The following is a 113,034-nucleotide window of genomic DNA, read 5'->3' as shown; positions in this document are numbered from 1 at the left end:
GCCGACAGCGTGAGCATTCGTTCCGCTGTGGCCGCCGCTTCCTCGGGTTCGTTCGCGTCAGCGTAGGCAATGGCAAGCCATGAGAGATAGAGCGCCAATTCGCGGGTGTGCGTTGCGTCGTATTCGCTAAGCACTTCCCGCAGCAAGGGAACAGCGCGGAGGGGTCGGCGCAGTTCTGTGTAGACGCGGGATTCCATGACACGCAATTCTCCGGCATCCACCCAATAAAGGTAGGACGGTGACTCGATTCCCTCGCTGTCCTCGCTAAGCGCTTGGCTTGCCTCCCCGAGGGCCCGCATTGCGTGCTGTGCGTTCTCGGTGCCGCCCGCTTTCGTGGCCGCCCATGCCACCCGGTCGAGATACAGCGCGCGAGCCTTTGGCGGGGCGTCCGGTCCGGCCCCGTCCATTGCAGCGCGGGAAAGGTCTAGCCCCTCAACTTCCCGGCCGGTATTGCTGAGTTGGTATGCGAGGGACCCGGCAAGGTTTCCGGCTAGTGTCCGGTCCTCGGCTTGCGTTGCCGCGCTGAGACCGAGCCGGTAAATGCGTTCGGCTTCCTCGTGCTGGCCCGCATCACTGGCAATCCATCCGGCGATCTGTGCCAGCTCCCCGATTTGGACGAGGAGCTGACGGCCCGTCAGATCAGAATATGAATGCTCGCGGAACAATCGAACAGCCTTACGAAGTTCGCGCAGTGCGGGCCGCATGAGATCCCCACCGGCCAGGAAGTCATCAGCGAGCCGTAGGCCGTGCACCCGCTGTTGCAAGTCGTCCACCTGGCCCATGCCGATACGGCCCCCTGTACGGCCGCGTAGCGGCTCTAACGGGTCCTCGGCAGGCAGGAAGTCGGCCAGCGTCGGCAAGGGGGGTTCAGCGGCCGTCTGTGGCGCTGTGAGGGCTTCCACGGAAACCCCAAGAGCAGCAGCGAGGAACGGCAACCACTCGCGCGGGGTGCGCTTCCCTGTCTCCCACCGGCTGACTTCCTGGCGGCCGACCGGATCACCAACGACACCTGCGGCCCGGCACACCTCTCGCGCTAGCCGTGCCTGACTCCAGCCGAGCCGTTCCCGCTGTCGTCGGATGTGGGCCCCGATTCCGCTCATGTCTTCAATTCTGGCCGACAGTTGGCCTACACGTGGCCGCTAGTCCGAGATCCACTCCGGCCGGAAGGTGGACGTCGTAATGCCGACGCGAGGGGACAGCGACCATGGCGAGCCAAAGCGCAGCGGACACGGACGCCCGACAGTGGGAGTACACGACGTTTGCCCCGTCGGGGGAGACGTGCCCGGCGTGCATGAAGCCGATCAAGTCCCTTGAGCGCTGCCGACGGGGTGAGCTTGAACGGCAGTCCGGAAGTCCGGTCGTCGTTTACCGGCACGTGGACTGCGACGACCCGAGGGAACTCAAGCGGAAGACGCAGCGGTGACCGCCCCGGCAAAGCGCGTGGTCGCCCGCGTGAGCGCCTTACCGGCTCCGGAGTCGATATCCCTCGTTGACGACCCTGATAGCCCCTACAGCGGCTCAACAGACGGTTGGTGGACTGGTTACAGCGGTGCGCTGGACCCCCGCTCCGGGGTGATCTATTTCCCGCCGGATTCCGCGCCGCCCCCGTGTCCGTTCCCGTGTGCGCGTTGCCAGGCCAAGGGGAGACAGAGTTGAAAGACGTTGACCGATGGCTGCGGGAACCTCGGCCCGGACCGGTGGACCCGGATTCTTGCGTTGTGTGCGCAGCGCTGCGAGGCAATGTCAGCGCGAGTGCCCGCATGAATGACCCGCTGTTGGCGCTGGCCACGCTGTCAGCGATGAGGGTTCACCGGGAATTCGGGCACCAAAACCGGGTGAGGAATCCCGAGCCTGCCGAACAGTCGGCGTGAAGACATTGGCGGGGGCTCGCTGGCGGCTGGCTGCGTTCGTGCTGGCGGGGTTCGTCGGGTACTTCCTCGCGGCCGTCCGCTGATCTCCCGCGCCTCTCGTGACTGCGGCGGCGCAGCGCGGTAGGTGCGGGTCCTCGGGCCCCGTTCGTGTGCTTCCCCCGTGGCGCATGGGCGGGGCCCGTACGCTGGAACTAGAGGTGTTTCCGCAGGTCAGACAGCCTTTCGATTGCTTCGCGCAACTTATCGGTACGCTTGCAGAACGCGAACCGTACGAAGGGTGCGCCCTGGTCGCGGTGGTCGTAGAAGACGGCGTTCGGGATGGCCACCACGCCGGCGCGGTCGGGCAGGGCGCGGCAGAACGCGAAGCCGTCGGTCTCGCCCAGGGGGCGGATGTCCGTGGTGACGAAGTACGTGCCCGCCGGGCGGTAGACCGCGAAGCCCGCCGCCGCCAGTCCCGCCGAGAGCAGGTCCCGTCTGGCCCGCATGTCCGCGCGGAAGCCGTCGAAGTACGTGTCCGGCAGGCTCAGCGCCTCCGCCACGGCGTACTGGAACGGGCCGGAGGCGACGTACGTCAGGTACTGCTTCGCCGACCGGACCGCCGTGGTCAGGGCGGGCGCCGCCGTCAGCCAGCCGACCTTCCAGCCGGTGAAGGAGAAGGTCTTTCCGGCGGAGGAGATGGTGACCGTCCGCTCGCGCATGCCCGGCAGGGTCGCCAGCGGTACGTGCTCGGCGTCGTCGAAGACCAGGTGCTCGTACACCTCGTCCGTGACGACCAGCAGGTCCCGCTCCACCGCCAGCTCGGCGATCGCGGTCAGCTCCGCACGGGTGAGGACGGTGCCGGTCGGGTTGTGCGGGGTGTTGATCAGCAGCAGCCGGGTGCGGTCGGTGACGGCGGCGCGCAGCTCTTCCAGGTCCAGACGGAAGCGGGCGTGTTCCGGGTCCGGCCGCAGTGTCACCGGCACGCGCGTGCCGCCCGCCATGGCGATGCAGGCCGCGTAGGAGTCGTAGTACGGCTCCAGGGCGACGACCTCGTCCCCGGGCTCCAGCAGCGCCAGCAGTGAGGCGGCGACGGCCTCCGTGGCGCCGGCGGTGACCAGCACCTCCGTGTCGGGGTCGAACGTCAGCCCGTAGCGGCGCCGCTGGTGCTCGACGATCGCCGTCCGCAGCTCGGGCACGCCGGGCCCCGGCGGGTACTGGTTGCCGCGCCCGTCCCGCAGCGCCCGCACCGCCGCCTCCCGCACCTCCTCGGGGCCGTCCGTGTCCGGGAAGCCCTGCCCGAGGTTGATCGCCCCGGTCGCCACCGCCAGGGCGGACATCTCGGCGAAGATCGTCGTCCCGAACTCGGTGAGACGGCGGTTGAGGAAGGGACGTGCGGTGGAGGTCATGCCGGTCATCCTGCGCCGAAGCTCTGGACTTCCTCAAGTGCGCTTTGGCCCGCGCGGCGGATGGGAATCCCCCGTGCACGCGACGCTCACACGTCGCGCGAGGCGCCCACGGGGGGCCGCTTCGGGGGATTCGAAAGGAGGGTGACGCCATGCTCCTGGGCCTCATCCTGGCGGCGGCGGTCATCGTGCTCGTCGTGTCTCTGATCGTCCACGCCCGCACGGGCGGCGGCTCGTCCCGCCGAAGCGGCGCGGGCGCCCGCCGTACCCGCAGCCGCACGGGCGGCCGGGGCGGTCACAACAGCGGCTGGTGGGCCGGCGGGGGCGACTCCGGCACGTCCTGCGGTTCGTCGGGCAGCTCCTGCGGCAGCGGCTCGTCCTCCTGCGGCTCGTCGTCGGGCAGCTCCTGCGGAGGCGGCTCGTCCTGCGGCGGAGGCGGCGGATGCGGCGGAGGCAGCTGACACGGGGCAGCTGAGCTCCCCGGGGGGAGCCGTATCCGGACCGCGAGGGTCCGCTCCTTGACCGGGGCGTCCCTCGCGGTCGCACCATGTCCGGCCGCATCGGCATCGCGGTCGCACGATGTCCGGCCGCATCGGGCATCGCGCCGCCTCGGGGGTCGCGCGCGGGCGCGCGTCGTGGTGCGCCAGGGCCGCATGGCGTGCGCCGTGGTTGAACAGTTGAGCTGTGGAGCCCTCTAGGGGATGGAAACCCCACGAAGTTGGGTAAAAACGCTGTGTTGGCGCCACTTTTCATGATTCCCTCTAATCCACCAACGCAGCCCCTCGGACCCCTACGGACGTCCCGCGCGGACGTCCTCCCCAGGAAACGGGCCGACCGGGCGACCTCCCGGTGTCTGCCGGGGTGTGCCGGACCTTCCCTCTCTTTGCGTTCTAGCGGAGCCGAGTCATGCTCACGACCCTGCACACGTCCTACACCGACACGCGCGCGGCCGACCTCGCCTGGGCCCTGGGGCGTGAACCACTGCCCGCCCTGGCCATCCTCGACCTCGAACTGTCGGGCGCTCAGGTCCAGTTGCGACTCCTCGGCGCCTCACACCAGGTGCTGCTGGAGGAGGAGGGGGGCAGTTGCTCGGAGACGGTGGCCTGCCTCCCCGGCAGCAGCACCCCGCTGCCCCTCGCCGTGGCCAAGCGGGTGGGTGACTGGGAGTACGAGTTCGCCGCACACGTAGAAGAGTTGACGCCAAGTCAGTTCGCAGTGCGCGCCCAGGAACTGCTGGCCCTCGTCTCCGGCCACCCGCACGGCCTGGCCGGCGTCTTCCCCGGCAGCCCGCACGCCTTCACCGCGTTGGTCGCCCAGCGGCACGAGGGGGCCGTCCACTGGCGCACCTGGCACGCGTACCCGCAGGACGGGCAGCTGGTGGCGACGCGCACCAGGGTGGACGTACGCGCGCCGGCCCTCGCGAACGGCCCGTCCGCCGACGGCGACTTCAGGCCGAGGGTGGTTCAAACGCGGGGCGCGTGACCGGCGCCGGGTTCCACACGTGTGGGTGACGAAGCGTGCCGCACTCGTGACGTAACGTCGCAGTCGTGATCGAGTCGCACGCACCGGCCCCGCCCGGCGCCCCGCCCCCATGGCGCGGCCCCGCGCGGCTGCCCGTCCGGCAGGGCACCGGGCGGTTCCTGGTCCTCGCGTGCGTCTTCGTCTGCGCCGCCTGCGGGCTGGTGTACGAACTGGAACTGGTCGCGCTCGCCTCGTACTTGATGGGCGACTCGGTCACCCAGGCCTCCGTCGTGCTGTCCGTGATGGTGTTCGCGATGGGCATCGGCTCCCTCGCCGCCAAACGGCTGCGCCCGCTCGCCGCCGCCGGGTTCGCCGCGATCGAGGTGGTGCTCGCCCTGGTGGGCGGCTGCAGCGCCATGGCGTCGTACGCGGCGTTCGCCTGGACGGGTGACTGGGGCGGGCTGTGGGCTGACGGCCCCCGGGTGCTGATCGTCGCGTTCTCCTTGGTCATCGGCCTGCTCATCGGGGCCGAGGTGCCGCTGCTGATGGAGCTGATCCAGCGCATCCGCCGACAGGACGCGGGCGGCGCGGTCGCCGACCTCTTCGCCGCCGACTACGTCGGCGCGCTCGTCGGCGGCCTGGCCTTCCCCTTCCTGCTGCTGCCCCGCCTCGGCCAGCTGACCAGCTCCCTGCTGACCGGCGCGGTCAACGTGGCCGCCGGGGGCGCCCTCGTCCTCGGCCTGTTCCGCCGCGACCTCACCCGCCGCGCCCGCTGGACCCTCGTCGTCGCCGGCATCGCCGTCCTCGGCGTCCTCGCCTCGGCCGCCGTCCTCGTCGACGACTTCGAACGGGCCGCGCGGCACGCGATGTACGGCGACCACGTCCGGGTGGCGCTGCGCACCGGCGTCCAGGAGGTCGTCCTCACCGGCGACGCCGACGGCGGCCCCGTCGGCCTCTACCTCGACGGCCGGCTCCGCGGCGGCGGCCCCGCCGCGCGCCGCTACCACCAGGCGCTGGTCCGCCCCGCGATGCACGGTCCGCACGGGCGGGTGCTGATCCTCGGCGGCGGCGACGGGCTGGCCGCCCGCGAGGTCCTCGCCCGCCCCGGCGTCGACCGTCTCGACGTCGTCGAACTCGACGCCCGGCTGCTCCGCCTCGCCCGCACCGACCCGGCGCTCTCCCGCCTCAACGAGCACGCCTTGGACGACCCGCGCGTCCACATCACCGTCGCCGACGCCTTCGACCGCCTCCGGAAGATCCCCCCGGACGCCTACGACGTGGTGATCACCGACCTGCCCGACCCCGGCGAGACCGCCGGCGCCAAGCTGTACTCCCAGGAGTTCTACGGCCTGGCCCGCCGCGCCCTGCGCCCCGCGGGCCGGCTCGCCGTCCACGCCGGGCCGGTCACCACCCGCCCCCACGCCTTCTGGACCGTCGAGACCACACTGCGCGCGGTGGGGCTGCACACGGCCGCCTACCGCACGAGCGGCGACGGTGACGGCGACTGGGGCTTCGTCCTGGCAGCGGGAGACCGCCCGCCCGGCCTCCGCCTGGACCCCGGCGAGCGGGAGCTGCGCGAGCGGACGGAGGGCTTGCGGGCTTCTACCTTGCTGCACCCGCGTTACTAGTGCTGTGACGGCGGCGCGTGGCACGGGCATCGCGGCAGGCGTCGGTTCCGAGTTGTGGCGGAGGGGAGGTGTGGTGGCGTGGGCCTGGGTAGGCTCCGCATCTATGGAGCATGAGGTGTTCGTTCCGGTTCCGGCCGAGCGGCTGAGGGCGGCCCTCGCCGACCCCGAGCAGGTGGCCCGGGCCGTTCCCGGGCTCCAGCAGGACGCCGGCACCGGGCCTGTCGCGGGCCGGCTGAAGCTGCGCGTCGCCGGCCACACCATCACCTACCGGGGCGCCCTGCGTGTCACCGTTCAGGGCGACGGCGGCTACGTCGTGGAGGGCGACGCGACCGAGGCCCGCGGCACGGGCACGGTCAAGATCGCGCTCACCGTGCGACTGCGGGAGTCGGAGGGCGGGACCGCCGTCGTCTTCGAGGGCACGGCCTCCGCGGCGGGCCGGATCGCCGAACTCCCCTCGGACGCGGTCGACTCGGCGGTCGCACGGCTGCTGAACCGGTTCGCGGAGAACCTGGGGGAGGGGGCGGAGCAGACCCCGGCGGAGGCCTCCGGCGGAAGCCCGGCGTCCGACGCGCCGGAGCCCTCGCAAGCGGCTCCCGCCGACGCGGCCCCCGCCTCGGAAACGCCCGCCGAAGAAGCCCCCTCGGGCCTCCCCGCCGGCGCCGAACCCGAAGCCGGCGCCGAACCTGAAGCCGCCGCCGAACCTGATACCACCGCCGAACCTGATACCACCGCCGGAACCGATGCAACCGCCGGCATCGAACCCGACGAAGACCGGGACGGCCCCCCCGCCGAAGCCGCGCACGCCCGCCGGACGATGATCGGGCGCAGCGCCGAGGAGGTTGACCACGCCCCGCCGCGCGGCCGCTACGCCCCCGTCCCCGCCCCGGAGACAGTCGCCCGCAACGACATCCTGCGCTGGGCCGCCCCCGCCGCCGCGTTCGCCGTGGCGTCGGCGATCGTCGTCGGCAGGGCGCTGCGCCGCCGTCGTTGAGCCCGCGCGCTCTTGATCGCCTCGATAGGGTCGTCCCGTGAGCGACGAAGACATCACGCTGACCGCGGGCGACGCGGAGGCGACCGTGCGGCCCGGCAACGGCGGACGGGTCACGGGGCTGCGCGTCGGCGGTGTGGAGCTGCTGCGCCAGGGGGAGAGGTTCGGCTGCTTCCCGATGGTCCCGTGGTGCGGGCGCATCAGGGACGGCCGCTTCCGCGACGGCGGGGCCGTCCACCAGATGCCGCTGAACTCCCCGCCGCACGCCATCCACGGCACCGTCCGGGACGGCGCCTGGCGGGTGGCCCGCCGTTCCGCCGAGGAGGCGGTCCTGACGTACGACCTGGTGGAGCCCTGGCCCTACCCCGGCCGGGTCACCCAGATCGTGGCGCTGACCGAGGACGCGCTGACGCTGTCCATGGCTGTGGAGACGTACGGCTCGTCCTTCCCGGCGCAGATCGGGTGGCACCCCTGGTTCAACCGCGACCTCGGCGGCGAGAGCGTGCGGATCGCCTTCGACCCCGCCTGGCAGGAGGAGCGCGGCGACGACCACCTGCCCACCGGCGAGCGCGTCGAGCCGAAGCCCGGCCCCTGGGACGACTGCTTCGGCATGCCCGACGGCGTGGACGTGACCCTCACCTGGCCGGGGCGGCTGGAGCTGAAGGTGACCAGCCCCGAGCAGTGGGTCGTCGTCTACGACGAGCAGGAGGCGGCCGTGTGCGTGGAACCGCAGACCGGCCCGCCCGACGGCCTGAACTCCCGTCCGCGCCTGGTCACCCCCCTGGAACCGCTGGAAACCACGACGACCTGGCGCTGGACCCGACTCTGAGCCCCGATGCCCCCTCCCAGCCGCGAGGCCTGGGTCCCGGGCCCTGGGTTCCCCCTACGGGGTCGCCTCTAAGCTGTTCGGCATGACGGACACACGCGGCGCGCTGCTGCAGCAGATCAAGGACAAGGCCGTGGTGCACGGCAAGGTGACCCTGTCGTCGGGTCTCGAGGCCGATTACTACATCGACCTGCGCCGCATCACCCTCGACGGGCAGGCCGCCCCGCTGGTCGGACAGGTGCTGCTCGACCTGACCGCCGACCTGGAGTTCGACGCCGTCGGCGGTCTGACCATGGGCGCGGACCCGGTCGCCGCCGCGATGCTGCACGCCGCCGCCGCGCGCGGCCGCTCGCTGGACGCCTTCGTCGTGCGCAAGGCGGCCAAGGCGCACGGCCTGCAGCGGCGCGTCGAGGGCCCGGAGATCCGGGGCCGCCGGGTGCTGGTCGTCGAGGACACCTCCACCACCGGCGGCTCGCCGCTCACCGCCGTCGAGGCAGTGCGAGAGGCGGGCGCCGAGGTCGTGGCCGTGGCGACCATCGTGGACCGGGCGACCGGCGCCGCCGAGAAGATCCAGGAGGGCGCCGGCGTGCCTTACCTGTACGCGTACGCCAAGGACGAGCTGGGCCTGGACTGACCGGCGGGTGGACACCCGCTGGATCATCGGGCCATGTCTGGAAAGATGGGGACGACGATGACGTCGCACCCCAGGTCTAGGTCAGGGCCGTAACAACGCAGATCGCCAACCCGCACACCCAAGGAGCGGACGAATGCCCATCGCAACCCCCGAGGTCTACAACGAGATGCTCGACCGGGCGAAGGCAGGCAAGTTCGCCTACCCGGCCATCAACGTCACCTCGACCCAGACCCTGCACGCGGCTCTGCGCGGCTTCGCGGAGGCGGAGAGCGACGGCATCATCCAGATCTCGACCGGCGGCGCCGAGTTCCTGGGCGGCCAGTACAGCAAGGACATGGTGACGGGCGCCGTCGCGCTCGCGGAGTTCGCGCACATCGTCGCCGAGAAGTACCCGGTGTCGGTGGCCCTGCACACCGACCACTGCCCGAAGGACAAGCTCGACGGGTACGTACGTCCGCTGCTCGCCATCTCCCAGAAGCGTGTCGAGGCGGGTCTCGGCCCGCTGTTCCAGTCGCACATGTGGGACGGCTCCGCCGAGACCCTCGCCGACAACCTGACCATCGCGCAGGAGCTGCTGGAGAAGGCTCGCGCCGCGAAGATCATCCTCGAGGTGGAGATCACCCCGACCGGTGGCGAGGAGGACGGCGTCTCCCACGAGATCAACGACTCCCTCTACACCACGGTCGACGACGCGATCCGTACGGCCGAGGCGCTCGGCCTCGGTGAGAAGGGCCGCTACCTGCTGGCCGCGTCCTTCGGCAACGTCCATGGCGTGTACAAGCCGGGCAACGTCGTGCTCCGCCCGGACCTGCTGAAGGAGCTGAACGAGGGCGTCGCCGCCAAGTTCGGCCTGCCGGCCGGCTCGAAGCCGTTCGACTTCGTCTTCCACGGCGGCTCCGGCTCCTCGGCGGAGGAGATCGCGACCGCGCTGGAGAACGGCGTGGTCAAGATGAACATCGACACGGACACGCAGTACGCCTTCACGCGTCCCGTCGCCGACCACATGTTCCGCAACTACGACGGCGTGCTGAAGGTCGACGGCGAGGTGGGCTCGAAGAAGACCTACGACCCGCGCACCTGGGGCAAGCTTGCCGAGGCGGGCATGGCGGCGCGTGTCGTCGAGGCGACGCAGCACCTGCGCTCGGCGGGCACGAAGATCAAGTAGTTCCTGACCGGACCGGCCCGAACCCCTCCCCGGGGAAGTGGATCGGCAAGCGGTTTCCGGCATGTCGAGGGCCCGGCGCCCGTGTTCCCGCACGGCGCCGGGCCCTCGTGTGTCCGGAAAGCCGCTCCCCTCGGAAATCCGGGGAGCGGGATGTCAGGGGCATGCTCTACGCTGCGGATCACCGCGCCCCGGTCCGGGGCGGCGGTTTCCGCGTTCCCGTCGGGAGCGCGAAGGACCAATGGGGGGTCTCTTCATCGTGCGTAAGCGCACTCTCTCGGCCGCGACGGCGCTCGCGGTCCTCTTCAGCTCCGCCGCACTGATCGTGGGCGGCGCGGGCTCGGCGGCGGCGGACAGCAGCAAGGTCCTGCCGCTGAGGTCCACGGGTGACGTCGTCGTCGACGGCGTCCACAAGAGGGTCTTCATCAGCGACCCATACATCGGCAAGGTCGTCGCCACCGACTATGAGGGCAGGGTGCTCGGCTCCGCCACCGGCCTGCCCGGTGTCACCGGACTCGCGCTCTCCGCCGACTCGGGCCGCCTGTACGCCGCCGTCCCGGGCGCCGACGCGGTCGTGGCCCTGGACACCGCGGCGGTCACCGAGCAGGCCCGGTACGCGACCGGCGAGGGCACCGACCCGCGCTACGTCGCCCTCGCCGGCGGCAAGGTCTGGTTCGGCTACGGCGGCGACCACGACGGCGCGATCGGCTCGGTCGACGTGACCGGCGCCGAGCCGGTGGTCGCCCTGGACCAGGACGCCGACACCGAGTACTCGGGCGCCCCGCGCCTGGTCTCCTCGCCCGCGAACCCGAACGTCATCGCGGCCGCCAGCTCCTCCTACCACCGGTTCGCCGTCGCGACGTACGACGTGACGACGGGCGCCGCGGCCCGCACCGCGCTCAACACCACCGCCTGGTCCGGCATCACCAACGATCTTGCCTACACGCCGGACGGCAACCGCCTCATCACGGCGAACGCCGGCAACGTGCACCACGTCTTCCAGACCTCGGACCTCGCCGAGGTGGGCACCTACCCGAGCGACTACAGCGGCGCGGCCGTGGCCGTCGCCCCCGACGGCACCGTCGCGGTGGGCTCCGGCTCGGTGTACCGGGACGACGTCTTCGTCTACCGGCCCGGCGAGACGAAGTCCGTGCGCACCTACGACTTCCCGAACACCAGCAGCAGCAGCGGCGGGGACTCACTCGTCGACGGCGGTCTGGCCTGGGAGCCCGGCGGCGGCCGGCTCTTCGCGGTGACGAACAACTACGACACCAACCCGCGCCTGCACGTCCTGGACGAGCCGACCAAGTCCGCGCCGACGGTCACCGTCAAGGCGCCGGCGACGGCCCAGCGAGCCAAGCCGCTCACCGTCTCCGGCACGGTCGCCGCGACGCTGCCGCTGCCCGCCGGGACCCCGCTCACCGTGACCCGGTTCGACGTCGAGGCCCCGCAGGGCAAGGCGCTCGGCACGAAGAAGCTCGGCGCGGGCGGGGCGTTCTCGTTCACGGACACCCCGACGGCCTCCGGGAACGTCACCTACAAGGTCGCCTACGCCGGCGACGCCCAGCACTCGGCCGCCTCCGGGACCGCGCTGGTCAAGGTCGCCCACGCCAAGACCGCGCTGACCCTGGACCGCAACGGCCTCACGGTCAACTACGCCACCACGGTGACGTACACGGCCACCCTCGGCCCGACCTACAAGAACCGTGTCGTGGAGATCTGGGCCGACCCGTGGGGCCCGGAGCCCAAGCGGCTGCTCAAGCGCGGCACCGTAAACGCCAAGGGCAAGCTGTCTGCGTCGATGTGGATGAGCCGCGACACCACGGTCACCGCGGTCTTCGCCGGCGACGCCCGCTACGGCTGGGCCCAGGCCGTGTCCGGCGTGCGCACCCGTGCCGGCGTGTCGACGACCCTCTCGCGCCACTACAAGTGGACGAAGTTCGGCAACACCTGGTACCAGACCTACCACCAGACGACCGACCCGCTCATCACCACCTGGCACAACGCCTACCCGGGCCGGCACACCCGTCTCGACTTCCAGGTCTACGTCCAGGGCGCCTGGTACTCGGGCGGCGACCCCGAGTACTTCCCGCTGGGCAGGGACGGCAAGTCGCTCGTCACTCTCGACGGCGACGGCGCGGCCGGCTACCGCTTCCGCGTCCGCTCCGCGTACATCGACGGATACAACGGCGACAACGTGAACTCCACGGTGTACGGGCCGTGGAAGTACTTCAACTTCACTCGCTGAGCTGTCGGCGCGTGAGGTGAGAGCGGTGCGCGGGCCGATGGTCCGCGCACCGCGGTCGAGCCCGGTGTCCCGCTGAGGGGCGCCGGGCTCGACCGGTTTCCGGCGGGCCGCCGCCTCGGTGACAGACTGGAGGCCATGTCCATTCACGAGAACCTCCTCGGGGGCCCGCCCCCGACCCACCTCCCCGACGACCCCGAGCCCCGCGAGCTCCTCGCCGACGGCACGCCCCCCGCCGACGTCGCCGCCCGGTACCCCACGTCCTCCCTGGCCTGGGCCCAGCTCGCGGACGACGCCTTCGAGCGGGGCAGCGTCGTCGAGTCGTACGCGTACGCCCGTACGGGGTACCACCGCGGCCTGGACAGCCTGCGCCGCAACGGCTGGAAGGGGCACGGCCCGGTGCCCTGGGAGCACGAGCCGAACCGCGGCTTCCTGCGCGCCCTGCACGCCCTCGCCCGTGCCGCGGGAGCGATCGGGGAGCAGGAGGAGTACGAGCGCTGCTCGCAGTTCCTGAAGGACTCCTCGGCCACGGCGGCCCAGACGCTGGGCTAGCGGGCGCCGTACGGCAGCGGGCCCGTCCGGTGTGACCCGGGCGGGCCCCGCGCTCTCCGGCGTGACCGGGCGGGCCCCGCGCTCTCGGGTGTGACCAGGCGGACCTTGCACTTTCGGGTGACGATTGCGGAGGATGCCCGTGGGGACCGGGGCCCCCTGTCGAAAACGGCAGGGGCGGACCGCTACCCGGAGTACACAACAGGAGACAGCGATGTCCCAGGAGGCTCACGAGGCTCTCGAGCCCGAGACCCCGAACCTCGACTTCGCAGGCACGACGCCGTACGAGGACTACGTCAAGGCGGACGTGCTCACCCACCTCCAGCACACCCTCTCCGACGATCCCGGAGAGATGGTCTTCCTGGTCACCACCCAGGTGATGGAGCTGTGGTTCACGGTGATCGTCCACGAGTGGGAGACGGCGTCGAACGCCCTGCGCTCCGACGACGTGCCGACCGCGATCGCCGCCCTGAAGCGTTCCGTGCGGGAGCTGGAGGCGCTGAACGCGTCCTGGAAGCCGCTCGGGCAGCTCACCCCGGCCCAGTTCAACGCGTACCGCTCCGCCCTCGGCGAGGGCTCCGGCTTCCAGTCGGCGATGTACCGGCGGATGGAGTTCCTGCTCGGCGACAAGTCCGCGTCCATGCTGGTCCCGCATCGCGGCGCGCCCCGCGTCCACGACGAGCTGGAGAAGGCCCTGCACGAGCCGAGCCTCTACGACGAGGTGCTGCGGCTGCTCGCGCGGCGCGGGCACGCGATCCCCGACGCCGTGCTCACGCGTGACGTGTCGCTGCGGTACGAGCCGTCGCCGGAGGTCGAGGCGGCCTGGACCGCCCTGTACTCGGGCGACGAGAGCGACGAACTGGCCCGCCTGGGCGAGGCGTTGACCGACGTCGCCGAACTGGTGTGGCGCTGGCGCAACGACCACCTCGTCGCCACCCGGCGCGCGATGGGCGCGAAGACCGGCACGGGCGGCTCGGCCGGCGTGGCCTGGCTGGAGAAGCGCGCCCGCAAGAACGTCTTCCCGGAGCTGTGGACGGCGAGGTCCTATGTCTGAGCTCGCCTCCAAGGCAACGAAGCTGGACGCCGACGACCGACTCGCATTCAAGCGTTCGGAGTTCCTGCTCGACGGGGACGTCTACCTGGACGGCAACTCGCTCGGCGCACTGCCCGCGTCCGTCCCCGGCCGGCTGGAGGACGTCGTCCGCCGGGAGTGGGGCGAACTGCGCATCCGCTCCTGGGAGGAGAGCGGCTGGTGGACGGCGCCCGAGCGGATCGGTGACCGCATCGCCCCGCTGGTGGGCGCGGCGGCCGGCCAGATCGTCGTGGGCGACTCGACAAGTGTCAACGTGTTCAAGGCACTTGTGGCGGCAGTGCGTATGGCGACGGCGGGGGGTGGAGCAGGGCGGGACGAGATCCTCGTCGACGCGACCACGTTCCCCACGGACGGCTACATAGCCGAGTCGGCGGCCCGGATGACCGGCTGCCGGCTGCGGCCCGTCGCCCCGGCCGACGTCCCTGCGGCCCTGTCGGACCGCACGGCGGCGGTGCTGCTGAACCACGTCGACTACCGCACCGGACGGCTGCACGACCTGCCGACGCTCACCGCCGCCGTGCACGAGGCGGGCGCGATCGCCGTCTGGGACCTGTGCCACAGCGCGGGCGCCCTGCCGGTGGGCCTCGACGAGCACGGCGTGGACCTCGCGGTCGGCTGCACCTACAAGTACCTGAACGGCGGCCCGGGTTCACCGGCTTACCTGTACGTCCGGCGCGACCTCCAGGACCGCTTCGACTCCCCGCTCCCCGGCTGGAACTCGCACGCCGAGCCCTTCGGCATGCGCCCCGCCTACGAGCCGGCCGCGGGGGCGCTGCGGGGGCGCGTCGGCACGCCCGACATCCTGTCCATGCTGGCCCTCGAAGCGGCCCTGGACGTGTGGGAGGGCGTCTCGATCGACACGGTCAGGACCAAGTCCCTCGCTCTGACGGACTTCTTCCTGGAGTGCGTGACGGAGTACGTCCCCGAGGGCCGCGTGGAGTCACTGACCCCGGTGCGTCACGAGGAACGCGGCAGCCAGGTGGCCCTGCGCTGCGAGGACGCCGCGACCGTCATGAAACACCTCATCGCCCGAGGCGTGGTGGGCGACTTCCGCGCCCCCGACATCCTCCGCTTCGGCTTCACCCCGCTGTACGTCACCTACACGGACACGGAGAAGGCAGCCCGCACACTGGCGGACACCCTGACCCCCTGACCCACGGGCGGCCGCACCTCGAGGTGCGGCCGCCTGCTCCGCCTGCTCAGCTGCGGGCAGTCGTGCCGCTGGGGCGATGGGGGTCCCCCCGCTCGAGCGAAGCCGAGAGTGGGGCAGGGCGGGCGCAGCGGCACCCCGCAAGCGCGGCGAGCGAAACCTCCCCCCGGTCACCCCCACACAGGGCACCCCACAAACCGCGGCAAGCGAACCCACCCCCACACCCACCCCGACCCGCGCCACCCCAAAACCACGCCCCACCCCCCGTGCCCCGGCCGAGCAGAACTCTCAAACCCCTGATCCGGCGTCACATCCCCGTGTCCCCCCACGTCACGGGCCTGATACCGTCCCCGCCAACGGCCGATCCCAAACCTGGTCCGCCACCCCCACTCGTAGAATCCCGTTTCGCCGCTGAGAGGTTGGAGCATGCCGGACGACGCCGTCGCAGCCCGGGCCGCCGCCGAGGAGGAGTCGGCCTTCTCGCACCCTGCGGTCGCCCCCGACGCCACCGCCTCGTACGGCGACCACCCCGACCAGGTGATCGACTTCTACGCCCCGCGCGAGGGCAGCGCCCCGACCGACACCGTCCCCCTGATCGCCGTCCTGCACGGCGGCGCCTGGCGTGCGCCGTACGACCGACGGCACATCACCCCGTTCGCGTCCTACCTCGCCGAACGAGGCTTCGCCGTGGCGAACGTGGAGTACCGCCGAGGCCGGGAACAGGGCCCTGCGAAGGAACCGGCACAGCAACCGACCCCCGCCCCGATCGCCGGCCGCTGGCCGCACACCTTCGACGACGTGGCCGCCGCCCTCGACGCCCTCCCCGCCCTGGCCCGCGAGGCCCTCCCGCAGGCGGACCCCCGCCGCACGGTGCTCACGGGACACTCGGCGGGCGGTCACCTCGCCCTGTGGGCGGCGGCCCGGCACGTCCTGCCCGCCGACGCCCCGTGGCGCACCGGCGGCCCCGCCCCGCTCCGGGGCGTCGTCGCACTCGCCCCCATCGCGGACTTCGAGGTCGCCGAGAAGCTGGACGTCTGCGGGAACGCGGCCCGGCAACTCCTCGGGGGCGACGAGCACTTCACCGCGAGGCAGCCGTACGCCGACCCCGCGCTCCTCCTCCCGACCGGCATCGCGACGACCCTCGTCCAGGGCCGAACCGACCTCGTCGTCCCGCAGGCGGTCGCCGAGTCGTACGCGGACGCGGCGGCGAAGGCGGGCGAGATGGTGGGTCTGACGCTGCTGGAGGACGTCGGCCACTTCCCGCTGATCGACCCGCTGGCGGACGCGTGCGCGGTGGTGGCGGAGGAGATCGCCCAACTGGCGTGGTGAGGGACCGGCCGGCGACACGCGCCGTGCCCGTCCAGCAGGGCCCCGGCCCCCGACCCCACCCGTAGTACCTGTAGTACCTGGGAGCTACGCCGAAGAAGAGTCCTGCGGCGGGACGCCGACGACGACCGCTGATCCGTAACTTCCCGTCCTGTGACGCCCGATGCCCGGGCGGCCGGGACGGAGGGGCGGGGCGATGCAGGAGGACACGAGGGGCAGGCGCAGCCGGAACGACGCGACACCGGAAGCGGAGCCCAGGTCGAGGGAGCCTGGGTCAAGGCTGCCGCGACGATGCCTGCGCGCCCTCCTCGCCGTCCTGATCACGGCCGCCATAGCGGTCCCCCTTTCCGCCGCGGCCCGCCCCCGCGTCCCCGCCCCGCCGCCCGCCGACCTCGCTCCGCTGACGGCGCAGACCCTGCCGCGGACGTACGCCGCCAACCGGGCCAACGCCGAGCTGGCGTCGCGGATGGCGGCGGAGCACGGGGACCGTCACCGCGCCGGGGCGGATCACGCGCTGGCAGGTCCTTCCCGCGATCTGCTCGCCTTCGACGGCCGGGGCACGGGCCGCGCGATCGAGATCCTCGGCGACCTCGCGGGCGCCGAGCGCGTGGCGATCCTGATACCGGGCTCGGACACCTCGCTCGACACCTACGAACGCTTCCACAGGGCGGCGGCGGCCCTGCACCGAAGCCTTGCCCAGGCGTCCCCCGCCGGCCGGCGCACCGCGGTGATCGCCTGGCTCGGCTACACCACTCCCCGCACGGTCAGCACCACGGCGGCCACCGCGGACCGGGCCGAGGAAGCGGCCCCGGAGCTGCGGGAGTTCGTCCACGACCTGAGAGCCGTGACCGGCCCCTCCGCTCACATCAGTCTCCTGTGCCACTCGTACGGCTCGGTCGTGTGCGGCCGCGCCGCCGACGGCCTGGACGTGGACGACCTGGTCCTGCTGGGCAGCCCGGGGACGGGCGCGGACTCGGCCGGAGAGCTGGGCACCCGCGCGCGGGTCTGGGCGGCCCGGGGCGCGGACGACTGGGTGGCGGAGGTGCCGCACGCCGAGGTCGACCTGTTCGGCACGAAGCTCGGCTTCGGCACCGACCCCATGTCCCCTTCCTTCGGCGCCGACCTCTTCACCGCGGGCCCCGGAGGCCACAGCGACTACTTCCGGCCGCGCTCGGAATCCCTGACCAACATCACCCGGATCGTCCTGGGCCGGACCGAGGAGGTGACCCATGCGTGAACTCCTCCACCTCACCCCCGCCCCCACGAGGGACCGAGCCACGGACGCCCTCCGGGCCGTCGCGATCCTCGGTGTGATCCTGGGCCACTGGCTGGTGACCGCCCTGGTCGCCTCGCCCGGCGGTGCCCTCCGCGCCGCGAGCCCGCTGGCGTCCATGCCCTGGCTGGCCCCCGTCTCCTGGGCGTTCCAGACCCTGGCGCTGTTCTTCATGGTCGGCGGCCATGTGGCGACGAGAAGCCGCATCTCGTCACGCGCGCGGGGCGAGACCTACGGCGGCTGGCTGCGCAAACGGCTCGCCCGCCTGTTCACCCCGGTCGCGGCCCTCCTGGCGCTGTGGACGGCGATCGCCGTCTCCCTCCTCCTCGGCGGGGCGACGCCCGTCACCGTGCACACCGTGCTGAAGCTGGCGCTGTCCCCGCTGTGGTTCCTGCTGGTGTTCGCGGTGCTGACCGCGGCGACCCCGCTGCTGTCCCGGCTGAACCCCCTGTGGCCGTTGGCCGTCGTCCTCCATGTCGACCTCGTGCGCTTCGGCCTCGGCGGGCCCGCCTGGCTCGGTTGGGTCAACCTGGCGGCCGGCTGGCTCGTGCCGTACACCCTGGGGGCGGCCTGGACACGCGGCGAGCTGGAACGCCCGCGCGCAGGCTGGGCCTTGCTCGTCGGCGGCGCGGTGACGACCACGGTGCTCGTCGGCTGGGCGGGCTACCCGGCGTCGATGGTGGGCGTCCCCGGTGCGGCCGTGTCGAACCTCAACCCGCCCACGCTGGCCGCCGTCACCTTCGGCCTCGCCCAGTGCGGTCTGGCCCTTCTGCTGCGCGAGCGTCTGCGCCGGGCGATGGAGAGGCCCCTGGCCTGGACGGCCGTGGCACTGGTGAACCTCTCCGCGATGACGCTCTTCCTCTGGCACCAGACGGCCCTGATGGCGACCACCGCCACCGCCCTCCTCGCGGGTCCCCTGCCCGGCCTGCACACCTCCCCGGACGACCCGCACTGGACAGCGGTCCGTCTCCTGTGGCTGCCGGTCTTCGCCCTCGTCCTCGGCGTCTGCTGCGCGGCGTTCCACGGCTTCGAGAGACGAACCGGGAAGCGATCGAGGCGGGTCCGCGGCGGCCGGTCCCGTGTGGTCCGCGTTCGGTACGGCTCGAGGACGACGCGAGCCAAGTCGGTCCACGATGCCTAGAGTTGAGCCCATGACCGGCCAGGAGACCAGCAGCGCAGCCGACCGCGCCGCTCCCGCGACGCCACGCCGGTCCCTCCTCGGCCGCCTCCGCGCAGCGACCGGCGCGATCGGCTCCGGGGGCTCGCCGCGACGGCGCGCGCCGCGGTGGCTGCGGGTGCCGGGGTATGTGGCGGTGTGCTACACCGCTCTGGCCGTCGCGTTGGTCGGCCAGGAACAGCTCGGCCGCTACAACCTGGAGACGGAGCTCGCGGTGGTGGCCGCGTTCGCGCAGGGGGCCGCGGTCGTCGCCGCCCTGTGGCGGCCGGCCTCGGCCTGGGCGCTGTCCCTGGCGGGCACGGTCGTGGCGGCGGTGGCCGCCCGCCCGGTCCTCGTGGGGCATCCGCTCCCGGGGCCCCCGTGGCCCTGGACGCCCACCGAAGTCCTCGCCCACACCATCGTCTTCCTCCTCCTCGCGCTGAAGGTGCGCCGGCGCGTCTCCTTCACGATGCTGCTCGCCACCGCTGTGACGACCTGGGTGCTGCAGGGCCTGATCGGCGGGGCGACCTACACGTCGACGGGCCTCTCCGCCCTCGGGATCTTCACTGCGGTGGTCCTCGTCGGCATCGCCTTCCGCGGGCTCGGTGAGGCCCGCAGTCAGCTCGTCGAGCAGGAGACGATCACCGCCGAGGAGCGCGGTCGCCGCACGCTGCTGGAGGAGCGCAACCGCATCGCACGTGAACTGCACGACGTGGTCGCCCACCACATGTCGGTGATCTCCATCCAGGCGCAGGTGGCCCCCCACCTGGTGGAGAACCCGTCCGAGGAACTGAAGGAGAACCTCGCCGGGATCCGCCACAACGCCCTGGAGGCGCTCGCCGAACTGCGCCGCGTCCTCGGCGTGCTGCGCTCCGAGAACCCCGAGGACCCCTACGGGCTCGGCGCGGCGGGCACCGGTTCCGCCCCGGCCACCCCGCAGCCCACGCTGGATCGTCTCGACGCGCTCCTGGACAACACCCGGGCCGCCGGGCTGCACGTCGTCGCGGAGACAGAGGGCGAGACGCCGCCGTACCCGCCGGGCGTGCAGCTGTCGGCGTACCGGATGGTGCAGGAGGCGCTCAGCAACGTCCTGCGGCACGCGCCCGGGTCGAGCGTGTGCGTACGGATCAGCCATGAGCCGCGTGGTCTGCACCTGGAGGTCGTCAACTCCCGCCCGAGCGGGCCCGTCCGGCCGTCCCCGGGCGCCGGTCACGGCCTGCTCGGGATGCGGGAGCGGGCCGCGATGCTCGGGGGACACGTCAGCGCGCACCCGACGCTGCACGGCGGGTTCATGGTCTCCGCCTTCCTCCCGAAGGACGGCGCCGCGCCCCCGCCGGCCGAGGCCGTGGAGCCGTCCGCGGACCTCGAACTGATCTTCCCCGAACCGCGCCCCACGACGCCGGAGTTGCCGGCGCCGCCGGCGAGAACCGCGTTCGGGCAGCCGACCACGACAGGAGACGACCTCACATGACGAGCGGGACCATCCGCGTACTGATCGCCGACGACCAGCAGATGGTCCGGCAGGGCTTCACCGTGCTGCTCAACGCGCAGCCCGGCATCGAGGTGGTCGGCCAGGCGGTCGACGGCAAGGACGCCGTCGAGAAGGTCGCGGAACTCGCCCCGGACGTCGTGCTGATGGACATCCGCATGCCGGAACACAACGGCATCGAGGCCACCGAACGCATCACCGTCAAGACCCCCGAGATCAAGGTGCTGGTGCTCACCACCTTCGATCTCGACGAGTACGTGTACGACGCGCTGCGCGCCGGCGCGTCCGGGTTCATGCTGAAGGACGCCTCCGCCGAGCAGCTCGCGGAGGCCGTCCGGATCGTCGCGGCCGGTGACGCGCTGCTGGCGCCCGGCGTGACCCGCAAACTGATCGCCGAGTTCTCCCGCCTGAACGGCTCGCCCCGCACCCCGCTGAAGGAGCGCGTCGGTGATCTCACCGAACGGGAGACGGAAGTCCTCAGCCTCATCGCGCAGGGCCTGTCCAACGCGGAGATCGCCGCGCACCTGTGTGTCGCCGAGCAGACCGTGAAGACCCACGTGGGCCGCATCCTGGTGAAACTGGGCCTGCGCGACCGCACGCAGGCGGCCGTGTTCGCCTACGAGTCGGGCCTGGTCCGCCCCTCCGGATACTGACCCCCGCGACCCGTAGTACTTGAGAGGGACCTCATAGAACCCCCCTCACTGGTGACGACCGGGACCCCCGCTCCCGCCTACCGTTTTCATCGTGACCCAGACGACGCAGACGCACTCGACGCCCCCGGACCGCCGGCCCGGCGCCCACCAGCCGCGCAGTCCGGAGTTCAGGGCGGCCGCGGACGCCCTGCGCGGACTGCGCCAGGACCTTTTCCAGAACGCCTTCGCCTACCGTCCGCTGCCTCCCAGGGAACCCGACGGCTTCCTCATCCGCCGGCTGACCGGCCGCAAGCGGGAGTACGCCACCTGGCGGTGGCACGCGGTCGTCGTGGCCCTCGGCTCGCTCGCGGCACTGGTCGTCTCCGTGGACGAGAGCTCCAACGGGACGGGCCTGTTGTGCGCCGTGTTCGTCCTGGTGCCCGTGCTGCTGACGCTGGTCCGCCCGGCCGGAGCGTTCTGGCTGTCGCTGCTGTCGAGCTCGCTCGTCGCCGCGATAGGCACGGCGTACGGCACGTGGCCGTGGCCGCCGGGCAGTTTCATCTCCCACCTGACGGTGATGGTGGTGGTGGCCGTGCGCACCCGGCCGCGCACGGCGGCGTGGATGTGGCTGGTGACGGCGGCCTACGGCTTCCTGGCCGAGACGGTGTTCACCGACAGCTACCCCACGGACGTCGGGCCCATGCTGGTCCTCTCCGCGTTCGCCCTGCTCGCCGTCTCCGTCTGGCACATACGCCGGCAGGCCGAGCGGGAGGTGACCGCGCAGCAGACGGTGACCGAGCACGAGCGGTCCCGGCGCACGCTCCTGGAGGAGCGCACCACCATCGCCCGCGAGCTGCATGACGTGGTCGCCCACCACATGTCGGTGGTCGCCATCCAGGCGGAGGCCGCGCCCTACCGGGTGGAGAACCCGCCGCCCGAGCTGGAGAAGGCCTTCGCGACCATCCGGGAGAACGCGGTGGCGGCCCTGACGGAGCTGCGCCGGGTGCTGGGCGTCGTCCGCGCCGAGGACTACGAGGCGCCCGACGCCCCGCAGCCCACGCTGGCCGACCTGGACGGGCTGCTCTCCAATGTGCGGGAGGCGGGCCTGGGCGTCCACAAGACGGTCACCGGGGCGATACGTGAACTCCCGCCGGGTGTCGAGCTGTCGGCGTACCGCATCGTCCAGGAGGCGCTGAGCAACACCCTGCGCCATGCGCCGGGCGCGGAGGCCAAGGTGGAGGTCTCCTATGTCCTGGGCGGTCTGGGCCTGCGCATAGTCAACGGTCCGCCGCCGCAGCCGTCCCTGGTGAAGCCCTCGCCCGGCGCGGGGCACGGCATCACGGGAATGCGGGAGCGGGTGTCCATGCTGGGCGGTGAGATGACGGCCGAGGCGACAGAGGCCGGCGGTTACGAGGTGGCGGTGTTCCTGCCGGTGCAGGCGACGGGTGAGAGTGGCGCATGACCATACGGGTACTGATCGCGGACGACCAGATGATGGTCCGGGAGGGCTTCTCCGTCCTGCTCAACGCGATGCCGGACATCGAGGTCGTGGGCGAGGCGGTCAACGGCCGGCAGGCGGTGGATCGGGTGCGTGAACTGGCCCCGGACGTCGTCCTGATGGACATCCGCATGCCCGAGTTGAACGGCCTGGAGGCGACACGGGAGATCGTGGCCGCCGACGGCGCGGCGAAGGTGCTGGTCCTGACCACGTTCGACCTCGACGAGTACGTGTACCAGGCCCTGCGGGCGGGAGCCTCCGGCTTCCTCCTCAAGGACGCCTCGGCCCGCCAACTCGCCGACGGGGTCAGGGTGGTGGCGGCGGGTGAGGCGCTGCTCGCGCCGTCCGTCACCCGGCGTCTGATCACCGAGTTCTCGAAGCTGTCCGGGGAGCCCCGTCTGCCGCGCACCGCCCAGGCGTCCTACGGCGACCTGACCGAACGGGAGACGGAGGTGCTGGTCCTCATAGCCCAGGGGCTGTCCAACGCGGAGATAGCGGAGCGGCTGGTGGTGGCGGAGTCCACGATCAAGACGCACGTGAGCCGGATCCTGGTGAAGCTGGGCCTGCGGGACCGCACACAGGCAGCGGTGTTCGCCTACGAGGCCCGGTTGGTGACACCAGGCTGAGCGCTTCATGCCGCCGTCAGTTCGCACCACACGTACTTGCCGCGGTCGCCGTTCGTGGACTGCGGTTGCCAGCCCCACACCTGTGCGTACGCGCGGACCAGGGCGAGTCCGCGGCCGTTCTCGGCGTCGGTGAGACGGTCCAGCGGTTTCGGCGTCTTCGGCGGTTCCGTGGGTTCGGGGTCCGCGTCCCAGGCACCGATACGGAGCACGCCGGCCGACCAGTGGACCCGTAGAGCGGCGGGGCCCTTCGTGTGGCGGACGGCGTTGGAGACCAGCTCCGTGGCGAGCAGCTCCGCCGTGTCGACCAGGCGGATCAGGCCGTGCATGGTCAGGATCAGGCGGAGGGTGCGGCGGCAGATGGTGACGGCGCGGGGATCGTTGGGGATGTGGAGGGAGTACTCCCAGGACTCGGTCTCACATTCGGACATGCGGCAACTCCGGTTCACTGGTGGCGGGGTAAACGGTGGCATCGCCGCGACCGTCGTGGCAGGACGGAGCGGTGCACTTCCGTAGCGTGTGCGGTGCGTCACTGACGGTAGGGCAATAATTGTCGCCAATGCAACTGGTTGCCGTAGTCTTGCGCTCGAACGAGGCATGCCGACAAGGGCTTTGAGGAGGGTGGATGCCGCTGAGGAGTCATGCGACCGCACGGCAAGTTCGCCTGGGGACTGAGCTACGACGCTTGCGCGAGGCGGCCGGTCTGAAGGCACGTGAGGTGGCTGGGCTACTGAATTCGACCTCGGCACAGATAAGCCAGATGGAGCTCGGCTTCGCCGGTGTCAGTGAGGAGCGGGTGCGGCGCCTGGCGGCTCATTACGCCTGTGCGGACGGCGCGTTGATCGATGCCCTCGTGGCGATGGCGACCGACCGTACCCGTGGGTGGTGGGAGGAATATCGGGGAGTTCTGCCCCCGGCGTTCCAGGACACCGCCGAGACGGAGCATCATGCGGCGTTTTTGCGCGAGGTCGTGATCACGTACGTTCCGGGGCTGCTGCAGACGGCCGACTACGCCCGGGCGGTCTTTACCTACGTGCACCCTGCGCTGCCCGAGAGCGAGTTGTCGCCACGGGTGGAGCACCGGATGAGGCGGCGCGCTGTCATCGAGGGTGACAACGCGACCCCGTACGAGACGCTGATCCACGAGTTCGCGCTCCGTACCCGTGTGGCCGACCGCCGTGTCTGCCGGGCCCAACTTCAGCAGATCCTCGATCAGATCGAGCAGGGGCATGCCACGGTGCGAGTCATCCCGATCGACCAGGACGGCTTCGGCGGTGCCGGGATTTCGATGATGTACGTAGGGGGTCAGGTGCCTCGGCTGGACACAGGCCTGCGTGACGCTCCCACCGGCGTCGCATTCATCGATGCGGAAGCCGCGTTGCAGCAACTTCGAACACTCTTCCTTAGGATGCAAGCAGCGTCACTGGAGCCCGCCGCGTCACGGGACTTCATCCACCGCCTGACAAAGGAGCTGTGATGCGCTGGCGTAAGTCCACGTACTCCGGGGGCGGCGACGGTGACACCTGCGTCGAGATCGCGGACGTACCCCCCCGTATAGCCATCCGCGACTCCAAAGCGCCGGCCCGTGCCGCCCTTGACGTCCCCGCCTCCGCCTTCACCGCGTTGATCGACCATCTCAAGGAAGACCCCTGGTCAGAGCCCGGCGCCCCGGGTTAGCGTCCCCGCATGGCTGACTTCGATCCGTGGGACCCGGCGTTCCTGGCCGACCCGTACCCCGCTTACGCCGAGCTGCGGGCCAAGGGGCGTGTGCGGTACTTCGAGGCCACGAACCAGTGGCTCGTGCCGCACCACGCCGATGTGTCCGCGCTGCTCCGGGACCGGCGGCTGGGGCGGACGTATCAGCACCGGTTCACGCACGAGGACTTCGGGCGGACGGCGCCCCCGGCGGAGCACGAGCCGTTCCACACGCTCAACGACCACGGGATGCTCGATCTGGAGCCGCCGGACCACACGAGGATCCGGCGTCTGGTGTCGAAGGCGTTCACGCCGCGGACCGTGGAGCGGCTGAAGCCGTATGTGCGCGGGCTGGCCGGCGAGCTGGTGGACGCGCTCGTCGAGAAGGGCGGCGGTGACCTGCTCACCGATGTCGCCGAGCCGCTGCCGGTCGCCGTCATCGCCGAGATGCTGGGCATCCCCGAGGCGGATCGGGCCCCGCTGCGCCCCTGGTCGGCGGACATCTGCGGGATGTACGAGCTGAACCCGTCGCAGGAGACGGCGGCGAGGGCGGTCCGGGCGTCGGTCGAGTTCTCCGCCTACCTGCGGGAGCTGATCGCCGCCCGCCGGGAGGAGCCCGCCGACGACCTGATCTCCGGGCTGATCGCGGCGCACGACGAGGGTGACCGGCTCACCGAGCAGGAGATGATCTCCACCGCCGTCCTGCTGCTGAACGCCGGTCACGAGGCGACGGTGAACGCCACGGTCAACGGCTGGTGGGCGCTGTTCAGCAACGAGGGCCAGCTGGCCGCCCTGCGCGCGGACCACTCCCTGGTGCCGTCAGCGGTGGAGGAGTTGATGCGGTACGACACCCCGCTGCAGCTCTTCGAGCGGTGGGTGCTGGACGAGATCGAGATCGACGGCACGGTCCTGCCGAGAGGCACGGAGATCGCGATGCTGTTCGGCTCCGCCAACCACGACCCGGAGGTGTTCGCCGCCCCCGAGAAGCTGGACCTGACCCGCAAGGACAACCCGCACATCTCTTTCAGCGCCGGCATCCACTACTGCATCGGGGCACCCCTGGCCCGGCTCGAACTGGCGGCCTCGATGACGGCCCTGCTGGAGAAGGCCCCGACCCTGCGGCCGACGGCCCCTCCGTCCCGCAAACCGAACTTCGTGATCCGGGGGCTGGAGGGACTGAGCGTGGAGGTGGGCTGATCACCTCGCTGACCACGCCGTCCGGGCAGGCCTCGCGCCGCGCGACCGGGCAGGGCGGTCCGATGCGCCGCCCGCTCGGTCATGTCCGCCCGCGCTTCTCTCACGTCGTCAGATCCCGGCGTCGGAGTGCCGCCAGACCTGCTGCCGTCAGGGCCGTCGCGATGAGGGCCAGGGCCAATGTCGGGGGCCAGTGCATCGGTGCGCCGGGCAGTTTGGGGAGGTGGGGGAAGGGGGAGAGGTCGAGGATCGGACGCGGGGCGTCCAGAGCGGGACCGATCCAGCCGAGCAGCAGGGTCGCGGCCGCCACGCCCCACGCGACCGGCGCCAGGCGGGGGGTGAGGCCGTACAAGAAGACCGCGAGAGCGCCGATCACCCAGATCCCGGGCACCTGTACCAGACAGGCGCCGAGGAGCGGCCCCGTCTGCCGGCCGTGGCCCACGGCGAAACCCAGGCCGGCGAGGAGCATGATCAGTGCGGAGCCTGCGAAGGCGATCGCGAGATGGCCCGCAGCCCACCGCAGTCGCCCCACGGCGCTCGCCAGCACGGGGTCCGCCCGCCCCGACGTCTCCTCGCCGTGCAGCCGCAGCACCGAGGCGACCACGAACAGCGTGGCGATCAGGCCCAGCACGCCGATCGTGGAGCTGAGGAACGCGTCGGTCACGCCGGACCGGCCGCCCATCCGCTCAAGGATCTCGCGGGCCCGCGCATTGTCGCCGACCAGTTCGGCCGCACCGTCCGCGAGTGAGCCGTAGACGACTCCGGCGAGGAAGAATCCGGCGCTCCAGCCGAGAACGGCCCCCCGTTGCAGCCGCCAGGCCAGAGCCCCGGCCGTGCCGAGCCGTCCCGCGGGCGATCCCGGCCGGGTGGGCAGGAAGCTCAGACCGGCGTCCCGGCGGCTCGCGAGGCCGTAGGCGATCGCGCCCTGCGTGGCGACCGCCGCCGCGAACAGAGCCGTCACCCACCACCGCTCGTTCCCGAACGCCCGCAGGTTCTCCAGCCACCCGAGCGGGGAGAGCCAGGTCAGCACCGACGAACCGTCGGCCGTGGCGGAGTCGCCCGCCGCGCGCAGCACGAACGCCGCGCCCAGCACCGCCGAGGTCAAGCCGCGGGCGAGCCGCGCGCTCTCGGTGAGCTGTGCGGCGATCGCCGCCATGGTGGCGAACAGCATGCCGACCGCGGCGAGACCGAGTCCGAAGGCCACCGCCCCGGCCGCCCCGTGCCCCGCCAGCCCCGCCGTGACCAGCACCGCCAGCACCGCGTTGGCGACGCCCGCCGCCAGCAGCGCCGACGTGAGGGGGGCCCGACGGCCCACCGCCCCCGAGGCGAGGAGCTCCAGGCGTCCGCTCTCCTCCTCGTCCCGGGTGTGCCGGACGACGATCAGCAGGCTCGTCACCGCGGCGAGCACACCCGCGTAGAGGCCCACGCGCCAAGCGGTGAGGGCGCCGAGGGAGTCGTCGAAGACGGGACCGACGAGCGCGCGCAGGGAGGAGTTGGCCGACACCTGCCTCAGCAGGTCGGTGCGTTCCGAGGCGGTGCCGTAGAGGCTTCCGAGGGTCCTCGGCATGGTGAGGACCATCAGGACGTTCACCCCGACCCAGACCGGGATCAGCACCCGGTCGCGACGGAGCGCGAACCGCAACAGTGTTCCTGTCCCGGTGAATCGAGCCCTCGTGGTCGATGCCGTCGCATGTGCTGTCGCCGTCGTCATCGGGAAGCCGACTCTTCAGGATCGTCCTGGTAGTGCCGCAGGAACAGTTCCTCCAGCGTCGGAGGAGTCGACGTCAGCGACCGGACGCCGGAAGCGCTCAACGACCGCAACACGGCGTCGAGCCGGTCCGTGTCGACCTGGAGGCGGACCCGGCGGCTGCGGACGTCCAGATCGTGGACGCCGGGCAGGTGCGCCAACCCGTCGGGCGGAGAGGCGAGTTCGGCCGTGATGCTGGTCCGTGTCAGATGGCGCAGGTCGGCGAGCGAGCCGCTTTCCACGGTCCGGCCCTTGCGGATGATGCTCACCCGGTCGCAGAGTTCCTCGACCTCGCTCAGGATGTGCGACGACAGCAGGACCGTGCGCCCCCGGTCCCGTTCCTCCCGGACGCACCCCTGGAAGACCTCCTCCATCAGGGGGTCGAGGCCCGAGGTCGGCTCGTCGAGAATCAGCAGGTCGGCATCGGAGGCGAAGGCGGCGATCAGTGCCACCTTCTGCCGGTTGCCTTTGGAGTAGGTGCGGCCCTTCTTGGCCGGGTCGAGCTCGAAGCGCTCGGTGAGTTCGGCGCGCCGCCCCGCCTTCAGGCCCCCGCGCAACCGCCCCAGCAGGTCGATGACCTCGCCGCCGGACAGGTTCCGCCAGAGCGTCACGTCTCCCGGGACGTAGGCGATGCGGCGGTGCGCCTCGACGGCGTCCGCCCACGGGTCGAGGCCGAAGACCCGGGCCGTGCCGGAGTCGGCGCGCAGCAGGCCGAGCAGGATCCGGATGGCGGTGGACTTGCCCGCGCCGTTCGGCCCGAGGAAGCCGTGCACCTCGCCCGCCTCCACCTCCAGGTCGAGGCGGTCCAGTGCGCGGGTGCGGCCGAAGGACTTGTTCAGTCCGGCCACGGTGATCACCTTGGTCATGCTTCAGAACGTACGCTTCGTTCAGAATTTTGTGAAGATAAGGAAACGTATGAATGCCTACTAGGATGGACTCCATGGACGGGCGCATGTCGGAAGCGGGGACGAGCGAAACGGTGGAGGGCGGGACGGCCGACAGCGCGGGCGGGCGTGACGCCGAAGCCGTGTCCAGGTTCGTCGAATCCTTCGCGGCGCAGCTCGTCGAGGCCGGGATGCAGCGCATGCCCGCCCGGGTGTTCGCCGCGCTGCTCTCCAGCGACGAGGGCGCCATGACCTCCGTCGAGCTGGGGGAGCAGTTGCGGATCAGCCCGGCCGCGGTCTCCGGCGCGGTGCGCTACCTCGCCCAACAGCACATGGTCTCCCGCGAACGCGAGCCGGGCTCACGTCGCGAGCGCTACCGGGTGCACAGCGACCAGTGGTACGAGGCTCTCACCAACCGCGAGGCCGTCCTCAAACGCTGGGAGGCGTCCTTGCGCGAAGGCGTCACCAGCCTCGGCGCCGGCACCCCGGCAGGCCGCCGCATGGCCGAGACCCTCGCCTTCTTCGAGTTCCTCGACGGGGAACTTGCAGCACTGATGCAACGCTGGCGGACCCACCGCGACCGGACCTTCGGTCCCTGAGCCGCCTGGTCCCTGCCCGACCCTCCGGGCGACTCCCCCTTGCCTTCAAGAGCTCCTCGCCCCCGCCCTCACCGCCCCGAGGGCAGCACCAGCCCCAGCGCGCCCTCCCGTACCACCCACGTGCGTCTGCGGACCGGGCCCGCCACCGTCGCGTCCGTGCCGTAGCGGAAGTCCGCGCCGGTGACGGTGACCGTGCGGCCGCGGGCCTCCAGGGGGGACGCCTCAGCGCCGACCGACAGGGGCCGTACCCACACCATCGCCGTGCCGGCGGTGTCCGCGGTCACCGAGACGGCCTCCACCGGCTGGTCCAGGTCGACCAGGGTCACCCCGTCCACCTCGACCCGCAGCCGTGCCGGTCCCGGCGGGGGAGGGGGCGACCCGGGGCGAGAGGGCAGAGCGGGGACCAGGGTGCGGACGAAGGACTGGCAGCTCCGCAACCAGGGCCAGGGCCGGGCACCGGCGCCGCCACCCCCACCGGCTCCGCCGCCGACGCGGACCCCGCCCGCACCGTCCTCGCCGATCTCAAGCTCATACGGACCCCCGGAGGCACCACCCCCGCCGGGCACCCCGCCCCGCCCGTCCCTCCCCGGCACGGGCGGTATCCGCAGCGCGCCCAGCACCACCCCGTCGCTGTCGTCCACCAGCAGGTCCAGCCGCCGTTCCGCCCCGTCCAGGGCCGCCCGTGCCGCCGCCACCGCGCCCGTGGGCACCCCCAGGGCGTGCGCCACGCTCAGCATGCCGCCCACCGGCACCACCGACAGCACGCACTCCGCCAGCTCCCGCCGCCGGTGCAGCAACGACACCGCGCGGACCAGCGCCCGGTCGTCCCCGACGACCACCGGCCGCCGCGAACCCCGCCGGGCCAGCGCCCGCGCGAACTCCTCCGGCCCTTCCGGCAGACACACCTTCGTACTCGCCGCACCCGCGCTGAGCACGTCTTTCGCTATCCGTACGGACTCTCCGTCCGTCCTCCGGGCGACCGGATCGATGATCACCAGCAGCTGGTCCGGCGTCGCGATAGTCGCCACCTCGGTCCTGCCTCGCTTCCTCGGGTAGCATCTTTGTGCAAGAGCCCCTTGCGCTATTGCGCCAGGGGCTTCGTCTATTCCGGGGCATCCGGGTCCGACGGTGTGCGGCCGACGACGGTCGCGCGGCGGCCAGTGACGGTCGCGGGACCACGACCGACGAGGGTCGTGGTGCACGCGGTCGCACGCGCCTCCGCGTACGCCCCTGACCCTGGACATGCCCCACCCGGAAGGGGTGTACGCGCGTGCCCGCACTTGTGCTGCTCGGTGCTCAGTGGGGTGACGAAGGCAAGGGGAAGGCGACCGACTTGCTCGGTGGCTCTGTGGACTACGTAGTGCGCTATCAGGGCGGCAACAACGCCGGCCACACGGTCGTCGTGGGCGACCAGAAGTACGCACTCCACCTTCTCCCTTCCGGAATCCTGTCCCCCGGCTGTACGCCGGTCATCGGAAACGGCGTCGTCGTCGACCCGTCGGTCCTGCTCTCCGAGCTGAGCGGTCTGAACGAGCGCGGCGTCGACACGTCGAAGCTGCTGATCAGCGGCAACGCGCACATCATCACCCCGTACAACGTCACTGTCGACAAGGTGACGGAACGCTTCCTCGGAAAGCGCAAGATCGGCACAACCGGCCGCGGCATCGGCCCCACCTACGCCGACAAGATCAACCGCGTGGGCATCCGTGTGCAGGACCTGTACGACGAGTCGATCCTCACCCAGAAGGTGGAGGCGGCGCTCGACGTCAAGAACCAGCTGCTGACGAAGCTGTACAACCGCCGCGCGATCGCCGTCGACCAGGTCGTCGAGGAGCTGCTGGGCTACGCGGAGAAGCTCCGGCCGTTCGTCGCCGACACCGTCCTGGTCCTGAACCAGGCACTGGAGGACGACAAGGTCGTCCTGTTCGAGGGCGGTCAGGGCACGCTCCTCGACATCGACCACGGCACGTACCCCTTCGTCACCTCCAGCAACCCGACGGCCGGCGGCGCCTGCACCGGCGCCGGCGTCGGCCCGACGAAGATCAGCCGGGTCATCGGCATCCTCAAGGCGTACACGACCCGCGTCGGCGCCGGCCCGTTCCCGACGGAGCTGTTCGACGAGGACGGCGAGGCGCTGCGCCGCATCGGCGGCGAGCGGGGCGTCACCACCGGCCGTGACCGCCGCTGCGGCTGGTTCGACGCGGTCATCGCCCGGTACGCGACCCGCGTGAACGGCCTGACCGACTTCTTCCTCACCAAGCTCGACGTCCTCACCGGCTGGGAGCAGATCCCGGTCTGCGTGGCGTACGAGATCGACGGCAAGCGCGTCGAGGAGCTCCCCTACTCGCAGACGGACTTCCACCACGCGAAGCCGGTCTACGAGACCCTCCCGGGCTGGTCCGAGGACATCACCAAGGCGAAGTCGTTCTCCGACCTGCCGAAGAACGCGCAGAACTACGTCAAGGCGCTGGAGGAGATGTCCGGCGCCCCGATCTCCGCGATCGGCGTGGGCCCCGGCCGGGACGAGACGATCGAGATCAACTCCTTCCTCTGATCGTCCGCCTTTGAGCACGCGTGTGCCCCTGACCGGCGACCCCGGCCAGGGGCACACGCATGTCAGGGGCAGGCGCTACGGGGTGAGAACGACCTTCCCGGCGACCGTGCCCGACTCGGCCAGTCGCAGGGCGTCGGCCACGCGGGCGAGGGGGAGGCGGGCAGCGATCCGCGGGGTGATCTCCCCGCGCTGGAGCGCCGCGAAGACCTCGGTGAGGTCGGCGCGCAGCCGGGCCCGGAACCGGGTCTCGGAGAGGGCCCGCCCGGCCCAGACGTTGAAGAAGTACGCGCGGCGGCGGTTGGGGAGCGCGTTCCACAGCCACACCCGGCCCAGCAGCTTGAGCACCGGCGTCTGCTTCGAGCCCGCCGCGTCCCGGGTGGAGGCGCTGCCGTAGGAGACGAGCGTGCCCCCGGGGGCCAGCAGCCGCCAGGAGTCGACGATGCCGGGTCCGCCGACGTGGTCGAACACGGCGTCCACCCCGCCGGGGGCGAGGGCGCGGATCCGCGCGGCCATGTCCTCGGCGCGGTAGTCGACGGGGGTCACGCCCTGCTCGCGCAGCGCGTCGTGGTGGCGCGCGGACGCGGTGCCGATCACCCTCGCGCCGGCGGCCAGGGCCAGTTGGACCAGGACCGAGCCGACGCCGCCGTTGGCGCCGTGCACGACGACGGTCTGCCCGGCGCGGACCCGCGCCTTGCGGTGCAGCATCTGCCAGGCGGTGACGCCGTTGACGACCAGGGTCTCCGCCTCCGCCGCGCCGACGCCTGCGGGCACGGGCACCGTGTCCGCCGCGTCGACGACCACATGGCTGGCCCAGCCGCCGACCTTGACCAGCGCGGCCACCCGGGCGCCGGCGAGGTGGGGGTCGACGCCCTCGCCGGTCGCGGTGACGACGCCGACGAGGTCGTAGCCGGGGACGAAGGGGAACGGCGGCTGGTCGTAGTACCGGCCGCGGCGCATCTGCTGCTCGGCGAAGGAGACGCCGGTCGCCTCCATCCGGATCACGACCTGCCCGCGCCCCGGGGCGGGGACGGCCCCGTGCCGGACCTGGAGCCCCTCGGGCTCCACCTTGCCCGGCAGGACGACCTCGACGAGTCCTTCGGCGTTCATGACGGCCTCCACCGCGCTGGTCGCTCGACCGCTAGCCGGCCTCGCGTTCGTTAGAAGTTCTAACCCATTGCGAAAGGGAGTGTCAATAACGTCAGTGATAGCCTCTAACGCATGGTGGACACGGAGAACGCGAAGAGTCCGCGTGAGCGCTACCGGGCCCAGGTGCGCGCGGAAGTCAAGGAACGGGCGTGGGAGCAGATCGCCGCGGCGGGGGCGCTCTCCCTCAACGCGATCGCCAAGAAGATGGGGATGAGCGGGCCCGCGCTGTATCGCTACTTCGGCAGCCGCGACGAGTTGATCACCGAGTTGATCAGGGACGCGTACCGCAGCCTCGCCGACACCTTCCACGCGGCGGCCGCCGTCGCGGCGGCGGAGCCCGCCGAGGTCACCAGTACGGCCGAGGTCACCGGGATCGCCGACACCGCCGAACTCGCAGATGCAGCGGCGACCCGTGAGACCGCCGGACCCGCTCGGCCGCGCAGGCCCGGGGAGCCCGGTGAGCCCGCTCTGGCGACGCTCGCGCACGCCCTGCGCGGCTGGGCCCTCGCCGACCCTCAGCGGTACTTCCTCGTCTACGGCACGCCCGTCCCCGGCTATCACGCGCCCGACGACATCACCGTGATCGCGTCCGAGATCATGGCCGTCCTGCTCGACGCGTGCGCCGCACTGCCGCAGTCCGGGCCGGCGACGCCCTTCGACGAGCATCTCGCCGACCACCGCGACTGGGCGGCCGGCCACCCCGCCCCGCCCGCCGCCCTCCATCGCGCGACGGCCTTCTGGACCCGCCTGCACGGCGTGCTGTCCCTGGAGTTGGCGGGCCACTTCACCGGCATGGGTCTCGACCCCGCGCTGCTCTTCGCCGCGGAACTGGAGGACCTGCTCAGCTGAAGACGATCATCGACCCCTGGGCGAGGCTCCGCGTCGCCGCCGCGTGCAGCCCGAGCCACACGTGCCGTTCACGGGCGAAGGGGCTCGGGTCGTACGGCGCCGGCACGGCGGGCTCCTCCAGCTCGGTCGGAGCCGAGGGCGGCTGCGGCGCGGCCGGCGGGTTGGCGGGGTCGATGCCGATCGACGGGGCCACCTTCTCCAGCTCCCGCAACAGGGACTGGGCGGAGCCCAACGGGCCGCCCCCGGCGAGGAGTTCGTCGTTGGACAGCGGCTGCGGGAAGTCGACGGGGACGTACGCGCCCGCGTGGTCGTAGTGCCAGACCAGGTGGGACTGCTGGGCCGTGGCCTCGAACATCTCCAGGAGCTGTTCGTAGTCGCCGCCGAGCGCGTCGACGGGGGTCACGGGCAGGCCGCACACCTGGAGCAGATAGGCGCGGCGCAGGAAGTGCAGGGCGTCGTAGTCGAAGCCTGCCACCGGGGCGACGTCCCCGGACAGTCCCGGCATGTACTGGTAGACCGGCACGGGCGGGAGGCCCGCCTCGCCCAGCACCTTGTTGTACTGCGCGAGCTCCTCCGCGAACGGGTTGTCAGGGGTGTGGCACAACACGTCGACGAGGGGTACCAGCCACAGGTCACAGGCCAAAGAGGGCTCCTCACCTAACGGGTTCGTCGTCGGTCTCGTCTACTTCCCGGTCTGCGAAGGGTAGTCGGTCCGGTCTGCGTCAGCTCCCTCCGTGCAGGTCCCATACCCACACGCCGTCCACCCACTGCGCGGGCCGGCCCACCAGCTTGTCCACCGTGGCCCGCAGCACCGCGTCGCGCGGCTGCGGGACGAGCACCAGCGCGCCCGCCTTCCAGTGGGCGAGGTCCTGCCGGGCCTCGGCGCGGGCGCGGTCGTCGATCACCTGGGCGACGCCGGTGTCCCGCACGTCCTTGAGCAGGCTCGCCGTGAAGTTCAGCGGGACGCCGTAGACGCCGCTGCGGTCGCCGTCGCCGTAGGGGCCGTTGAAGTAGCCGCCCGGCATGCGGAAGCCGAGGCCGGCCTCGGTCTGCCAGTGCAGGGCCTCGGCGGCCTGCGGGTCGGGCAGCGGCACCGGGACCAGGGTCTCGCCGGGGCTGACGTACGGCTTCCAGGAGCCGTCGGTGAAGAAGGCGGGTGTCGCGGCGCGCGGTGCGGACTTCAGCGGGGCCGGGACCAGGGGCAGCAGGGCGAGGCAGACGGCCAGCAGGCCGACGTACTGCGTGCCCAGGGAGCGGGCCGTGGCCAGCCGGCCGACGGCGAGCGCGAGGAGCATGCCGAGGGCGGGTGCGCAGATCAGCGCGACCCGGCTGACGATGACCGATTCGAGGAGCGGGAGGCCGGCGAGCGGGGCCCAGGGGCCGGGGATCTCCGCGCCGCTGAGCGGGACGTGGATGCGCGGGCCCAGGGAGAGGACCGCGGCGACGGCCGCAGTGCAGGCCAGCGCGCGGGCCGCCGGCTGCCGCCACAGCCGTACCGTGACGGCGAGGGCGAACAGGAGCAGGGGCCAGCCGTAGAACGCGTTCTGTTCGGTGGGGTTGAGGGAGAGCGCGGCGGCGCGGTCGGCGTCCCCGGCGATCAGGGAGCGTTCGGCGAAGGTGAGCAGGGCCCGCACGGAGTTGGCGGCGGCGGGCCCGTGCTCGAGGTGCGTGTAGCTCTGCGGTCCGGAGAACTGCCACGCCAGCGGGTAGACGACGAGCGGCAGGCAGACGGCGGCGGCCACCGCGAGGCCGCCGAGCAGCGGGCGTGCGGCCAGGCGGGCCACGTCGGGGCGTACGGCGGCGTAGGCGAGGGCGAAGACCAGCATGCCGAGGGCGGCCAGCAGCAGCGCCTCCTCGCCGAGGAAGAGCTGGTAGGCCGTCATCAGGCCGAGGATCACCGCGTCCCGGGTGCGCCGGCCGCCCGTCTCGCACAGCCGCAGTGCCCGGTCGATGATCAGCGGGATCATGAACAGGACGACGAAGTTGGGGTGCGCGTTGGCGTGGCTGACCATCGGCGGGGCGAAGGCGGCCAGGGTGGCTCCGGCGAACGCGGCCCCGCGCTGGCGGACGAGCCGGCGCACGATGAGCCAGTACCAGGCGCCGGCGGTGGCGGCCAGGCCCAGGGTCATCACCAGGTTGAGGGTGACGGCCGGGCCGAGCAGCAGGGTGAGCGGGGTGAGCGGCACCGACAGGCCGGGCATGGCGGTGTTGGCCATCAGGTTCACGCCCTCGGGGGCGCCCTGCAGATCACTGAAGAACGGGTTGCGCAGACGGGCCACGTTGTCGGCGGTCACCGCGAAGAACCATTCCCACTGGTTCTGGTCCTGGAGCGAGTCGGTGAGGTAGCGGCGGGCGGGGTCGAAGAAGCGCCCGGAGTACAGCGCGACGGCCATGGCCAGGAAGAGCGCCGCGGCGAACATGTCGGCGAGCCCCGGCAGGCGGACACGGATGCGGACGAGGTCGCGCAGCACCCGCGGGTAATCGAGCGGGCGGACCTTGGAGCCGTGCTGGTGCGACCAGTGCACGGGTACCTCGGCGACCGGCCAGCCGGAGAGATGGAAGTGCCTCAGGACTTCCACGTCGATGGCCCAGCCGTCCATCCGGGAGGCGGCGAACGCGGCGCGCGCCTTGTCGCCGTCGAACAGCTTGAACCCGCACTGGGTGTCGCGTATCCCGCGCAGGGTGGTCGCGCGGATGAGCAGGTTCCCGGCGGCGCCGAGGAACTCGCGGAAACGGTGCTGGCGGTCGCCCAGCGTCGCGCCCGGCACGGCGCGGGAGCCGACGGCGGCCGCGTGTCCCTGGGCGAGCGCCCGGTCCAGGCGCTCCAGCTCCTCGACGGGCGCGGCGAGGTCGGCGTCGGTGACCAGGACGCGGCGGCCCCGGCTCGCGGCGACGCCGAGGCGCAGGGCCGCGCCCTTGCCGCGGTTGCGGGGGCTGGTGACGAGCCGCAGCTGCGGGTCGCGGCGCAGGGTGACGATCTCGCGGGTGGCGTCGGTGGAGCCGTCGTCGGCGATGACGATCTCCCAGGCGCCCCGGCGGTGTGCGGTCGCCCGGAGGTAGCGCGTCACGGCGTCGAGGGTGGGGCCCAGCCGGCGTTCCTCGTTGTAGGCGGGGATGACGACGGAGAGGTCGACGACCGCTCGCGAGGAGTACGTCTCCCTCGTGCCGCCCGGGGCCGTTCCCCTCATCGGGCGGCCAGCCGCTCGATCAGGGCGACCGAGTGGGCGTTGTAGGCGTCGAGGAGTGAGCGGGCGGCGGTGGTGTCGCGGTGATACAGGGCGTCGACCAGTTCCCTGTGTCCGGCCCACAGGTGGCCGCGGAGTTCGCTGAGCCGCCGCAGATGCTGCACCAGGCACACCCAGGACTGCAGCCGCAGCCGGTGCAGGAAGTCGGCGAGATAGGGGTTGCCGAACAGTGAGCTGAGCTCGCGCCAGAAGCGCAGGTCGTAGCCGATGAGGACGGTGAGGTCGCCGGCGGCGGCGGCGCGCTGGGCCTCCTCGCCGCGGCGGCGCACGCCCGCGACGGCGGCGGCTATGCGCGGGTCCTCGGGGTTCTTGAAGCCCTGGCGGCCCTCGTCCAGGGCGAGGAACATGCCCTCGATGATCAGGCTGCGCGCCTCGATCATGCCGCGGAAGTCCTCGACGGAATACTCGTGGACGCGGAAACCGCGGTGCTGGTCGGCCTCCAGCAGGCCCTGCGCCGACAGGTCCACGAGTGCTTCGCGGACCGGGGTGGCGGAGACGCCGTACTGCTCGGCTATCTCCTTCACCGTGAACTCCTGGCCCGGCTGGAGCCGGCCCGCCAGCACCTCGTCGCGAAGCGCGTCGGCGATCTGCTGCCGCAGGGTGCTGCGGGTCACGGCGCCGGTGCCGCTGCTGCCGGGCATGGTCGGGGCGTCTCCCTCGTCGCGGTGCGGTGGCGTGCTCGTACGCCTCGCTCGTACTCCAATACGAGCACGCCACCTTACGCGTTCGACGCGTTCGGGATCCGGTGCGCGGACGGTTCTCGCCGTCCGCCGCCCGGCCGGCGAGCGGTGTCCCTACACGGTGTGCTCGTCGGCCGCCGACAGCGCCGTGTCCAGCGCCGCCAGGCCCTCCTTCAGCTCGGCTTCGCTCGCGTTGCAGGGCGGCACGAAGTGGGTGCGGTTCATGTTCACGAACGGCCACACGCCGGCCTTCTTCGCGGCGGAGGCGAAGGCGAGCATCGGCGCGTTGGCCTCGCCGGAGGCGTTGTAGGGGACCAGCGGCTCGCGGGTCTCGCGGTCGCGCACCAGCTCGATCGCCCAGAACATGCCGGCGCCGCGCACCTCGCCCACGCTGGGGTGGCGTTCGGCGAGCTGCCGCAGGCCGGGCTCCACGACGCTCTCGCCCAGGCGCCTGGCGTTGTCGACGACGCCCTCCTCGGCCATCACCTCGATCGTGGCGACGGCGGCGGCGCAGGCCAGCGGGTGCCCGGAGTAGGTCAGGCCGCCCGGGTAGGGCCGCTTGCCGAAGGTCTCCGCGATGGCGCCGGAGATGGCCACACCGCCGAGCGGCACATAGCCGGAGTTCACGCCCTTGGCGAAGGTCATCAGGTCGGGCGTGACGTCGAACAGGTCGGCGGCGAACCACTCGCCGGTGCGTCCGAACCCGGCCATGACCTCGTCGAGGACGAAGACGATGCCGTGCCGGTCGCAGAGTTCGCGCACCCCGGCCAGGTAGCCGGGCGGCGGGACCATGATGCCGGCGGTGCCCGGGATGGTCTCCAGGACGATCGCGGCGACGGTGCCGGGCCCCTCGAAGGCGATCGTCGTCTCCAGGTGCTCCAGCGCCCGGGCGCACTCCTGCTCCTCGGTCTCGGCGTAGAAGCGGGAGCGGTACAGGTACGGCGCCCAGAAGTGCACGACGCCGGCGGAGGCGCTGTCGGAGGCCCAGCGGCGGGGGTCGCCGGTGATGTTGACGGCCTGCTGGGTGCCGCCGTGGTACGAGCGGTACGCCGAGAGCACCTTGGCGCGGCCGGTGTGCAGCCGGGCCATGCGGACGGCGTGCTCGACGGCGTCGGCGCCGCCGTTGGTGAAGAAGATCTTGTCGAGGTCGCCGGGGGTGCGCTCGGCGATCAGCCGGGCCGCCTCGGAGCGGGCCTCGATGGCGAAGGCGGGCGCGAAGGTGGTGAGCTTCGCGGCCTGCTCCTGTATCGCGGCGACGACCTTCGGGTGCTGGTAGCCGATGTTGGTGTAGACGAGCCCGCTGCTGAGGTCGAGGTAGCGGTTGCCGTCGTAGTCCCAGAAGTACGACCCCTGGGCGCCGGCCACGGCGAGCGGGTCGATGAGCTCCTGGGCGGACCAGGAGTGGAAGACGTGCGCGCGGTCCGCGGCCTTCACGGCGGCGCCGGCCTGGGGGTGGGGCTGAGGGGTCATGCGGGTGAGCGTAAATGTCCGGGATGCGGAATCGGTATCGGCGTCCTGTCTGCGGAGTGAGGGTTTCCGCGACAGGTTGTCGGGCGTCGGGGCGGCCGGAACCATGCTTGACAGCATGCTGCCTATTGGCCAGCATGCTGTCATGACTTCGTCAGGCCGCCCCGAGGAGGACTCATGAGCGCCCCCGCCCGCAAGCCCGTGCACCTCGCCGTCTACGACACCCTCGCCGACTGGGAGACGGGACACGCGACGGCGTACCTCGCCCGCGCCGGCCACCCGGTGCGCACGGTCGGCCCGTCCACGGCACCCGTCAGAAGCGTCGGCGGCCTGCGGATCCAGCCCGACCTGGCCCTGGCCGACCTCCGCCCCGAGGACAGCGCGCTGCTGATCCTGCCGGGCGCCGACCTGTGGGACACCTCGCAGGACCTCGCGCCCTTCGCCCGCGCCGCCCGCGCCTTCCTGGACGCCGGCACGCCCGTCGCCGCGATCTGCGGCGCCACCGCCGGACTCGCCCGCGAGGGCCTGCTCGACGACCGGGCCCACACCAGCGCCGTCTCCTTCTACCTCGCCGCGACCGGTTACGGCGGCGGCGAGCACTACACCGACGCGGACGCTGTCACCGACCGGGGACTGATCACCGCCGGGCCCACCGAACCCGTCGCCTTCGCCCGCGAGATCCTCGGTCTGCTCGGCGTGTACGAGGGGGAGGTGCTGGACGCCTGGTACCGGCTCTTCCACGACTCCGACGCGCAGGCGTACGACGTGCTGGAGAAGGCGGCCGCGCGGTGAGCGGCGGACGACAGGACCTGCTCAGCCGGAGCGCGCTCGGCGTCTTCCGGCTGAACGGCCGGTTCCTCGCGGTGGCCGAGGAGCTGGCCCGGCCGTCCGGGCTCACCGCCGCCTGGTGGCAGGTTCTCGGAGCGGTGCTCGGCGAACCGCTGCCGGTGTCGGGGATCGCCCGCGCGATGGGCATCACGCGGCAGAGCGTGCAGCGCGTCGCCGACCTGCTGGTCGACCGGGGCCTCGCCGAGTACCGGCCCAACCCCGCCCACCGGCGTGCCAAGCTGCTCGCGCCGACGGCTCGGGGGCGGGCCGCGGTGGCCCGCATCGACCCCCAGCACGCGGCCTTCGCCGACCGGTTGGCGGAGGCGTTCGGGGAGGCCGAGCTCGCCGAGGCCGTACGCGTCCTGGAACGGCTGTCCGCGGTGCTGGACGCGCTGGAACCGAAGGCGCCGGACGCGCTGGGGCCGGGGACGCCGGACGCGCCGGAACCGGGAGCGCCGGACGCGCTGGAGCCCGGGGACACGCCGGAGCCGCCGCCCGTTATGGAACCGTAGGCCCCGTCCCCCGCGACTCCCCGAATGGCCGGATTATCCTCGGCTCGATCACATCTGTGGGGGAGAGGCGGGGCGGCCATGGAGAAGCTGGGCGCGGGGGATCCACAGCGCATCGGCGGCTACCGGCTGCTCGCGCGGCTGGGCGCCGGCGGCATGGGCCAGGTCTACCTGGCGCGCTCCGACCGCGGCCGGACCGTCGCCGTGAAGCTGGTCCGGCCGGAGCTGGCGGCGCGCGAGGAGTTCCGGGCGCGGTTCCGCCAGGAGGTGCGCAACGCCCAGCGGGTCGGCGGGTTCTGGACGGCGCCCGTCCTCGACGCCGACACCGAGGCCGCCGTGCCCTGGGTCGCCACCGGGTACGTCGCCGGGCCGAGCCTCCAGCAGGTCGTCGGCCACGACCACGGCCCGCTGCCCGAGCGGTCGGTGCGCATCCTCGCCGCCGGGCTCGCCCACGCGCTGGCCAACATCCACGCGGCCGGGATCGTCCACCGCGACCTCAAGCCGTCCAACGTGATGGTCACCATCGAGGGGCCCCGCGTCATCGACTTCGGCGTGGCGCGGGCGCTGGAGACGGTCGCCGGGGACGACGGCCTCACCCGCACCGGCGCGGTGGTCGGCTCGCCCGGGTTCATGTCGCCGGAGCAGGTGCGCGGCGAGCGGATCACCCCGGCGTGCGACGTGTTCTGCCTCGGCTCCGTCCTCGTCTACGCGGCCACCGGCAAGCTGCCCTTCGGCACCGCGGACAACGGGGCGCACGCGCTGATGTTCCGCATCGCCGAGGAGGAACCCGACCTCACCGGCCTGTCCGAGGGCATCGCCGACCTCGTCCGCGGCTGCCTGCGCAAGGACCCGGACGCCCGTCCTTCGCTGGAGTGGATCCTCCGGCGCACCCGCGCCGACGAGACCGTCGCCGAGGGCCGGTCCCGTGACCCGTGGCTGCCGGGCGCCCTGGTGGCGCAGCTGGGCCGGCACGCGGTCCGCCTCCTGGAGACGGAGAACCCCGAGACGCCCCCGGCCCACACCGGCCCCCGCAGCGAGCCGCTTCCCCCGGGGCCCCTCCCCACCGTGCCCGCCGAAGGCTCCGAGGGTCGGTCCGGTTCCGGGACGGGAGGCGAGCGGGGCTGGCCCCCGGAGCCGGGGGCCGGGGCAGCCGGTGTCGTCGGCGCCGCTCCCGGAAGTCAGGCCGGTGTGCCGGCCCACCCCGCCTACGGTCACCCGCCGCAGCACCCCCACCCCGCGCCCGGCTACGGCTGTCCCCCGCCGCAGCCGGCCCCGTACAACCCGTACGCCGACGGTCCCGGTCCCACCGCCGTCGCCCCCCAGGACCGCTACGACGCCGACGGCGGCGACGACCCCTCGGAGCCGCCCCGCCGCAGCCGCCGCGCCGGCGCACTGCTCGTCACCGTCGCCGCGGTGGTCGCGCTCGCCGCCGGGGGCTCGGTGTACGCGCTGATGGACGGCGACGACGGGGCGACGTCCGACGCGCGCCCCGGCGCGTCCCCCTCCCCGGCCGCAGCGGGCGAGACAGCCCCCAAGACGTCCGGGGAGCCGACGGTGACGCCGTCCGCGTCCGGCTCGTCCAGCCCGGGGGAGGGCGCGGTCCCCGAGGCCTATCTCGGGACCTGGTCCGCCACCATCGACAACGCGAGCGGCGTCAACTCCCGCCGCCTCACGCTCACTCAGGGGCAGGTGGGCGACGACGTCCTCAAGCTGGTCGCCGACGGCGACGGCTACCACTGCGAGTTCACCGCGGACCTCGCCCGGAAGCCCGTGGACGACGGCCCGTTGGCCATAGGCCCGTCCACGGTCACCACGGGAGAGCCGCTCTCCTCCTGCACCCCCGGCGCCGCCACCGAGGTCACCCTCCTCCCCGACGGCCGGCTGCAACGCCTCAACCGCAGCACCGGCGAGAAGCTGACGTACACCCGCGCCGGCTGAGAACCGCCGGCCGCCTCAGCGCGGCTCGGGCGGTCGCTGCCGGGGCATGTTCGGCCGGGCGGCCGCCCCCGGCGGAAGCGCGGAACGACCGTGCCCGCCCCCCGCTTCCCCGCGCGCCCCTCCAAAGGACGAGGTTTGGATCCCCATCGGCGCCACCCCCGTCCGGAACTCCACCATCCACTCCGCCGTCTCCACCCGCACCAGCTCCGTGACGTCCTCACAGAACCGCCGCAGCACCGCAAGGCACCGCTCGGCGGCCTCGGCGGCCGTCCCCTCGGCGGGCCCCAGCACCTCGCGCACGCTCTCCGACGCCCAGTCGAACTGAAGTGCCTGGAGCCGTCGCTGCACGGCCTGCGCGGTCGCCACGTCCCGCATCCACCCCGCCGTCACCCCGAAGAACCGGTCCGCCCCGGCGCACGCCGCCGCCAGCAGCAGCGCCAGGTATCCCCAGCGGGCGGCCCCGCCCAGCGCCCCGGTGACCTCCAGCAGCGGCAGCGCCGCCCCGGCCGCCGCGCCCGCCGCGGCCCCACTCCGCAGCACCCGCGCGCTCCGCCGCTTCCAGACCCGGTCGGCGAGGTACCAGGACGCCGTCTCCAGCGCGCCCCGCTCCACCCATCGGTACAGCTCGTCGAGGCGCTCGGCGGGTTCGCCCCAGTTCCCGAGCGGGAAGGCCCGCCCGGTCAGATCGCCCGGCCGCAGCCCGGCCGCCCCGTCGCCCCGTCCGTCCTGGGGCGGGCCCTCGGGCTGCCTCTCTGGCTGCTGACCCACCCGGCACTCCCTACTGATCCCTGCTGTTCCCGTGATCCAGGCCCCTTTCCTACCGTCCGGCCGGTGCCGAAGAGGAAGGTTTCGTCGCTTTTCCGCCCGGAAGTAGGCCTTGATCAGGTAGAGGCCACACCCGTGAGTCACTCGAAAGAGTGCTGGGGCGACACCCGCACAGACCACGTAGGCTCGTGCCGAGCGGGATTTCCCGCCCGAGGACAGCGGGAGACCCCCGTGACAGCCGTACGACACAGGAGCTGATCGTGATTCCCGGTGGTGGCCAGCCCAACATGCAGCAGCTGCTCCAGCAGGCCCAGAAGATGCAGCAGGACCTGGCCCAGGCCCAGGAGGAGCTGGCGGCCACGGAGGTCGACGGCCAGGCGGGCGGCGGCCTGGTGCACGCCACCGTCACCGGCGCCGGCGAACTGCGCGCGCTGAAGATCGACCCGAAGGCGGTGGACCCGGAGGACACCGAGACGCTCGCCGACCTGATCGTCGCCGCCGTCCACGCGGCCAACGAGAACGCGCAGACCCTCCAGCAGCAGAAGCTGGGCCCGCTGGCCCAGGGCCTGGGGGGCGGCAGCGGCATCCCCGGCCTGCCCTTCTGACCCTCATGGCCGCACCTCCTTCCTAGGAAGGGCGGCGGCCAACTACCGTACGTACCGCAGGGAATCCAGGAAGGACGGCAGTCCGTTGTACGAAGGCGTGGTCCAGGACCTCATCGACGAGCTGGGGCGGTTGCCCGGCGTCGGTCCCAAGAGCGCGCAGCGGATCGCCTTCCACATCCTCCAGGCGGAGCCCACGGACGTACGGCGTCTCGCGCAGGCCCTGATGGAGGTCAAGGCCAAGGTCCGCTTCTGCGCCGTCTGCGGGAACGTCGCGCAGGAGGAGCAGTGCGGCATCTGCCGTGACCCGCGCCGCGACCCGGCCGTCATCTGCGTGGTGGAGGAGCCGAAGGACGTGGTCGCCATCGAGCGGACCCGGGAGTTCCGGGGTCGCTACCACGTCCTCGGCGGCGCGATCAGCCCCATCGAGGGCGTCGGCCCGGACGACCTGCGCATCCGGGAGCTGCTGGCCCGCCTCGCGGACGGCACGGTGACCGAGCTGATCCTCGCCACCGACCCGAATCTCGAAGGCGAGGCGACGGCCACCTACCTCGCCCGCATGATCAAGCCCATAGGCCTGAAGGTCACCCGCCTCGCCAGCGGCCTCCCGGTGGGCGGTGACCTGGAATACGCGGACGAGGTGACCCTCGGCCGCGCCTTCGAGGGGAGACGACTCCTAGATGTCTGACGCCACGCTGCACGCGACCGGCCAGAACCCGGACGACTTCGCGGTCCAGATCGCGGACCAGGTCGAGAGCTTCCTGGTCGCGGTCACCGAGGTCGCCAAGGGCGACGAGCCGGCCTCGGCCGTGCCCTTCCTCCTGCTGGAGGTCTCCCAGCTGCTGCTGGCCGGCGGCCGCCTCGGCGCCCACGAGGACATCGTCCCCGACGAGCGCTACGAGCCCGATCCCGGCCCGGAGCCGGACGTCGACGAGCTGCGCGAGAACCTGGCCCGTCTCCTGGACCCGGTGGACGTCTACTCCGAGGTCTTCGACCCCTACGAGCCCCGCAAGGCCCCGGTGCCGGCCCGGATCTCCGACGACCTCACCGACGTCATCACCGACCTGCGCCACGGCATGGCGCACTACCGCGCCGGCCGCACCACGGAGGCGCTGTGGTGGTGGCAGTTCTCCTACTTCTCCAACTGGGGCTCCACGGCCTCGGCGACCCTGCGCGCCCTGCACTCGATCCTCGCCCACGTCCGTCTCGACCAGCCGCTGGAGGAGCTGAACGGCCTGGACACCGACCAGGACATGGGCGACGACGTCCTGGAGGTCGAGGCGGGCCGGGTCATGGCGGAGGAGATCGGCGACCGCCTCGGCCTGCCCTGACCGCCTCGGCCCGCCGAACAGCCCGTGGGCGACGCCCACAACCTGCCCTGAGTAGCCTTCCGGCGGCCCCCCAAACTGCTTGATACTTAATTCACAGCTATCACTTCGTCTTGAGTGGGCAGGGGTGGTCCTGACGGGCGACCGGCCCCGGCCTCGCGGTGTCTCACCATGCGATACCAGGGGGGCCGCATACGGACGCTCGTTAAACTGAGCCGACCCGCAGTACGAGGGTGTATGTGCGGACAGAGACAAAGTGAGCGAGGAGCGCACGTGGGCCTTGTCGTGCAGAAGTACGGAGGCTCCTCCGTAGCCGATGCCGAGGGCATCAAGCGCGTCGCCAAGCGGATCGTGGAAGCCAAGAAGAACGGCCACCAGGTGGTGGCCGTGGTTTCCGCGATGGGCGACACGACGGACGAGCTGATCGATCTCGCCGAGCAGGTATCCCCGATCCCTGCCGGACGCGAGCTCGACATGCTGCTGACCGCCGGAGAGCGGATCTCGATGGCCCTGCTGGCCATGGCGATCAAGAACCTGGGCCACAGCGCCCAGTCGTTCACCGGCAGCCAGGCAGGTGTCATCACCGACTCGGTCCACAACAAAGCCCGGATCATCGACGTGACCCCGGGCCGGATCCGTGACTCGCTCGACGCGGGCAACATCGCCATCGTCGCCGGGTTCCAGGGTGTCAGCCAGGACAGCAAGGACATCACCACCCTCGGCCGCGGTGGCTCCGACACCACCGCTGTGGCCCTCGCGGCCGCTCTCGACGCCGAGGTGTGCGAGATCTACACCGACGTCGACGGCGTGTTCACCGCCGACCCGCGCGTGGTCAAGAAGGCGCGGAAGATCGACTGGATCGCCTTCGAGGACATGCTCGAACTGGCGGCGTCCGGCTCCAAGGTGCTGCTCCACCGCTGTGTGGAGTACGCCCGCCGGTACAACATCCCGATCCACGTCCGCTCGTCCTTCAGCGGACTCCCGGGCACGTGGGTCAGCAGCGAGCCGGTCGACCGGAAGACACAGCAGCAAGGGGAAAAGCAGGTGGAGCAGGCCATCATCTCCGGTGTCGCGCACGACACCTCCGAGGCCAAGGTCACGGTCGTCGGCGTCCCGGACAGGCCGGGCGAGGCCGCGGCCATCTTCCGCGCGATCTCCGACGCCGAGATCAACATCGACATGATCGTGCAGAACGTGTCGGCCGCCTCCACGGGCCTGACCGACATCTCCTTCACCCTCCCCAAGGCCGAGGGCCGCAAGGCCATCGACGCCCTGGAGAAGAGCAAGGCCGGCATCGGCTTCGACTCGCTGCGCTACGACGACCAGATCGGCAAGATCTCCCTGGTCGGCGCCGGCATGAAGACCAACCCGGGCGTCACGGCCGACTTCTTCAAGGCGCTGTCCGACGCGGGCGTCAACATCGAGCTCATCTCGACCTCCGAGATCCGCATCTCGGTCGTCACCCGCGCCGACGACGTGCCGGAGGCCGTGCGCGCCGTGCACAGCGCCTTCGGTCTGGACTCCGACAGCGACGAGGCCGTCGTCTACGGAGGCACCGGACGCTGATGACGGTCCTTCGCGCGACCGCGCGCCCGACGCTGGCGGTCGTGGGAGCGACCGGCGCCGTGGGCACGGTCATGCTGCAGATCCTGTCCCAGCGCGCCGACGTCTGGGGCGAGATCCGTCTGATCGCCTCGCCGCGCTCGGCCGGCCGCAAGCTGGCCGTGCGCGGTGAGCTGGTCGAGGTGGCGGCGCTCACCGAGGAGGCCTTCGACGGCGTCGACGTCGCGATGTTCGACGTGCCGGACGAGGTCGCCGAGCGGTGGGCGCCTGTCGCCGCCGCCAGGGGCGCGGTCGTGGTCGACAACTCCGGGGCCTTCCGGATGGACCCGGAGGTGCCCCTGGTCGTCCCCGAGGTCAACCCGCACGCGGTGCGGGCCCGGCCGCGCGGGATCGTGTCCAACCCCAACTGCACGACCCTGTCGATGATCGTCGCGCTGGGCGCGCTGCACGCCGAGTTCGGGCTGCGCGAGCTGGTGGTGTCGTCGTACCAGGCGGTCAGCGGGGCGGGCCGGGCCGGCGTGGAGGCGCTGCGGCAGCAACTGTCCCTGGTGGCCGGCACGGAACTGGGCACCAGCCCCGGTGACGTACGGCGGGCCGTGGGCGATCTGAGGGGGCCGTTCCCGGAGCCGGTCGCGCTGAACGTGGTGCCGTGGGCGGGATCGCTGCGTGAGGACGGCTGGTCCTCGGAGGAGATGAAGGTGCGGGAGGAGTCCCGCAAGATCCTCGGCCTGCCGAAGCTGCCCGTCGCGGTGACCTGTGTGCGGGTGCCGGTGGTCACGGTGCACTCCCTCACCGTGCACGCCCGCTTCCAGGACGAGGTCACCGTCGACCGCGCGCGCGAGATCCTCGCCACCGCGCCCGGCGTGGTGCTGTGCGACAACCCGGCCGCCGGGGAGTTCCCCACGCCCGCCGACGTGGTGGGCACCGACCCGACCTGGGTGGGCCGGGTGCGCAGGGCGCTGGACGACCCCACGGCCCTGGAGCTCTTCGTGTGCGGGGACAACCTGCGCAAGGGAGCCGCCCTCAACACGGTGCAGATCGCGGAACTGGTGGCCGCGGAACTGTCCTGAGACACCGGCATGGACGGAAAAGTGCTGGCCAGAGCTTGACGGGTCGATAGCATTTGTCGGCGCGGATGTGATCCGGTCGACGGTCAGGATCACTTGTACCGGGCACCTTTGCCGCTGAGGATGGAAAAAGACGATTTCCCTCCCCGTCCCCCGCAACCGAGCGGGGGGCGGGGAGCGTCTTTGCGATCACCCTTCCGGGTGCGTGGCTGTGACCCCTCAGGGGTGTGGGTGTGTGGTCCCGGCGTGGGGACGCCGTGATCAGGGCGTGGGGACGCCCGTTCATATGGGATATACGGGAAGAGCGGGACGCATGAGGGCATGTGAGACGCCGTCAGGGGTGCTGCCGGGTGGGCGACGCGGGTGCGGGACGCCGACGGGGGAAACACACCCTGATGCCGTGGCCGGGGCGTACAACCATCGAGGGCACGAGCGTGTCCAACTGACGTGGCAGAGGTACTCGACTTCCCTGTGGCGGCGCGCGCCGCGGTCCTGCGACCGCCCCGCGCCGTCCTGCGCCCCCGCCCGCCCGGCGGGCGCGGCGGCATGCCGGTGATCGCGCCCATGCCCGCAGCGCGGCCCGCCCCCGTCCCCGGCCCGCCCGGACCCCAGGGGGGCGTCGAGTACTCCGAGGCCGTCGCGGGCGCCGCGGCCGCGGGCACCACCGTCGACCACCTCACCGAGACCTACCGGGCCCACTACCGCTCCCTGCTCGGTCTCGCCGCCCTCCTCCTCGACGACACCGCCTCCTGCGAGGACGTCGTCCAGGAGGCCTTCATCCGCGTCCACTCCGCGCGCAAACGCGTCCGCGACCCGGAGAAGACCCTGGCCTATCTGCGCCAGACGGTCGTCAACCTCTCCCGCTCCGCCCTGCGCCGCCGCATCCTCGGACTGAAGCTGCTGTCCAAGCCGATGCCGGACATGGCCAGCGCCGAGGAGGGCGCGTACGACCAGCTGGAGCGCGACTCTCTCATCAAGGCGATGAAGGGCCTCCAGCGCCGCCAGCGCGAGGTGCTGGTGCTGCGCTACTTCGCCGACATGACCGAGGCGCAGGTCGCCGAGACCCTCGGGATATCGCTGGGCTCCGTCAAGGCCTACGGCTCCCGCGGCATCGCCGCCCTGCGCGTCGCCATGGAGGAGCCGGCGTGAGCGGCCAGGGGGAGCCGGACCCACACCGGCGGCACGAGCCGGACGCGTCGACCGGGCGGCAGGACGAGCCGGCCCGGCCGCCGCACGGGCGGCCGCACACGCAACAGCCGAAGCAATCGCACGCTGGGAACGCAACCGTGAACCACCACCTCGACGACCAGGGCCCCGACGGGCTCGACTCGGACGAGCTGGCACTGCGCCGCTTGCTCCACCAGGCGGTCCAGGAGATGGAACCGCGCGACGGGGCGCTGGACCACCTGCGGCGGGCCGTGCCCGTCCGCAGGGCCCGCAAGCGGCAGGCCGCCGTCGGTATCGCCGCCGCCGCACTCTTCGTCGTCACCGCCGTCCCGGCCGCCCTGCACGTGTCGAACTCCGACGACTCCGAGGCCAACCCCGCCATCGCCGGCCAGGCCTCCCGCACCCAGGACGACGACGGCGCGAGCAAGCTCCCCGACGGCGGTGCCTCGGGCACGGCCCACGCCGCCGACGGCAGCCCCGGCCAGAAGGACGAGGACACCGGAAAGGGCGACGAACAGGACGAGGAGACCGGCAGCGCGACCGGCGCCACCACCGGCGCCGGCCCCTCCTCCTCGGGCGAGGCCACCGCTCCCGCCTGCACGGCCTCCCAGCTCGGATCCGCCACCGCCGGCGTCGACGCCCCCGACGCGACCGGCGTGGTCTACGGCGGCTTCCACGTCGTCAACGTCTCCGACCACGGCTGCACCGTCGGCGGCGCGGTGTCCCTGACGCCCACCGCCCAGGGCGCCGCCGACCCCGCGAAGATCAGCGTCGTCGAGTACGCCGCCGGCGGCCAGGCCCCCCAGCTGCCCGGCCCCTCCCGCTACGCCTCCGGGCTGACCCTCGCCCCGGGCGCGGCGTACGACGTGAGGTTCGCCTGGGTCCCCGCCGAGACCTGCCCCAGCCCGGGCGGCGGCACCGGCGGCGACACGGGCGGCGGCACGGCCTCGCCCGACCCCAGCCCGAGCGAGCAGAACAGCGGCACCGCCTCGGCCGGTGCCGGCGAGGGCACGGCCCCGCAGCTGCTCGTCGAGGACGGCGCGGCCGACGGCAGCGTCGTGGTGACGTACACCGCCGAGGGCGGCGGCCCGGCCGTCTCGGCGACGGTGGCGAACGCGTGCGCGGGCACGGTCTACCGGACGGGCGTGCTGGCGTCCTCCTGAGCGGCCGGGGCCGCGCCGGCCGACGCCCGGTCCCGCGGGACGATCCCGAGCGCCGCGTCGCGCGCGAACTCCACCTCGCGGCGCACCAGCCGGAACCACATGAACACCACGAACCCGGCGAACACGAACCACTCGCCGGTGTACCCGAGGTTCTGGAACGCCTTCAGGTCCAGCCCCGTGCCCGCCGGCGCGGTCGCCGGCACCGCCTTCGTCCCCGGGGCGGCGGTGTCGAGGGTCACCCAGGCGTCGTACAGGTCGTAGGGGACCAGGTTGACCAGGGAGGCCGCGCTGATCGCGGCCGTCTGCCCGGCCGGCAGGCCCCCGCGCGCGCTCACGCCGTTGTCGCCGGGCGTCTCGGAGGCCTGGAGCGCGCCGGTGACGGTGACCTGGCCGGCGGGCGGCGCCGGGGCTTTCGCCGCGTCGGCGGCGCCTGGCAGCCAGCCGCGCACCACGGGCAGCGCCCTGCCGCCGTCGGTCCGCAGCAGCGTCAGCACGTAGAAGCCCTGCCGGCCGTCCAGCTCGCGGTCGGGCACCAGCAGCTGTTCGCCGTAGCGGCCGGTCGCGGTGATCCGCTTGCCGGAGGTCGCCTTGTCCACGGGCAGCATCTCCGCGAGCGGCCGCGGCGCCTCCTTGCGGGCGGACGCCACCTGCGCCTCGGCGGTGCGCTGGTCGTCGACGCGCGACTCGAACCGGCTCAGCTGCCAGGACCCCATGAAGACGCAGAAGGGGACGGCCAGCAGCACGAAGACGTTGATCCCCCACCAGCGGGGCGTCAGCAGAAACCGGTACACGCCCTCAACGGTACGGGGCAAGCGCGGTGCGGCGGCCCGCGGGGTGTGGACGAACGGCGGGTCGTGGGCAAAGTTGTCCACAGGCTGGGGGCCGCGGGGATTACTTGTCGCTCCGAGCAGGCAGTATGGGGCCATGACTGAGAGCAAGGGGTCCGCCGCGCCGCAGCGGCACGAGGAGACGCCGGACTGGGAGAGGCGCTTCAGGGCGCCCCGTGTGTCGCTGCCCGACTGGGCCGAGGACGCGCCGGACCGCTCCCTGTTCGTGTCGAACGCGACGGGGACGTACGAGCTGTACGCGTGGGACCGGTCGACGGGCGAGCGCCGCCAGGCGACGAACCGGGCGAACGGCACCACGGACGGCGTGCTCTCCCCGGACGGCGCCTGGATCTGGTGGTTCGACGACAAGGACGGCGACGAGTTCGGCGTCTGGCGCCGCCAGCCCTTCGAGGGCGGCGAGGACGAGCTGGCCACCCCCGGCCTGGACCCCTCCTACCCCGCGGGCCTGGCCCTGGGCCGCGACGGCCGCACGGCGGTCGTGGGCCGCTCCACCGACGAGGACGGCACCACGATCCACGTGGCCCGCGTCGGCGAGCCCCCGTTCGAGCTGTACCGCCACCGCGAGTCGGCGGGCGTGGGCGACCTCTCCCACGACGGCTCGCTCATCGCGATCGAGCACACCGAGCACGGCGACGCCATGCACTCCGCGCTGCGCGTCCTGCGCCCGGACGGCACGACGGTCGCCGAGCTCGACGACACCCGGGGCGGCACCGAGGAACTGGGCCTGGAGGTGCTGGGCTTCGCCCCGGTCGACGGCGACACCCGGCTGCTGATCGGCCACCAGCGCAGGGGCCGCTGGGAGCCGATGGTGTGGGACGTGGCGACCGGCGAGGAGAGCGACCTGGCCCTGGACCTGCCGGGCGACGTCAGCGCCGAGTGGTACCCGGACGGCTCGGGCCTCCTCGTCGCGCACAGTTTCGAGGCGCGCAGCGAACTGTTCCGCTACGACCTGGCCCGCCGCGAGCTGGAGCGGGTGCCGACCCCGCCGGGCACCGTGTCCGGGGCGACGGCCCGCCCCGACGGCAGCGTGGAGTACCTCTGGTCCTGCGCCGCCCAGCCGCCCGCGGTGCGCTCCACGAGCGGCGGGGTGGTCCTCGACCCGCCCGGGCCGAAGTCGCCGGGTTCGGTGCCGGTGGAGGACGTGTGGGTGGAGGGCCCCGGTGGCCGTATCCACGCCCTGGTCCAGAAGCCGGCGGGCGCCACCGGCCCGCTGCCGACCGTCTTCGACATCCACGGCGGCCCCACCTGGCACGACAGCGACTCTTTCGCGGCGGCCCCGGCGGCCTGGGTGGACCACGGCTACGCCGTGATCCGCGTCAACTACCGCGGCTCGACCGGGTACGGCCGGGCCTGGACCGACGCGCTGAAGCACCGGGTCGGCCTGATCGAGCTGGAGGACATCGCCGCCGTCCGCGAGTGGGCGGTCTCCTCGGGCCTCGCCGATCCGGAGCGCCTGATCCTCACCGGCGGCTCCTGGGGCGGCTACCTCACCCTGCTCGGCCTCGGCGTGCAGCCCGACGCATGGGCGCTCGGCATCGCGGCGGTCCCGGTCGCCGACTACGTCACGGCCTACCACGACGAGATGGAGGCCCTGAAGGCGATGGACCGCACGCTGCTCGGCGGCACCCCGGAGGAGGTCCCGGAACGCTTCGCGGCCTCGTCGCCCCTGACGTACGTCGACGACGTCAAGGCGCCGGTCTACATCTCCGCCGGGGTCAACGACCCCCGCTGTCCGATCCGCCAGATCGACAACTACGTCAAACGCCTGGAGTCCCGCGGCGCCCCCCACGAGGTCTACCGCTACGACGCGGGCCACGGCTCCCTGGTGGTCGACGAACGCATCAAACAGGTCCGCCTGGAACTCGAATTCGCCCAGAAGTACCTGCGGTAGGCGGCGCGAGGGTGGGTGCGGGTGAGCGGGGCCGGTCGCGCAGTTCCCCGCGCCGCTGAGGAGGTGCCGTCACCGGCGCTGTCAGCGGCACCCCGCCAGCGCGGGGGAGCGACACCCACCCCTGGCCCGCCCCACCCCCGGCCGCACGACCTACCGCCGCCCCCGCCGCCCCAACAGCTCCGCCAGCCCCCGCCGAGTAGCCGCCAGCACCACCCGATCCGCCCCCCGCAGCACGTACGACTCGGGCAGATCCCACACCAGCCCCCCGTCCTCCCCCCGGTCCAGCGCCAACACCCGCCAGTACCCCGCCCGAAACGCCTCCCCCACCGACTTCCCCGCCAACTGCGCATGCCCCGCGACCTCCAGCGCGGCGAACAGCAACACCCGCCGCTCCACCGGAATCGCCCCCAGGATCTGCCGCCCCATCATCGCCCCCGCGAACGACGGGGCGGACAGGTGCGACACACTGCGGCTCCGCGTCAACGCCTGCGGATGCGCCGCCCGCAGCGTGCGGTACACCGCCGTCGCGAAGTCGTCGTCGTACAGCCGCAGCACCACCCGCAGATCCGGCCGCAACGACCGCGCGTACAGAGCCGCTTCAAGATTCGTCGTGTCCGAGCTGGTCACCGCGAGCAGCGCGTGCGCTCGGCCGATCCTCGCCGCCTCCAGCACCCCCTCCTGCGTGACGTCCCCCAGCACCACCGGCACCCGCAGCCGCCGCGCCACCGCGACCCCGCGCGCCTCCGGCGCCGCCTCGACGCACACCACCGGGATGTCCAGCTCCCGCAGCCGCGTCAGCACCCGCGTGCCGATCTTCCCCAGCCCGAGCAGCACGACGTGCCCGCCCATCCCCCGGGGCGGCCGCCGCAACGCCCCCGCCCCCCGGAACGTCCCCAGCGCCTCCAGCACCGCGGCCAGCAGTACCGGCAGCAACAGCAACCCCATCAGCCCCGACAGGAGTTGGAGCACCTGCCGTTCGGTGGACGCCCCGATCGCCGGGTCGTTGATCGAGAACAGGTCCAGCAGCGTCAGATAGACCGCCCCCAGCGGATGGATCCCGGTCACCACCCACAACGCCACCGCGAGCGCGACCACGCACGCCGCCAGCCCGGCGAGCGACCAGCGCAACCGCCGTGAGAACAGGGAGGCGAACGGCGCCACCACCGCGACGCCCCGTCCGCCGGGCGACCCGCCCCCGGCCGCGTACGACACCTGCTCCAGCACCACGCTGCCCCGCCCCCGCGCGGCGGCCACCGTCGCCGCGTCCGGCAGCAGCAGCGGCCCCTGTTCCCCACTGGTTTCCGAACCGTCCGCAAAGGAAGGGTCGTTGCTCGTCGCGGACAGCAACGCGAGCGTGGCGGGCCCGGAACCGGCCGGACCGCCGGCGGGACCTGCGGACTGCCCGGGCCGGGGCGGGGGCCGTTCGACGGCCCGCAGCATGAGCCGGTCCGTCTGGACGACCTTCGTGGTGCCGGCGACGGCGGTCGCGGCGAGCGCGGGCGCGGCGGTGTCGGCGTCGGACAGCACGGTGGTCGAGGCCTCCGCCGCGCCGCCGCCCCCGTCTCCGTCGCCACCCACCGCCAACGCGGCCGCCTGATCGAGAAGTTCCTCTATGTGCTGGCCCAACCGCCGGTTGAACAGCCGCAGGACGAGCCGCAGCCGGGGGTTGAGCCGGCGGGCGGTGAGAGCGGCGCGGATGTTCGTCTCGTCGTCGTCGTACACGAGCGCCAGCGCGGCGGCCCGTTCCACCCCGGCCTCGGCGAGCACGGCCTCGGTCGGTTCCTCGGCCTCCAACACCTGCCGCAGGCCGCCGGTTTCACCCCCACCGCCACCGCCACCCGCGCCCGGCCCGGCCGCAGCTCCGCCGCCGTTGCCCGAAGCCCGGTTGACGGCCGCGCTCACCACCCGGTCGAGCAGCGCCGCGGACACCGCACGGGCCCGCCCGACCACCGGCGGCCGTACCGTACGCTCGGAGGGCGGTACGACGAGGGTGACCTGTTCCTCGTATACCCCCCGCAACTCGGCGGCCAGCCGGTGCGCGAGACCGTCGTCCCCGCACACCACCATGTGCCCGCCGGCGCCGCCCCGCGACGCACCCTGATCCGGAACGCTCCCCACGAGGGAGAAGACTGCCTCACCGGGACGGGTGGTTCCAGACGGCCGCTGAACAAGCGGACCCGCACGGCCGTATGGGACGGGCGGGGGACCAGCACGGCAGGGCGACAACGCGAGGGAACCCGGAGGTGCCCCACCCGTGGCCATCACCAGAGCGACGGCTCCCCACCAGGGGGAAGCGGCGGCGCGTCCCGCCGACGACGCGGACGCCGGGGCCGGCGAGACCGGCCGTGAACCCCGCCCCCGGCTCACCTCCCCCCTGGCCCTCACCCTCCTGCTGATCCTGACGGTGCTGCTCCAGAGCCCGCTGCGCCGCGCGCTGGCCGCGCCGGTGATGCAGAGCTGGACGACGGTCTTCGTGGCGGTGGTGATCCAGGCGCTGCCGTTCCTCGTCCTGGGTGTCCTGCTGTCGGCGGCCATCGCGGTCTACGTCCCCCCGTCGTTCTTCGCCCGCGCCCTGCCCCGCAGCCCCGCCCTCGCGGTCCCGGTGGCCGGTGTCGCGGGCGCGGTCCTGCCCGGCTGCGAGTGCGCGTCCGTACCGGTCGCCGGCGCCTTGGTCCGCCGGGGCGTCACCCCCGCCGCGGCCCTCGCCTTCCTGCTCTCCGCCCCCGCGATCAACCCGATCGTGCTGACGGCGACCGCTGTGGCCTTCCCGCGCGACCCCGAGATGGTGCTGGCCCGGTTCGTGGCGAGCCTCGCCGTGGCCTGCGCGATGGGCTGGCTCTGGCACCGTCTGGGCCGCACGGACTGGCTCCGCCCGCCCGCGCACCCCCCGCACGAGGGCCGCACCAAGGGCGCGGCGTTCTGGGACGCGGTCCGGCACGACGTGACGCACGCCGGCGGCTTCCTCGTCGTGGGCGCGATGGCGGCGGCCACGCTGAAGGCGCTCGCCCCGGAGAGCTGGCTGCGCACCGCCGCGGACAACCCCCTCGTCGCGATCCTCGCGCTGGCCGTGCTGGCCGTGGTCCTGTCCATCTGCTCGGAGGCGGACGCGTTCGTCGCGGCGTCCCTGACGCAGTTCTCGCTGACGGCCCGCCTCGCCTTCCTGGTCGTCGGCCCGATGATCGACCTGAAGCTGTTCGCGATGCAGGCGGGCACGTTCGGCCGGGGCTTCGCCCTGCGCTTCGCCCCGGCGACGTTCGTCCTCGCGGTGGCGGGGGCGGCACTGACCGGGGCGGTGCTCCTGTGAACCGCCTGGCCCAGTCGGCCGTCCTCTTCCTCCTCGGCGCGACCCTCCTGCACGCCGGCGCCACCGACCTCTACCTCCGCTATGTCAAGGCGGGTCTGCAACCCCTCCTCCTCGCCTCGGGCGCGGTCCTGGTGGCGACGGCCCTGGCCACGGCCTGGTACGAACGAGGCCGGCAGCGCGGCGCGGAACACTCCGGTGCCGCCCACCGCGAACCCCGGATCGCCTGGCTGCTGCTCCTGCCCCTCCTCGCCCTGATCCTGGTCGCCCCGCCCGCCCTCGGCTCCTACAGCGCCACCCGCACCGGCACGGCCCTCCAGGAACCCCCCGCCTACGCGGCCCTCCCGCCCACCGGTCCCCTGCGCCTGAGCGTGGTCGACTACGCGACCCGCGCCGCCTACGATCACGGCCGCACCCTCACCGGCCGGCGCATCGAGATCACCGGCTTCCTCGCCCTGGACGCCGACGGCACGCCGTACCTCGTCCGCATGGCCCTCAACTGCTGCGCCGCCGACGCCCAGCCCGTCAAGATCGGCCTCACCGGCCGCATCCCGCCGGTCCTCCAGCCGGACACCTGGCTGCGCGTCACCGGCGTGTACACCCCCCGCCTGAGCCGGGACCCGGTCAACGACGGCCCGATCCCCTGGTTCGAGGCGACGACGGTGACCCCCACGACACAGCCCCGGGACCCGTACGACGAGTCGTGGAACAACTGACGCGACGAGTCGCGCGATTGCGCGCGCGAGGAGTCGCGGAACCACGGATGTGACGTGTCGTCACACGGCTGTGACATGGATCGGACTGTTCCGCAGCGGACGATTTCTACCGTTGTCATCGCAGGTCAGCGAGACCGTCACCGCAGATGCCAGGTACCCAGGAGCCGCCATGCGCCCAGAACTCCGCACCGCCTTCGCCGCCGTCGCCCTCGTCGGCACGGCCGCCGCCTCCGTCGCCTCCGCGACCGCCACGGCCGCCGCGGCTCCGGCCGTGCCCACGACGAACCAGGCGAACTGTGTCGCCGTCACGACGGTCCCCTCCGCCTTCGGCGGCATGAAGGTCCGGCTGGTCAACAGCGCCGACGACGGCGCGTCCGCAAAGCTCCTGACCTCTCGGGGCGCCGTCGTCGCGACCGTCGACCAGAGCAGGCCCGCCAACCTGTCCAGCGGCCTGAAGATCACCGGGGTGCTGGGCGCGAAGCCGGTCTTCCACCAGCGCAGCCAGGGCGGCTCCACCCCGTGGCAGGCCATCGCCTTCCCCGCGCTGACCGCCGACTGCACCCAGCGCGGCAAGCTCGTCCGCACCGTGCGCCTCGACGCGCGGACGACCGCGCAGGTCTTCCGGGTCAACGCCGGCGGCCACTACCAGGCCCGCGTCTTCCAGGGCGGCAAGCTGATCCGCTTCCTCGACGCGAACGCCCGCTCCGGGGCCGCCCTGTTCGGCGGTCGCACGCTGGTGCTCACCCCCGACGGCGCGACCCTCACCTGGACGGGTGCGGCCACCGCGGCCCACCCCCGTCTCGGCCGCTACAAGCTCGCCGACGGCTCGACCGTGAAGCTGGTCAAGCGGAACGGCGTCTACGGGGTGCGCCTGACCACCGGCCACGGCACGTTCCCCGTGACCTACGCCAAGGCCCGCCCCGTCGTCCTCCAGGACGACAACACGGTGGTCGTCCTGGCCGCCGACGGCACCGTCAGCAACTACATCCACGGCAAGTCCCGCCAGAAGGCCCCGGTGTACCTGGGCGCCTGACGCACGGGGGAGGGGTGCCGCGGCGGTACCCCTCTCTCTGCCCCCTCCGCCCCGGGCCCGCCCGAGCGGGCCTGAAGCCCCTGGCTCAGGGCCGCCCGAGCGGGCCCGGGGCGCGCCGGGTCAACGCGTCGGCCACCACCGCCGTGTACAGCACCCCGCCCGTGATCATGAATTGCACGGGGGACGCCACGCCCAGCAGGGACATGCCCGAGGCGATCGACTGGATGATGAGCACCCCCAGCAACGCCGACCAGGCCGACCCGCGTCCGCCGAACAGGCTGGTGCCCCCGATGACGGCGGCGGCGATCGCGTTGATCAGCAGCATCCCGGAGCCCGGCACCTGGCTCGCCGAGGTGAGCCGGGACGCGACGAACAGCCCGCCGACGGCCGCCAGGGTCCCCGACACCATGAACACCGCGATCCGCACGCGCGTCACGTCGACGCTGGCCCGCCGGGCCGCCTCCACGCCGCCGCCCAGCGCGAGGATCTGCCGGCCGTGGGTCGTACGGCGCAGGAAGAGGTCCGAGGCGGTGATGACCGCGAGGAAGATCAGCAGCGCCAGCGGCAGCCCCTCGAACCGGTCCAGGACGTAGACCACGGTGAACAGGACCGCCGCGAGGACTGCCGTACGCGCCCAGATCACGCCCGGCGGCCGGGACGGCATCCCGGCGGCCGCCCGGCGCCGGCGCTCACGGCGGGCGGCGAGGAGGTACACGGCCGTGACGAGCGCCGGCAGCCCGTAGACGACGAAGCCGGAGCCGAAGTAGCGGCTGGTCAGCTGGGCGACCAGCCCGTCCTCGCTGAAGTTGACGGACGCGTCCGGCCCCAGCAGGTACAGCATCACCCCGTTCCACGCGAGCAGACCCGCGAGGGTGACGACGAACGCGGGCACGCCGATCCTGGCGAAGGAGAACCCGTGCAGGCCCCCGGCTGCGGCGCCGCAGCACAGCGCGGTGATCACGGCGAGCCATTCCGGCATCCCCAGGTTGACGTTCAGCGCGGCGAAGACGGCGCCCGCGAGCCCGGCGAGCGAGCCCACGGACAGATCGATCTCGCCGATCAGCAGCACGAACACGATCCCGACGGCCACCATGCCGGTGCCGACGATGTCCACGCTGAGCACGGACAGGTTGCGCGCGGAGAGGAAGTTCTCGTTGAGGCTCTGGAACACCACCCAGATCAGGGCGAGGGCGAGGAGGACGGGGGTGGGACCGAGATCGTGCTCGCGCAGCCGTCGGCGTACGCCGTGGACGACGTAGGCCCTGATCCGCGCGGTCGTCCGCCGCCCGCCGTCCTTCTCCGCCTCGCCGCCGGCCACCTCCGGCCCGTCTCCCTGCCTCTCCCTCACGGCCATGCCTCCTCCGGGCGGGTGGGTCGATGGCCCGCCGCGTTGTCGGCCGCGCCGGTGATGGAGGAGATGATCTGCTCCTGGGAGGCGGTGTTCACGTCGAAGACGCCGTTGTTGCGTCCGAGGCGCAGGACGGCCACCCGGTCGGCGACGGCCTTGATGTCGCCCATGTTGTGGCTGATCAGGAGGACGCCGAGGCCCCGGTCGCGCAGCTCCTCGATGAGGTCGAGGAGCTGACCGGTCTGCTCCACGCCCAGGGAGGCGGTGGGTTCGTCCAGCAGGAGCAGCCGGGGCGAGCCGAGGAGCGAGCGGGTGATCGCGACGACCTGCCGCTGCCCGCCGGACAGCGCGGCGACCGGCACGCGCACGTCGGGAATGCGGATGGACAGCGTGTGCAGCAGCTCGCGGGTCAGGCGCTCCATCTCCACCTCGTCGAGGACGCCGAAGCGGTGGATCTCCCGGCCGAGGAAGAGGTTGCCGACGACGTCGAGGTTGTCGCACATCGCGAGGTCCTGGTAGACGGTCGCGATGCCCAGGGCCTGGGCGTCCTGGGGGCGTCTGATCTGGATGGCGTCGCCCTGCCACTCGATGACGCCCCGGTCGGCCGGACCGGCCCCGGAGATCACCTTGACCAGGGTGGACTTGCCGGCGGCGTTGTCGCCCATCAGGGCGACCACCTCCCCGGCCCTGATCTCCAGCTCGACGTCCACCAGCGCCTGGACGGCGGCGAACCGCTTGGACACGCCGCGCATCGCCAGAAGGGGCCGACCGTGGACGGGTCCCGGCTCGGGCCCTGGCTCGGGGCCCGGCTCGCGGCCTGGCGACAAGGCCACCTCCTTCCGTGAGCGCTCAGCCGGTGATCCCGGCCTCGTCGCACGCCGACCGAAGTCTAGGAGGGCATACCTGGTCGATGGTGTACATACCGTCCTTCACCAGGGTGTCCTTGATGTTGTCGACCGTCACGGAGACCGAGGGGAGGAGGACGGAGGGGATGTCGTCGGTGGTGGCGCTGTCGACGGTGCGGGTGGCGATGGACCCGACCGCCTGCCCGCGACCGAGGGCGACGGCCATCTTCACGGCGGCGTCGGCGGCCGGCTTGAAGGGCTTGTACACGGTCATGTACTGCTCGCCTCTGACGATGCGCCGTACGGCGACGAGATCGGCGTCCTGACCGGTGACCGGGGGCAGCGGCCGGACCTCGGTGGCGTTGAGCGCGGAGATCACGGCGCCGGCGAGGGCGTCGTTGGCGGCCAGCACACCGTCGATGCTGCTCCCGCCCAGCATGGCGACGGCTCCCCGCATGTTCACGAACGCGTTCTCCGGCCGCCAGTTGACCGTGTCGTACGACTCGCCGATCTTCACCTTGCCCTTGAGGACGGCGAGCGCCCCCTGCTTGAACCACTCGGCGTTGGGGTCGGTGGTGGCCCCGTTCATCATCACGATCTGCTCGTTCCGCCCCTTGGCCGCCATGGCCTTCAGCAGCCCTCGGGCCTGGAGCCTGCCGACCTCCGCGCCGTCGAAGGTCACGTACCCGGAGACCGGCCCCTGCGCGAGCCTGTCGTAGGCGACGACCGGGATGCCGGCCCGGTGCGCGGCCTCGACGGACGGACGCAGCAGGTCGGGATCGACGGCGGCGATGATCAGCACATCCACGCCCCTGGTGATCATCGACTCCAGTTGCTGCCGCTGCACGGCGGGATCGGGCGTGGCGGCGACCACGGCCGCCGGACAGTCCGGGCACAGCTCCTTGAGCTTCCCCTCGATCAGCGGCCGGTCGAACTGCCCGAACCGGGAGGCCCCGCCCCCGGGCAGCAGCAGCCCCACCGAAGGCCCGTCCCCGCCTCCCTCCCCGCACCCCCCGACCAGCCCCCAGGCCCCGACGACCACGACCGCCATGGCCGCCCGGGCGAGCACCCTGCGCCTCACAGCCGCCAACCCACCACCGAGACCCACGAGACCCATCCGCGCTTCCTGAGAAACCTCACTGATACATCCCCTATATCCGATATGTCGAAAACTAAAAGCTCCCCCCGCCCTCCACTCGCGCCGGCTTTGCCGCCCCGGGCGCCGGCGGCCCGCTTCCTGGGCGGCCGTCTCCGTCCGGGGGCGGCTCCTCCCGGACGACCGTCGCCATCACCGCGGCCGCCGCTGCGGCCCTCGCCTCCGCGCGGGCCCTCGCCTCCGCGCGGGCCCTCGCCTCCGCGCGGGCCCTCGCCTCCGCGGGGGCCCTCATCGCGCGCCGCCTTTTACGCAGGACGGCGTCGACCCTCGATGCCCGGAGTACGTCCATTTTCAGCCATGCCTCTATGACGACCCTGCACGGAAAGACACTTCCGTGCGGGGGCATGCACCTGACATCTTGCATCCATCACTCGTTTCGTACGGCCAGGCCGGTGCCCTCAGCACGGCCGGGCCGTCTCCGGAGGACGCATTGATACCCCACATGTCCAGCCGCCCCAGACGCACACTGGTGCTGGCGGCCACGCTCGGTGCCGCCCTCGCGTTCGGCGCCCCGGGAGCCCTCGCGGGCACGCTCCCCGTCGTCCCCTCCACCGCGCCGGCCGCCAAGGCCCACGCTCCTGCCGCCGTGCCGGCATCCCAGAGTGCGACCTGGGTGGCCGGGACGCGTGCCTACCTCGTGATCACCGCCCCCGGTGACAGTTCGGCCGTCCGCTCGGCGATCACGGCCAACGGCGGCACCGTCTTCTCGAACTTCGACGCCATCGGCGTGATCGTCGCCCACTCGGCGTCCAGCACCTTCGCCGCCACCATGCGCGGCGTCGCCGGCGTGCAACAGGTCGGCGCCACGCGTACCTCGGACGTCCCGGCCGACGCCTACAACCCGGCGCTCCCGGCCAATCCGGCCCAGTCCTCGACCCCGGCCGGAGAACCGGTCCGGGCCGACATGAGCCAGATCAAGGCCGATCAGGCCTGGGCCGTGAACCCGGGCTCCTCCTCCGTCACGGTCGGCATTCTGGACACCGGTGTGGACGACCAGCACCAGGACCTGGCGCCCAACTTCGACGCGGCCGACTCGGTCTCCTGCGCCTACGGCAAGCCCGACACCCGTACCGGCGCGTGGCGGGACGTCGACACGCACGGCACCCACGTGGCGGGCACCGTCGCCGCGGCCAAGAACGGCAAGGGCGTCGTCGGCGTGGCCCCCGGGGTGAAGATCGCCGCGGTCCGGGTCGCCGAGCCGGGCAACTCCTTCTTCTTCGCCGAGAACACCGTCTGCGGCTTCGTCTGGGCCGGTGACCACGGCTTCAAGGTCACCAACAACAGCTATTACACGGACCCGTGGCAGTTCAACTGCCCGGACAACATCGACCAGGCCGCCATCATCGAGGGCGTCAAGCGCGCCCAGGAGTACGCCGAGAGCAAGGGCTCCCTCCAGATCGCCGCCGCGGGCAACGAGAACTACGACCTCGCCCACAAGACGACCGACTCCGCGAGCCCGAACGACTCGACGCCGGTCACCCGAACCATCACCAACGCCTGCCTCGACATCCCGACCGAGCTGCCGGGCGTGGTCACGGTCGCGGCCAACGGCACGGGCGTCACCAAGGCCTCGTTCTCCAACTTCGGTCAGGGCGTCATCGACGTCGCGGCGCCGGGCAGCAATGTGTACTCCACCGTCCCCGGCGGCGGCTACGGCAGCAAGAGCGGCACCTCGATGGCCACCCCGCACGTGGTCGGCGTCGCGGCACTCCTCGCCAGCGCCAACCCGGGCATCACCCCGGCGCAGCTCCGCGCCAAGCTGGCCGGGCAGGCCAACGACATCGCCTGCCCCTCGGACAGCCGCTGCACGGGCACGACGGCCAACAACTCGTTCTTCGGCGAAGGTCAGGTCGACGCCCTCAAGGCCGTCGGGACCGCCCCGCCGCCCGGCAAGTACTTCGAGAATCTCGCGGACTTCGCCGTCAACGACAACGCGACCGTGGAGAGCCCGATCGCCGTGACCGGTGTGACCGGCAACGCCCCGGCCACCCTCAAGGTGGGTGTGGACATCAAGCACACCTACATCGGTGACCTGAAAGTCGACCTGGTGGCGCCGGACGGCACCGTCTACACGCTGCACAACCACGCCGGGGGCAGCGCCGACAACATCGCCCAGACCTACACCGTGAACGCCTCCTCGGAGGTCGCGAACGGCACCTGGAAGCTGCGCGTCAACGACAACGCCGCCTCCGACACAGGCAAGATCGACGCCTGGAACCTGACCTTCTAGCGCAGGGCCGGGCAGAGCCCGCGTACAGCACGCACAGCGCCGCGACAGCTCCCCGCCCGCGGCAGCGGCCAAGGCGGGCTGCGGTCCGTTCGGCCAGGGCTGCGAACTGCTGGGCGGGCAGAGGGCACATGGGCCCCGACGGCGGTGTACACCGCCGTCGGGGCCACCATGCCGAAGGCGTCCAGCAAGGCCGCGGACGGCATGGATCCGGTGTCCGGGGCCACCCTTGTCTGATACTCCAGACGTAGACCCTGATCAGCTGTCAGGCGTCGAAGCGGCGGCGGGCGGCCTCGATGTGCCCGACGTACCGGTGCGTCCAGTCGCACATTCCGTCGACGGTTGCGCGTAGGCCCTGGCCCGGCTCGGTGAGGGTGTATTCGACACGCGGCGGGACGGTGGGGTGCACGTTTCTCTCGACCAGGCCGTTGCGCTCCAGCATGCGCAGGTTCTGGGTGAGCATCTTGTGGCTGATGCCCTCGATCTCGTTCCGCAGTTCGCTGAAGCGCAGAGTGCGTTCGCCGAGAGTCTCGATGATCAGGAATGCCCACTTGTTGGCAACGTCGGAGAAGATCTCTCGCGCCAATGAGTCCGCGCGCCTGAGGTCTGCTTCCTCCTCGGATGGGCCCTTGAGCTGTTTGGTCACCATCGGGTTCCCCAGTCACTGGAAAGTGCGTTCTTCCACGTCAGCGCTCACTCTCCTACGGTTCCTGAGTAACCACAAGAGACCGAAGGCGCCATCGCTGGGCGGACACGAGCCCACGGGCGCTCAGGACGAGGAGGCAGGCAGCATGGCCGTCAACCTGGTGAACCCGAGTGGATTGCCCAAGATCGATGTCTACCGGCAGGTGTCGATCGCAACTGGGTCGAAGCTGGTCTTCATCGCCGGGCAGGTCGCCTGGGACGCCGAGGGGATCACGGTCGGCGAAGGCGACCTCGCCGCGCAGGTCGAGCAGTGCTACCTCAACATCGGCACCGCGTTGGCCGAGGCCGGCGGTTCCTTCGACGACGTGGCGAAACTGACCTTCTACGTCGTCGACTGGACCCCCGACAAGATGCCGCCGCTGCTCGAGGGGATCTCCCGGGCGGCCGCAAAGCTGGACACCACCCCGGTCCCGCCGGCCACGCTGCTGGGCGTTGCGGCACTGGACGTTCCCGACCATCTGGTCGAGATCGAAGCCACTGCGGTCCTCGACTGAACGGATGCCGTTCGCCCGCTGAGCGCCGAAGTGGCCAACTGTGGTGCTCAGTTGCCAACCAGCGTGCTCGGCACATCATGTGTGGCACTTGTGCGTGCCGGCGACCGGCCCCACTGGGGGCCACGGCCCGCAAGGCCGACTCCGGTGCGTCCGAGCTGAGCCAGTGTCGACAGTCGCTGACAATCGATCTCGGCACGGTAGTTCCTGCAGTTCAGCGCATACGCCCCGGTAAGGGAACACCTGCCGGTTGCTGCCGCATGCCCGGCGGGGTCCCCTGGAGTAGAGGGGCTCATCCGGAAAGGGGCTGTTCCATGGAACGGCAGGCGAAGGACCCCAGAGCGCGGGTGACTGCCCGCAGCCCGGCGCTCCCGGCGGTGATGTCGTGACCGCGCGGGTCGAGTGCGTGGTGACGACCGGTGTCGTGGCCGGACCGGACGCCGACACCACGCCGATGGAGAACAACGTGTGGATCATCGGTGACGACGAGCAGGCGATGGTGGTCGACTCCGCACACGAGCCGGACGTCATCGCCACGGCGCTCGGCGACCGCCGCGTGGTGGCGATCGCGTGCACCCACGCACACAACGGACACGTCGACGCGGCGGTGGCTCTGTCGGACCGCACCGGCGCTCCGATCATGCTGCACCCGGACGACCTGGAGCTGTGGCGCCGCAGCTTTCCCAGCCGTGTCCCCGACGAGGAACTCGTCGACGGCCGGGTGATCGACGTCGCCGGAACCGCTCTGACGGTACGTCACACTCCGGGACATACGCCGGGATCCATAAGTCTGTACGATCCGGCGCTGCGCCGCGTCTTCACCGGGGACATGCTGTTCTCGCGCGGCCCTGGAACCATCGGGCCGGAGGAATCCGACTTCCAGGCGATGGTCCGGTCGATCCGTGAGCGCCTCGTCACCCTGCCCCCCGAGACGGTGGTGTGCCCGGGGCACGGCGACGTCACCACGGTCGGCGAGGTGGGCGAGCGCGTGGAGGACTGGCTCCGCCGCATCACGTGAGAGCGAGAGGCCCACGCCCGGCGCAGTCAAGCGAATGGGCCTCTGGTCAGCGTCGGGGTGGCGGGATTTGAACCCACGACCTCTTCGTCCCGAGGCAACTTGGGCGGGGGCGCTGACTTGGGTTGCTGTCGTTCTCACCTGCGCCGGTGGTCCACAGTCGTTCACGGGCGTCCGCCGGTGTTGTTACGCAGTTAGACACGCAGCGGATCCTAGCCCCGCCGCTCGCCGGCAGATCGGCTTTGCCCTTCGGTCTGGGGCATCCGTGTGAGACGGTGACGATGAGCACGGTGACCCACTCGACCAGCGCGGGAGGCAGGTCGAGTGCGGCAGGAAAGGAGACCAATGAGGCACCTAAGCTAATGAGTTGAGGCATCGAACACCTCTCTCGACGGCACGGGTGCCTCGCGGGTTGCGACCTCGGCACCGTCACCCCAACGGTGACCACACCGAAACACTCAAAGACGGTCCGCCCGCCCCTGGGTTCGACATGGTCAACTCCCCGGCCCGTTCCGGTCTGTTGACCAGGAAGTTCTGTGGCCCCCCACGATGGTCCAAAACGCCCGGGCCAGCAGGGTATGGGCGACAGCCTCGTTGGGCATCAGGTGCCAGAGTTGTCGACGAAACCCACGATGTCGAGGTATTCGATTTTGGGCGGGACGCCATAGATTCCCGTCACTTTGTCGACGATCTCTTTCGTGAAGAAGGAACGGGCCTTCTCCTCGTCATCCCACACGTAGAAGTTCCTTGCCTGAACGCCGTCTTCGTCGAGCGTGAAGCTCTTGAAGCGAAGGCCGGCCATGCCTTCGAACGGTCCTCGGAGTTCGTCGGCAATCCTTGCGATAGTTGAACGATCGAACTTTTCGGGCTGCATGAAAGTCACGAGCACGCCGATCATCGGGCTCCTATCGATTGGGTGAGCGACGGTCGATCGAGTGATGCTAGCGGCGGATCCTAGTACACACATACGGAGGTTCCGGTCTTTAGGTGTCGAATGTCGCCGAACTAGAACGGATCGCCCCGGATGGCTGCAGACAGCTCGGCGATGCCGCGGCCAGCGAGCCGCTGGGCGACATCGACCCGTGGTGGACGGTCTTGAAGATCCGCCCGGAACTGAGCTTCGACCACATGGGGAGGGCACCCCGCCGAGCGGAGTGAGCTTCTTCAGCGTTGCCGCTCCAGGGTGAGAATGGCTTTGGCGATTGACGTCATGCGGTTGGGGCTGCAGCGGGACCTGCGGAAGATGCGCCAGGACTTCAGGCAGGCCACGCCGCGCTCGGCCGGTGCCCGTGCTGCGGCCAGAGCCCGGTTGACGGTCTTCTCGGTAGGGGTGGGTTCCTGCAGGGGCCTGCGTCTGATGCCTGTGGTCAGCCAGGGGCCACCGCCCTGGTAGGCGAGATCGGCCAGGATGGGGACGCCCTGGCGCTCGCAGATGCGGATGATCCGGTGGGTGCGGGCGGCGGTCAGGTCGTGGGAGCGGCCCGGCAGCGCGGGCGAGAGCCACAGCAACTGGCCGTCCGGATCGGTGACTACCTGCACGTTCACCCCGTGCCGGCGGTGCTTGTGGGAGCAGCCGGCCCGTCCGTCGCCGACCCGGTCGCACTCGGCGAGTGTGCCGTCCAGGAGGACGAAGTCCGGATCCTGCTCGCGTAGGACCTTCAGCAGGCCCGGTGCGCGGTCGGCGAGGAGGTCGATGACCGCGCTGGTGTAGGCGTGGGCGGTGGACTCGCTGATCCCGAACCCGGCAGCGACCTTCGCCAGGGCCTGCGTTTCATTGGCGGCTCGCCACCAAGCCGGGATCGCTCCGGGTCTCGGCTGAACGCCGGTGAACCCGACTGAATGAGACGGAAACTGAGACGGCCCGTCCCACGGCCGTTGTCAGTGGCCTTCCCTAGTCTCCGGCCATGAGCATGATTTGCGAGTACCTGCGTGTCACGGCTGCTGAGCTGGACCGAGCTATCCAAGACCCCGACTGGGCTCTGGACTTCGTCGAAGAGGTCCAGGACGCAGAAGAGGAGACGGAGCCTGCGCCGGCCGACGCGCGTCATTTCAGCGCGTACAAGTCCTGGGACCTACTCCGCTTCCTACTGGCGCGCGCCGAGTTCCCCGTGAACGTGATCCACGGTGAGGAGCCGTTCGTCGAGGACGAGGATTGGGGATACGGGCCTCCGAGGTACCTGCGGCCTCAGCGGGTCCGGCTCGCGGCCGAAGCTCTGCGGGCGACCAGCTATGCCCAGCTCATCAGTGCCGTCGATCCTGCCGAACTGACCAGTGCCGAGGTGTATCCGCTTGGATGGAGTGAGCCCGGCTCGCTGGCGTGGGGGCGTACCTGGTACGACGGCCTCACACAGTTCTTCGAGGCTGCTGCCAGGGCGGACGGCGCGATGCTCGTCTGGTTGGACTGACGGGCCGCGACGGCGGTGGGACCTCAGCTTGGGAAGCTAAGGGCGTTCGCGAGAGGTTGCCGAGCCGACCTGTGGCGACGCCGTGTCGGAGCCTGAATCGCCGTCGGCCTGCTCCCCGCTGTTCCCCGTGGTTCCCCGCACGATCTGGCACGGGTCTGGCACGGCCGCGTCCTCAAGCAGCGTGGCAAGTTCTCGTAGGTCGTTCGTGACCATGACTTGGGCGAGGCGCCCGGCGACGGACACGACCTCTGGCCAGGCAGATGACTGGAGATGCTCCGCGTCGGTGTCGTTGGGCGCCTCGGCTGCCGCAGCGTTGAGCGCGGCACCTAGCTCTCGCATGAGGACGACCTCTTCGTCACTTCGGAGGCTGATGCCGAGGTACCGCTCTGGCTCGTCGGCGTCGCAGAAGTCGTCGAAGAGTGTGTGGAAGACCTGGTCCAGGTTTTCGAACGCCGACGGGTGGAGCCAGACGTCCCGCTGCCATGGTGGATTGGCCAGGGCCAGCACAACGGGTACGACGTGGACTCGGTGGTTCGCTATAAGTCGGGCGGCTTCGCTCACGAGTCCGAGCGTAGCGATCAGTGAGCTTCTTCAGCGTTGCCGCTCCAGGGTGAGAATGGCTTTGGCGATTGACGTCATGCGGTTGGGGCTGCAGCGGGACCTGCGGAAGATGCGCCAGGACTTCAGGCAGGCCACGCCGCGCTCGGCCGGTGCCCGTGCTGTGGCCAGAGCCCGGTTGACGGTCTTCTCGGTAGGGGTGGGTTCCTGCAGGGGCCTGCGTCTGATGCCTGTGGTCAGCCAGGGGCCACCGCCCTGGTAGGCGAGATCGGCCAGGATGGGGACGCCCTGGCGCTCGCAGATGCGGATGATCCGGTGGGTGCGGGCGGCGGTCAGGTCGTGGGAGCGGCCCGGCAGCGCGGGCGAGAGCCACAGCAACTGGCCGTCCGGATCGGTGACTACCTGCACGTTCACCCCGTGCCGGCGGTGCTTGTGGGAGCAGCCGGCCCGTCCGTCGCCGACCCGGTCGCACTCGGCGAGTGTGCCGTCCAGGAGGACGAAGTCCGGATCCTGCTCGCGTAGGACCTTCAGCAGGCCCGGTGCGCGGTCGGCGAGGAGGTCGATGACCGCGCTGGTGGACCGGACGGCGGTCGTCGTCGAGACCTTCCGCGGTGAGCGCGTGCTGGACGACTCTGCGGAAGTCGCCGCGTACGAGGACACGTTCAGCAGCTTCGAGGAAGCCGCGACCTTCGGGTCTGACGTGCGGGAATTGCTTCTCCAAGTGATGAAGGATTTCCGAGACTTGGACGGCTCGGTGCGGCGCACCGGAGACACCAAGACCCGGAAGTCCCGGCGCACGCTCGCCCTGCCGGCGCGCTGCGTCGAAGCCCTCTGGCAGCAATTCGAAGATCAGGGCTGGGATCGGCTCGCCGCTGACGACAAGTGGGAGGAACACGGCCTCGTCTTCTCCTCGGCCGTAGGCAAGCCGCTCGACGCTGCCGACGTCCGCCGCGCCTTCCGCCAGGCGCTCAAGGACGTCGACGGGATCAACGGAGACGAGTGGACGCCGCGGGAGCTCCGGCACAGCTTCGTGTCGCTGCTCTCAGACCGGGGCGTCCCGCTGGAAGAGATCTCCCGGCTCGGCGGGCACTCCGGTACGGCCGTGACGGGAGAGGTCTACCGGAAGCAGATCCGGCCCGTGATCCAGACCGGTGCCGTGGTCATGGACGGCATCTTCGGCACCGAGCAACAGCGGCCGCAAGCACGCAGCAAAGCACTCAAGAATCGATAGTCACGCAGTTAGACACGCAGCAACGCCAGAGGGCCCTTACCGACTCGGTAAGGGCCCTCTGATCTGCTACTTAGCTGTCGGGGTGGCGGGATTTGAACCCACGACCTCTTCGTCCCGAACGAAGCGCGCTGCCAAGCTGCGCTACACCCCGATGTCACTGCTGTCGCGGTGACGTCGTTTACTTTAGCCCACTGGTGGCCGGAGACGAAATCCGGTTTTGCGGTGGTGCCCCAGGGGGCCGGGGACGTTGCCGGCGAGGCGGGGGCGGGGCGCTCTGCGTCCCGGTCGGGGCCTCCGCTACGCCTTTTCGATCAGCGTCAGCAGCGTCGCCTCCGGCGGGCAGGCGAAACGTACCGGGGTGTAGCGGCTCGTGCCGCAGCCGGCCGAGACGTGCAGGTACGACGTGCGGCCCTCCGCCGTGTGCGTGGACAGCCCCTTCACGCGGTCGGTGTCCAGGTCGCAGTTGGTGACGAGGGCGCCGTAGAAGGGGATGCACAGCTGGCCGCCGTGAGTGTGGCCGGCGAGGATCAGCGGGTAGTCGTCCGCCGTGAACGCGTCCAGCGTCCGCAGGTACGGGGCGTGCACCACGCCCATCGAGAAGTCCACGCCGCTCGACGGGCCGCCGGCCACCCGCGCGTACCGGTCCCGCTTGATGTGCGGGTCGTCCAGTCCCGTCAGCCCCACCGACGCGCCCTCGGTCTTCAGCGTGCCGCGCGTGTTCGTCAGGTTCAGCCAGCCCGCGCCGTCGAAAGCGTCGCGCAGGTCCTCCCACGGGTTGTGCACGACGTCGACGGCGGGCGGGTTGCCGTTCAGGCCGTGACGGCCCTGGGCCTTCTCCAGCAGGTACCGGGCGGGGTTGCGCAGCTTCGGGCCGTAGTAGTCGTTGGAGCCGAAGACGTACGCGCCGGGGAGCTCCATCAGTGGGCCGAGCGCGTCCAGGACCTCCGGGACGCCCTCGGGGTCGGACAGGTTGTCGCCCGTGTTGATCACGAAGTCGGGGCGCAGGCCGGCCAGCGAACGCAGCCAGCGCTGCTTCTTGCGCTGCCCGCTCACCATGTGGATGTCGGAGACCTGCAACACGCGCAGGGGGCGCATCCCGGCGGGCAGGACGGGGACCGTCACCCTCCGCAGGCGGAAGGAGCGGGCCTCGAAACCCGCCGCGTACACCAGACCGGCGGCGCCTGCCGCCGCGAGGGACAGTGGTACTCCGTATCGCGCGCGCATACGTCCATCGTGTCAGACGGAGGACGTGGTTCCGACCTCGCGGCCCCCTGAGACGTCCCTCGGTCGTCCCCCAAGTGCCCCTGAGTCGCCACCCCTTAAATGTACGGGCGCCGCGCCGTGCGCACCTGCGACAATCTCACCCATGACCACGCTCAAGTCGAAGCTGCAGGAAGACCTCAACGCCGCGATCAAGGAGCGCGACGAGCTCCGCTCCTCGACGCTCCGGCTGACGCTCGCCGCGATCACCAAGGAGGAGGTCGCGGGCAAGGAGAAGCGCGAGCTCTCCGACGACGAGGTGCAGAAGGTGATCACCCGCGAGGCGAAGAAGCGGCGGGAGGCCGCCGAGGCCTTCGCGCAGGGTGGTCGCGCCGAGTCGGCCGAGCGGGAGAAGGCGGAGGGCGAGGTCCTCGCCGAGTACCTGCCCAAGCAGCTCAGCGACGAGGAGCTGGACGGCATCGTGGCCCAGGCCGTCCAGGAGGCGAAGGCCGCCGGGGCCGAGGGTCCGCGCGCCATGGGCGCCGTCATGAAGATCGTGAACCCGAAGGTGGCCGGCCTGGCCGAGGGCGGTCGCGTCGCCGCCGCGGTCAAGAAGCTTCTCGCCGGCTGACGGCGTCTCTCTGAGCGGCGACAGGGGGCCGGTCTCCCGCCCCCGCCCCCGCCGCCCCCGCCCGCCCCGCCCAAACCGACGGCCCCCGCCTCCCGTAAGGGAAGCAGGGGCCGTTCGTCACACGTGAGCAGGTCCGCGGCTCAGAAGCCGCCCGCCCGCTCAGTCGGGCGCGGCGGTGTCCTCACCGGCGTCCGCCGGAGCCGTTGCGTCCGTGGCTCCCGCCGTTGTCCTGTCCCTGGAACAGGTTGTCCGGGAGGGTGATGCCGCCGTTCGCGGCACCGCCGTTCGACGCGCCGCCGTTGAAGAGGCCTCCGATGAAGCCCCCGTTGCCGTTACCGCCGTTGTTCCCCTTGTTCCCGTCATTGCCGCGGCCGTCGCCGTCCCCCTTCCGCTCTGGGGCGGGGTTCGGGATGTCGACCATGGTGAACTGTCCGGCCTCCTTGCCCTCCAGCGCGCCGGTCATGGCGTCCCGCCAGATGGGGCCGGGGGTGTCACCGCCGTAGACCTGGGAGTGGTAGCGGCCGCCGATGGTGATGTTGGTCATCTTGACCTTCTGGGTGGCGCTGCCGACCCAGACGGCGCCCGAGAGGTTCGGGGTGTAGCCGACGAACCAGGCGTTCTTGCGCTCGTCCGTCGTACCCGTCTTGCCGGCGTTGTCACGGCCGGAGAGACCTGCCTGACGGCCCGTGCCGGAGTCCGTCACACCGCTCAGCAGCGTGTTGATGCTGTCCGCGGTCTTCTCGCTCATCGCGCGCGAGCAGGTCGACTTCGGGACCTCGAGCGACTTCTTCTGGCCGCCCACGGTCTGGGTGATGGACTCGATGGCGATCGGCGTGCAGTACATGCCGCGCGAGGCGAACGCGGCGTACGCGCTCGCCATCGTCAGCGGCGAGAGGCCGGTCGAACCGAGCGTCATCGACGACGGCACCTCGGGCACCTTGTCGCCGTTGCCCTGGACCACACCGAGGGCGTTGGTCATCTTCACCACCGGGCACATGCCGATGTCGGCGAGCATCTGCACGAAGTAGGTGTTGACCGAGAGCTCCATCGCCTTCTTCAACTCGAACGGGCCGACCTCGGTCTCCGACTCGTTCTCCAGCTTGTACTTCGGCTTGCCGTCGTTGACCCAGGGCCTGCCACTGCAGGTCTGGACGGTGTCCGGGTAGGGCATCTCGTACGGCGCGGGGTAGGCCTGGTTGACGGGCCGGCCCTGTTCCAGCGCGGCCGCGGCCACGAACGGCTTGAACGTCGAACCCGTCGGGAAGCCGAAGTTCGAACCGCCCATCGCCTTGTTGACCGAGTAGTTGTACTCGGTCTCGTTCTTGCCGTAGCCGTACGGCTTCGACTGGCCCATGCCGAGGATCTTGCCGGTGCCGGGCTCCACCATGGTGACGGCCGCGGCGACCTTGTCCGTCTTGTAGACGTGGTTCTTCAGCGACTCCTGGACGGACTTCTGGGTCTGCGGGTCGAGCGTCGTGCGGATGGTCAGGCCGCCCTGGTTCCAGACCTTGGACCGCTCCTCCTTGGTCTTGCCGAAGACCGGGTCGCTGAGGAAGACCCGCTCCACGTACTTGCAGAAGAAGCTGGCGCCCTGGACGGCCGTGATGCAGCCGTTCTTCGGCTTGGTGACCTTCAGGCCCAGCGGGGCCTTCTGGGCCTTGGCCGCGTCGGCCGCCGAGACGTCGCCGACCTCGGCCATGCGCTGCAGCACGGTGTTGCGGCGCTTGGTGGCCTCGGCCTCGTCGTTGACCGGGTCGTAGCGGCTCGGCGACTGGACGATGCCGGCGAGCAGTGCCGCCTCCGGGAGGGTCAGGTCCTTGGCGCGCTTGGAGAAGTACCGCTGGGAGGCGGCCTCCACGCCGTAGGCCTGCTGCCCGAAGAACGTGATGTTCAGGTAGTTCTCGAGGATCTTCTTCTTGCCGAGCTCCTCCTCGACCTGGATCGCGTACTTCAGCTCGCGGATCTTGCGGCCGATGGTCTGCTGGATGGCCTGCGCGACCTTCGTCGGGTCGTCGCCGGCCTCCTCGACGAAGACGTTCTTCACGTACTGCTGGGTGAGCGTGGACGCGCCCTGGGCCACTTCTCCGCTGCGCGCGTTCTTGTTGAGCGCGCGCAGGACGCCCTTGAGGTCCACTGCGCCGTGCTCGTAGAAGCGGGAGTCCTCGATGGCGACGATCGCCTTCTGCATGTACGGCGAGATGTTCGCGAGGTCGACGACCGTGCGGTCACGGGAGTAGACCGTGGCGATCGGCTTGCCCTGGGCGTCGAGGATCGAGGTGCGCTGGCTCAGCGGCGGCGTCTTGAGGTTGGCCGGGAGCTCGTCGAAGGACTCCACGGTCCCCTTGGCGGCCAGGCCCAGCGCGCCGAACGCCGGCAGCGCGATGCCGGCCAGCACGGCTCCCGAGAGCACACTGACACCGAGGAACTTGGCGGCCTGCTGCGTCGCCGTCAGGCCACCGCCCGAGCGCTTTTTTGGCATGAGGGCAGCCTACGTTCTCATTCGCCGGACACGCGTATAGGCGTTGGCCTAAGCTGCTCTCAACTGTCACAGCAGCAGGGCTACGTATCAATACGTCCGGCGACCCCGAATCGTTCCGGAAGTTCCCCGGTTTTTTTGACGGAGGCGTGTCCGAATTCGCCTTGTGTGTCACCAGGCATCCGTTGTGACTCCATAGAACTGTCCCGTTTGCTTCGGGATAGTCCTGTATGTCGCAGGCTCACTCCCCCGGGTGATCTGCCGCTTACCCATAGTCCGTTCGGGCCATTCAAGATTGGGCCCGAAGGGGGTGTTGCGCTGTGCCCGCCTTCCGTAACGTCCTCAACTGGCGGCGGTGAATATGCCGCTGCCGCCGTGGGGGAGCCTCGATTCGGGAGAGGACGGCGCCGGTATGGGCTGGGTTACCGACTGGAGTGCGCAGGCCGCCTGCCGCACTACCGATCCGGATGAACTGTTCGTTCAGGGAGCAGCGCAGAACAGGGCCAAGGCGGTGTGCACCGGATGCCCGGTGCGGACCGAGTGCCTGGCCGACGCGCTCGACAACCGCGTCGAGTTCGGCGTGTGGGGAGGCATGACGGAGCGCGAGCGGCGCGCACTGCTGCGCCGACGGCCGACGGTGACCTCCTGGCGCCGTCTCCTGGAGACGGCACGCTCGGAGTACGAGCGCGGAGCGGGCATCGTGTCGCTCGACGACGACCAGGTGTACGCGCACTACGCGGCCGTGAGCTGAGGGCGACGCCCCCCCCGGCTCAGGCGTCGGGCAGCTCCGTGCGCCCGGCCGCGAGGCGGCCGCCGATGTCCCGCAGTCCCGCGAGGTCGTGGACGTCGCCGGGCAGCGCGGCCACTTCGGCCACCGCCACCTCGGGGTGGCGCGCGATGAAGCGGTCCCGCGTGCGCTGCTCGCGGGAGAGCAGATGCATACGGTCGGCGTGCAGTCTCAGCAGGCCCGCGGTGAGCTGATCGGCGCTCTGGTCCGTGCTGTGATCTGCGTCGGTTGTGTGCGTGCCGCCCGGCTGGGCGCCGGGTGTGGGGGATGCTGTGGAAGCTTCTGAACTGCCGTGCGTGTCGGGAGAGTTACGAAGTTCAGCTTTCCCGCCGTCCTGATCCACAATGCGGGGCTCCTCAAGATTTTCGGCGGCGGCGAGCGCCCGCTCGGCGGACAGCTGGGCGGCCCCGCTGCCATGGACCCGGTTGAGCACCAGACCGGCCAACGGCATCTTCTCGGCGGCCAGTCGCTCCACGAAGTACGCGGCCTCCCGCAGCGCGTCCCGCTCGGGCGCCGCCACCACGAGGAACGCCGTTCCGGGCGCCTGCAGCAGCTTGTACGTCGCGTCCGCGCGCGTGCGGAAGCCGCCGAACGTGGTGTCCATCGCGGCGACGAACGTCTGGACGTCCTTGAGGAGCTGGCCGCCCAGCAGCTTGCCGAGCGTGCCGGTCATCATCGACATCCCGACGTTGAGGAACTTCATCCCCGCGCGTCCGCCCAGCTTCGCCGGCGCCGTCAGCAGCCGGATCAGCCGGCCGTCCAGGAACGATCCGAGCCGCTTGGGAGCGTCCAGGAAGTCCAGGGCCGAGCGGGACGGCGGGGTGTCGACAACGATCAGGTCCCACTCGTCCTTCGCCCGCAGCTGCCCCAGCTTCTCCATCGCCATGTACTCCTGCGTGCCCGCGAAGCCCGCCGAGAGCGACTGGTAGAAGGGGTTGCCAAGGATGGAGGCCGCCCGCTCCGGGTCGGCGTGCGCCTCGACGACCTCGTCGAAGGTGCGCTTCATGTCGAGCATCATCGCGTGCAGCTCGCCGTCCCCCTCGACGCCCTTGACGCGGCGCGGGGTGTTGTCGAGCGAGTCGATGCCCATGGACTGCGCGAGCCGGCGCGCCGGGTCGATGGTGAGGACGACCACCTTGCGGCCCCGCTCGGCCGCCCTGAGGCCCAGCGCCGCCGCCGTCGTCGTCTTGCCGACCCCACCCGACCCGCAGCACACCACGATGCGGGTCTTCGGGTCGTCGAGCAGGGGATCGACGTCCAGCACGCGCGCGTACGCGAGCCGACGGCCGCCGCCCTCAGACACCCGCGCCGAACCGCCCTCCTGCCCCGGTGTCAGGGGCGAGCCCTCCTCCTGCGACGCGCCGCCCTCCTGCGCCTGGTCCGGACTCATGACATCCCCTGCTTCCGCAGTTCCGTGGCGAGTTCGTACAGGCCCGCGAGGTCCATCCCCTCGGCGAGCAGCGGCAGTTCGTGCATCGGCAGGCCCAGCTCGCCGAGGACGGCCCGCTGCTCCTGCTCCAGCGCGTACCGCTCGGCGTACTCCTCGGCCTGCTCCAGCAGCGGGTCCACCAGCCGCTCGGCATGGCCGCCGCGCCGCGCCCCGCCGAGCCCCGCGGCCGACAACGACCGTGCGACAGAGGAACGACCCACCGTCCGTACGAGTTCCAGCCCGTGCGTGTCGAGCACCTGCGGGCGGACCATGTTGACGACGACGCGCCCCACCGGGAGCTTCGCGGCGCGCAGTTCGGCGATGCCGTCGGCGGTCTCCTGGACGGGCATCTCCTCCAGCAGCGTCACGAGATGCACCTCCGTCTCGGAGGACTTCAGCACCCGCATCACGGCCTGCGCCTGATTGTGTATAGGGCCGATCTTGGCGAGGCCGGCGACCTCGTCGTTGACGTTCAGGAAGCGGGTGACGCGGCCGGTCGGCGGGGCGTCCATCACGACGTGGTCGTAGACGAACCGGCCGCCGCGGTCCTTCCTGCGCACCGCCTCGCACGCCTTGCCGGTGAGGAGCACGTCCCTCAGGCCGGGCGCGACGGTGGTGGCGAAGTCGATCGCGCCGAGTTTCTTCAGCGCCCGCCCCGCGCTCCCGAGCTTGTAGAACATCTGGAGATAGTCCAGAAGGGCCAGTTCGGGATCGATGGCGAGCGCGTACACCTCACCTCCGCCCGGCGCGACGGCGATCTTCCGTTCCTCATAGGGCAACGCCTCCGTCTCGAAGAGCTGGGCGATGCCCTGCCGACCCTCCACCTCGACGAGAAGCGTCCGCTTCCCCTCCGTGGCGAGGGCCAGCGCGAGGGCGGCGGCGACCGTCGTCTTTCCGGTCCCGCCCTTACCGCTGACGACCTGGAGCCTGCTCACGTCTTCGAGCGTAACCAGTCGGCGGCCGAGCCAACCGGGAGGCTGTGGACAACGGTGCTCCAATCGGCCACATGGCCCGGGACGCGACGCCCCGCCGGATGCGCCGCCGGGCGCCGCCGTGCACAGCGGGCACCTGCGGCGGACCGCGCCCCGGCAGCGGATACAGTCGCCCCATGACCAAGTGGGAATACGCAACCGTGCCGCTGCTCGTCCACGCCACGAAGCAGATTCTGGACACCTGGGGCGAGGACGGCTGGGAGCTCGTCCAGGTCGTGCCCGGGCCGAACAACCCCGAGCAGCTCGTCGCCTACCTGAAGCGGGAGAAGGCGTGAGCGCGGTCGAGGCGAAGCTCGCCGAACTGGGTCTGACGCTGCCGGCGGTCGTGCCGCCCCTCGCGGCCTACCAGCCCGCCGTGCAGTCCGGGCCGTACGTGTACACGGCCGGCCAGCTGCCCATGGTGGACGGCAAGCTGCCGGTCACCGGCAAGGTCGGCGCGGAGGTCACCGCCGAAGAGGCCAAGGACCTGGCCCGCGTCTGCGCCCTGAACGCCCTGGCCGCCGTCAAGTCGGTCGCGGGCGACCTGGACCGTGTCGCGCGCGTGGTGAAGGTCGTCGGCTTCGTCGCCTCGGCCTCGGACTTCACCGGCCAGCCGGGCGTCCTGAACGGCGCCAGCGAACTGCTCGGCGAGGTCCTCGGCGACAAGGGCGTGCACGCGCGCAGCGCGGTGGGCGTCGCGGTGCTGCCGCTGGACGCGCCGGTCGAGGTGGAGATCCAGGTGGAGCTCACCGCTTCGTGAACGCGGACGGCATGAACGCGGAAGCCGCGCGCTGACCTCGGGACCTCTCGAACATTCGCTCCCCACGGGATAGCCTCGCGGCCATGGCGAGTGGGCAGGCGAACGGTCAGTGGTTTCCCCCGGACTGGCCGGAACGCATCCGTGCGCTCGCGGACGGCGCCCTCACCCCCGTCGCCCCCAAGCGCGCGGCCACGGTCATGCTCCTGAAGGACACCGACCGCGGCCCCTATGTGCACATGCTGCGCAGACGCGCCTCCATGGCCTTCGCCGGAGGCGCGTACGCGTATCCGGGCGGCGGCGTCGACCCACGGGACGACGACCGGCATGTGCGCTGGGCGGGCCCCACGCGCGCGTGGTGGGCCGAGCGGCTCGGCGTCGACGTCACGAGCGCCCAGGCGATCGTCTGCGCGGCCGTACGCGAGACGTACGAGGAGGCGGGCGTCCTGCTCGCCGGGCCGGCCCCCGACTGCGTCGTCGGCGACACCACCGGCGACGACTGGGAAGCCGACCGGGCGGCCCTCGTGGCCCGTGAGACGTCCTTCGCGGAGTTCCTGGACCGGCGGGGCCTGGTCCTGCGCTCCGACCTCCTGGGCGCCTGGACGCGCTGGATCACGCCGGAGTTCGAGGCACGCCGCTACGACACCTGGTTCTTCGTCGCGGCGCTCCCCGAGGGCCAGCGCACCCGCAACGCCTCCACGGAGGCCGACCGCACGGTGTGGATCCGCCCCGAGGACGCGGCGGCCTCCTACGACCGGGGTGAGCTGCTGATGATGCCGCCCACCATCGCGACCCTGCGCCAGCTGACCGGGTGCGCCACGGCCGCCGAGGCGCTCGCCGCGGCTCCCGGCCGTGACATGACCCCCGTGCTGGCGCGAGCCCGGCTGGAGGACGGCGCGGTCGTGCTGTCCTGGCCCGGACACGACGAGTTCACCAAGCACATCCCCACAGGTGGAGCCACCGCATGACGGACGCAGCAGCCCTTCCCGGCCAGCCCCGGGGCGGTGTCCTGAGCGGCTCCGCCACCGCGCGCGCGGTCAACGTCCTCGCGCCCAACCCCTCCGCGATGACTCTGGACGGCACCAACACCTGGATCGTCTCCGAGCCGGACTCGGACCTGGCCGTCGTCATCGACCCGGGCCCGCTGGACGACGGCCATCTGCGCACGGTCGTCGACACCGCCGCGGAGGCCGGCAAGCGCGTCGCCCTGACCCTGCTCACGCACGGCCACCCCGACCACGCCGAGGGCGCCGCCCGCTTCGCCGGGCTGACCGGCACCAAGGTGCGCGCTCTGGACCCCGCGCTGCGGCTCGGCGACGAGGGCCTGGCCGCCGGCGACGTGATCTCCGTCGGCGGGCTGGAGCTGCGGGTCGTCCCGACGCCCGGGCACACCGCCGACTCGCTGTGCTTCCACCTCCCGGCCGACCGCGCGGTCCTCACCGGGGACACGATCCTCGGCCGCGGCACGACGGTCGTGGCGCATCCCGACGGCCGTTTGGGCGACTATCTGGACTCCCTGCGCCGTCTGAGGTCCCTCACCGTCGACGACGGCGTCCACACGGTCCTCCCCGGCCACGGGCCCGTCCTGGAGGACGCCCAGGGCGCCGTCGAGTTCTACCTCGCCCACCGCGCGCACCGCCTCGCCCAGGTCGAGACGGCCGTGGAGAACGGCCACCGCGCCGCCGCCGCCGTCGTCGCGCACGTGTACGCCGACGTGGACCGCTCCCTGTGGCCGGCGGCCGAGCTGTCGGTGCGGGCGCAGCTGGAGTACCTGACGGACCACGGGCTGATCTAGGGCGGGTTGCTGCCCTGGGCCCCGTCCTCCGGCCTGGGGGTCTTCACGCCGTGCACGCGCGTGTACTCCGCGGCGAGCCAGGGCCCGAGGTCGCCGGTGTAGTGGCTCAGGACGTCCCGGTCGCCCGTCGGGTCGTAGCCGAGGACGGCCGCCGCCCTCAGCTGCTCCGCGCGCGTGGGGTAGTACGCGGCGAACGCCTCGGCCATCTCGTGCAGATCGCTGGTCCAGCCGTTCCAGCGGGGCATGACCAGGGTGAACGCGGTGCGCACCAGATGCCGGGACATGAAGCGCACGAGCGGGCGCCGGGCCTCCTCGGAGTCGGCCGCCCCGGCGATCCGCGCGCGCCAGCGGGGGAGCAGCAACGCCAGGTCGCCGTTGGTCTCCCGGGCGAGGAGGGAGTCGGGCCGGTAGCGGGGCATGCGGGCCCCGAGGTCCTCCCCGAGCAGCGGAGTGCACAGGCAGGCCACGAACCAGCCCATGTCGTGCCGCTCCAGGTCGCTGAGCAGCCGTGCCCGGCCGTGGAGGAGGGTGCCGACGCCGTCGATCTGCGGGAACTCGGCGTCGAGCGCGTCGCCCAGCGCACCCGCCGCGGCCCGGTCGGCGTCGTCCGGCTCCTCGTGCAGGGCGACCAGCAGGTCGAGGTCGCTGCGCCCCACGCGCGCGGTGCCGCGCGGGATCGACCCGTAGAGGTACGCGCTGTGCAGCCGCGCCCCGAAGACTCCCGGCAGGCGGTCGCGCGCCGCGGCCACGACGGGACGGAACGCGTCCGGCACGCGCGCGAGGGACCCTTCGCGCGCGAGGTACCCCTGTGGATCGAGACCTCGGTGAACCGCTGCCGTCATGGGGCCACTGTGCACGCGCGCGGGCCGGACGGGCGCGGCATTTTCGTATGCCGCGACCTTCGCCGGGCTCACGGGCGAGGGCGCGGCATCTCGTACGCCGCCGGCCTCACCCGGTGGCGGTCACCGCGAGCGCTTGGCGAGCCGCTCCACGTCCAGCAGGATGACCGCGCGCGCTTCAAGGCGCAGCCAGCCGCGCTGCGCGAAGTCCGCCAGCGCCTTGTTGACGGTCTCGCGGGACGCGCCGACCAGCTGGGCCAGCTCCTCCTGCGTGAGGTCGTGGACGACGTGGATGCCCTCCTCCGACTGCACGCCGAAGCGGCGGGAGAGGTCCAGCAGGGCACGGGCCACACGGCCGGGGACGTCCGAGAAGACCAGGTCGGACATGGCGTCGTTGGTCTTGCGCAGGCGCCGGGCGACCGCGCGCAGGAGCGCGGTGGCCACCTCGGGGCGGGCGTTCAGCCAGGGCTGGAGGTCGCCGTGGCCCAGACCGAGCAGCTTGACCTCGGTGAGCGCGGTGGCGGTCGCCGTACGCGGCCCCGGGTCGAACAGCGACAGCTCGCCGATCAGCTCGCCGGGACCGACCACCGCGAGCATGTTCTCGCGGCCGTCCGGAGACGTGCGGTGGAGCTTGACCTTGCCCTCGGTGACGACGTAGAGCCGGTCGCCGGGGTCTCCCTCGTGGAACAGGGAGTCGCCACGGGCGAGCGTCACCTCGCTCATGGAGGCGCGGAGCTCCGCGGCCTGCTCGTCGTCGAGAGCCGCGAAGAGCGGGTTACGCCGGAGGACGTCGTCCACGAGTTCTCCCTTTGTCGACCTGCTCAGGGGACCTTGATCCCCCGTGTGCCAGGGGACCGTGTTCCCCAGTTTGCCGGACGGTCCAAACAGTGTGATCTGTCACAAGGATGCCGCACACATGTGCTGGGGTAAGCGGCAGGGGTCCAATTGGGGGCCGATCTTCAGGGTCCGGGGCGGATGTCGGTGGCGGGCTTTAGGCTGGTCGGGTGTCCAAATCGCCGGTGAGAGCGCAGGCCAAGGGAGCTGGACGGGTGGTCGTACGTCGCGATTCCGCCGTGGGCGAACAGGCCTCCGGCGGAGGTGAGAACGCCGCGAAGGCGACGAAGAAGGTGCCTGTGAAGAAGACCGCCGCCGACAGAAAACCCGAGTCCCGGACCGCTCTCGTGCGCCGGGCCCGCCGTATCAACCGCGAACTGGCCGAGGTCTACCCCTACGCCCATCCCGAACTGGACTTCCAGAACCCCTTCCAACTGCTGGTCGCCACGGTCCTGTCCGCCCAGACCACCGATCTGCGCGTGAACCAGACGACGCCCGGCCTGTTCGCGAAGTACCCCACCCCCGAGGACCTGGCCGCGGCCGATCCCGAGGCGGTCGAGGAGATCCTCCGCCCGTGCGGCTTCTTCCGTGCCAAGACCAGGTCGGTCATGGGGCTCTCCAAGGCACTGGTGGAGGAGTTCGACGGCGAGGTACCGGGCCGCCTGGAGGACCTCGTCAAGCTGCCCGGCGTCGGCCGCAAGACCGCCTTCGTGGTGCTCGGCAACGCGTTCGGCCGCCCCGGGATCACCGTGGACACGCACTTCCAGCGGCTGGTGCGGCGCTGGCGGTGGACCGAGGAGAGCGAGCCGGACAAGATCGAGGCCGCCGTCGGCGCGCTCTTCCCCAAGAGCGAGTGGACGATGCTCTCGCACCGCGTGATCTTCCACGGCCGCCGAATCTGCCATGCCCGAAAGCCCGCCTGCGGCGCCTGCCCCATCGCAGCGCTGTGCCCGGCGTACGGCGAGGGCGAGACGGACCCGGAGAAGGCCAGGAAGCTGCTGAAGTACGAGAAGGGCGGCTTCCCGGGCCAGCGCCTCAACCCGCCGCAGTCCTACCTGGACGCGGGCGGCAAGCCGGCTCCGCCGCTGGGGGCCGGGTGACGGCGGGACCGAAGGGAGCCTCCCCGGAGGCGTCGGGAAAGGCCGCAGAGGTCACCCGGCGGGTCGCCCGCGCTCCGAGGTCCGCCCGCCCCCTGGAACGATTCACGGCCGCTCGGGCGTTGGACTCGGCAGAACGGGGGGTGATGCGGCGATGGCGCACGCGAGCGACACACAGGGCGGCAGCGTGACGCTCAGCAGCGCCGGGCTGCCCGCCTGGCTGGACCCGGTCGTGCACGCGGCCGAGACGCTCGAGCCGCTCCAGCTGAGCCGCTTCCTGCCGCCGGAGGACGGGGCGGGGCGCCAGTCGGCCGTCCTGATCCTCTTCGGGGAAGGGGAGCGCGGGCCCGAGCTGCTGCTCATGGAGCGCGCCACCTCCCTGCGCTCCCACGCGGGGCAGCCCTCGTTCCCGGGCGGCGCCCTGGATCCGGAGGACGGCGACCCGCACGGCGACGGACCGCTCAGAGCCGCCCTGCGCGAGGCCGAGGAGGAGACCGGACTCGACCCGTCGGGCGTCCAGCTCTTCGGCGTGCTGCCCAAGCTGTACATCCCGGTCAGCGGTTTCGTCGTCACGCCCGTCCTCGGCTGGTGGCGCGAGCCCAGCCCGGTCGGCGTGGTCGACCCCAACGAGACCGCCCGCGTCTTCACGGTCCCCGTGGCCGATCTCACTGACCCCGCGCACCGCGCCACCACCCACCACCCCAGCGGCCACCGGGGCCCCGCGTTCCTCGTCGAATCCGCCCTGGTGTGGGGGTTCACCGCCGGCCTCATCGACCGCCTCCTGCACTACGCGGGCTGGGAGCGGCCCTGGGACCGCGACAAGCTGGTCCCGCTCGACTGGCGGTCGTGACAGGGTGTCCCGTGCTGTGTCCACCCGAGGAGCCGGCCCCCGGATCCCGGCCGGCCCGCCGCGGCCGGGAAGAAAGAGGCGAGGCCTGAAACGGTGAACGTGCTCGACATCCTGCTGCTGGTCGCGGCCGTCTGGTTCGCGGTCGTCGGCTACCGCCAAGGCTTCGTCGTCGGCATCCTCTCGGTGATCGGCTTCCTGGGCGGCGGCCTCGTCGCCGTCTACCTGCTGCCCGTGATCTGGGACGCCCTGACCGAGAACTCCGAGGTGAGCACCGCGGCCGCCGTCGTCGCGGTCATCGTGGTGATCGTCTGCGCCTCCGTCGGCCAGGCCGTGACCACGCACCTCGGCAGCAAGCTGCGCCGGTACATCACCTGGTCCCCGGCCCGCGCGCTGGACGCGACCGGCGGCGCGCTCGTCAACGTCGTCGCCATGCTCCTCGTGGCGTGGCTGATCGGGTCCGCCCTGGCCGGGACGACCCTGCCCACACTGGGCAAGGAGGTCCGCAGCTCCACGGTGCTGCAAGGCGTCTCCGAGGCGCTGCCCGACCAGGCCGACACCTGGTTCGCGGACTTCTCCTCGGTCCTCGCCCAGAACGGCTTCCCGCAGGTCTTCAGCCCGTTCGCCAACGAGCCGATCACCGACGTCCGACCGCCCGACCCGGCCCTGGCGGGCAGCGCGGTGGCCACACGCGCGCAGCGCTCCATCGTCAAGGTGATGGGCACCGCGGAGAGTTGCGGCAAGGTGCTGGAGGGCACCGGCTTCGTCTTCGGCGAGCGCCGGGTGATGACCAACGCGCACGTGGTGGGCGGCGTCGACGAGCCCACCGTCCAGATAGGCGGTGTGGGCCGCAAGTACGACGCGAAGATCGTGCTGTACGACTGGAAGCGCGACATCGCCGTCCTCGACGTGCCCGACCTCGACGCGCCCGTCCTGAAGTTCGCCGCCGATGACGCAGCGACCGGTGACGGGGCGATCGTCGCCGGGTTCCCCGAGAACGGCGCGTACGACGTGCGCGCCGCGCGCGTACGCGGGCGCATCACGCCCAGCGGCCCGGACATCTACCACCGAGGCACGGTCCGCCGCGACGTGTACTCGCTGTATGCGACGGTCCGCCAGGGCAACTCCGGCGGCCCGCTGCTCACCCCGCAGGGCGAGGTGTACGGCGTGGTCTTCGCGAAGTCCCTCGACGACGCCCGCACCGGTTACGCGCTCACCGCGGACGAGATCCGGCAGGACATCGCCCAGGGTCGCACCGCCGGCCAGGAAGTGGACAGCGACAACTGCGCGCTGTGACGCGGACGTGACGGCGCGGCCCATGGGTGCCCGGTGTCCAGGACCTGGGGGGAGCGCCTCAGCGGCCGGCGAATGCCGGGGGCGCGCGTCTCGTCAGCCGCGAGGATGACGCAGGCGTACCGAGACCCAGCGGGCCCGGCGGCGCAGGATGCGCGGAATGCCCACCCGGAGTTCGCTGCCCTCTTGCGGGGCGGCACCTCGCCGGTGGGAGCTCAGGCCGGAGGCCGAGCGGCGGGTGCGTGCTGCGTCACTGTAGTCGTGCGTCCAGCCCATACCGGGACCTCTGCCCCTGCCCCAAGGTCGATAACCGCCTGAGGGACCGCCAATTGGCCTATGCGCGCGGCAATTGGCCGTTCGCAGTACAGGTGTTCCGCACCGGATACCGGGCGCGATCGCCTCGTCACCGATCTGGTTCCGGGTCTTTCAGCCAATTGACCAGTTCTGTGGAGAATCCGACCGGATCCTCTTCGTGCGGGAAGTGTCCCAGTCCGTCGAACAGCCGCCAGCGGTACGGAGCTTCGACATACTCCCCGGAGCCGGCCGCACTGCGCGTGCGCATCACCGGATCGAGGGAGCCGTGCAGATGCAGGGTCGGCACCCGTACCGGCCGCTTCATCCGCCGGTAGAACTGGATGCCGTCGGGCCTGGCCATCGACCGTACCAGCCACCGGTACGGCTCGACCGAGCAGTGGGCGGTGGACGGGATGCACATCGCGCGCCGGTACGTCTCCAGCGCCTCGTCCTCCGCCGGCCGCGGCCCCGACCACTCCCGGATCAGCCGGCCCACCAGCTCCCCGTCGTCGGCCGTGAGCTGCCGCTCCGGGATCCACGGCCGCTGGAACCCCCAGATGTGCGAGCTCGCGGCGGACTGCCGCACGTCGGCGAGCATCGCCGAGCGCCAGCGCCGGGGATGCGGCATGGAGGCCACTGCGAGCCGCCTGACCAGCTTGGGGCGCATCACGGCCGCCGTCCAGGCCAGATAGCCGCCCAGGTCGTGGCCGACCAGCGCGGCGTCCGGCTCGCCGAGCGAGCGGATCACGCCCGTGATGTCGAGGGCGAGGTTGGCCGGGTCGTAGCCGCGGGGTGTGCGGTCGCTGCCGCCGACGCCCCGCAGGTCCATCGCGACGGCCCGGAAGCCCGCGTCGGCCAGCGCGGTCAGCTGGTGCCGCCACGTCCACCAGAACTGGGGGAAGCCGTGCACCAGCATGACCAGCGGTCCGTCGCCCAGTTCCGCGATGTGGAAGCGGGCGCCGTTGGCGGCGACCTCGCGATGGGTCACCGCCCGGCCGAGCACGGTGTCCGGTCGTACGACCGAGGAAGGCTGCGCCGAAGGAGTGGCGGGGTCCGTCATGACGACGAGCGTGCCACAGCCTCGATGGCCTCCGGCGCACGGCCTTGCGCCACCTCCGGCCGCGGGTGCGGCTTGGCCTTCTGCAGCACGACCGCCGTCTCCTTCACCGACGCGGCGACCTTCTGCGGGCCCTTGCTCTTCTTGGCCTTCTTCGCGAAGACCACGCCGACCAGCGCGAGCACCGCGGCGACCAGCACGTTCGCCGCGAAGGACAGCAGGAAGCAGACCGCGAGGTTCCAGTCGCTCCACGTGCGGATGGCGTAGGCCAGCGCGAAGTTCAGCATCGGCAGCGAGAACAGCAGGACCGCACCGGCCAGCGAGAACGCGCCACCGCTCGTCGCGCCGCGCTTGACGTCCTGCTTGAGCTGCGCCTTCGCCAGCGCGATCTCGTCGTGCACCAGCGCGGACATCTCGGTCGTCGCCGAGGCGAACAGCTGGCCGATGCTGCGTTCGGCGCCGACCGGGCTGCCGTCGGGTGCGCTCATCGCGGTCTCCCTCGTCTTGTACGGTTCCGTCGTCCTGAGCATGACCGGCTTCCGCCTGACCGGCTTCTGCCCGACTGCGTACGGTCCCGTCTTTTGTACCGTCCCGTCAGATCATGCCGGACGGTCGCCCTCCTCGCCTGCCCCGCCCGGCACTTCCGCAAGCCCGTGGCGCTCGGCGGCCTTCTCCTCGGCGATCCGGCGGTGCTCGGCGGCCTTGGCCTCGTGGATGGCGGCCATGCGCAGGTGGTACGCCGGGTCGTCCTCCTCGTAGACGTCGGGGATGCCGTCGAGGTCCTCGTCGCGCTCCTCGGCCTCCCACAGCCTGCGGTACTTGGCGTTGCGCAGCTTCAGCAGGACGGTCGCCAGGGTCGCCGCGATCACCGAGCCCGTCAGGACGGCCGCCTTGACCTCGTCCGTGAGGGCCGCGTCGCCCGCGAAGGCCAGCTCGCCGATGAGCAGCGAGACGGTGAAGCCGATGCCGGCGAGCGAGGCGACGGCGAAGACGTCCGCCCAGGCGAGGTCATCGCTCAGCGAGGCGCGCGTGAAGCGGGCCGTCAGCCAGGTGCCGGCGAAGATGCCGATCGTCTTGCCGACGACGAGCCCGAGGACGACGCCCAGGGTCTCCGGATGGCCGAACACCGCCGCCAGCGCCCCGCCCGACACCGCGACCCCGGCGCTGAACAGGGCGAACATCGGCACGGCGAGGCCTGCGGACAGGGGGCGCACGAGATGTTCGACGCGCTCGCCGGGTGAGCGCTCCTCGCCCTCACGGGTGGTGCAGCGCAGCATGAGCCCCATGGCGACGCCGGCGACGGTGGCGTGGACGCCGCTGTTGTACATCAGAGCCCAGATCACGACCCCCAGCGGCACATACACGTACCAGCCGCGGACGCCGGCCCGCAGCAGGAGGTGGAAGACCACGAGGCCGGCCACCGCGCCGCCGAGGGCGGCGAAGTCGATGGTGTTCGTGAAGAACACGGCGATGATCAGGATCGCGAACAGGTCGTCGACGACGGCGAGGGTGAGGAGGAAGGCGCGCAGCGCGTTCGGCAGGGAGGTGCCGATGACGGCGAGCACGGCGAGCGCGAAGGCGATGTCGGTGGCTGTCGGCACGGCCCAGCCGCCCGTGGAGCCGCCTCCGGTGAGGCTGGTGAGCGTGTAGACGAGCGCCGGGACGGCCATGCCGCACAGGGCGGCGACGACGGGCAGTGCGGCTGCCCGCGGATCCCTGAGATCACCGGCGACGAGTTCGCGCTTGAGTTCGATCCCGGCGACGAAGAAGAAGATCGCGAGGAGTCCGTCGGCGGCCCAGTGGGCGACAGAGAGGTCCAGGCCGAGCGCCTTCGGGCCGAGGTGGAAGTCGCTGACGCTCTGGTAGCTGTCGCGCAGGGCCGGGACGTTCGCCCAGATCAGGGCCGCGACGGTGGCGAGGAGCAGCAGAACTCCGCCGACGGTCTCGGTGCGCAGCGCGTCCGCTACGAAGCTCCGCTCGGGCAGCGACAGGCGTCCGAGGAGCTTGCGGGGGGTGGTGCGGGGCGCGGCCACGGGGGAGACCTCCGGTCGGTGGGCAGGACGGAACGCTTGCCGACCAGACTTCCCGGCGCACCTGGTTGCTCAGTTTAGCCATGGTGCGCGGGGAGGATTCCGGCGATCTCCACGTTAGGCGCGAAAGGGGCGCTCGGCGCGCTTGCTTCGCCGTGCGCCCCTGGGGCGCCGGGACCGCGGTGCTCAGTCCTCGCTCGGCGCCGCCGGCAGCTTGGTCTGGATGAGATCCATGACCGTCGAGTCCGTCAGTGTCGTCACATCGCCGAGCTGTCGGTTCTCGGCGACGTCCCGCAGCAGCCGGCGCATGATCTTGCCGGAGCGCGTCTTCGGCAGCTCCGCCACCGGCAGGATCCGCTTCGGCTTGGTGATCGGGCCGAGCGTGGCGCCCACGTGGTTGCGCAGCTCGTCGACGAGGCTCTCCGTCTCCGAGGCCGAACCGCGCAGGATGACGAACGCGACGATCGCCTGCCCGGTCGTGTCGTCCGCGGCGCCGACCACGGCCGCCTCGGCGACCGACGGGTGTGACACGAGCGCCGACTCGACCTCCGTGGTGGAGATGTTGTGGCCGGACACGAGCATCACGTCGTCGACCCGGCCCAGCAGCCAGATGTCGCCGTCGTCGTCCTTCTTCGCGCCGTCGCCGGCGAAGTACCTGCCCTCGAAGCGCGACCAGTACGTGTCGAGGAAGCGCTGGTCGTCGCCCCAGATGGTGCGCAGCATCGACGGCCACGGCTCGGTGAGGACCAGGTAGCCGCCCCCGCCGTCGGGCACCTCGTTCGCCTCGTCGTCGACGACGGTCGCCGAGATGCCGGGCAGCGGCGTCTGCGCGGAACCGGGCTTGGTCGCCGTCACGCCCGGCAGCGGCGAGATCATCATCGCGCCGGTCTCCGTCTGCCACCAGGTGTCGACGACCGGCGTCCGGTCCCCGCCGATGTGCTTGCGGTACCAGATCCAGGCCTCGGGGTTGATCGGCTCCCCGACGGAGCCCAGGACCCGCAGGCTGGACAGGTCGAACTTCGCGGGGATGTCGTCGCCCCACTTCATGAACGTGCGGATCGCGGTCGGCGCCGTGTAGAGGATCGTCACCCCGTACTTCTGCACGATCTCCCAGAACCTGCCCTGGTGCGGGGTGTCGGGCGTGCCCTCGTACATGACCTGCGTCGCGCCGTTCGCCAGCGGTCCGTAGACGATGTACGAGTGTCCGGTGACCCAGCCGACGTCGGCGGTGCACCAGTACACGTCGGTCTCCGGCTTGAGGTCGAAGACGGCGTGGTGGGTGTAGGCGGTCTGGGTGAGGTAGCCGCCGGACGTGTGCAGGATGCCCTTCGGCTTCCCCGTCGTGCCGGAGGTGTAGAGGATGAACAGCGGGTGCTCGGCCTCGAACGCCTCGGGCATGTGGTCGGCCGACTGCCGTTCCACGATCTCGTGCCACCACACGTCACGGCTGTCCGTCCATGCGACGTCCTGGCCGGTCCGGCGGACGACGAGCACATGGTCCACGTTGTCGACCTTGGCGACCGCCTCGTCCACGGCCGGCTTCAGCGCGGACGGCTTGCCGCGCCGGTAACCGCCGTCGGACGTGATGACGATCTTCGCGTCGGCGTCCTTGATACGGGTGGCCAGCGCGTCCGCGGAGAAGCCGCCGAACACGACGGAGTGCGCCGCGCCGATACGGGCCGACGCCAGCATCGCGATCGCCGTCTCCGGGATCATCGGCATGTAGATCGCGACCCGGTCGCCCTTGCGGACGCCCAGCTCCAGCAGGGCGTTGGCGGCCTTGGAGACCTCGTCCTTCAGCTCGGCGTAGGTGAGGGCGCGGCTGTCGCCGGGCTCCCCCTCGAAATGGATGGCGACCCGGTCGCCGTGGCCGGCCTCCACATGCCGGTCGACGCAGTTGTACGCGACGTTGAGTTCGCCGTCCTTGAACCACTTCGCGAACGGCGGGTTCGACCAGTCCAGCGTCTCCGTCGGCTCCTTGGCCCAGGTCAGCCGGCGTGCCTGCTCGGCCCAGAAGCCGAGCCTGTCAGCCTTGGCCTGTTCGTACGCCTCCGCCGTGACGTTGGCGTTCGCGGCCAGCTCGGCGGGGGGCGCGAACCGGCGCTCTTCCCGGAGCAGGTTGGCCAGGCTTTCGTTGCTCACGACATCTCCCTTTCGAAGGGTGTCCGTTGTGTCCCAGGCCACACCTCATCAGACCCGGGGCCCGGTGACAAGAGCCGCCGAAGAATTGGTATAGACCTGTCGAGCGCCCTCTGGCTCACCGCCGTCGCCCTGTGTCACTCCTTCCCACGGATGTCGGCGGGGCGGGGTTCAGCGCCTGGCCGGGCCCTGCCCCCATCAAGTGCGTCGCACCTTGCCCGACCTGCGGTGACGACGCCGATGCGCGACCGTGGCGACGACGCCGGTGCGCGACCTCGCTCGACTGGAGGTCGCGCACCGGTGCCACGCTCAGGCCGACGCGTCCGGCACCCCTACGTGCGCGAACACCCCGCCTCTCTCCTCTCCGGCCCCTCCGGGCCCGGTGAGCAGATACGCCTGGGCCTCGCCCACGTGGAAGTACATCCCGTGCAGCTCCAGCGCCCCCTCCCGCAGGGCCCGGGCCACCGACTCATGGGCGCGCAGGTGTTCCAACTGCTGCACGACGTTGTTCAAGCAGAGCTGCTCGACCGCGTCGGCGGGCGCCCGCCCGGCCAGCCGCGCCCAGGGACGGCCGTCGTCGGCCAGCCGTTCCAGGCTCGGCAGGCCGTGCCGCAGCCACCGCTTCAGCGGGGTCCGGACCCCGCCGGGCTCGGCGTTCAGCAGCGCCTGCATCGCGCCGCACCCCGAGTGCCCGCATACCGTGATGGACCGCACCTCCAGCACGTCCACCGCGTACTCGATGGCGGCCGCCACCGAGTCGTCCCCGCTCTCCTCACCGGGCAGCGGCACGAGATTGCCCACGTTGCGCACCACGAACAGGTCACCGGGACCACTGGAGGTGATCATCGAGGTGACCACCCGTGAGTCGGCACAGGTGAGGAACAGCTGCGACGGCCGCTGTCCCTCCCGGGCCAGCCGCGCCAGCTCGCCCCGCACCAGCGGCGCGGTGTTGCGCTGGAACGCGCTGATCCCACGGACCAGTTGCTGCGCGCTGGGCTCGCCTCCGAGGGACGTGGAGCCGATGGGGGCGACGGGGTGGCCGGTCAGGGAGAGGGCGAGGGCCGGCTCTGGAGCCTCGGTGGGGTTGGTGGGCTCGGCGTGATGAGTGGGTTCGGCGGGGTCGGTGGGGTCGGTGGGCTCGGGTGACTTGAACGGTTCGGTGGACTCGGCAGGTTCGAGGGGTGAGGCGGGCGCGGGGTGCCCGGAGGGCTGGGTGGGTGCGCCATCCGTGCCGCTGGTTCCCGCCGGCGGGGCGGAAGGAGTGGAGGAGCTGTCCGGCACCGGTGCGGATGCCGGGCCCTCGCACTGGTGGTTGCGCCAAGGGGTCCAGGGGCGGCAGCGGCAGTCGGCGATCGTGCTGGGCGCGGTGCCCGGGTGGGAGGTGGTCGTAGGGATGACGGCTGATGTCGGGGACGAGGCCGGGTCGCCCGTCGAAGTGGGGGGTGAGGGTTCGGTGGATGTGGACTCGGTGTGCGGGGTGGCGGTACCGGTGCCGGCGCGGCGGCCGGTCAGTTCGACGGTGCCGCCCTGCGCGGTGTGCGTCTTCTGCCAGTCCTGCAGTGACTCGTATGCCGCGTGGTCCATGAAGGAGCCGTCCAACTCGACCACGACACGAGTGCCATGGGGCACCTGGTGCAGGACGCGGCTGAGCCGCGGGACCGCCAAGAACGTCAACTGTCCGCGGACGTGTACGTGATGCGCTCCTTCCTTTTCGTCGTGTGTGATGCGGGTGCGGGTGAGGCGGTGCAGGGAGACGGCGACGGCTACGGCGATGCCGAGCGCCACACCCTCCAACACGCCCATGACCACCACGCCGAGGGTGGTGACGGCGTACACGAGCACCTCTCGGTGGCGCGTCACCGTGCGAATGTGGTTCAGGGACACCATCTGGATGCCGACGGCCATCACCAGGGCGGCGAGCGAGGCGAGCGGGATGAGCTCCAGGAGCGGGACCATCAGCAGCGCGGCGACTACTACGAGAACGCCGTGCAGCATCGTGGAGTTCCGGCTGACGGCGCCGGAGTGCACATTCGCCGAACTCCGCACGGCCACGCCCGCGATGGGCAGTCCGCCGAGTGAGCCGGAGACGATGTTGGCGGTGCCCTGCCCGAGGAGTTCCCGGTCTAGGTCGGAGCGGCCGACGCGGGCCGGCAGCCCGGGGCGGGAGGCGATCAGCTTGTCCACGGCGACCGCGCCGAGCAGTGACTGGACACTGCACACCAGCGTGGTGGTGAGCACGGCGGCGGCGAGCCCGAGTACAGGTCCCTCGGGCAGTCCGGCCAGCGCGTGGCTGTGCCAGGAGGGCAGCTCGACTCTGGGCTGGGTCAGTCCGGCGAGCGCGGCGGTCGCGGTGGCGCCAGCGACGGCGACGAGCGCCGCGGGAACGGTTCGCAGCACCCGCCCTGCTCTGCCGGGCAGACGGGGCCAGAGCATCAGCAGAGCCAGGGTCAGCAGGCTCACGGCGACGGCGGCCGGCCGCAGGGCGGTCAACTGGGCCGGCAGCGCACGGAGGTTGTCGAGGACGGAGCTCTGCGGGTTGCCGCCGAGGACGATGTGCAGTTGGGCGACGGCGATGGTGACGCCGATGCCGGCGAGCATGCCGTGCACGATGGCGGGGCTGACGGCGAGCGCACTGCGTGCCACCCGCAGGCAGCCGAGGCCGAGTTGGGCCAGCCCGGCGAGAACCGTGATGGCACAGGTCGTCCGCCAGCCGTAGCGGTGGATGAGGTCGGCGGTGACCACGGTCAGTCCGGCTGCGGGGCCGCTGACCTGGAGTGGGGAGCCGCCGAACCGCCCGGCCACGATTCCGCCGACGGCGGCGGCGACGAGGCCGGCCTGCAGGGGCGCACCGGTGGCGAGGGCGATGCCGAGGGACAACGGCAGGGCGATCAGGAAGACGGCGATCGAGGAGGACACGTCGGCACCCTCGATGCGGAAGCGCCGGCGCCGGGGCGGCGGGCTGTGGGGTGGGTGGACGCGCTCGGTGTGCGTCGAGTCGGGTGTGCGGGTGGGGACGCAGGCTGACATGGTTCCCGTCTCCTCCGGGGCAGCGCGGTCGCGGAACAAGGTGTGCCCCCGTCGACGACGGGAGCGGTCGCGGCCGTGGGTCACGGCGTGCAGCGGCGGGATGAAATCAACGCTCGGTAAATAGATCGTAATGCAGAGTAAAGGCCAAGCATGGATTTTCCGGGCAAATAGGTCAATAGATCACTCCTGAGAGTGACGTGAGCCTTTTATCGGCTTGTCGTACTAACTCCTTCTCGGTGCCGTGCGACCTTGGCGGCGCTGTCGGCTCGTCCCGGCACGCCACCCGAGAACGCCCTCCCCGGCGTTGCCCGAGAGAAGGAAGAAGGTGGGCGGAAATGGCCGCCACCCAGAGGATCGCCGCCACCCCGAGGATCGCCGCCACCCGGAGGATCGCCGCCACCCGGAGGATCGCCGCCACCCGGAGGATCGCCGCGGGCGCCTTGGCCGCCGCGGCCGCAGCCGCGTCGCTCGCCGGTTGCACAACGGGAACCCGCACCGCGCACGGTTCCGGCGAGGGGGCCCCGGGCCCGCAGCGGGCGAAGCCGGCGCCTGCCCCCCAGAGCGCGTTCCGCCTGATCGGCGACGGCTCGACCGCGTACACGGGGGACCAGCCGCACCAGCCTCGCCCGGAACGCCTGAAGCCGGGGCAGAGACCCCCGCAGTTCGTCGTCTTCTCCTGGGACGGCGCCGGTGAGGACAGCCAGCGGCTGTTCTCCCACTTCCGCAAGGTGTCCAAGGACAACAACGCCACCATGACGTACTTCCTCAGCGGCGTGTACCTGCTGCCCGAGGACCGGCGGGACCTCTACAAACCGCCTCAGCACTCCCCGGGCCGCTCGGACATCGGCTTCAACGACGAGCAGGGCGTCGCCGACACCGTGGAGCAACTGCGCCTGGCGTGGCTCGAGGGCAACGAGATCGGCACCCACTTCAACGGCCACTTCTGCGGCAAGGGCGGCGGCGTCGGCGAGTGGTCGGTCAAGGAGTGGAAGGCCGAGATCGCCCAGGCCAAGCAGTTCGTGAAGTCCTGGAAGACCAACACCGGGCTGACGGAGGCGGAACCGCTGCCCTTCGACTACGACAAGGAACTCGTCGGCGCCCGCACCCCCTGTCTCGAAGGCCGGGAGAACTTCATGGCGGCGGCCCGTGACCTGGGCTTCCGCTACGACACCAGCGGCGTCAACAACCAGGTCTGGCCCGATAGGAAGGAGGGTCTGTGGGACCTGTCCATGCAACTCGTGCCCTTCCCGGGCCACTCCTACGAACAGCTCACCATGGACTACAACTTCATGGTGAACCAGTCCGGCGCCACGACCCAGGGAGACCCCGGCAAGCACGAGTTCTGGGGAGACCAGATGCGGGACGGCCTGCTCGGGGGCTTCCGGCGCGCCTACGACGGCAACCGGGCGCCGTTGATCATCGGCAATCACTTCGAGTCGTGGAACGGCGGCGTCTACATGCGCGCCGTCGAGGAGGTCGTGGAAAGCGTCTGCACCAAGGAGGAGGTGCGCTGCGTGTCCTTCCGGCAGCTCGCAGACTGGCTGGACGCCCAGGACCCGCAGGTCCTGGCCAGACTGCGCACCCTGGACGTCGGCGAGGCCCCGAAACAGGGATGGGCCTCCTTCCTCTCCGGCGCGCCCGTCCCGGCTCCGAAGGGCGCGCCCGGCGTCCCCGCAGCCGGCCGGCAGACCTCCGGTGGGGGTCGGGAAGGCTAGTGCCGAGGCAGGCGGGGCGCGGGTGAAGGGCGCCACCGTGCCACGAGCCGACGCGGTGTCAGGTCGTCACGCGGGCGCGGTGACGCTCTCGCCGAGGACGAAGCCGGGGTCGACCTGCGCGGCCAGGTCGACCCCGGTGCGCTCGTTCCCCCACGACTCGGCGTTCTTCACATGGAAGTGCACCATCTGGCGCATGTAACGCTCCATGTCACGCTGCTCGTACGCCGAGTCGACGACGGTCCGCATCAGGTCCAGCGCGTGGCGGTTGGCGTCCTCCAGGAGGTCGAACCGGGGCGGCCGGCCCTTCTCCATGGCGCGTACCCAGTCCGAGTGCCCGACCGTCACCAGCAGGTCGTCCCCGACTTCGGCGCGGAGGAAGTCGAGGTCGTCCTGCCCCTGGACCTTGTTGCCGACGACTCTCAGCTCGACGCCGAAGTCACGGGCATAGTCCTTGTACTGGCGGTAGACGGAAACCCCCCTTCGGGTCGGCTCGGCGACGAGGAACGTGATGTCGAAACGGGTGAACAGGCCGGAGGCGAAGGAGTCCGAGCCCGCTGTCATGTCGACCACGACATACTCGTCGGGTCCGTCCACGAGGTGGTTCAGGCACAGCTCCACCGCTCCCGTCTTGGAGTGGTAGCAGGCGACTCCCAGGTCGGCGTCCGAGAAGCGGCCCGTGACCATCAAACGGACGGCGCCGCCGTCGAGTTCCACCGTCTTGGCGCAGGCGTCGTAGACCGGATTGCTCTCGCGGACCCGCAGCAGCCGGGAGCCCTCGCCGGGCGGCGTCGTCTTGATCATCGTCTCGGCGGAGGCGATGCGGGGATTGGCGCCGCGCAGGTATTCCTTGATCAGCGGGAGCCGGTCGCCCATCGCGGGCAGCGCGGCGGCCTCCGCGTCATCGAGGCCGAGAGCGGCCCCGAGGTGCTGGTTGATGTCCGCGTCGAAGGCGAGCACGGGGGCGCCCGTCGCCACGAGGGACCGGATGAACAGGGACGACAGGGTGGTCTTGCCGCTGCCACCCTTCCCGACGAAAGCCATTTTCATGTTCACCAAGAGTAGTGTCGCCATAGCTTTACGTGGCAGGGAGGCGTGAAGAAGACCACTCCATCGTGGGATGCGCACGACGGTTGCGTAGGGTCGTACCCATGAGTACGACAGGCGCGACCGCCGATCCGCTCGCGGCCCTGGGTTCGCTTCCCGGGGTGGCGGAGTCCGTGGAATCCGTGCGCAAGGCCGTGGACCGGGTCTACGGGCACCGTGTCATGCGCCGCCGCAGCACCGCGGTCACCTCCGAGGCCGCTCTGCGCGGAGCCCGCGGCTCGGCGGCGTTGTCCGGCGCGGACTGGGCCCTGGAGGAAGTCCGCAGGCGCAGCGACTTCGGCGCCGACGACCAGGCGCTCGCCGTGGGAGCGGCTCTGCGCCTGACCGCCGAGGCTGGCCAGCTGCTGTCCATCTGGCGGCAGTCACCCCTGCGCGTGCTCGCGCGGCTGCACCTGGTGGCCGCGGCGGACGAGGGGGACGAGGTCGGTCGGCCGCGGCAGGCGGGTGAGTCCGTCGACGAGCCGTTGATCGAGCTGGAACTGCCGACCTCGGATGAGGTCGCCGGACGCCTGGACGGGCTGGCGCAGTTGATCGTGGCGGGGAGCTCCGCGCCCGCTCTGGTGACGGCCGCCGTGGTCCACGGCGAACTCCTGGCGCTGCGCCCCTTCGTCTCCCGCAACGGTCTCGTCGCGCGCGCGGCGCAACGCGTCGTCCTCATCGGCAGCGGCCTCGACCCCAAGTCGGTCTGCCCCGCCGAGGTGGGGCACGCCGAACTCGGTCGGGCCGCGTACCTGGCGGCCCTCGAGGGCTACGTCTCGGGGACTCCGGAGGGTATGGCGGCCTGGATCACCCACTGTGGGCGCGCGATCGAACTCGGCGCCCGTGAGTCGACCGCGGTGTGCGAGGCGCTCCAGCGCGGGGCGGCGTAGCGGAATGGAAAAAGGCCCCGTGCGAGGGGCCTGAAAAGGGTTGCGGCGGTACGAGGACTCGTACCGCCGCTGGCATGCTCACCGGGTTACCAGGCGTCCTCGATATGTCGCCCATCAGGTCGGGAACTTTGCCCGTCACCTGGTGCGGCTGGCCCGTAATCGACGGGTCGACGTCGCGTGGGTGCCCAGTGCTCATGCTTCCGGTCCGTGGGGCCAAATGCGTTATTTAAGGTGATCCTTTCGGATGTCCTTGGTCTCGCGGGCCGTTGAGTCCTTTGTACTCCAGGACCCCGGTAAGCGGAACCCCTAGCTGCAGTTCTTTACTTTTACTCTCAAACAGGCGGCAAACGGGCGCTTCACGGAGTCCGCCGACGGCTCGTTCCGGTCGGCGTCTTCGAGTGTGTGAATGCTTCAGACGGTCGCGGCCCGGCGCCGGTTGGCGTACCAGACGAGGCCGGCGGTGGCGGCCGCCGCCCCTATGGCCGCCGCGGCGACCAGTACCGGTCGCGGCGGGACCGACAGGGAGGGAATGCGCTGCTTGAGCCGCACCGGACGGTGGAAGTCGAGGATCGGCCACCCGCGTGCGACGGCCTCGCGGCGCAGGGCCCGGTCCGGGTTCACGGCGTGCGGGTGGCCCACCGCCTCCAGCATCGGCAGATCGGTCGCCGAGTCGCTGTAGGCGTAGCAGCGGGACAGGTCGTAGCCCTCGGACTCGGCCAGTTCCTTGACCGCCTCAGCCTTGGTCGGGCCGTACGCGTAGTACTCCACCTCGCCGGTGAAGCAGCCGTCCTCGCCCACGACCATGCGGGTGGCCACCACGCGGTCGGCGCCGAGCAACTCGCCGATCGGCTCGACCACCTCGGCGCCCGACGTGGACACGATCACGACATCGTGGCCGGAGGTGTGGTGCTCCTCGATGAGGGAAGCCGCCTCGTCGTAGATGAGCGGGTCGATCAGATCGTGGAGGGTCTCGGCCACGATCTCCTTCACCTGCTGGACGTTCCAACCGCGCACGAGCGCCGACAGGTACTCGCGCGTCCGTTCCATCTGGTCGTGGTCCATACCGCCCACGAGGAAGACGAACTGGGCGTATGCGGTACGCAAGGCCGCCCTGCGGTTGATCAGTCCGCCTTGGTAGAAGGACTTGCTGAAGGTGAGCGTGCTCGACTTCGCAATGACCGTCTTGTCCAGGTCAAAGAAGGCCGCTGTGCGGGGCAAGGAGTGGTTTTCCACACCCCAGAGCATAGGGGCAGCCCATTCGGCGTAAGGTGGGCGTGTGGGTTTGCCTGAGAAGGCTCTCGGGTACACCATGGAAGTCACGGATCGTTCGCGACCGTGCTAACCCGGTCCGGCTCCTCCCCCCCCGAGTCGGCCGTGGAGACGACCCCCGCTCTCCCCCCCGGCGGGGGTCGTCGCATGTCCGGGTGGGTTTTCTCGTTCGTCTCGCGGCCGACGCGCCGTACCGGGGCGGCTGCGGCCGCCCCTTTCGCATGCGCGACCTCCGTCACCGTGCGTAAGTATGGGACTCCTCTGCGGAAGTCGTACAGGGGCAGGCGCACCGCTCACCGGTATGAGTGACGGCGATATTCACAACGCCCCGCACGTCCACAGTTTTCCACCAAGATCCACACGATTTCCCGCTTCGCTGCACCGTGATTCCCACGCGTTCGCTCGGGCCGAGTTCACGACCGGTCCCGTTTGCCGCACGCATAGGCCGGTTTCCGTCGGCCGTTCATAGGGGGACCGGATGCCGGTTCTCCGCCAACGCAGGGGAAACGAGGGGCCGCTGGGACTGCGCGCCCCGCAGTGAAGGGGGACGCAGCATGACCGGAGCCGTCACGCACGAATCGACGCCCACCGCCGGAGGACGGCAGGGCAGGCCGCTCATCGTCACCGAGGACGCGGTGCTCCTGGACGACCTCTTGCGGCTGTGCGCCGCTGCCGGCGCCACACCCGAGGTACACCCGTCGGTGCCCAGGCAACGAGGTGGCTGGGAGTCCGCGCCGCTCGTCCTCGTCGGCGACGACGCCGCGCGGCGCGTGAGCGGGGCCGCCCGCAGGCGCGGGGTGGTCCTCGTCGGCCGCGATCAGGACGACTCCGGGGTGTGGCGCAGGGCCGTCGAGATCGGCGCCGACCACGTCCTGGTGCTGCCCGACGGTGAGCAGTGGCTGGTCGACCGGATCGCCGACGTCGCCGAAGGCGTCGGCCGGCCCGCCCTCACCGTCGGTGTCGTCGGCGGCCGCGGCGGGGCCGGAGCGTCCACGCTCGCCTGCGCTCTCGCCGTGACCTCCGCGCGTGAGGGAGTGCGCACCCTCCTCGTGGACGCCGATCCGCTGGGCGGCGGAATCGACGTACTCCTCGGCGGCGAGACCGCCGAGGGCCTGCGCTGGCCGGCGTTCGCCGCCTCACGGGGGCGCGTCGGCGGCGGAGCCCTGGAGGAGTCGCTCCCCAGGCTGCACCACCTGCGGGTGCTCAGCTGGGATCGCGGCGACTGCGTCGCCATCCCGCCCCAAGCCGTGCGCGCGGTACTCGCGGCGGCCCGCCGCCGGGGCGGCACGGTCGTGGTCGACCTGCCGCGCCGTGTGGACGACGGCGTCGCCGAGGTCCTCGCCCAGCTCGACGTCGGGCTCCTCGTGGTCCCCGCGGAACTGCGAGCCGTCGCGGCGGCCGGCCGGGTGGCCTCCGCCGTCGGCATGGTCCTGCGCGACCTGAGGGTGGCGGTGCGCGGCCCCTACGCCCCTGGACTCGACGACCGCGAGGTGGCCCGGCTGCTGAACCTGCCGCTGGCCGGCGAGGTGCCCGTCGAGTCGACCCTGTTGCGCCCGGACGGCGGGAAAGCACCGCCAGGAGCGGCCGCGCGAGGGCCCCTCGCCCGGTTCTGCAAGGAGTTCTGGGAGCGGGCGCTGGCCGAAGCGGGTGGCGTATGAGCACGGCTCCCGGACTCGAACGGCCGAAGGGCACCGGAACGCTGCTCGACGGCGTACGGCAGTGGCTCGCGGAGAGCGGCGCCGAACCGACGCCCGCGCGCGTCGCGCAGGCCCTGCGGGAACAGGGGCGGGTCCTCGGAGACGCCGAGATCCTCGGCACGGCCGAACGGCTGCGGTCCGAGCTGGTGGGCAGCGGACCGCTGGAGCCCCTGCTGACCGATCCGTCGGTGACGGACGTCCTGGTGTCGGCCCCGGACCGGGTCTGGGTGGACCGAGGCGGCGGCCTGGAGCTCAGCAACGTCTCCTTCCCGGACGCGGCGGCCGTACGACGCCTCGCGCAGCGGCTGGCAGCGGTGGCCGGACGGCGCCTGGACGACGCCCGGCCCTGGGTCGACGCACGGTTGCCCGACGGGACCCGGCTGCACGCGGTGCTGCCCCCGGTCGCCGTCGCCTGCACCTGCCTCTCACTGCGGGTGGTGCGGCCCCGGGCGTTCACGCTCGACGAACTGGTGGCCGCCGGCACGGTGCCGCCGGGCGGGGACGAGGTGCTGCGGGCCATGCTGCGGGCACGGCTGTCGTTCCTCATCAGCGGGGGCACCGGCAGCGGCAAGACGACCCTGCTCAGCGCCCTGCTGGGGCTGGTCGGGCCGAAGGAGCGGATCGTGCTCGCGGAGGACTCGGCTGAGCTGCGACCGGATCACCCGCACGTCGTCCGGCTCGAGACCAGGCCCGCCAACCAGGAGGGAGCCGGGCTCGTCACGCTCGAGGACCTGGTCCGACAGGCCCTGCGGATGCGGCCCGACCGGCTGGTGGTGGGCGAGGTCCGGGGGCGCGAGGTCGTGGATCTGCTGGCCGCCCTCAACACGGGTCACGAGGGCGGCTGCGGGACGGTTCACGCCAACGCCGCTGCGGATGTGCCGGCCCGGCTGGAAGCGCTCGGCACGGCGGCCGGCCTCGACCGGGCCGCGCTGCACAGCCAGGTGGCGGCCGCGCTGTCCGTGGTCCTGCATCTTGTGCGGGACCCGGCCGGACGGCGGCGGATCGCCGAGGTGCACGTGCTGGAACGGGACCCCTCGGGGCTGGTGCGGACCGTGCCCGCGCTGCGCTGGCGGGCGGAGGCCTTCGCGTACGAACGGGGCTGGGAGCGGCTGGGGGAGCTGTTGCGGGGCGAATGGGAAAGGCCGGGCGAGGCAGGAGGACGGGCCGGTGAGCGTGGTGCGTGAGACGCCGGTGGCCGCGGCGCTTGCCTGTGCGGGAGCGGCGATCTGCCTGTGGGGTGGGCCCTGTCCGGCGGCCAGGAGGGCGCAGTCGATGCTGGCCGGGGGTGGGGTGGTCGGCGGCGGGCCGAAGCCCTGGCGGGAACTCGCCGGTGAGCTGCGCCGGGTGCGCGGCCGGTGGCGGCCGCAGTGGTGGGCGCTGGTCGTCGCCGTGGTGGTGGCCGTGCTGGGCGGTTCGGTCCTTCCGGTCGTCGCGGGGGCGGCGGGAGTGCCGCTCCTGCGTCGGCTGTGTCGCGCCCGCGAGGCGCGGCGGGCCGGGGAGGGAAGGGCGGACGCCGTGATCGCGTTGTGCGCGGCGCTTGCGGGGGAGGTGCGCTCGGGACGACAGCCGGGCGAGGCCTTGCAGCGGGCCGCCCGCGACTCGGGCGGGCTGGGCGAGGCACAGGCGGCGGTGATGGCGGCGGCACGCTTCGGCGGCGACGTGCCCGACGCGCTCTCCGTCGCGGCGCGGCAACCGGGGGCCGACGGCTTGCTGGGGCTCGCGGCGTGCTGGCGGGTGGCCGTGGACCAGGGAGCGGGCCTCGCCTCCGGGCTGGACCGGCTCGAAGCGGCGCTGCGTGCGGAGCGGGACCAACGGGCGGATCTGCGAGCGCAGTCGGCGGGTGCACGCTCGACGGCGGTGATGCTGGCCGGCCTGCCGGTACTGGGCCTCCTGCTGGGCACCGCGCTGGGCGCCGACCCGTTACGCGTCCTGCTGCACACGGGGCCGGGGTTGGGGTGCCTGCTCGTCGGCGGGGTGCTGGAGGGGGTGGGGATGTGGTGGGCGATGCGGATCGTGCGGGGCGCGGAGGAGGTGTGAGGCGGGGGGTGGACGCCGGGCTCGGAGGAGGTCCCAGGCGGGGCCTGGGGCCGGTCTCGGAGGGAGTGTGAGGCGGGGGGAGAGGGCCGGACGCGGAGGCGGTGTGAGAGCAGGAGTGGCAGTAGCGGCTGGGCGTTGGGGTGAGCCGGACGGGGTCGACGGGAGGAAGCAAGCGATGGGTGAGGAAGTTGTCCACAGGCTGGGGGTGGCGGTGGGGGTCGCCTCGTGTCTCGCGCTCGTGCTGGCGTGGCTGGCGTGGCTGGCGCGATGGCTCGACACCGTGCGGCGGGAGCGGAGGGCGCGGCAGCGGCTGGCCGTCCTGCTCGCCCTGCCGGCGGCGCGGACGAGCTCACGCCGTGGCGTGGGGGAAGCCGTGCGGCGCCGACTTCCCCTGGTCGCGGTGGTGGGTGCCGGGTGGGTGGTGGTCGGAGGCGTCGGTGGGCTGCTCCTCGGGCTGATCGGCGCGGTCGGACTGTGGCGTTGGCGGCGTCGGCAGCAGGCGACCGGTTCCGTGAGTGAGGCGGAGGCGCGGGTCGCCGCCAGGCAATTCCCCCTGGCCGCAGATCTGGTGGCTGCCTGCATCGCCGCCGGCGCGGGGCCGGTGATCGCGGCTCAGGCGGTGGGGGAGGCGCTGGGCGGCCCGGTGGGGGAAGGGCTGGCACGTGGTGCGGCCGAGGTGAGACTCGGCGGTGAACCCGCCGTCGCCTGGCGGAGGTTGGCCTCCGCTCCGGGCGCGGTCGCCCTGGCCCGGCTGTTGGAGCGGGCCGACGAGTCGGGCCTCCCGGCGGCAGTGCCGGTCGCCCGCATCGCCGCCGACGCCCGCGCCGACTGGGCTCGTGCCGGCACCGCACGGGCCCGGCGGGCGGCCGTCATGGTCACGGCGCCGGTGGGGCTGTGCTTTCTGCCCGCCTTCATCGCCGTGGGCATCGCGCCCGTCGTGATCGGCCTGGCGGGCGAGGCGCTGGGAGGAGGTGGGCCATGACAAGCGGGTGACGGAGGACTGTCAACGGCACGGCCGCACACGGCGGCGAGCAGAGCCACGCGACACGACTCAACGACAGCTCAACAACAGCAGGACACGGCAAGCGCACAACTGGAACGAGCCTCAAGGGGGTTGAGATGAGCAAGGCGGTACGGGCGCGGTTTCGTGCCCTGGTGCGCAGGATGCGTGCGGCGCGGCGGGACGAAGGGATGGTGACGTCCGAATACGCGATGGGCATCGTCGCGGCGGTGGCCTTCGCGGTGATCCTCTACCAGGTGATCACGAGCGGGACCGTCACCGAGGAGTTGCAGGCGATCGTGAAGCGGGCTCTCAGTGCGCAGACGTGAGTGCGCGTGGGCGCGCGGTACGGACCGGGGGTTCGTGACGGCGGAGTCCGCGGTGGTGCTGCCGGTTCTGGTGGCGTTCGCGATGGCGCTGGTGTGGGGGCTGCTCGTCATGGCGGCTCAGATCCAGTGCGTGGACGCGGCCAGGGCCGGCGCCCGGGCGGCAGCCCGGCAGGATGCCGAGGGCGCGGTCGTCGCGATGGCCCGCGAGATCGCGCCGAGAGGGGCGCGGGTGACGGTCAGCCGGGAGGGCGAGCAGGTCCGGGTGACGGTCGCGGCGGAGCCGCCGGTGCTACGGGGGCTGCCGTTCGAGGTGAGAGAGGAGGCGGTGGCCGCGGCCGAGGACGTGGGAACGAGAGCGGTCACGGAGACGCCGGCGGTGGCGGCGGGATCGGGCGCGGAGTGGGAGAAGGCGGAGTCAGGACAGCTCGCGGGGCCAAGGGAGGCGGGACCGGGCGTGAGGTCGGGGACCGAGTCGGAGCCGGGGGCGGACGGGGAGGGGGAGCCGTGAGATGCCGTCGAGTGCGGGTCGGGCGAAGGCCCGGCGTCGGCAGGTGCGGGCACCGCCGCAGCGAGGGTGACCGTGGCTCCGCGACCCTGTGGAGCCTCGGTGCGATCACGGTGTTGTGTGTGGTGTTCGGCGTCGTGCTTGCCCTGGGGCAGGCCGTCGTCGTCCGGCACCGTGCCGCCGGCGGGGCGGATTTGGCGGCGCTCGCCGCAGCGGACCACTGGATGGACGGTGCTGCGGCGGCCTGCGCCCGGGCGGAACGGGTGGCTCGGGCACAGGGCGCGCGGTTGGTGCGGTGCGCGATCGTGGGCGAGGTGTCCGACGTGACGGCGGCGTCCGGACGGGGGCCGTTCACGGCAGAGGTCAGAGCCCGGGCAGGCCCACCGAGCACGCAGGCAGTGGCTCCGGAAACACTGCCCCGGGGTTCCGCGGCCCCCTGACACACCCAGCGGCACTCCCCCGACCGGGCCTCGCACCAGCCGCCCGGTGAGCCCACAGCCCGGAGCAGGCCCGCTTGCCTGAGCTCTCCAGCGGCCACACAGGCCTCCCTCACCCGGACCAGCCGCCCACCCCGCAGCGCCCCCCAGCCGCACAGCCACCCCTACTCCCCGGCCTACTCCGCCCCGTTCTCCTCCGGCGCCCCCCGCAGCAGTTCCGTGAGCAGGCGTACCGCGCCCGCCTTGTGCAGTGGGTCGTTGCCGTTGCCGCACTTGGGGGACTGGATGCAGGACGGGCAGCCGGCCTCGCACTCGCAGGAGGCGATGGCCTGGCGGGTGGCGGCCAGCCAGGCGCGGGCCGTGTGGAAAGCGCGCTCGGCGAAGCCCGCGCCGCCGGGATGGCCGTCGTAGACGAAGACCGTGGGGAGGAGGGTGTCGGGGTGGAGCGGGATCGACACGCCGCCGATGTCCCAGCGGTCGCAGGTCGCGAAGAGGGGCAGCATGCCGATGGACGCGTGCTCGGCGGCGTGCAGGGCACCGCCGAGGATCTCCGGGTTGATCCGGGCGGCGTCCAGCTGGTCCTCGGTGACCGTCCACCACACCGCGCGAGTGCGCAGCGTACGGGGAGGGAGGTCGAGCTTCGACTCGCCCAGCACCTCACCGGTGATGACACGCCGACGCAGGAAGGAGACCACTTGGTTGGTGACCTCGACGGAGCCGTAGCACAGACGGCCGTCGCCCCAGGGGATCTCGACGTTTGTCTCCAGGACGGAGATCGCCGTCGTGTCGCGGGCGACCGTCGCGTAGGGCGGGGCGGCCTCCTCGACGAGGGCCACCGAGTCCTCCAGGTCCAGTGACCGCACCAGATACGTACGGCCCTGGTGCAGATGGACGGCGCCCTCGTGGACGGTGGAGTGGGCGGCGCCCTCGTCGACCGTGCCGAGCAGACGGCCCGTGCCCTCCTCGACGACCTGGACGGGCCGGCCGCCCTCGCCGCGGATGTCGGTGAGGTCGGCGGCCCGCTCCCGGCGGGTCCAGTGCCAGGCCTTCGTCCGGCGGCGCAGCAGCTTCGCGGCCTCCAGCTGCGGCAGCAGCGCCTCGGTCTCTGGGCCGAACAGCTCAAGGTCGTCCTCCGTCAGGGGGATCTCCGCGGCGGCGGCGCACAGGTGGGGGGCGAGCACATAGGGGTTGTCGGGATCGAGGACGGTGGACTCCACCGGGCGGTCGAACAGCGCCTCCGGGTGGTGGACCAGGAACGTGTCCAGCGGGTCGTCGCGGGCGACGAGCACGGCCAGGGCGCCCTGTCCGGCCCGGCCCGCGCGGCCCGCCTGCTGCCACAGGGAGGCGCGGGTGCCCGGGTAGCCGGCGATGAGGACGGCGTCCAGGCCGGAGACGTCGATGCCGAGTTCCAGGGCGGTGGTGGCGGCCAGTCCGAGGAGTTCGCCGGAGTGCAGGGCTTGTTCCAGGGCGCGGCGTTCCTCGGGGAGGTAGCCGCCGCGGTAGGCCGCGACACGCCGGGCGAGGGAGCGGTCGACCTCGGCGAGCCGCTCCTGGGCGATCACGGAGATCAGCTCCGCGCCGCGCCGGGAGCGGACGAAGGCGACCGTGCGGACGCCCTGGACGGCGAGGTCGGTGAGGAGGTCCGCGGTCTCGGCGGTGGCGGTGCGGCGGACGGGCGCGCCCTTCTCGCCCCGCATCTCGGTGAGCGGGGGTTCCCACAGGGCGAACACCAGTTCACCGCGGGGTGAGGCGTCGTCGGCCACCTCCACCACGGGGAGGCCGGTCAGGCGGCCGGCGGCGACCGCGGGTTCGGCGGCCGTGGCGGAGGCCAGCAGGAAGACGGGGGAGGCGCCGTACCGCGCGCACAACCGGCGCAGCCGGCGCAGCACCTGGGCGACGTGGGAGCCGAACACGCCGCGGTAGGTGTGGCACTCGTCGATGACGACGTACTTGAGCGACTTCAGGAAGGAGGACCAGCGGGGGTGGGACGGGAGGATGCCGCGGTGCAGCATGTCCGGGTTGGTGAGGACGTAGTTGGCGTACTGGCGGATCCATTCGCGCTCTTCGAACGGAGTATCGCCGTCGTACACGGCCGGGCGAACCGCGTTGCCGAGCGGTTGTGAAAGTTTTTTCACCGAACGGCACTGATCGGCCGCGAGGGCCTTCGTCGGGGCCAGGTACAGGGCGGTGGCGCCGCGCCCGTTGGGGGCCTCGGAGCCGTCCAGGAGCGCCGAGAGGACCGGCATCAGGTAGGCCAGGGACTTGCCGGAAGCGGTGCCCGTGGCGACGACCACCGACTCGCCGTCCAGAGCGTGTTCGGCGGCCTGGGCCTGGTGGGCCCAGGGGTGTTCGATGCCGCACGCCTGAAGCGTCGCGATCACTTCCGAGCGAATACGGTCAGGCCAGACGGCATGACGACCCGCGCGCGGGGGCAAGTGCTCCGTATGAGTGATGCGCGACGCCCGGCTCGGTCCCGGGGCGAGCCGGTCCAGGACCGTGCCCGGCGACAGGCGGGGCACGGGCTGTGCCGGGGATCGATCGGATCGGTGATTCTTGGCCATCGGCACCGAGTGTGTCACTGGCGTGACGGACAATGGAGCCAAGGCGTCGTGCACGCCTGCCGGTAAGTGATTGAATGCCATCGCGGCTGGCGAACCGTCCCGGGGGCTCCTGCCGAGGTGTCCCGAGGGGCGACCGCTCGATAGCAAGGTGCTGGAGGATCCGTGGACCTGTCCCTGTCGACCCGTACCGTCGGCGATCGTACGGTCGTCGAGGTCGGTGGCGAAATCGACGTATATACCGCGCCCAAGCTGCGCGAGCAGCTGGTCGAGCTGGTGAACGACGGGAATTTCCACCTCGTCGTCGACATGGAGGGCGTGGACTTCCTCGACTCCACCGGGCTCGGCGTGCTGGTCGGCGGTCTGAAGCGTGTGCGTGCCCATGAGGGCTCGTTGCGCCTGGTGTGCAACCAGGAGCGCATTCTGAAGATCTTCCGCATCACCGGTCTCACCAAGGTGTTCCCGATCCACACCTCGGTCGATGAAGCGGTAGCGGCCACCGACTGACCAGCCGGTCCGGGGCATGCCGGCAGGCGGCCTCGGTCGGCACAGTTGAACACCGGGGGACCGGGCCTGGCAGCCCGGCCCCCCGACAGCACGCCCGTAGTCCCGAGGGGGATGCATGGCCACCGTTGAACTCCGCTTCAGTGCGCTGCCCGAGCACGTCAGGACCGCCCGACTGGTGGCGGCGGCGGTGGCGCGCAGGGCCGGAGTGGACGAGGCCGCTCTGGACGAGGTCAGGCTCGCCGTGGGCGAGGCCTGTTCCCGTGCCGTCGGGCTGCATCAGAGCGGCGGCATCAGCGCACCGGTGAAGGTGTCCCTCATCGAGGACGAGAAGCAGTTCTCCATCGAGGTGGGCGACGAGGCCCCGCACGCGGTCCCCGGCGACCAGGCGGCGGGCGCGGAGGCCGAAGCCGAGGTCGAGGAGGACGAGATGGGCCTTGCGGTCATCAGCGGCCTCGTGGACGACGTGGAGGTCTCCGCCGGCGAGCACGGCGGGCTGATCCGCATGACATGGCCGGCCGCACTGCCCGCCACGCCGCTGCCCTGAGCGACCTGAAGCACCCCTGACCGAAGGGCCCTACCTCGTAGGGCCCTTCGGCATGTGCGCACCCTGTCACCGGCGCTTACAGTGGACCCAAGATTCATTTCGATGGAAGTGAATCTTGCGCAATGAACCATGCCCTGAATTTCGTGAAGCAATTCACGATCATCGGCGACCGTGGACGACTGTATTCGCGCGTGAATTCCGTTTGCCGCGCACTGTTTTGATCAGGTCTCGGTACCTACAATCCGTCCACATCTTGAGCTCAGCCCAAGCGTCAAGGAGGACGAATGGCGGGGCTTTCTACCCCTCATCGGTTGGACCACCCAACCCTCGCAGCCGCAGTGCTGACCGACGGCAACCGCCTGCTCGTGGTGGTCATCGGGATCGTCGCGCTGGCCGCTCTCGTGGTCGCGGGCGTGCTGCTGCGCCAGGTGCTCGCGGCCGGCGAGGGCACCGACAGCATGAAGAAGATCGCAGCTGCGGTCCAGGAAGGCGCCAACGCCTATCTGGCCCGGCAGCTGCGCACCCTCGGCGTATTCGCCGTCGTGGTGTTCTTCCTGCTCCTGCTGCTGCCCGCGGACGACTGGAATCAGCGCGCCGGGCGATCTGTGTTCTTTTTGATCGGCGCGGCGTTCTCGGCGGCCACCGGCTATATCGGCATGTGGCTCGCCGTGCGCAGCAATGTGCGCGTCGCCGCGGCGGCCCGGGAAGCGACCCCGGCCGCGGGAGAGCCGGAAAAGGATCTCACCGCCGTCTCCCACAAAGCGATGAAGATCGCGTTCCGCACCGGCGGCGTCGTCGGCATGTTCACGGTCGGACTCGGACTGCTCGGAGCCTCCTGCGTGGTCCTGGTCTACACGGCCGACGCGCCGAAGGTCCTGGAGGGCTTCGGCCTCGGCGCGGCACTCATCGCGATGTTCATGAGGGTCGGCGGCGGCATCTTCACCAAAGCCGCCGACGTCGGCGCCGACCTGGTCGGCAAGGTCGAACAGGGCATCCCGGAGGACGATCCGCGCAACGCCGCCACCATCGCCGACAACGTGGGCGACAACGTCGGCGACTGCGCCGGCATGGCGGCCGACCTGTTCGAGTCGTACGCCGTGACCCTGGTCGCCGCGCTCATCCTCGGCACCGCGGCCTTCGGCGACGCCGGCCTCGCCTTCCCGCTGCTCGTGCCCGCGATCGGCGTGATCACCGCGATGATCGGCATCTTCGCCGTGGCCCCGCGCCGCGCGGATCGCAGCGGCATGTCCGCGATCAACCGCGGTTTCTTCATCTCCGCGGTGATCTCGCTCGCGCTGGTCGCGGTGGCGGTCTTCGTCTACCTCCCGGGCTCCTACGGGGAGCTCGACGGAGTCACCGACCCCGCGATCCTCGGCAAGGACGGCGACCCGCGGATCCTCGCCCTCGTCGCGGTGGCCATCGGCATTCTCCTGGCCGCCGTCATCCAGCAGCTGACCGGCTACTTCACCGAGACCACCCGCCGCCCGGTCCGCGACATCGGCAAGACGTCGCTGACCGGGCCCGCCACGGTCGTCCTCGCCGGCATCTCCGTCGGCCTGGAGTCGGCCGTCTACACCGCTCTGCTCATCGGTCTCGGCGTGTACGGCGCGTTCCTGCTCGGCGGCACGTCGATCATGCTGGCGCTGTTCGCGGTGGCGCTGGCGGGCACCGGACTGCTCACCACGGTCGGCGTGATCGTGGCGATGGACACCTTCGGTCCCGTCTCCGACAACGCACAGGGCATCGCCGAGATGTCCGGCGACGTCGAGGGCGCGGGCGCGCAGGTGCTCACCAACCTCGACGCCGTCGGCAACACCACCAAGGCCATCACCAAGGGCATCGCCATCGCCACTGCCGTCCTCGCGGCCGCCGCGCTCTTCGGGTCGTACCGTGACGCCATCACCACCGGCGCGCAGGACGTGGGCGAGAAGCTCAGCGGGGAGGGCGCGCCGATGAGCCTGATGATGGACATCTCGCAGCCGAACAACCTGGTCGGCCTGATCGCGGGCGCGGCCGTCGTCTTCCTCTTCTCCGGCTTGGCCATCAACGCGGTCTCGCGTTCGGCGGGCTCAGTGGTCTACGAGGTGCGGAGGCAGTTCCGCGAGAAGCCCGGGATCATGGACTACACCGAGACACCGGAGTACGGCAGGGTCGTCGACATCTGCACCAAGGACGCCCTGCGCGAGCTCGCCACGCCCGGTCTGCTCGCCGTGATGGCGCCGATCTTCATCGGGTTCACGCTCGGCGTCGGCGCGCTCGGCGCGTATCTGGCGGGCGCGATCGGCGCGGGCACGCTGATGGCGGTCTTCCTCGCCAACTCCGGCGGCGCCTGGGACAACGCCAAGAAGCTGGTCGAGGACGGGCATCACGGCGGCAAGGGCAGCGAGGCGCACTCGGCGACCGTGATCGGCGACACCGTCGGCGACCCCTTCAAGGACACCGCCGGCCCCGCGATCAACCCGCTGCTGAAGGTCATGAACCTGGTGGCGCTGCTCATCGCGCCCGCGGTGATCAAGTTCAGCTACGGCGACGACGCGAACGTCGGCGTGCGGATCACGGTCGCGCTCCTCGCGCTTCTCGTGATCGTCGGCGCGGTGTACGTCTCCAAGCGGCGCGGCATCGCCGTGGGTGACGAAGACAACGCCGAGCACTCGTCCAAGTCGGCCGACCCGGCGGTGGTTTCCTAGCAACCGTCACGTTTCCCGGCTCAAGAGACGGGCAGACGACGCGTGTTGACGCGTCGTCTGCCCGTTTCGTCGTGCCTGTGCACGGCTGGTGAGGCTTCTCTCGCCCGGTGTGAATGGATCCATCGGTCCATATAACGGACATTCGTTCTGGGGTTGGCACCCGATTGGCGTGTATGTTCCGGGGCCGAGAGTCATGGAAGGGGCCGAACCGGTGAACAAGAAGCTCGGGGCCGCACTGTCCGGCGGTGCGGTACTGGTACTGGCGCTGTCCGCGTGCAGCAGTGGCGGCGACGACGGCAACAAGGAGCTCGACGCCTGGGCCAAGCAGGTCTGCGACGCGCTGCCCGCCCAGGACGCCAAGGTCGACGCGGCCAACGACGCGATCAAGAAGGCAGCCACCGACGACAACGCCCCGGCGAACGTCCAGAAGACCGACTCCAAGGCCTTCCAGGACATGTCCGACGCCTACAAGGCGCTCGGGCAGGCGGTCCAGCAGGCGGGTCCGCCGCCCGGCGTCGACGGCGGTCAGAAGAAGCAGCAGGACGCCGTGACGGCCCTCAACGGCCTGTCCACCTCGTACGCCGGCCTCAAGAAGCAGGTCGACGGCCTCGACACCAAGGACCAGGCGAAGTTCGCCGATGGCCTTCAGGACATCGCCACCCGGCTCGGCAAGCTCAGCCAGAGCGGGAACGCCGCGCTGAAGAACCTCGAGCAGGGCGACGTGAAGAGCGCCATGGCCCAGCAGCCGAGCTGCCAGAAGGTGGCTTCCTCCGCGTCCCGCGCCACCACCAGCTGACCCGCCGCCCCCTCGCCCGCCCGAGGGGGCCTGACGACGCGGTGCGGGTCGCGTGGGCCGCACCCCCGTACGGGCGGCCGGCGGGACACAATGGGGGCGTGAGTGAAGCCACCCTGCCCCCGCTGCCCTCCGCCGAGCGCCCCGACGTCGCCGCCCGGCTGCGTGAGGCCCTGCTCGCGGCCTCTTTCACCGCCGACGGGCTGCTCGAACTGCTCGGCGCCCCCGCGTACGCGGCGCTGGCCCGCAGCGAGACGGTGCCCGCGCTGCGCGCGACCCGCGGTGACACGCCCCTGGAAACGCTCGTACGCCTGTTCCTGCTCCAGCAGCCCGTGCCCCACGCGCGCGTGAAGGACGTCCTGCCCGTCCACGCGTGCGTGGAGAGCGGCTGGCTGACGCGGGCGGGCGGTGCCGACGGCGATGTCGCCGCGACCGTGGACGTACGGCCCTACGGCGGATCCGACGGCGAGGACTGGTTCATCGTGTCCGACCTCGGGTGCGCCGTCGGCGGGGCCGGCGGCATCGGCAACCGCGACGAGGGCGTCGTCCTCGGCGTCGGCGGGGCGTCCACGACTCTCGCCGGGATCACCGTCCGCACGCCCGTCGCCTCCGCCCTCGACCTCGGCACCGGCTCCGGCATCCAGGCACTGCACGCCGCCCAGCACGCCACGCGCGTGACGGCGACCGACCTCAACCCGCGCGCGCTGCACATCACCGCGCTCACCCTCGCCCTGTCCGGCGTGCCGGCGGCCGACCTGCGGGAGGGCTCGCTGTTCGAGCCGGTCCGGGACGACGAGACGTTCGACCTCATCGTGTCCAACCCGCCCTTCGTCATCTCGCCGGGCGCGCGGCTGACGTACCGCGACGGCGGGATGGGCGGGGACGATCTGTGCCGCTCGCTCGTTCAGCAGGCGGGGGAACGGCTGAACGTGGGCGGGTTCGCGCAGTTCCTCGCCAACTGGCAGCACGAGGAAGGGGAGGACTGGCAGGACAGGATCAGGTCGTGGGTGCCGCGCGGCTGCGACGCGTGGATCGTGCAGCGCGAGGTGCAGGACGTCACGCAGTACGCCGAGCTGTGGCTCAGGGACGCCGGTGACCACCGGGGCGACCCGCAGGAGTACCAGGCCCGCTACGATGCCTGGCTGGACGAGTTCGAGGCGCGCAAGGTGAAGGCCGTCGGCTTCGGCTGGATCACCCTGCGCAGGACGGCGTCCGCCGAGCCCGTCATCACCGTCGAGGAGTGGCCGCACCCGGTCGAGCAGCCCCTCGGCGAAACCGTCCGGGCCCACTTCGACCGCGTCGACTACCTGCGCGAGCACGATGACGCCTCGCTGCTCGCCGGGCACTTCAAGCTGGCCCCGGAGGTCATGCAGGAGCAGGTCGGACTGCCCGGTGCGGAGGATCCGGAGCACGTCGTGCTGCGGCAGAACCGGGGGATGCGCCGGGCCACCAAGGTGGACACCGTCGGCGCGGGCTTCGCCGGCGTGTGCGACGGCTCGCTCAGCGCGGGCCGCATCCTGGACGCGATCGCCCAGCTCGTCGGCGAGGACCCGGTGCTGCTGCGCGACCGCACGCCCGCGCAGATCCGGCTGCTGGTGGAACAGGGATTCCTGGAGCCCGCCTGAGGCCTCTGGCCCACCCGTGAATGCGGGAGGCCGGACGCCGCCCACGTGCGAGTCGATCCGATTCGTTCAGACGCCCGCCCGAAATCGGCTGCCGGAACGGAACCGAACA

The 113,034-nt window shown here is 71.7% G+C and carries 100 protein-coding genes, 1 tRNA gene and 4 pseudogenes (1 of these 105 only partly in view); 67 read left to right on the top strand and 38 right to left on the bottom strand.

Annotation, left to right across the window (positions count from 1 at the left end):
* Both ACIOC0_RS07900 and ACIOC0_RS07895 read right to left on the bottom strand, forming a co-directional pair.
* Positions 1-1,100 carry the 5' portion of a helix-turn-helix transcriptional regulator gene (locus tag ACIOC0_RS07900; RefSeq protein ID WP_402153581.1) on the bottom strand. The gene continues 115 nt to the left of window position 1, outside the view, so 1,100 of the gene's 1,215 nt are visible here — the first part of the coding sequence; it begins with the start codon at positions 1,098-1,100; its stop codon lies off the left edge, out of view.
* A 962-nt stretch (positions 1,101-2,062) separates the two neighbouring features.
* Positions 2,063-3,265 (bottom strand): pyridoxal phosphate-dependent aminotransferase, encoded by a 1,203-nt coding sequence (locus tag ACIOC0_RS07895; protein WP_402153579.1) that lies wholly within the window; start codon positions 3,263-3,265, stop codon positions 2,063-2,065.
* Between the two features lie 140 nt (positions 3,266-3,405).
* On the opposite strand from ACIOC0_RS07895, the gene ACIOC0_RS07890 reads away from it, so the two are divergent.
* The 18 genes from ACIOC0_RS07890 to ACIOC0_RS07805 all read left to right on the top strand — a co-directional run bounded on the left by ACIOC0_RS07890 (position 3,406) and on the right by ACIOC0_RS07805 (position 22,989).
* Positions 3,406-3,714 carry a hypothetical protein gene (locus ACIOC0_RS07890; RefSeq protein WP_402153577.1) on the top strand — a complete coding sequence of 103 codons (309 nt, stop codon included), beginning with the start codon at positions 3,406-3,408 and terminating at the stop codon, positions 3,712-3,714.
* Between the two features lie 445 nt (positions 3,715-4,159).
* Complete coding sequence (locus ACIOC0_RS07885) at positions 4,160-4,735, top strand: DUF2617 family protein (protein WP_402153575.1); 576 nt, start codon at positions 4,160-4,162, stop codon at positions 4,733-4,735.
* Positions 4,736-4,800: 65 nt separating this feature from the next.
* Positions 4,801-6,342, top strand: coding sequence for a polyamine aminopropyltransferase (locus ACIOC0_RS07880; RefSeq protein ID WP_402153573.1), 1,542 nt, complete (start codon positions 4,801-4,803; stop codon positions 6,340-6,342).
* A gap of 103 nt (positions 6,343-6,445) precedes the next feature.
* Positions 6,446-7,333, top strand: coding sequence for an SRPBCC domain-containing protein (locus ACIOC0_RS07875; protein ID WP_402153571.1), 888 nt, complete (start codon positions 6,446-6,448; stop codon positions 7,331-7,333).
* Between the two features lie 37 nt (positions 7,334-7,370).
* The gene (locus tag ACIOC0_RS07870; RefSeq protein ID WP_402153569.1) at positions 7,371-8,159 is read left to right on the top strand and encodes an aldose 1-epimerase; all 789 of its coding nucleotides are present in this window, start codon (positions 7,371-7,373) and stop codon (positions 8,157-8,159) included.
* Between the two features lie 82 nt (positions 8,160-8,241).
* Entirely contained in the window at positions 8,242-8,790 is a 549-nt protein-coding gene (gene pyrE, locus ACIOC0_RS07865) for an orotate phosphoribosyltransferase (protein ID WP_130438639.1), read from the top strand.
* A gap of 133 nt (positions 8,791-8,923) precedes the next feature.
* Positions 8,924-9,955 carry a class II fructose-bisphosphate aldolase gene (gene fbaA, locus ACIOC0_RS07860; protein WP_402153567.1) on the top strand — a complete coding sequence of 344 codons (1,032 nt, stop codon included), beginning with the start codon at positions 8,924-8,926 and terminating at the stop codon, positions 9,953-9,955.
* A 256-nt stretch (positions 9,956-10,211) separates the two neighbouring features.
* Positions 10,212-12,200 carry a YncE family protein gene (locus ACIOC0_RS07855; RefSeq protein WP_402153565.1) on the top strand — a complete coding sequence of 663 codons (1,989 nt, stop codon included), beginning with the start codon at positions 10,212-10,214 and terminating at the stop codon, positions 12,198-12,200.
* A gap of 135 nt (positions 12,201-12,335) precedes the next feature.
* Positions 12,336-12,749: a DUF3151 domain-containing protein gene (locus tag ACIOC0_RS07850; RefSeq protein ID WP_130438633.1), complete on the top strand. Its 414-nt coding sequence runs from the start codon at positions 12,336-12,338 to the stop codon at positions 12,747-12,749.
* Between the two features lie 211 nt (positions 12,750-12,960).
* A complete protein-coding gene (locus tag ACIOC0_RS07845; protein WP_130438631.1) occupies positions 12,961-13,800 on the top strand; it encodes a tryptophan 2,3-dioxygenase family protein in 840 nt (279 codons plus the stop codon).
* On the top strand, positions 13,793-14,992 hold the full coding sequence (gene kynU, locus ACIOC0_RS07840) for a kynureninase (protein ID WP_402153563.1): 1,200 nt from the start codon (positions 13,793-13,795) through the stop codon (positions 14,990-14,992). The genes ACIOC0_RS07845 and kynU overlap by 8 nt, the downstream gene beginning before the upstream one ends.
* Before the next feature lie 423 nt (positions 14,993-15,415).
* Positions 15,416-16,318, top strand: a complete 903-nt coding sequence (locus tag ACIOC0_RS07835; RefSeq protein ID WP_402153561.1) for an alpha/beta hydrolase — start codon at positions 15,416-15,418, stop codon at positions 16,316-16,318.
* A 193-nt stretch (positions 16,319-16,511) separates the two neighbouring features.
* Positions 16,512-17,552, top strand: coding sequence for an alpha/beta hydrolase (locus tag ACIOC0_RS07830; RefSeq protein WP_402153559.1), 1,041 nt, complete (start codon positions 16,512-16,514; stop codon positions 17,550-17,552).
* Positions 17,545-18,729, top strand: coding sequence for an acyltransferase (locus tag ACIOC0_RS07825; RefSeq protein ID WP_402153557.1), 1,185 nt, complete (start codon positions 17,545-17,547; stop codon positions 18,727-18,729). The genes ACIOC0_RS07830 and ACIOC0_RS07825 overlap by 8 nt, the downstream gene beginning before the upstream one ends.
* Positions 18,730-18,739: 10 nt before the next feature.
* On the top strand, positions 18,740-20,215 hold the full coding sequence (locus ACIOC0_RS07820; protein WP_402153555.1) for a sensor histidine kinase: 1,476 nt from the start codon (positions 18,740-18,742) through the stop codon (positions 20,213-20,215).
* Positions 20,212-20,886: a response regulator transcription factor gene (locus ACIOC0_RS07815; protein ID WP_130438619.1), complete on the top strand. Its 675-nt coding sequence runs from the start codon at positions 20,212-20,214 to the stop codon at positions 20,884-20,886. The genes ACIOC0_RS07820 and ACIOC0_RS07815 overlap by 4 nt, the downstream gene beginning before the upstream one ends.
* 91 nt (positions 20,887-20,977) lie before the next feature.
* Positions 20,978-22,327, top strand: coding sequence for a sensor histidine kinase (locus ACIOC0_RS07810; protein ID WP_402153553.1), 1,350 nt, complete (start codon positions 20,978-20,980; stop codon positions 22,325-22,327).
* Positions 22,324-22,989 carry a response regulator gene (locus ACIOC0_RS07805; protein WP_402153551.1) on the top strand — a complete coding sequence of 222 codons (666 nt, stop codon included), beginning with the start codon at positions 22,324-22,326 and terminating at the stop codon, positions 22,987-22,989. Before ACIOC0_RS07810 ends, ACIOC0_RS07805 begins: the two co-directional genes overlap by 4 nt.
* 5 nt (positions 22,990-22,994) lie before the next feature.
* On the opposite strand, the gene ACIOC0_RS07800 is transcribed toward ACIOC0_RS07805, so the two are convergent.
* Entirely contained in the window at positions 22,995-23,417 is a 423-nt protein-coding gene (locus ACIOC0_RS07800; protein ID WP_402153549.1) for an ATP-binding protein, read from the bottom strand.
* Between the two features lie 194 nt (positions 23,418-23,611).
* Here ACIOC0_RS07800 and ACIOC0_RS07795 point away from each other — a divergent pair, with 194 nt between their 5' ends.
* Genes ACIOC0_RS07795 through ACIOC0_RS07785 form a run of 3 tightly spaced genes read left to right on the top strand, consistent with a single transcriptional unit; the run spans position 23,612 to position 25,878 of the window.
* The gene (locus ACIOC0_RS07795) at positions 23,612-24,463 is read left to right on the top strand and encodes a helix-turn-helix domain-containing protein (protein ID WP_402153547.1); all 852 of its coding nucleotides are present in this window, start codon (positions 23,612-23,614) and stop codon (positions 24,461-24,463) included.
* Positions 24,463-24,663, top strand: coding sequence for a DUF397 domain-containing protein (locus tag ACIOC0_RS07790; protein ID WP_402153545.1), 201 nt, complete (start codon positions 24,463-24,465; stop codon positions 24,661-24,663). Before ACIOC0_RS07795 ends, ACIOC0_RS07790 begins: the two co-directional genes overlap by 1 nt.
* Before the next feature lie 9 nt (positions 24,664-24,672).
* A complete protein-coding gene (locus ACIOC0_RS07785; RefSeq protein WP_402153543.1) occupies positions 24,673-25,878 on the top strand; it encodes a cytochrome P450 in 1,206 nt (401 codons plus the stop codon).
* 100 nt (positions 25,879-25,978) lie between these two features.
* On the opposite strand, the gene ACIOC0_RS07780 is transcribed toward ACIOC0_RS07785, so the two are convergent.
* Both ACIOC0_RS07780 and ACIOC0_RS07775 read right to left on the bottom strand, forming a co-directional pair.
* Entirely contained in the window at positions 25,979-27,586 is a 1,608-nt protein-coding gene (locus tag ACIOC0_RS07780) for an ABC transporter permease (RefSeq protein ID WP_402153541.1), read from the bottom strand.
* Entirely contained in the window at positions 27,583-28,488 is a 906-nt protein-coding gene (locus tag ACIOC0_RS07775) for an ATP-binding cassette domain-containing protein (protein ID WP_402153539.1), read from the bottom strand. The genes ACIOC0_RS07780 and ACIOC0_RS07775 overlap by 4 nt, the downstream gene beginning before the upstream one ends.
* A gap of 86 nt (positions 28,489-28,574) precedes the next feature.
* On the opposite strand from ACIOC0_RS07775, the gene ACIOC0_RS07770 reads away from it, so the two are divergent.
* On the top strand, positions 28,575-29,105 hold the full coding sequence (locus ACIOC0_RS07770; RefSeq protein WP_402154353.1) for a GbsR/MarR family transcriptional regulator: 531 nt from the start codon (positions 28,575-28,577) through the stop codon (positions 29,103-29,105).
* 68 nt (positions 29,106-29,173) lie between these two features.
* Here the strand turns inward: ACIOC0_RS07770 and ACIOC0_RS07765 are convergent, their stop codons facing one another.
* Positions 29,174-30,133, bottom strand: coding sequence for a diacylglycerol kinase (locus ACIOC0_RS07765; protein WP_402153537.1), 960 nt, complete (start codon positions 30,131-30,133; stop codon positions 29,174-29,176).
* 242 nt (positions 30,134-30,375) lie between these two features.
* On the opposite strand from ACIOC0_RS07765, the gene ACIOC0_RS07760 reads away from it, so the two are divergent.
* Entirely contained in the window at positions 30,376-31,659 is a 1,284-nt protein-coding gene (locus ACIOC0_RS07760) for an adenylosuccinate synthase (protein ID WP_130438605.1), read from the top strand.
* A gap of 75 nt (positions 31,660-31,734) precedes the next feature.
* On the opposite strand, the gene ACIOC0_RS07755 is transcribed toward ACIOC0_RS07760, so the two are convergent.
* Positions 31,735-32,766 carry a medium chain dehydrogenase/reductase family protein gene (locus ACIOC0_RS07755; RefSeq protein WP_402153535.1) on the bottom strand — a complete coding sequence of 344 codons (1,032 nt, stop codon included), beginning with the start codon at positions 32,764-32,766 and terminating at the stop codon, positions 31,735-31,737.
* A 111-nt stretch (positions 32,767-32,877) separates the two neighbouring features.
* Here ACIOC0_RS07755 and ACIOC0_RS07750 point away from each other — a divergent pair, with 111 nt between their 5' ends.
* On the top strand, positions 32,878-33,654 hold the full coding sequence (locus ACIOC0_RS07750) for a TetR/AcrR family transcriptional regulator (RefSeq protein WP_402153533.1): 777 nt from the start codon (positions 32,878-32,880) through the stop codon (positions 33,652-33,654).
* On the opposite strand, the gene ACIOC0_RS07745 is transcribed toward ACIOC0_RS07750, so the two are convergent.
* From ACIOC0_RS07745 to ACIOC0_RS07730, 4 genes are all read right to left on the bottom strand, one after another.
* Positions 33,647-34,297: a hypothetical protein gene (locus ACIOC0_RS07745; protein ID WP_402153531.1), complete on the bottom strand. Its 651-nt coding sequence runs from the start codon at positions 34,295-34,297 to the stop codon at positions 33,647-33,649. The two genes, ACIOC0_RS07750 and ACIOC0_RS07745, sit on opposite strands and share 8 nt — an antisense overlap.
* A 79-nt stretch (positions 34,298-34,376) precedes the next feature.
* Positions 34,377-36,842: a glycosyltransferase gene (locus tag ACIOC0_RS07740; RefSeq protein WP_402153529.1), complete on the bottom strand. Its 2,466-nt coding sequence runs from the start codon at positions 36,840-36,842 to the stop codon at positions 34,377-34,379.
* Positions 36,839-37,540 carry a GntR family transcriptional regulator gene (locus ACIOC0_RS07735; protein ID WP_402153527.1) on the bottom strand — a complete coding sequence of 234 codons (702 nt, stop codon included), beginning with the start codon at positions 37,538-37,540 and terminating at the stop codon, positions 36,839-36,841. The genes ACIOC0_RS07740 and ACIOC0_RS07735 overlap by 4 nt, the downstream gene beginning before the upstream one ends.
* 153 nt (positions 37,541-37,693) lie before the next feature.
* Positions 37,694-39,049, bottom strand: a complete 1,356-nt coding sequence (locus ACIOC0_RS07730; protein WP_402153525.1) for an aspartate aminotransferase family protein — start codon at positions 39,047-39,049, stop codon at positions 37,694-37,696.
* 174 nt (positions 39,050-39,223) lie between these two features.
* Between ACIOC0_RS07730 and ACIOC0_RS07725 the strand changes: the two genes are divergently transcribed.
* From ACIOC0_RS07725 to ACIOC0_RS07715, 3 genes are all read left to right on the top strand, one after another.
* Positions 39,224-39,838, top strand: coding sequence for a DJ-1/PfpI family protein (locus ACIOC0_RS07725; RefSeq protein WP_402153523.1), 615 nt, complete (start codon positions 39,224-39,226; stop codon positions 39,836-39,838).
* The gene (locus tag ACIOC0_RS07720) at positions 39,835-40,386 is read left to right on the top strand and encodes a MarR family transcriptional regulator (RefSeq protein ID WP_402153521.1); all 552 of its coding nucleotides are present in this window, start codon (positions 39,835-39,837) and stop codon (positions 40,384-40,386) included. Before ACIOC0_RS07725 ends, ACIOC0_RS07720 begins: the two co-directional genes overlap by 4 nt.
* Positions 40,387-40,464: 78 nt before the next feature.
* A complete protein-coding gene (locus tag ACIOC0_RS07715; RefSeq protein WP_402153519.1) occupies positions 40,465-42,321 on the top strand; it encodes a serine/threonine-protein kinase in 1,857 nt (618 codons plus the stop codon).
* Positions 42,322-42,336: 15 nt separating this feature from the next.
* Here the strand turns inward: ACIOC0_RS07715 and ACIOC0_RS07710 are convergent, their stop codons facing one another.
* The gene (locus tag ACIOC0_RS07710; protein ID WP_402153517.1) at positions 42,337-43,089 is read right to left on the bottom strand and encodes an SLATT domain-containing protein; all 753 of its coding nucleotides are present in this window, start codon (positions 43,087-43,089) and stop codon (positions 42,337-42,339) included.
* A gap of 257 nt (positions 43,090-43,346) precedes the next feature.
* Here ACIOC0_RS07710 and ACIOC0_RS07705 point away from each other — a divergent pair, with 257 nt between their 5' ends.
* The 7 genes from ACIOC0_RS07705 (at position 43,347) to ACIOC0_RS07675 (ending at position 49,976) form a co-directional block, all read left to right on the top strand.
* On the top strand, positions 43,347-43,691 hold the full coding sequence (locus tag ACIOC0_RS07705; protein WP_130438585.1) for a YbaB/EbfC family nucleoid-associated protein: 345 nt from the start codon (positions 43,347-43,349) through the stop codon (positions 43,689-43,691).
* Between the two features lie 85 nt (positions 43,692-43,776).
* Positions 43,777-44,376: a recombination mediator RecR gene (gene recR, locus ACIOC0_RS07700; RefSeq protein ID WP_402153515.1), complete on the top strand. Its 600-nt coding sequence runs from the start codon at positions 43,777-43,779 to the stop codon at positions 44,374-44,376.
* Positions 44,369-45,019, top strand: coding sequence for a DUF5063 domain-containing protein (locus ACIOC0_RS07695; protein ID WP_402153513.1), 651 nt, complete (start codon positions 44,369-44,371; stop codon positions 45,017-45,019). Before recR ends, ACIOC0_RS07695 begins: the two co-directional genes overlap by 8 nt.
* A 270-nt stretch (positions 45,020-45,289) precedes the next feature.
* Positions 45,290-46,582 (top strand): aspartate kinase, encoded by a 1,293-nt coding sequence (locus ACIOC0_RS07690; RefSeq protein ID WP_402153511.1) that lies wholly within the window; start codon positions 45,290-45,292, stop codon positions 46,580-46,582.
* Positions 46,582-47,649 (top strand): aspartate-semialdehyde dehydrogenase, encoded by a 1,068-nt coding sequence (locus ACIOC0_RS07685; protein ID WP_402153509.1) that lies wholly within the window; start codon positions 46,582-46,584, stop codon positions 47,647-47,649. Before ACIOC0_RS07690 ends, ACIOC0_RS07685 begins: the two co-directional genes overlap by 1 nt.
* A 444-nt stretch (positions 47,650-48,093) precedes the next feature.
* Positions 48,094-48,795: a SigE family RNA polymerase sigma factor gene (locus tag ACIOC0_RS07680; protein ID WP_402153507.1), complete on the top strand. Its 702-nt coding sequence runs from the start codon at positions 48,094-48,096 to the stop codon at positions 48,793-48,795.
* A gap of 137 nt (positions 48,796-48,932) precedes the next feature.
* Positions 48,933-49,976: a hypothetical protein gene (locus ACIOC0_RS07675; RefSeq protein WP_402153506.1), complete on the top strand. Its 1,044-nt coding sequence runs from the start codon at positions 48,933-48,935 to the stop codon at positions 49,974-49,976.
* Here the strand turns inward: ACIOC0_RS07675 and ACIOC0_RS07670 are convergent.
* Positions 49,946-50,767 (bottom strand): SURF1 family protein, encoded by an 822-nt coding sequence (locus tag ACIOC0_RS07670; RefSeq protein ID WP_402153504.1) that lies wholly within the window; start codon positions 50,765-50,767, stop codon positions 49,946-49,948. The genes ACIOC0_RS07675 and ACIOC0_RS07670 overlap by 31 nt on opposite strands.
* A 133-nt stretch (positions 50,768-50,900) precedes the next feature.
* On the opposite strand from ACIOC0_RS07670, the gene ACIOC0_RS07665 reads away from it, so the two are divergent.
* On the top strand, positions 50,901-52,715 hold the full coding sequence (locus ACIOC0_RS07665; protein ID WP_402153502.1) for a prolyl oligopeptidase family serine peptidase: 1,815 nt from the start codon (positions 50,901-50,903) through the stop codon (positions 52,713-52,715).
* 150 nt (positions 52,716-52,865) lie between these two features.
* Here the strand turns inward: ACIOC0_RS07665 and ACIOC0_RS07660 are convergent, their stop codons facing one another.
* A complete protein-coding gene (locus ACIOC0_RS07660; RefSeq protein WP_402154351.1) occupies positions 52,866-54,782 on the bottom strand; it encodes an NAD-binding protein in 1,917 nt (638 codons plus the stop codon).
* Between the two features lie 187 nt (positions 54,783-54,969).
* Here ACIOC0_RS07660 and ACIOC0_RS07655 point away from each other — a divergent pair, with 187 nt between their 5' ends.
* The 3 genes from ACIOC0_RS07655 to ACIOC0_RS07645 all read left to right on the top strand — a co-directional run bounded on the left by ACIOC0_RS07655 (position 54,970) and on the right by ACIOC0_RS07645 (position 57,765).
* Positions 54,970-56,019: a permease gene (locus ACIOC0_RS07655; RefSeq protein WP_402153498.1), complete on the top strand. Its 1,050-nt coding sequence runs from the start codon at positions 54,970-54,972 to the stop codon at positions 56,017-56,019.
* Positions 56,016-56,732, top strand: a complete 717-nt coding sequence (locus ACIOC0_RS07650) for a TIGR03943 family putative permease subunit (protein WP_402153496.1) — start codon at positions 56,016-56,018, stop codon at positions 56,730-56,732. Before ACIOC0_RS07655 ends, ACIOC0_RS07650 begins: the two co-directional genes overlap by 4 nt.
* A 169-nt stretch (positions 56,733-56,901) precedes the next feature.
* Positions 56,902-57,765, top strand: coding sequence for a hypothetical protein (locus ACIOC0_RS07645; RefSeq protein WP_402153494.1), 864 nt, complete (start codon positions 56,902-56,904; stop codon positions 57,763-57,765).
* 85 nt (positions 57,766-57,850) lie between these two features.
* Here ACIOC0_RS07645 and ACIOC0_RS07640 read toward each other — a convergent pair whose 3' ends face one another.
* From ACIOC0_RS07640 to ACIOC0_RS07630, 3 genes are all read right to left on the bottom strand, one after another.
* Positions 57,851-59,119: a sugar ABC transporter permease gene (locus ACIOC0_RS07640; protein WP_402153492.1), complete on the bottom strand. Its 1,269-nt coding sequence runs from the start codon at positions 59,117-59,119 to the stop codon at positions 57,851-57,853.
* Positions 59,110-59,865 (bottom strand): ATP-binding cassette domain-containing protein, encoded by a 756-nt coding sequence (locus ACIOC0_RS07635; RefSeq protein ID WP_130438561.1) that lies wholly within the window; start codon positions 59,863-59,865, stop codon positions 59,110-59,112. Before ACIOC0_RS07635 ends, ACIOC0_RS07640 begins: the two co-directional genes overlap by 10 nt.
* Before the next feature lie 97 nt (positions 59,866-59,962).
* Complete coding sequence (locus ACIOC0_RS07630) at positions 59,963-61,075, bottom strand: sugar ABC transporter substrate-binding protein (protein ID WP_402153489.1); 1,113 nt, start codon at positions 61,073-61,075, stop codon at positions 59,963-59,965.
* A gap of 508 nt (positions 61,076-61,583) precedes the next feature.
* Here ACIOC0_RS07630 and ACIOC0_RS07625 point away from each other — a divergent pair.
* A complete protein-coding gene (locus ACIOC0_RS07625; RefSeq protein ID WP_402154349.1) occupies positions 61,584-63,344 on the top strand; it encodes a S8 family peptidase in 1,761 nt (586 codons plus the stop codon).
* 262 nt (positions 63,345-63,606) lie between these two features.
* Here the strand turns inward: ACIOC0_RS07625 and ACIOC0_RS07620 are convergent, their stop codons facing one another.
* A complete protein-coding gene (locus ACIOC0_RS07620; protein WP_402153487.1) occupies positions 63,607-63,990 on the bottom strand; it encodes a winged helix-turn-helix transcriptional regulator in 384 nt (127 codons plus the stop codon).
* Positions 63,991-64,132: 142 nt separating this feature from the next.
* Here ACIOC0_RS07620 and ACIOC0_RS07615 point away from each other — a divergent pair, with 142 nt between their 5' ends.
* Both ACIOC0_RS07615 and ACIOC0_RS07610 read left to right on the top strand, forming a co-directional pair.
* Positions 64,133-64,540, top strand: coding sequence for a RidA family protein (locus ACIOC0_RS07615; RefSeq protein WP_402153485.1), 408 nt, complete (start codon positions 64,133-64,135; stop codon positions 64,538-64,540).
* 382 nt (positions 64,541-64,922) lie between these two features.
* A complete protein-coding gene (locus tag ACIOC0_RS07610) occupies positions 64,923-65,555 on the top strand; it encodes an MBL fold metallo-hydrolase (protein ID WP_402153483.1) in 633 nt (210 codons plus the stop codon).
* Between the two features lie 598 nt (positions 65,556-66,153).
* Here ACIOC0_RS07610 and ACIOC0_RS07605 read toward each other — a convergent pair.
* Complete coding sequence (locus tag ACIOC0_RS07605) at positions 66,154-66,450, bottom strand: hypothetical protein (RefSeq protein WP_402153481.1); 297 nt, start codon at positions 66,448-66,450, stop codon at positions 66,154-66,156.
* A gap of 89 nt (positions 66,451-66,539) precedes the next feature.
* Between ACIOC0_RS07605 and ACIOC0_RS07600 the strand changes: the two genes are divergently transcribed.
* The gene (locus ACIOC0_RS07600) at positions 66,540-66,710 is read left to right on the top strand and encodes a hypothetical protein (protein ID WP_402153480.1); all 171 of its coding nucleotides are present in this window, start codon (positions 66,540-66,542) and stop codon (positions 66,708-66,710) included.
* Positions 66,711-66,716: 6 nt separating this feature from the next.
* Here ACIOC0_RS07600 and ACIOC0_RS07595 read toward each other — a convergent pair.
* Positions 66,717-67,325 (bottom strand): annotated as a pseudogene (locus ACIOC0_RS07595) (transposase family protein); the annotation flags it as partial.
* A 131-nt stretch (positions 67,326-67,456) separates the two neighbouring features.
* Between ACIOC0_RS07595 and ACIOC0_RS07590 the strand changes: the two are divergent.
* A complete protein-coding gene (locus tag ACIOC0_RS07590) occupies positions 67,457-67,957 on the top strand; it encodes a YfbM family protein (RefSeq protein WP_402153478.1) in 501 nt (166 codons plus the stop codon).
* Positions 67,958-67,993: 36 nt separating this feature from the next.
* Here ACIOC0_RS07590 and ACIOC0_RS07585 read toward each other — a convergent pair whose 3' ends face one another.
* Positions 67,994-68,518 carry a hypothetical protein gene (locus ACIOC0_RS07585; RefSeq protein WP_402153476.1) on the bottom strand — a complete coding sequence of 175 codons (525 nt, stop codon included), beginning with the start codon at positions 68,516-68,518 and terminating at the stop codon, positions 67,994-67,996.
* 30 nt (positions 68,519-68,548) lie between these two features.
* A pseudogene (locus tag ACIOC0_RS07580) lies at positions 68,549-69,106 on the bottom strand (transposase family protein); the annotation flags it as partial.
* A 160-nt stretch (positions 69,107-69,266) separates the two neighbouring features.
* Here ACIOC0_RS07580 and ACIOC0_RS07575 point away from each other — a divergent pair.
* A pseudogene (locus ACIOC0_RS07575) lies at positions 69,267-69,746 on the top strand (tyrosine-type recombinase/integrase); the annotation flags it as partial.
* A gap of 77 nt (positions 69,747-69,823) precedes the next feature.
* Here the strand turns inward: ACIOC0_RS07575 and ACIOC0_RS07570 are convergent.
* Both ACIOC0_RS07570 and ACIOC0_RS07565 read right to left on the bottom strand, forming a co-directional pair.
* Positions 69,824-69,897: transfer RNA gene (locus ACIOC0_RS07570), tRNA-Pro, on the bottom strand.
* Between the two features lie 146 nt (positions 69,898-70,043).
* Positions 70,044-70,970 (bottom strand): metallophosphoesterase, encoded by a 927-nt coding sequence (locus tag ACIOC0_RS07565; RefSeq protein WP_402153474.1) that lies wholly within the window; start codon positions 70,968-70,970, stop codon positions 70,044-70,046.
* A 142-nt stretch (positions 70,971-71,112) separates the two neighbouring features.
* Between ACIOC0_RS07565 and ACIOC0_RS07560 the strand changes: the two genes are divergently transcribed.
* Positions 71,113-71,577, top strand: coding sequence for a GatB/YqeY domain-containing protein (locus tag ACIOC0_RS07560; protein WP_130438556.1), 465 nt, complete (start codon positions 71,113-71,115; stop codon positions 71,575-71,577).
* Between the two features lie 181 nt (positions 71,578-71,758).
* On the opposite strand, the gene ACIOC0_RS07555 is transcribed toward ACIOC0_RS07560, so the two are convergent.
* Positions 71,759-74,056 carry a transglycosylase domain-containing protein gene (locus ACIOC0_RS07555; RefSeq protein ID WP_402153472.1) on the bottom strand — a complete coding sequence of 766 codons (2,298 nt, stop codon included), beginning with the start codon at positions 74,054-74,056 and terminating at the stop codon, positions 71,759-71,761.
* Positions 74,057-74,465: 409 nt separating this feature from the next.
* On the opposite strand from ACIOC0_RS07555, the gene wblA reads away from it, so the two are divergent.
* Positions 74,466-74,804 (top strand): transcriptional regulator WblA, encoded by a 339-nt coding sequence (wblA, locus tag ACIOC0_RS07550; RefSeq protein ID WP_402153470.1) that lies wholly within the window; start codon positions 74,466-74,468, stop codon positions 74,802-74,804.
* A 19-nt stretch (positions 74,805-74,823) separates the two neighbouring features.
* Here the strand turns inward: wblA and ACIOC0_RS07545 are convergent, their stop codons facing one another.
* The gene (locus tag ACIOC0_RS07545) at positions 74,824-76,230 is read right to left on the bottom strand and encodes an ArsA family ATPase (RefSeq protein ID WP_402153469.1); all 1,407 of its coding nucleotides are present in this window, start codon (positions 76,228-76,230) and stop codon (positions 74,824-74,826) included.
* Entirely contained in the window at positions 76,227-77,204 is a 978-nt protein-coding gene (locus ACIOC0_RS07540) for an ArsA family ATPase (protein ID WP_402153467.1), read from the bottom strand. Before ACIOC0_RS07540 ends, ACIOC0_RS07545 begins: the two co-directional genes overlap by 4 nt.
* 173 nt (positions 77,205-77,377) lie before the next feature.
* On the opposite strand from ACIOC0_RS07540, the gene ACIOC0_RS07535 reads away from it, so the two are divergent.
* The 4 genes from ACIOC0_RS07535 to ACIOC0_RS07520 all read left to right on the top strand — a co-directional run bounded on the left by ACIOC0_RS07535 (position 77,378) and on the right by ACIOC0_RS07520 (position 79,792).
* Positions 77,378-77,536 carry a DUF4177 domain-containing protein gene (locus ACIOC0_RS07535; RefSeq protein ID WP_003967454.1) on the top strand — a complete coding sequence of 53 codons (159 nt, stop codon included), beginning with the start codon at positions 77,378-77,380 and terminating at the stop codon, positions 77,534-77,536.
* Entirely contained in the window at positions 77,533-78,000 is a 468-nt protein-coding gene (locus ACIOC0_RS07530; protein ID WP_389039433.1) for a RidA family protein, read from the top strand. Before ACIOC0_RS07535 ends, ACIOC0_RS07530 begins: the two co-directional genes overlap by 4 nt.
* Before the next feature lie 83 nt (positions 78,001-78,083).
* Positions 78,084-78,965 carry an NUDIX hydrolase gene (locus tag ACIOC0_RS07525; protein WP_402153465.1) on the top strand — a complete coding sequence of 294 codons (882 nt, stop codon included), beginning with the start codon at positions 78,084-78,086 and terminating at the stop codon, positions 78,963-78,965.
* On the top strand, positions 78,962-79,792 hold the full coding sequence (locus ACIOC0_RS07520; RefSeq protein ID WP_402153463.1) for an MBL fold metallo-hydrolase: 831 nt from the start codon (positions 78,962-78,964) through the stop codon (positions 79,790-79,792). The genes ACIOC0_RS07525 and ACIOC0_RS07520 overlap by 4 nt, the downstream gene beginning before the upstream one ends.
* Here the strand turns inward: ACIOC0_RS07520 and ACIOC0_RS07515 are convergent.
* On the bottom strand, positions 79,789-80,634 hold the full coding sequence (locus ACIOC0_RS07515) for a nucleotidyltransferase (protein ID WP_402153461.1): 846 nt from the start codon (positions 80,632-80,634) through the stop codon (positions 79,789-79,791). The genes ACIOC0_RS07520 and ACIOC0_RS07515 overlap by 4 nt on opposite strands.
* Before the next feature lie 120 nt (positions 80,635-80,754).
* Positions 80,755-81,429, bottom strand: a complete 675-nt coding sequence (locus ACIOC0_RS07510) for a Crp/Fnr family transcriptional regulator (RefSeq protein ID WP_010031945.1) — start codon at positions 81,427-81,429, stop codon at positions 80,755-80,757.
* Positions 81,430-81,758: 329 nt separating this feature from the next.
* Here ACIOC0_RS07510 and nth point away from each other — a divergent pair, with 329 nt between their 5' ends.
* The 3 genes from nth (at position 81,759) to ACIOC0_RS07495 (ending at position 84,705) form a co-directional block, all read left to right on the top strand.
* Complete coding sequence (gene nth / locus ACIOC0_RS07505) at positions 81,759-82,565, top strand: endonuclease III (protein ID WP_402154347.1); 807 nt, start codon at positions 81,759-81,761, stop codon at positions 82,563-82,565.
* Positions 82,566-82,716: 151 nt separating this feature from the next.
* The gene (locus ACIOC0_RS07500) at positions 82,717-83,412 is read left to right on the top strand and encodes an NUDIX hydrolase (RefSeq protein ID WP_402153459.1); all 696 of its coding nucleotides are present in this window, start codon (positions 82,717-82,719) and stop codon (positions 83,410-83,412) included.
* Positions 83,413-83,505: 93 nt separating this feature from the next.
* Positions 83,506-84,705, top strand: a complete 1,200-nt coding sequence (locus tag ACIOC0_RS07495; RefSeq protein ID WP_402153457.1) for a MarP family serine protease — start codon at positions 83,506-83,508, stop codon at positions 84,703-84,705.
* 93 nt (positions 84,706-84,798) lie between these two features.
* Here the strand turns inward: ACIOC0_RS07495 and ACIOC0_RS07490 are convergent, their stop codons facing one another.
* The 6 genes from ACIOC0_RS07490 to ACIOC0_RS07465 all read right to left on the bottom strand — a co-directional run bounded on the left by ACIOC0_RS07490 (position 84,799) and on the right by ACIOC0_RS07465 (position 93,249).
* Positions 84,799-84,978 carry a hypothetical protein gene (locus ACIOC0_RS07490; RefSeq protein ID WP_351090455.1) on the bottom strand — a complete coding sequence of 60 codons (180 nt, stop codon included), beginning with the start codon at positions 84,976-84,978 and terminating at the stop codon, positions 84,799-84,801.
* 127 nt (positions 84,979-85,105) lie between these two features.
* Positions 85,106-86,056, bottom strand: coding sequence for an alpha/beta fold hydrolase (locus ACIOC0_RS07485; protein ID WP_402153455.1), 951 nt, complete (start codon positions 86,054-86,056; stop codon positions 85,106-85,108).
* Positions 86,053-86,541 carry a phage holin family protein gene (locus tag ACIOC0_RS07480; protein WP_352244827.1) on the bottom strand — a complete coding sequence of 163 codons (489 nt, stop codon included), beginning with the start codon at positions 86,539-86,541 and terminating at the stop codon, positions 86,053-86,055. Before ACIOC0_RS07480 ends, ACIOC0_RS07485 begins: the two co-directional genes overlap by 4 nt.
* A gap of 111 nt (positions 86,542-86,652) precedes the next feature.
* Positions 86,653-88,086, bottom strand: coding sequence for a Na+/H+ antiporter NhaA (nhaA, locus tag ACIOC0_RS07475; RefSeq protein ID WP_402153453.1), 1,434 nt, complete (start codon positions 88,084-88,086; stop codon positions 86,653-86,655).
* A gap of 183 nt (positions 88,087-88,269) precedes the next feature.
* Entirely contained in the window at positions 88,270-90,225 is a 1,956-nt protein-coding gene (acs, locus tag ACIOC0_RS07470) for an acetate--CoA ligase (protein ID WP_402153451.1), read from the bottom strand.
* A 306-nt stretch (positions 90,226-90,531) separates the two neighbouring features.
* Positions 90,532-93,249, bottom strand: a complete 2,718-nt coding sequence (locus tag ACIOC0_RS07465) for a SulP family inorganic anion transporter (protein ID WP_402153449.1) — start codon at positions 93,247-93,249, stop codon at positions 90,532-90,534.
* A 407-nt stretch (positions 93,250-93,656) separates the two neighbouring features.
* Here ACIOC0_RS07465 and ACIOC0_RS07460 point away from each other — a divergent pair, with 407 nt between their 5' ends.
* Positions 93,657-94,964 (top strand): hypothetical protein, encoded by a 1,308-nt coding sequence (locus tag ACIOC0_RS07460; RefSeq protein ID WP_402154345.1) that lies wholly within the window; start codon positions 93,657-93,659, stop codon positions 94,962-94,964.
* A gap of 66 nt (positions 94,965-95,030) precedes the next feature.
* Here the strand turns inward: ACIOC0_RS07460 and ACIOC0_RS07455 are convergent, their stop codons facing one another.
* Positions 95,031-96,011 carry an ATP-binding protein gene (locus ACIOC0_RS07455; protein WP_402153447.1) on the bottom strand — a complete coding sequence of 327 codons (981 nt, stop codon included), beginning with the start codon at positions 96,009-96,011 and terminating at the stop codon, positions 95,031-95,033.
* A gap of 101 nt (positions 96,012-96,112) precedes the next feature.
* Between ACIOC0_RS07455 and ACIOC0_RS07450 the strand changes: the two genes are divergently transcribed.
* Positions 96,113-96,937: an oxidoreductase gene (locus ACIOC0_RS07450; protein WP_402153445.1), complete on the top strand. Its 825-nt coding sequence runs from the start codon at positions 96,113-96,115 to the stop codon at positions 96,935-96,937.
* Between the two features lie 411 nt (positions 96,938-97,348).
* Here ACIOC0_RS07450 and ACIOC0_RS07445 read toward each other — a convergent pair whose 3' ends face one another.
* Positions 97,349-98,182 (bottom strand): HAD family hydrolase, encoded by an 834-nt coding sequence (locus ACIOC0_RS07445; protein WP_402153443.1) that lies wholly within the window; start codon positions 98,180-98,182, stop codon positions 97,349-97,351.
* A gap of 578 nt (positions 98,183-98,760) precedes the next feature.
* Between ACIOC0_RS07445 and ssd the strand changes: the two genes are divergently transcribed.
* The 7 genes and pseudogenes from ssd to ACIOC0_RS07410 all read left to right on the top strand — a co-directional run bounded on the left by ssd (position 98,761) and on the right by ACIOC0_RS07410 (position 104,214).
* Positions 98,761-99,864 (top strand): septum site-determining protein Ssd, encoded by a 1,104-nt coding sequence (gene ssd / locus ACIOC0_RS07440; protein ID WP_130438514.1) that lies wholly within the window; start codon positions 98,761-98,763, stop codon positions 99,862-99,864.
* Positions 99,861-101,087, top strand: a complete 1,227-nt coding sequence (locus ACIOC0_RS07435) for a TadA family conjugal transfer-associated ATPase (protein WP_402153441.1) — start codon at positions 99,861-99,863, stop codon at positions 101,085-101,087. The genes ssd and ACIOC0_RS07435 overlap by 4 nt, the downstream gene beginning before the upstream one ends.
* Positions 101,071-101,940, top strand: a complete 870-nt coding sequence (locus tag ACIOC0_RS07430; protein ID WP_402153439.1) for a type II secretion system F family protein — start codon at positions 101,071-101,073, stop codon at positions 101,938-101,940. Before ACIOC0_RS07435 ends, ACIOC0_RS07430 begins: the two co-directional genes overlap by 17 nt.
* A 175-nt stretch (positions 101,941-102,115) precedes the next feature.
* On the top strand, positions 102,116-102,922 hold the full coding sequence (locus tag ACIOC0_RS07425; RefSeq protein ID WP_402153437.1) for a type II secretion system F family protein: 807 nt from the start codon (positions 102,116-102,118) through the stop codon (positions 102,920-102,922).
* Positions 102,923-103,059: 137 nt separating this feature from the next.
* A complete protein-coding gene (locus ACIOC0_RS07420) occupies positions 103,060-103,269 on the top strand; it encodes a DUF4244 domain-containing protein (RefSeq protein ID WP_352244939.1) in 210 nt (69 codons plus the stop codon).
* Positions 103,256-103,612: pseudogene (locus ACIOC0_RS07415) on the top strand (TadE family type IV pilus minor pilin); the annotation flags it as partial. The gene ACIOC0_RS07420 and the pseudogene ACIOC0_RS07415, both read left to right, overlap by 14 nt.
* Positions 103,613-103,668: 56 nt before the next feature.
* Positions 103,669-104,214 carry an Rv3654c family TadE-like protein gene (locus ACIOC0_RS07410; protein ID WP_402153435.1) on the top strand — a complete coding sequence of 182 codons (546 nt, stop codon included), beginning with the start codon at positions 103,669-103,671 and terminating at the stop codon, positions 104,212-104,214.
* A 173-nt stretch (positions 104,215-104,387) separates the two neighbouring features.
* Here the strand turns inward: ACIOC0_RS07410 and ACIOC0_RS07405 are convergent, their stop codons facing one another.
* Positions 104,388-106,853, bottom strand: coding sequence for a DEAD/DEAH box helicase (locus tag ACIOC0_RS07405; protein ID WP_402153433.1), 2,466 nt, complete (start codon positions 106,851-106,853; stop codon positions 104,388-104,390).
* An 81-nt stretch (positions 106,854-106,934) separates the two neighbouring features.
* On the opposite strand from ACIOC0_RS07405, the gene bldG reads away from it, so the two are divergent.
* The 5 genes from bldG to ACIOC0_RS07380 all read left to right on the top strand — a co-directional run bounded on the left by bldG (position 106,935) and on the right by ACIOC0_RS07380 (position 112,925).
* A complete protein-coding gene (bldG, locus tag ACIOC0_RS07400) occupies positions 106,935-107,276 on the top strand; it encodes an anti-sigma factor antagonist BldG (RefSeq protein WP_009189842.1) in 342 nt (113 codons plus the stop codon).
* Positions 107,277-107,391: 115 nt separating this feature from the next.
* A complete protein-coding gene (locus tag ACIOC0_RS07395; protein WP_402153431.1) occupies positions 107,392-107,820 on the top strand; it encodes an ATP-binding protein in 429 nt (142 codons plus the stop codon).
* A gap of 284 nt (positions 107,821-108,104) precedes the next feature.
* Positions 108,105-110,507: a sodium-translocating pyrophosphatase gene (locus ACIOC0_RS07390; protein ID WP_402153429.1), complete on the top strand. Its 2,403-nt coding sequence runs from the start codon at positions 108,105-108,107 to the stop codon at positions 110,505-110,507.
* A 193-nt stretch (positions 110,508-110,700) separates the two neighbouring features.
* Positions 110,701-111,303 (top strand): small secreted protein, encoded by a 603-nt coding sequence (locus ACIOC0_RS07385; RefSeq protein WP_402153428.1) that lies wholly within the window; start codon positions 110,701-110,703, stop codon positions 111,301-111,303.
* Between the two features lie 98 nt (positions 111,304-111,401).
* Positions 111,402-112,925, top strand: a complete 1,524-nt coding sequence (locus ACIOC0_RS07380) for a methyltransferase (protein ID WP_402153426.1) — start codon at positions 111,402-111,404, stop codon at positions 112,923-112,925.
* Positions 112,926-113,034: the final 109 nt, after the last annotated feature.

The organism is Streptomyces sp. NPDC088254, assembly GCF_044740925.1.
Lineage (GTDB): Bacteria > Actinomycetota > Actinomycetes > Streptomycetales > Streptomycetaceae > Streptomyces.
The sequence above is the reverse complement of the archived record's forward strand: the minus strand, read 5'-3'. Positions and strand labels throughout refer to the sequence as shown.

Excerpts from the sequence above, each read along its gene's own strand:
- ACIOC0_RS07895 (WP_402153579.1), bottom strand. The coding sequence starts at position 3,265 with ATGACCGGCATGACCTCCACCGCACGTCCCTTCCTCAACCGCCGTCTC.
- ACIOC0_RS07890 (WP_402153577.1), top strand. The coding sequence starts at position 3,406 with ATGCTCCTGGGCCTCATCCTGGCGGCGGCGGTCATCGTGCTCGTCGTG.
- ACIOC0_RS07885 (WP_402153575.1), top strand. The coding sequence starts at position 4,160 with ATGCTCACGACCCTGCACACGTCCTACACCGACACGCGCGCGGCCGAC.
- ACIOC0_RS07875 (WP_402153571.1), top strand. The coding sequence starts at position 6,446 with ATGGAGCATGAGGTGTTCGTTCCGGTTCCGGCCGAGCGGCTGAGGGCG.
- pyrE (WP_130438639.1), top strand. The coding sequence starts at position 8,242 with ATGACGGACACACGCGGCGCGCTGCTGCAGCAGATCAAGGACAAGGCC.
- fbaA (WP_402153567.1), top strand. The coding sequence starts at position 8,924 with ATGCCCATCGCAACCCCCGAGGTCTACAACGAGATGCTCGACCGGGCG.
- ACIOC0_RS07850 (WP_130438633.1), top strand. The coding sequence starts at position 12,336 with ATGTCCATTCACGAGAACCTCCTCGGGGGCCCGCCCCCGACCCACCTC.
- ACIOC0_RS07845 (WP_130438631.1), top strand. The coding sequence starts at position 12,961 with ATGTCCCAGGAGGCTCACGAGGCTCTCGAGCCCGAGACCCCGAACCTC.
- kynU (WP_402153563.1), top strand. The coding sequence starts at position 13,793 with ATGTCTGAGCTCGCCTCCAAGGCAACGAAGCTGGACGCCGACGACCGA.
- ACIOC0_RS07835 (WP_402153561.1), top strand. The coding sequence starts at position 15,416 with ATGCCGGACGACGCCGTCGCAGCCCGGGCCGCCGCCGAGGAGGAGTCG.
- ACIOC0_RS07830 (WP_402153559.1), top strand. The coding sequence starts at position 16,512 with ATGCAGGAGGACACGAGGGGCAGGCGCAGCCGGAACGACGCGACACCG.
- ACIOC0_RS07825 (WP_402153557.1), top strand. The coding sequence starts at position 17,545 with ATGCGTGAACTCCTCCACCTCACCCCCGCCCCCACGAGGGACCGAGCC.
- ACIOC0_RS07820 (WP_402153555.1), top strand. The coding sequence starts at position 18,740 with ATGACCGGCCAGGAGACCAGCAGCGCAGCCGACCGCGCCGCTCCCGCG.
- ACIOC0_RS07815 (WP_130438619.1), top strand. The coding sequence starts at position 20,212 with ATGACGAGCGGGACCATCCGCGTACTGATCGCCGACGACCAGCAGATG.
- ACIOC0_RS07805 (WP_402153551.1), top strand. The coding sequence starts at position 22,324 with ATGACCATACGGGTACTGATCGCGGACGACCAGATGATGGTCCGGGAG.
- ACIOC0_RS07800 (WP_402153549.1), bottom strand. The coding sequence starts at position 23,417 with ATGTCCGAATGTGAGACCGAGTCCTGGGAGTACTCCCTCCACATCCCC.
- ACIOC0_RS07795 (WP_402153547.1), top strand. The coding sequence starts at position 23,612 with ATGCCGCTGAGGAGTCATGCGACCGCACGGCAAGTTCGCCTGGGGACT.
- ACIOC0_RS07790 (WP_402153545.1), top strand. The coding sequence starts at position 24,463 with ATGCGCTGGCGTAAGTCCACGTACTCCGGGGGCGGCGACGGTGACACC.
- ACIOC0_RS07785 (WP_402153543.1), top strand. The coding sequence starts at position 24,673 with ATGGCTGACTTCGATCCGTGGGACCCGGCGTTCCTGGCCGACCCGTAC.
- ACIOC0_RS07780 (WP_402153541.1), bottom strand. The coding sequence starts at position 27,586 with ATGACGACGGCGACAGCACATGCGACGGCATCGACCACGAGGGCTCGA.
- ACIOC0_RS07775 (WP_402153539.1), bottom strand. The coding sequence starts at position 28,488 with ATGACCAAGGTGATCACCGTGGCCGGACTGAACAAGTCCTTCGGCCGC.
- ACIOC0_RS07770 (WP_402154353.1), top strand. The coding sequence starts at position 28,575 with ATGTCGGAAGCGGGGACGAGCGAAACGGTGGAGGGCGGGACGGCCGAC.
- ACIOC0_RS07755 (WP_402153535.1), bottom strand. The coding sequence starts at position 32,766 with ATGAACGCCGAAGGACTCGTCGAGGTCGTCCTGCCGGGCAAGGTGGAG.
- ACIOC0_RS07750 (WP_402153533.1), top strand. The coding sequence starts at position 32,878 with ATGGTGGACACGGAGAACGCGAAGAGTCCGCGTGAGCGCTACCGGGCC.
- ACIOC0_RS07740 (WP_402153529.1), bottom strand. The coding sequence starts at position 36,842 with ATGAGGGGAACGGCCCCGGGCGGCACGAGGGAGACGTACTCCTCGCGA.
- ACIOC0_RS07735 (WP_402153527.1), bottom strand. The coding sequence starts at position 37,540 with ATGCCCGGCAGCAGCGGCACCGGCGCCGTGACCCGCAGCACCCTGCGG.
- ACIOC0_RS07730 (WP_402153525.1), bottom strand. The coding sequence starts at position 39,049 with ATGACCCCTCAGCCCCACCCCCAGGCCGGCGCCGCCGTGAAGGCCGCG.
- ACIOC0_RS07725 (WP_402153523.1), top strand. The coding sequence starts at position 39,224 with ATGAGCGCCCCCGCCCGCAAGCCCGTGCACCTCGCCGTCTACGACACC.
- ACIOC0_RS07715 (WP_402153519.1), top strand. The coding sequence starts at position 40,465 with ATGGAGAAGCTGGGCGCGGGGGATCCACAGCGCATCGGCGGCTACCGG.
- ACIOC0_RS07695 (WP_402153513.1), top strand. The coding sequence starts at position 44,369 with ATGTCTGACGCCACGCTGCACGCGACCGGCCAGAACCCGGACGACTTC.
- ACIOC0_RS07685 (WP_402153509.1), top strand. The coding sequence starts at position 46,582 with ATGACGGTCCTTCGCGCGACCGCGCGCCCGACGCTGGCGGTCGTGGGA.
- ACIOC0_RS07665 (WP_402153502.1), top strand. The coding sequence starts at position 50,901 with ATGACTGAGAGCAAGGGGTCCGCCGCGCCGCAGCGGCACGAGGAGACG.
- ACIOC0_RS07660 (WP_402154351.1), bottom strand. The coding sequence starts at position 54,782 with ATGGTGGTGTGCGGGGACGACGGTCTCGCGCACCGGCTGGCCGCCGAG.
- ACIOC0_RS07645 (WP_402153494.1), top strand. The coding sequence starts at position 56,902 with ATGCGCCCAGAACTCCGCACCGCCTTCGCCGCCGTCGCCCTCGTCGGC.
- ACIOC0_RS07640 (WP_402153492.1), bottom strand. The coding sequence starts at position 59,119 with ATGGCCGTGAGGGAGAGGCAGGGAGACGGGCCGGAGGTGGCCGGCGGC.
- ACIOC0_RS07635 (WP_130438561.1), bottom strand. The coding sequence starts at position 59,865 with ATGCGCGGCGTGTCCAAGCGGTTCGCCGCCGTCCAGGCGCTGGTGGAC.
- ACIOC0_RS07630 (WP_402153489.1), bottom strand. The coding sequence starts at position 61,075 with ATGGGTCTCGTGGGTCTCGGTGGTGGGTTGGCGGCTGTGAGGCGCAGG.
- ACIOC0_RS07620 (WP_402153487.1), bottom strand. The coding sequence starts at position 63,990 with ATGGTGACCAAACAGCTCAAGGGCCCATCCGAGGAGGAAGCAGACCTC.
- ACIOC0_RS07615 (WP_402153485.1), top strand. The coding sequence starts at position 64,133 with ATGGCCGTCAACCTGGTGAACCCGAGTGGATTGCCCAAGATCGATGTC.
- ACIOC0_RS07605 (WP_402153481.1), bottom strand. The coding sequence starts at position 66,450 with ATGATCGGCGTGCTCGTGACTTTCATGCAGCCCGAAAAGTTCGATCGT.
- ACIOC0_RS07590 (WP_402153478.1), top strand. The coding sequence starts at position 67,457 with ATGAGCATGATTTGCGAGTACCTGCGTGTCACGGCTGCTGAGCTGGAC.
- ACIOC0_RS07565 (WP_402153474.1), bottom strand. The coding sequence starts at position 70,970 with ATGCGCGCGCGATACGGAGTACCACTGTCCCTCGCGGCGGCAGGCGCC.
- ACIOC0_RS07560 (WP_130438556.1), top strand. The coding sequence starts at position 71,113 with ATGACCACGCTCAAGTCGAAGCTGCAGGAAGACCTCAACGCCGCGATC.
- ACIOC0_RS07555 (WP_402153472.1), bottom strand. The coding sequence starts at position 74,056 with ATGCCAAAAAAGCGCTCGGGCGGTGGCCTGACGGCGACGCAGCAGGCC.
- wblA (WP_402153470.1), top strand. The coding sequence starts at position 74,466 with ATGGGCTGGGTTACCGACTGGAGTGCGCAGGCCGCCTGCCGCACTACC.
- ACIOC0_RS07545 (WP_402153469.1), bottom strand. The coding sequence starts at position 76,230 with ATGAGTCCGGACCAGGCGCAGGAGGGCGGCGCGTCGCAGGAGGAGGGC.
- ACIOC0_RS07535 (WP_003967454.1), top strand. The coding sequence starts at position 77,378 with ATGACCAAGTGGGAATACGCAACCGTGCCGCTGCTCGTCCACGCCACG.
- ACIOC0_RS07525 (WP_402153465.1), top strand. The coding sequence starts at position 78,084 with ATGGCGAGTGGGCAGGCGAACGGTCAGTGGTTTCCCCCGGACTGGCCG.
- ACIOC0_RS07520 (WP_402153463.1), top strand. The coding sequence starts at position 78,962 with ATGACGGACGCAGCAGCCCTTCCCGGCCAGCCCCGGGGCGGTGTCCTG.
- ACIOC0_RS07515 (WP_402153461.1), bottom strand. The coding sequence starts at position 80,634 with ATGACGGCAGCGGTTCACCGAGGTCTCGATCCACAGGGGTACCTCGCG.
- ACIOC0_RS07500 (WP_402153459.1), top strand. The coding sequence starts at position 82,717 with ATGGCGCACGCGAGCGACACACAGGGCGGCAGCGTGACGCTCAGCAGC.
- ACIOC0_RS07490 (WP_351090455.1), bottom strand. The coding sequence starts at position 84,978 with ATGGGCTGGACGCACGACTACAGTGACGCAGCACGCACCCGCCGCTCG.
- ACIOC0_RS07485 (WP_402153455.1), bottom strand. The coding sequence starts at position 86,056 with ATGACGGACCCCGCCACTCCTTCGGCGCAGCCTTCCTCGGTCGTACGA.
- ACIOC0_RS07480 (WP_352244827.1), bottom strand. The coding sequence starts at position 86,541 with ATGAGCGCACCCGACGGCAGCCCGGTCGGCGCCGAACGCAGCATCGGC.
- ACIOC0_RS07465 (WP_402153449.1), bottom strand. The coding sequence starts at position 93,249 with ATGTCAGCCTGCGTCCCCACCCGCACACCCGACTCGACGCACACCGAG.
- ACIOC0_RS07455 (WP_402153447.1), bottom strand. The coding sequence starts at position 96,011 with ATGAAAATGGCTTTCGTCGGGAAGGGTGGCAGCGGCAAGACCACCCTG.
- ACIOC0_RS07450 (WP_402153445.1), top strand. The coding sequence starts at position 96,113 with ATGAGTACGACAGGCGCGACCGCCGATCCGCTCGCGGCCCTGGGTTCG.
- ACIOC0_RS07445 (WP_402153443.1), bottom strand. The coding sequence starts at position 98,182 with ATGCTCTGGGGTGTGGAAAACCACTCCTTGCCCCGCACAGCGGCCTTC.
- ssd (WP_130438514.1), top strand. The coding sequence starts at position 98,761 with ATGACCGGAGCCGTCACGCACGAATCGACGCCCACCGCCGGAGGACGG.
- ACIOC0_RS07435 (WP_402153441.1), top strand. The coding sequence starts at position 99,861 with ATGAGCACGGCTCCCGGACTCGAACGGCCGAAGGGCACCGGAACGCTG.
- ACIOC0_RS07425 (WP_402153437.1), top strand. The coding sequence starts at position 102,116 with ATGGGTGAGGAAGTTGTCCACAGGCTGGGGGTGGCGGTGGGGGTCGCC.
- ACIOC0_RS07420 (WP_352244939.1), top strand. The coding sequence starts at position 103,060 with ATGAGCAAGGCGGTACGGGCGCGGTTTCGTGCCCTGGTGCGCAGGATG.
- ACIOC0_RS07405 (WP_402153433.1), bottom strand. The coding sequence starts at position 106,853 with ATGGCATTCAATCACTTACCGGCAGGCGTGCACGACGCCTTGGCTCCA.
- ACIOC0_RS07395 (WP_402153431.1), top strand. The coding sequence starts at position 107,392 with ATGGCCACCGTTGAACTCCGCTTCAGTGCGCTGCCCGAGCACGTCAGG.
- ACIOC0_RS07390 (WP_402153429.1), top strand. The coding sequence starts at position 108,105 with ATGGCGGGGCTTTCTACCCCTCATCGGTTGGACCACCCAACCCTCGCA.
- ACIOC0_RS07385 (WP_402153428.1), top strand. The coding sequence starts at position 110,701 with ATGGAAGGGGCCGAACCGGTGAACAAGAAGCTCGGGGCCGCACTGTCC.